Source organism: Planococcus sp. ANT_H30, from assembly GCF_008369335.1.
Taxonomy (GTDB): domain Bacteria; phylum Bacillota; class Bacilli; order Bacillales_A; family Planococcaceae; genus Planococcus; species Planococcus kocurii.
The window spans coordinates 115,344-201,520 of record NZ_VOBJ01000006.1 but is presented as its reverse complement, the minus strand read 5'-3'; the positions used below and the strand labels follow the sequence as shown (position 1 = coordinate 201,520).

85 protein-coding genes, 4 pseudogenes and 2 riboswitches (1 of these 91 only partly in view) are annotated in these 86,177 nt (G+C 39.8%); of the genes and pseudogenes, 33 read left to right on the top strand and 56 right to left on the bottom strand.

What is annotated here, in order from left to right; all coding sequences use genetic code 11:
• Window positions 1-294: 294 nt before the first annotated feature.
• Window positions 295-1,356 (bottom strand): annotated as a pseudogene (locus FQ085_RS13690) (DmpA family aminopeptidase).
• Between the two features lie 252 nt (window positions 1,357-1,608).
• On the opposite strand from FQ085_RS13690, the gene FQ085_RS13685 reads away from it, so the two are divergent.
• Window positions 1,609-2,160, top strand: coding sequence for a TVP38/TMEM64 family protein (locus tag FQ085_RS13685; protein ID WP_149456861.1), 552 nt, complete (start codon window positions 1,609-1,611; stop codon window positions 2,158-2,160).
• A gap of 16 nt (window positions 2,161-2,176) precedes the next feature.
• On the opposite strand, the gene guaC is transcribed toward FQ085_RS13685, so the two are convergent.
• The 7 genes from guaC to FQ085_RS13650 form a co-directional block, all read right to left on the bottom strand.
• Window positions 2,177-3,160: a GMP reductase gene (gene guaC, locus FQ085_RS13680; protein ID WP_058385338.1), complete on the bottom strand. Its 984-nt coding sequence runs from the start codon at window positions 3,158-3,160 to the stop codon at window positions 2,177-2,179.
• Window positions 3,161-3,439: 279 nt separating this feature from the next.
• On the bottom strand, window positions 3,440-4,801 hold the full coding sequence (locus FQ085_RS13675) for a copper amine oxidase (RefSeq protein WP_149456860.1): 1,362 nt from the start codon (window positions 4,799-4,801) through the stop codon (window positions 3,440-3,442).
• A gap of 125 nt (window positions 4,802-4,926) precedes the next feature.
• On the bottom strand, window positions 4,927-5,646 hold the full coding sequence (locus tag FQ085_RS13670) for an anti-sigma factor (protein WP_058385336.1): 720 nt from the start codon (window positions 5,644-5,646) through the stop codon (window positions 4,927-4,929).
• The gene (locus FQ085_RS13665; protein ID WP_058385335.1) at window positions 5,639-6,205 is read right to left on the bottom strand and encodes an RNA polymerase sigma factor; all 567 of its coding nucleotides are present in this window, start codon (window positions 6,203-6,205) and stop codon (window positions 5,639-5,641) included. The genes FQ085_RS13670 and FQ085_RS13665 overlap by 8 nt, the downstream gene beginning before the upstream one ends.
• A gap of 258 nt (window positions 6,206-6,463) precedes the next feature.
• On the bottom strand, window positions 6,464-7,057 hold the full coding sequence (locus FQ085_RS13660; protein ID WP_058385334.1) for a class I SAM-dependent methyltransferase: 594 nt from the start codon (window positions 7,055-7,057) through the stop codon (window positions 6,464-6,466).
• A 173-nt stretch (window positions 7,058-7,230) separates the two neighbouring features.
• Entirely contained in the window at window positions 7,231-8,703 is a 1,473-nt protein-coding gene (locus FQ085_RS13655; protein WP_058385333.1) for an aldehyde dehydrogenase family protein, read from the bottom strand.
• Window positions 8,704-8,730: 27 nt separating this feature from the next.
• Window positions 8,731-9,468, bottom strand: coding sequence for an SDR family oxidoreductase (locus FQ085_RS13650; RefSeq protein WP_058385332.1), 738 nt, complete (start codon window positions 9,466-9,468; stop codon window positions 8,731-8,733).
• Window positions 9,469-9,637: 169 nt separating this feature from the next.
• Between FQ085_RS13650 and FQ085_RS13645 the strand changes: the two genes are divergently transcribed.
• Window positions 9,638-10,300, top strand: coding sequence for a TetR/AcrR family transcriptional regulator (locus tag FQ085_RS13645; protein WP_058385331.1), 663 nt, complete (start codon window positions 9,638-9,640; stop codon window positions 10,298-10,300).
• Between the two features lie 216 nt (window positions 10,301-10,516).
• Window positions 10,517-10,714 (top strand): hypothetical protein, encoded by a 198-nt coding sequence (locus tag FQ085_RS13640; protein ID WP_058385330.1) that lies wholly within the window; start codon window positions 10,517-10,519, stop codon window positions 10,712-10,714.
• 47 nt (window positions 10,715-10,761) lie between these two features.
• Here FQ085_RS13640 and FQ085_RS18325 read toward each other — a convergent pair whose 3' ends face one another.
• Window positions 10,762-10,887, bottom strand: coding sequence for a hypothetical protein (locus FQ085_RS18325; protein ID WP_256204387.1), 126 nt, complete (start codon window positions 10,885-10,887; stop codon window positions 10,762-10,764).
• 741 nt (window positions 10,888-11,628) lie between these two features.
• Here FQ085_RS18325 and FQ085_RS18320 point away from each other — a divergent pair.
• The 5 genes and pseudogenes from FQ085_RS18320 to FQ085_RS13610 form a co-directional block, all read left to right on the top strand.
• Window positions 11,629-12,024, top strand: a complete 396-nt coding sequence (locus FQ085_RS18320) for a GIY-YIG nuclease family protein (protein WP_262499799.1) — start codon at window positions 11,629-11,631, stop codon at window positions 12,022-12,024.
• A gap of 434 nt (window positions 12,025-12,458) precedes the next feature.
• Entirely contained in the window at window positions 12,459-13,700 is a 1,242-nt protein-coding gene (locus FQ085_RS13630) for a PucR family transcriptional regulator (protein WP_149456859.1), read from the top strand.
• 120 nt (window positions 13,701-13,820) lie between these two features.
• Complete coding sequence (ald, locus tag FQ085_RS13625) at window positions 13,821-14,951, top strand: alanine dehydrogenase (RefSeq protein WP_058385327.1); 1,131 nt, start codon at window positions 13,821-13,823, stop codon at window positions 14,949-14,951.
• A 107-nt stretch (window positions 14,952-15,058) separates the two neighbouring features.
• Entirely contained in the window at window positions 15,059-15,817 is a 759-nt protein-coding gene (gene pgeF, locus FQ085_RS13620) for a peptidoglycan editing factor PgeF (RefSeq protein WP_149456858.1), read from the top strand.
• Window positions 15,818-16,313: 496 nt separating this feature from the next.
• A pseudogene (locus FQ085_RS13610) lies at window positions 16,314-16,427 on the top strand (citrate/2-methylcitrate synthase); the annotation flags it as partial.
• 75 nt (window positions 16,428-16,502) lie between these two features.
• Here FQ085_RS13610 and moaA read toward each other — a convergent pair.
• The 9 genes from moaA to FQ085_RS13565 form a co-directional block, all read right to left on the bottom strand.
• Entirely contained in the window at window positions 16,503-17,519 is a 1,017-nt protein-coding gene (gene moaA, locus FQ085_RS13605) for a GTP 3',8-cyclase MoaA (RefSeq protein WP_058385325.1), read from the bottom strand.
• Between the two features lie 15 nt (window positions 17,520-17,534).
• Window positions 17,535-18,098 (bottom strand): molybdenum cofactor guanylyltransferase, encoded by a 564-nt coding sequence (locus tag FQ085_RS13600; RefSeq protein ID WP_149456856.1) that lies wholly within the window; start codon window positions 18,096-18,098, stop codon window positions 17,535-17,537.
• Window positions 18,095-18,328, bottom strand: a complete 234-nt coding sequence (moaD, locus tag FQ085_RS13595) for a molybdopterin converting factor subunit 1 (protein WP_071154289.1) — start codon at window positions 18,326-18,328, stop codon at window positions 18,095-18,097. The genes FQ085_RS13600 and moaD overlap by 4 nt, the downstream gene beginning before the upstream one ends.
• On the bottom strand, window positions 18,325-18,765 hold the full coding sequence (locus FQ085_RS13590) for a molybdenum cofactor biosynthesis protein MoaE (RefSeq protein ID WP_058385322.1): 441 nt from the start codon (window positions 18,763-18,765) through the stop codon (window positions 18,325-18,327). The genes moaD and FQ085_RS13590 overlap by 4 nt, the downstream gene beginning before the upstream one ends.
• Window positions 18,752-19,273 carry a molybdopterin-guanine dinucleotide biosynthesis protein B gene (gene mobB / locus FQ085_RS13585; RefSeq protein WP_149456855.1) on the bottom strand — a complete coding sequence of 174 codons (522 nt, stop codon included), beginning with the start codon at window positions 19,271-19,273 and terminating at the stop codon, window positions 18,752-18,754. Before mobB ends, FQ085_RS13590 begins: the two co-directional genes overlap by 14 nt.
• Window positions 19,261-20,505: a molybdopterin molybdotransferase MoeA gene (locus FQ085_RS13580; RefSeq protein WP_149456865.1), complete on the bottom strand. Its 1,245-nt coding sequence runs from the start codon at window positions 20,503-20,505 to the stop codon at window positions 19,261-19,263. Before FQ085_RS13580 ends, mobB begins: the two co-directional genes overlap by 13 nt.
• 258 nt (window positions 20,506-20,763) lie before the next feature.
• Window positions 20,764-22,047, bottom strand: a complete 1,284-nt coding sequence (locus tag FQ085_RS13575) for an L-lactate MFS transporter (protein ID WP_058385320.1) — start codon at window positions 22,045-22,047, stop codon at window positions 20,764-20,766.
• A 183-nt stretch (window positions 22,048-22,230) separates the two neighbouring features.
• On the bottom strand, window positions 22,231-23,061 hold the full coding sequence (gene fdhD / locus FQ085_RS13570; RefSeq protein WP_062429943.1) for a formate dehydrogenase accessory sulfurtransferase FdhD: 831 nt from the start codon (window positions 23,059-23,061) through the stop codon (window positions 22,231-22,233).
• Window positions 23,048-23,431, bottom strand: coding sequence for a Na-translocating system protein MpsC family protein (locus FQ085_RS13565; protein WP_058385319.1), 384 nt, complete (start codon window positions 23,429-23,431; stop codon window positions 23,048-23,050). Before FQ085_RS13565 ends, fdhD begins: the two co-directional genes overlap by 14 nt.
• Window positions 23,432-23,687: 256 nt before the next feature.
• Between FQ085_RS13565 and fdhF the strand changes: the two genes are divergently transcribed.
• From fdhF to FQ085_RS18215, 4 genes are all read left to right on the top strand, one after another.
• Window positions 23,688-26,615 (top strand): formate dehydrogenase subunit alpha, encoded by a 2,928-nt coding sequence (gene fdhF, locus FQ085_RS13560; RefSeq protein ID WP_058385318.1) that lies wholly within the window; start codon window positions 23,688-23,690, stop codon window positions 26,613-26,615.
• A 14-nt stretch (window positions 26,616-26,629) separates the two neighbouring features.
• Window positions 26,630-27,109 carry a helical membrane plugin domain-containing protein gene (locus FQ085_RS13555; protein ID WP_058385317.1) on the top strand — a complete coding sequence of 160 codons (480 nt, stop codon included), beginning with the start codon at window positions 26,630-26,632 and terminating at the stop codon, window positions 27,107-27,109.
• 689 nt (window positions 27,110-27,798) lie between these two features.
• Window positions 27,799-29,091, top strand: a complete 1,293-nt coding sequence (aceA, locus tag FQ085_RS13550) for an isocitrate lyase (RefSeq protein ID WP_058385316.1) — start codon at window positions 27,799-27,801, stop codon at window positions 29,089-29,091.
• 72 nt (window positions 29,092-29,163) lie between these two features.
• Complete coding sequence (locus FQ085_RS18215; RefSeq protein WP_211272184.1) at window positions 29,164-29,292, top strand: YhfH family protein; 129 nt, start codon at window positions 29,164-29,166, stop codon at window positions 29,290-29,292.
• Between the two features lie 387 nt (window positions 29,293-29,679).
• Here FQ085_RS18215 and FQ085_RS13545 read toward each other — a convergent pair whose 3' ends face one another.
• The gene (locus tag FQ085_RS13545) at window positions 29,680-30,240 is read right to left on the bottom strand and encodes a GNAT family N-acetyltransferase (protein WP_149456854.1); all 561 of its coding nucleotides are present in this window, start codon (window positions 30,238-30,240) and stop codon (window positions 29,680-29,682) included.
• A 300-nt stretch (window positions 30,241-30,540) separates the two neighbouring features.
• On the opposite strand from FQ085_RS13545, the gene FQ085_RS13540 reads away from it, so the two are divergent.
• Window positions 30,541-31,515, top strand: coding sequence for a proline dehydrogenase family protein (locus tag FQ085_RS13540; protein WP_149456853.1), 975 nt, complete (start codon window positions 30,541-30,543; stop codon window positions 31,513-31,515).
• 111 nt (window positions 31,516-31,626) lie between these two features.
• Here the strand turns inward: FQ085_RS13540 and FQ085_RS13535 are convergent, their stop codons facing one another.
• From FQ085_RS13535 to FQ085_RS13500, 8 genes are all read right to left on the bottom strand, one after another.
• Complete coding sequence (locus tag FQ085_RS13535; protein ID WP_149456852.1) at window positions 31,627-32,430, bottom strand: metallophosphoesterase; 804 nt, start codon at window positions 32,428-32,430, stop codon at window positions 31,627-31,629.
• Between the two features lie 152 nt (window positions 32,431-32,582).
• Window positions 32,583-33,653 (bottom strand): ABC transporter ATP-binding protein, encoded by a 1,071-nt coding sequence (locus FQ085_RS13530; protein WP_149456851.1) that lies wholly within the window; start codon window positions 33,651-33,653, stop codon window positions 32,583-32,585.
• Window positions 33,650-35,392 carry an ABC transporter permease gene (locus tag FQ085_RS13525; protein WP_149456850.1) on the bottom strand — a complete coding sequence of 581 codons (1,743 nt, stop codon included), beginning with the start codon at window positions 35,390-35,392 and terminating at the stop codon, window positions 33,650-33,652. The genes FQ085_RS13530 and FQ085_RS13525 overlap by 4 nt, the downstream gene beginning before the upstream one ends.
• A gap of 36 nt (window positions 35,393-35,428) precedes the next feature.
• Window positions 35,429-36,457, bottom strand: coding sequence for an ABC transporter substrate-binding protein (locus tag FQ085_RS13520; RefSeq protein ID WP_149456849.1), 1,029 nt, complete (start codon window positions 36,455-36,457; stop codon window positions 35,429-35,431).
• A 356-nt stretch (window positions 36,458-36,813) separates the two neighbouring features.
• Entirely contained in the window at window positions 36,814-37,179 is a 366-nt protein-coding gene (locus tag FQ085_RS13515; RefSeq protein ID WP_149456848.1) for a DUF5412 domain-containing protein, read from the bottom strand.
• Window positions 37,180-37,350: 171 nt separating this feature from the next.
• Window positions 37,351-37,674 carry an IDEAL domain-containing protein gene (locus FQ085_RS13510; RefSeq protein WP_058385308.1) on the bottom strand — a complete coding sequence of 108 codons (324 nt, stop codon included), beginning with the start codon at window positions 37,672-37,674 and terminating at the stop codon, window positions 37,351-37,353.
• Between the two features lie 467 nt (window positions 37,675-38,141).
• Window positions 38,142-39,236, bottom strand: a complete 1,095-nt coding sequence (locus tag FQ085_RS13505) for an NAD/NADP-dependent octopine/nopaline dehydrogenase family protein (RefSeq protein WP_058385307.1) — start codon at window positions 39,234-39,236, stop codon at window positions 38,142-38,144.
• Window positions 39,237-40,679, bottom strand: a complete 1,443-nt coding sequence (locus tag FQ085_RS13500) for a sodium:solute symporter family protein (protein WP_149456847.1) — start codon at window positions 40,677-40,679, stop codon at window positions 39,237-39,239.
• A gap of 365 nt (window positions 40,680-41,044) precedes the next feature.
• Between FQ085_RS13500 and FQ085_RS13495 the strand changes: the two genes are divergently transcribed.
• Window positions 41,045-41,755, top strand: coding sequence for a FadR/GntR family transcriptional regulator (locus FQ085_RS13495; protein ID WP_058385305.1), 711 nt, complete (start codon window positions 41,045-41,047; stop codon window positions 41,753-41,755).
• 228 nt (window positions 41,756-41,983) lie between these two features.
• Here FQ085_RS13495 and FQ085_RS13490 read toward each other — a convergent pair whose 3' ends face one another.
• Window positions 41,984-42,967, bottom strand: coding sequence for a ketoacyl-ACP synthase III (locus FQ085_RS13490; protein ID WP_149456846.1), 984 nt, complete (start codon window positions 42,965-42,967; stop codon window positions 41,984-41,986).
• A gap of 482 nt (window positions 42,968-43,449) precedes the next feature.
• Between FQ085_RS13490 and FQ085_RS13485 the strand changes: the two genes are divergently transcribed.
• The gene (locus tag FQ085_RS13485) at window positions 43,450-44,184 is read left to right on the top strand and encodes a Bax inhibitor-1/YccA family protein (protein WP_149456845.1); all 735 of its coding nucleotides are present in this window, start codon (window positions 43,450-43,452) and stop codon (window positions 44,182-44,184) included.
• Between the two features lie 52 nt (window positions 44,185-44,236).
• Here FQ085_RS13485 and FQ085_RS13480 read toward each other — a convergent pair whose 3' ends face one another.
• From FQ085_RS13480 to FQ085_RS13465, 5 genes are all read right to left on the bottom strand, one after another.
• Entirely contained in the window at window positions 44,237-45,247 is a 1,011-nt protein-coding gene (locus FQ085_RS13480; protein ID WP_149456844.1) for a DUF1835 domain-containing protein, read from the bottom strand.
• Between the two features lie 343 nt (window positions 45,248-45,590).
• A complete protein-coding gene (locus tag FQ085_RS18120; protein WP_188074754.1) occupies window positions 45,591-45,740 on the bottom strand; it encodes a hypothetical protein in 150 nt (49 codons plus the stop codon).
• Between the two features lie 34 nt (window positions 45,741-45,774).
• The gene (locus FQ085_RS13475; protein ID WP_058385302.1) at window positions 45,775-46,137 is read right to left on the bottom strand and encodes a hypothetical protein; all 363 of its coding nucleotides are present in this window, start codon (window positions 46,135-46,137) and stop codon (window positions 45,775-45,777) included.
• A gap of 91 nt (window positions 46,138-46,228) precedes the next feature.
• Window positions 46,229-46,567, bottom strand: coding sequence for a hypothetical protein (locus tag FQ085_RS13470; RefSeq protein WP_262499802.1), 339 nt, complete (start codon window positions 46,565-46,567; stop codon window positions 46,229-46,231).
• Window positions 46,568-47,400: 833 nt separating this feature from the next.
• Window positions 47,401-47,652, bottom strand: coding sequence for a WGR domain-containing protein (locus FQ085_RS13465; RefSeq protein WP_058385300.1), 252 nt, complete (start codon window positions 47,650-47,652; stop codon window positions 47,401-47,403).
• A gap of 168 nt (window positions 47,653-47,820) precedes the next feature.
• Here FQ085_RS13465 and FQ085_RS13460 point away from each other — a divergent pair, with 168 nt between their 5' ends.
• The gene (locus FQ085_RS13460) at window positions 47,821-48,315 is read left to right on the top strand and encodes a PH domain-containing protein (protein WP_149456842.1); all 495 of its coding nucleotides are present in this window, start codon (window positions 47,821-47,823) and stop codon (window positions 48,313-48,315) included.
• On the top strand, window positions 48,312-49,844 hold the full coding sequence (locus FQ085_RS13455) for a PH domain-containing protein (RefSeq protein WP_149456841.1): 1,533 nt from the start codon (window positions 48,312-48,314) through the stop codon (window positions 49,842-49,844). Before FQ085_RS13460 ends, FQ085_RS13455 begins: the two co-directional genes overlap by 4 nt.
• 102 nt (window positions 49,845-49,946) lie before the next feature.
• Here the strand turns inward: FQ085_RS13455 and FQ085_RS13450 are convergent, their stop codons facing one another.
• Both FQ085_RS13450 and FQ085_RS13445 read right to left on the bottom strand, forming a co-directional pair.
• Complete coding sequence (locus FQ085_RS13450) at window positions 49,947-50,933, bottom strand: TIGR03571 family LLM class oxidoreductase (RefSeq protein ID WP_058385297.1); 987 nt, start codon at window positions 50,931-50,933, stop codon at window positions 49,947-49,949.
• A gap of 297 nt (window positions 50,934-51,230) precedes the next feature.
• Window positions 51,231-52,115 carry a proline iminopeptidase-family hydrolase gene (locus FQ085_RS13445; RefSeq protein ID WP_149456840.1) on the bottom strand — a complete coding sequence of 295 codons (885 nt, stop codon included), beginning with the start codon at window positions 52,113-52,115 and terminating at the stop codon, window positions 51,231-51,233.
• 102 nt (window positions 52,116-52,217) lie between these two features.
• On the opposite strand from FQ085_RS13445, the pseudogene FQ085_RS18315 reads away from it, so the two are divergent.
• A pseudogene (locus FQ085_RS18315) lies at window positions 52,218-52,364 on the top strand (AIM24 family protein); the annotation flags it as partial.
• A 236-nt stretch (window positions 52,365-52,600) separates the two neighbouring features.
• On the opposite strand, the gene FQ085_RS13435 reads toward FQ085_RS18315, so the two are convergent.
• The 3 genes from FQ085_RS13435 to FQ085_RS13425 form a co-directional block, all read right to left on the bottom strand.
• A complete protein-coding gene (locus FQ085_RS13435; protein WP_149456839.1) occupies window positions 52,601-53,251 on the bottom strand; it encodes a vWA domain-containing protein in 651 nt (216 codons plus the stop codon).
• 81 nt (window positions 53,252-53,332) lie between these two features.
• Window positions 53,333-54,316, bottom strand: a complete 984-nt coding sequence (locus tag FQ085_RS13430; RefSeq protein ID WP_149456838.1) for a macro domain-containing protein — start codon at window positions 54,314-54,316, stop codon at window positions 53,333-53,335.
• Window positions 54,317-54,339: 23 nt separating this feature from the next.
• Window positions 54,340-55,101 carry a uracil-DNA glycosylase family protein gene (locus FQ085_RS13425; RefSeq protein WP_149456837.1) on the bottom strand — a complete coding sequence of 254 codons (762 nt, stop codon included), beginning with the start codon at window positions 55,099-55,101 and terminating at the stop codon, window positions 54,340-54,342.
• A 332-nt stretch (window positions 55,102-55,433) separates the two neighbouring features.
• Here FQ085_RS13425 and FQ085_RS13420 point away from each other — a divergent pair, with 332 nt between their 5' ends.
• On the top strand, window positions 55,434-56,480 hold the full coding sequence (locus tag FQ085_RS13420) for a bifunctional glycosyltransferase family 2/GtrA family protein (protein ID WP_149456836.1): 1,047 nt from the start codon (window positions 55,434-55,436) through the stop codon (window positions 56,478-56,480).
• An 805-nt stretch (window positions 56,481-57,285) separates the two neighbouring features.
• Here FQ085_RS13420 and FQ085_RS13415 read toward each other — a convergent pair.
• A complete protein-coding gene (locus FQ085_RS13415; protein WP_149456835.1) occupies window positions 57,286-58,575 on the bottom strand; it encodes a M48 family metallopeptidase in 1,290 nt (429 codons plus the stop codon).
• Window positions 58,576-58,968: 393 nt separating this feature from the next.
• Window positions 58,969-59,068: riboswitch (purine riboswitch) on the top strand.
• Between the two features lie 83 nt (window positions 59,069-59,151).
• On the opposite strand from FQ085_RS13415, the gene FQ085_RS13410 reads away from it, so the two are divergent.
• Entirely contained in the window at window positions 59,152-60,354 is a 1,203-nt protein-coding gene (locus FQ085_RS13410) for an MFS transporter (protein ID WP_149456834.1), read from the top strand.
• A gap of 77 nt (window positions 60,355-60,431) precedes the next feature.
• Here the strand turns inward: FQ085_RS13410 and FQ085_RS13405 are convergent, their stop codons facing one another.
• From FQ085_RS13405 to FQ085_RS13395, 3 genes and pseudogenes are all read right to left on the bottom strand, one after another.
• Window positions 60,432-60,545, bottom strand: coding sequence for a VWA domain-containing protein (locus FQ085_RS13405; RefSeq protein WP_149456864.1), 114 nt, complete (start codon window positions 60,543-60,545; stop codon window positions 60,432-60,434).
• A gap of 8 nt (window positions 60,546-60,553) precedes the next feature.
• A pseudogene (locus tag FQ085_RS13400) lies at window positions 60,554-61,239 on the bottom strand (sulfite exporter TauE/SafE family protein).
• Window positions 61,240-62,028: 789 nt separating this feature from the next.
• Entirely contained in the window at window positions 62,029-63,078 is a 1,050-nt protein-coding gene (locus FQ085_RS13395) for a tetratricopeptide repeat protein (protein WP_188074753.1), read from the bottom strand.
• A 934-nt stretch (window positions 63,079-64,012) separates the two neighbouring features.
• Between FQ085_RS13395 and FQ085_RS13390 the strand changes: the two genes are divergently transcribed.
• From FQ085_RS13390 to FQ085_RS13380, 3 genes are all read left to right on the top strand, one after another.
• A complete protein-coding gene (locus tag FQ085_RS13390; protein ID WP_149456832.1) occupies window positions 64,013-64,330 on the top strand; it encodes an AbrB/MazE/SpoVT family DNA-binding domain-containing protein in 318 nt (105 codons plus the stop codon).
• A gap of 13 nt (window positions 64,331-64,343) precedes the next feature.
• Window positions 64,344-64,619, top strand: coding sequence for a type II toxin-antitoxin system RelE/ParE family toxin (locus tag FQ085_RS13385; protein ID WP_149456831.1), 276 nt, complete (start codon window positions 64,344-64,346; stop codon window positions 64,617-64,619).
• Window positions 64,620-64,836: 217 nt separating this feature from the next.
• The gene (locus FQ085_RS13380) at window positions 64,837-65,313 is read left to right on the top strand and encodes an immunoglobulin-like domain-containing protein (RefSeq protein WP_149456830.1); all 477 of its coding nucleotides are present in this window, start codon (window positions 64,837-64,839) and stop codon (window positions 65,311-65,313) included.
• A gap of 198 nt (window positions 65,314-65,511) precedes the next feature.
• Here FQ085_RS13380 and FQ085_RS13375 read toward each other — a convergent pair whose 3' ends face one another.
• Complete coding sequence (locus tag FQ085_RS13375; protein ID WP_058385269.1) at window positions 65,512-65,724, bottom strand: hypothetical protein; 213 nt, start codon at window positions 65,722-65,724, stop codon at window positions 65,512-65,514.
• Between the two features lie 483 nt (window positions 65,725-66,207).
• Window positions 66,208-66,313: riboswitch (TPP riboswitch) on the top strand.
• A gap of 91 nt (window positions 66,314-66,404) precedes the next feature.
• On the opposite strand from FQ085_RS13375, the gene FQ085_RS13370 reads away from it, so the two are divergent.
• Genes FQ085_RS13370 through FQ085_RS13355 form a run of 4 tightly spaced genes read left to right on the top strand, consistent with a single transcriptional unit; the run spans window position 66,405 to window position 69,737 of the window.
• Window positions 66,405-66,995 carry a YkoF family thiamine/hydroxymethylpyrimidine-binding protein gene (locus tag FQ085_RS13370; protein ID WP_149456829.1) on the top strand — a complete coding sequence of 197 codons (591 nt, stop codon included), beginning with the start codon at window positions 66,405-66,407 and terminating at the stop codon, window positions 66,993-66,995.
• Window position 66,996: 1 nt separating this feature from the next.
• Window positions 66,997-67,578 (top strand): ECF transporter S component, encoded by a 582-nt coding sequence (locus FQ085_RS13365; protein ID WP_149456828.1) that lies wholly within the window; start codon window positions 66,997-66,999, stop codon window positions 67,576-67,578.
• Window positions 67,571-69,001, top strand: coding sequence for an ABC transporter ATP-binding protein (locus tag FQ085_RS13360; RefSeq protein ID WP_149456827.1), 1,431 nt, complete (start codon window positions 67,571-67,573; stop codon window positions 68,999-69,001). The genes FQ085_RS13365 and FQ085_RS13360 overlap by 8 nt, the downstream gene beginning before the upstream one ends.
• Window positions 68,982-69,737, top strand: a complete 756-nt coding sequence (locus FQ085_RS13355) for an energy-coupling factor transporter transmembrane component T family protein (protein ID WP_149456826.1) — start codon at window positions 68,982-68,984, stop codon at window positions 69,735-69,737. The genes FQ085_RS13360 and FQ085_RS13355 overlap by 20 nt, the downstream gene beginning before the upstream one ends.
• Before the next feature lie 276 nt (window positions 69,738-70,013).
• Here FQ085_RS13355 and FQ085_RS13350 read toward each other — a convergent pair whose 3' ends face one another.
• From FQ085_RS13350 to FQ085_RS13340, 3 genes are all read right to left on the bottom strand, one after another.
• Window positions 70,014-70,433, bottom strand: a complete 420-nt coding sequence (locus tag FQ085_RS13350; protein WP_058385265.1) for a sporulation protein — start codon at window positions 70,431-70,433, stop codon at window positions 70,014-70,016.
• A gap of 64 nt (window positions 70,434-70,497) precedes the next feature.
• Window positions 70,498-71,685, bottom strand: coding sequence for an AI-2E family transporter (locus FQ085_RS13345; RefSeq protein ID WP_149456825.1), 1,188 nt, complete (start codon window positions 71,683-71,685; stop codon window positions 70,498-70,500).
• 58 nt (window positions 71,686-71,743) lie between these two features.
• Window positions 71,744-72,691: an LCP family protein gene (locus FQ085_RS13340; protein WP_058385263.1), complete on the bottom strand. Its 948-nt coding sequence runs from the start codon at window positions 72,689-72,691 to the stop codon at window positions 71,744-71,746.
• 283 nt (window positions 72,692-72,974) lie between these two features.
• On the opposite strand from FQ085_RS13340, the gene msrA reads away from it, so the two are divergent.
• From msrA to FQ085_RS13320, 4 genes are all read left to right on the top strand, one after another.
• Window positions 72,975-73,505, top strand: coding sequence for a peptide-methionine (S)-S-oxide reductase MsrA (gene msrA, locus FQ085_RS13335; protein ID WP_149456824.1), 531 nt, complete (start codon window positions 72,975-72,977; stop codon window positions 73,503-73,505).
• Between the two features lie 104 nt (window positions 73,506-73,609).
• Entirely contained in the window at window positions 73,610-73,927 is a 318-nt protein-coding gene (locus FQ085_RS13330) for a hypothetical protein (RefSeq protein ID WP_058385261.1), read from the top strand.
• 387 nt (window positions 73,928-74,314) lie between these two features.
• On the top strand, window positions 74,315-74,548 hold the full coding sequence (locus FQ085_RS13325) for a hypothetical protein (protein ID WP_058385260.1): 234 nt from the start codon (window positions 74,315-74,317) through the stop codon (window positions 74,546-74,548).
• Between the two features lie 107 nt (window positions 74,549-74,655).
• Window positions 74,656-76,263 carry an ABC-F family ATP-binding cassette domain-containing protein gene (locus FQ085_RS13320; protein WP_058385259.1) on the top strand — a complete coding sequence of 536 codons (1,608 nt, stop codon included), beginning with the start codon at window positions 74,656-74,658 and terminating at the stop codon, window positions 76,261-76,263.
• Window positions 76,264-76,379: 116 nt separating this feature from the next.
• Here FQ085_RS13320 and FQ085_RS13315 read toward each other — a convergent pair whose 3' ends face one another.
• The 4 genes from FQ085_RS13315 to FQ085_RS13300 form a co-directional block, all read right to left on the bottom strand.
• Window positions 76,380-76,856 (bottom strand): YkvA family protein, encoded by a 477-nt coding sequence (locus FQ085_RS13315; protein ID WP_058385258.1) that lies wholly within the window; start codon window positions 76,854-76,856, stop codon window positions 76,380-76,382.
• A 32-nt stretch (window positions 76,857-76,888) separates the two neighbouring features.
• Complete coding sequence (locus tag FQ085_RS13310; RefSeq protein WP_058385257.1) at window positions 76,889-77,095, bottom strand: cold-shock protein; 207 nt, start codon at window positions 77,093-77,095, stop codon at window positions 76,889-76,891.
• Window positions 77,096-77,253: 158 nt separating this feature from the next.
• Window positions 77,254-77,454: a cold-shock protein gene (locus tag FQ085_RS13305; protein ID WP_058385256.1), complete on the bottom strand. Its 201-nt coding sequence runs from the start codon at window positions 77,452-77,454 to the stop codon at window positions 77,254-77,256.
• 184 nt (window positions 77,455-77,638) lie between these two features.
• Complete coding sequence (locus tag FQ085_RS13300; RefSeq protein ID WP_149456823.1) at window positions 77,639-77,935, bottom strand: DUF1033 family protein; 297 nt, start codon at window positions 77,933-77,935, stop codon at window positions 77,639-77,641.
• Window positions 77,936-78,136: 201 nt separating this feature from the next.
• Between FQ085_RS13300 and FQ085_RS13295 the strand changes: the two genes are divergently transcribed.
• Together FQ085_RS13295 and FQ085_RS13290 are read left to right on the top strand one after the other, a co-directional pair.
• On the top strand, window positions 78,137-78,844 hold the full coding sequence (locus tag FQ085_RS13295) for a 5-bromo-4-chloroindolyl phosphate hydrolysis family protein (protein WP_058385254.1): 708 nt from the start codon (window positions 78,137-78,139) through the stop codon (window positions 78,842-78,844).
• Window positions 78,816-79,997 (top strand): toxic anion resistance protein, encoded by a 1,182-nt coding sequence (locus FQ085_RS13290; RefSeq protein ID WP_058385253.1) that lies wholly within the window; start codon window positions 78,816-78,818, stop codon window positions 79,995-79,997. The genes FQ085_RS13295 and FQ085_RS13290 overlap by 29 nt, the downstream gene beginning before the upstream one ends.
• 227 nt (window positions 79,998-80,224) lie before the next feature.
• Here FQ085_RS13290 and FQ085_RS13285 read toward each other — a convergent pair whose 3' ends face one another.
• The 6 genes from FQ085_RS13285 to FQ085_RS13260 form a co-directional block, all read right to left on the bottom strand.
• Window positions 80,225-82,078: a vWA domain-containing protein gene (locus FQ085_RS13285; RefSeq protein WP_149456822.1), complete on the bottom strand. Its 1,854-nt coding sequence runs from the start codon at window positions 82,076-82,078 to the stop codon at window positions 80,225-80,227.
• Between the two features lie 9 nt (window positions 82,079-82,087).
• Window positions 82,088-82,945: an ATP-binding protein gene (locus FQ085_RS13280; protein ID WP_149456821.1), complete on the bottom strand. Its 858-nt coding sequence runs from the start codon at window positions 82,943-82,945 to the stop codon at window positions 82,088-82,090.
• A gap of 60 nt (window positions 82,946-83,005) precedes the next feature.
• Window positions 83,006-83,206, bottom strand: a complete 201-nt coding sequence (locus FQ085_RS13275) for a DUF6501 family protein (protein ID WP_058385250.1) — start codon at window positions 83,204-83,206, stop codon at window positions 83,006-83,008.
• A gap of 88 nt (window positions 83,207-83,294) precedes the next feature.
• The gene (locus FQ085_RS13270) at window positions 83,295-83,885 is read right to left on the bottom strand and encodes a DedA family protein (RefSeq protein ID WP_078080451.1); all 591 of its coding nucleotides are present in this window, start codon (window positions 83,883-83,885) and stop codon (window positions 83,295-83,297) included.
• 89 nt (window positions 83,886-83,974) lie between these two features.
• On the bottom strand, window positions 83,975-85,234 hold the full coding sequence (odhB, locus tag FQ085_RS13265; RefSeq protein WP_149456820.1) for a 2-oxoglutarate dehydrogenase complex dihydrolipoyllysine-residue succinyltransferase: 1,260 nt from the start codon (window positions 85,232-85,234) through the stop codon (window positions 83,975-83,977).
• Between the two features lie 24 nt (window positions 85,235-85,258).
• A protein-coding gene (locus FQ085_RS13260) for a 2-oxoglutarate dehydrogenase E1 component (RefSeq protein ID WP_149456819.1) crosses the window boundary here: on the bottom strand, window positions 85,259-86,177 show its final stretch. 1,892 nt of this gene lie beyond the right edge of the window; the window shows 919 of its 2,811 coding nt (coding positions 1,893-2,811); its start codon lies beyond the right edge, outside the window; the stop codon is at window positions 85,259-85,261.

Here is an 86,177-nt window from a genome sequence, read left to right as displayed (position 1 = left end):
CCGCGAAAGATTCTCGGCTACCGGACACCGGAAGCGTGCTTCTTAGAAGAGCTCGCCCACATCGCCTGAACCACACACGGTTTAATGGGTTTTCATGTTTTGTTGCATTTAATATTGCAATCTAGGTAATGATTTTTTGAAACTAATTTCTGCCTTTTTTCTATAAGTGTTAATCTGTATTTCTGTATACCCGCACACAATTTCAAGCAGAAAATCGCGGTGGGTTTACCAGAGGTTTTCGTCATGCGTATTCACAAAATTCTTTTGCATAAAAAAAAGAACCTGTTAAAGGCTCTAGAGTGTTAAATTGAATTTTTCAAGCAACTCTTTTAACGCTGGTCTTTCATTGCCATCACGTCCAATAACAGCTTCTGCCGTAATCAATGAATTTAATACAGCTTCTTCTGTCGCTTCTCCGACGGCTCTAAAAGCTTCGTCCATGTCCTCTTCATGAATCGTATCAATTGTTAGATACTGTTGCGTTTTCGCATGAGGAATTTTGTTAGCTGTTGAGAACCCGAGTACGATTTCACCACTCCCATTGGTAATAATCGAACCTGTACGTGAAAGTCCAGTCACTGACCTTTTTAAAATACGGTTTAACTGGCGTTCAGACAACGGAAGATCTGTAGCGACAATAATCATGACAGAGCCTTTGTCTTCCTCTTTATGCGATTGCAGAATTTTTTCTTTCAAAGCTTTGCCAATCGGATTGCTGCTGACAGTCAAATCGCTTAGCATACCAAAATTGGATAAGACTAAAACTCCCATCGTGTAGTCTCTATGCTCTAGTTTGACAATACGAGATGCTGAACCAATTCCACCTTTTAGCGAATAGCATAGCATGCCTCTGCCTGCTCCGACCGCGCCTTCTTCAAACTCGACAGCACAATTTTCGAGTGCCTGACGTACATGTTGCTCTTGAACAAAGCGCCCCCGTACGTCATTTAAGAACATATCGTTGCATTCACCGACTACCGGATTAACAGTACCCGTCGTACTGCCGATATCAGGATTTTTCTCCAACATGTAATCAATGACGGCATTGGCTGCTGTGCCGACATTTAAGGTGTTTGTCAGGACAATTGGCGTCTCTAGCGTCCCTAGTTCGGCTAGTTAAATAGTGCCCATTGTTTTTCCAAAACCATTGATGACATGACTAGAAGCAATGAGTTTATTATGAAATATGTCTCCTGCATGCGGCAAAATCGCCGTCACACCGGTTTGCATATTGCCGTTACTCAATGTGACGTGACCTACTGTAACGCCTGCTACATCTGTTATAGCGTTTAGCTTTCCAGTTTTTATATATCCGATCTCTACACCGTAATCTCTAATTCGTTTTTGATTGTGCAAAAGCTCACTCCTTATCATTTATCTTCTAATTATGTTCGAATCCGGCTGATAGTTTCTTTCACTATCATACAACTAGCACACGTTTTACTGAAGGACTTTTAAACTTATCGCCCCCTTTTTAACAGTACGATACAGTCTCTTCTCCCTATTCTTTGCCCATGATGGTAAAATATATGAATGATTCGTTCTCTTTGTTCGTAAGGGATTTGTAAAACATGTTAAAGATTGAATGCTAAAAAGGAGTCTTCGCTTATGGAAATTTTACTTACTTTAGTTAAAACCGTCATTTTACTTATCGCCAATATAGTCGTTGGCGCTGTTGGATTTATTCCTAGTGCCCTCATGACCGCCATCAATATTCAGTCGCTAGGACTCTATGGTGGCGCTACTTTAACATTTGCTGGTGAAATATTCGGAGCCTTGTTTGGATTTTATCTTTACCGCTTTGGCTTTTCCAAAGCAGATCCTAAATGGCTCATCCATCCGTTCTGGCAAAAGTTTCAGCGACAAACAACAAAACAAGTTTTCAGTTTGGTGATTTTACTCCGTATGCTGCCATTTATGCCTTCAGGTTTTGTGACAGCGGGTGCCGCATTAACAACGATTAATGGGAAAAAGTTTTGGGTCGCCAGCACCATTGGTAAAATTCCAGCTGTAATTATGGAGTTGGCCGTAGTTTACGGTTTGATACAAGTCGTTCCTAAAAGTGTTCAATACCTCTTGTTTGGGGCACTATTAACGGTTTCTGTCATCATCTGGCTACTAACAACTAAGCAGAAAAAAGCCCATCAATCAACTAATTGATGGGCTTTTCAATAAATCAATACACTTTATCTCCATTGAAAATGGAATTTTTAACGATAACATAATCAACATTGCGAATTGCTAATAGTTTGTCTCCACCCGCATAAGAAATCGCCGATTGAAGATCTTGTTCCATTTCTACTAATGTTTCTTTTAATGGACCTTTATATTCTACAAACATCTTCTTGCCTTCAACGTTTTTCTTTTCGCCTTTTTGGAATTCTGAGGCTGAGCCGAAATACTCTTTTAATAGTTTCCCGTCCTGGTTGATTGTTTGACCAGGCGACTCTTCGTGTCCAGCAAAAAGTGAACCAATCATCACCATTGACGCCCCAAAGCGCACTGATTTTGCAATATCACCATGTGTACGAATACCCCCATCTGCGATAATGGGTTTACTTGCTGCTTTGGCACACCAACGAAGTGCCGCCAACTGCCAGCCTCCTGTACCGAAACCTGTTTTAATCTTCGTAATGCAAACTTTTCCTGGTCCGATGCCTACTTTTGTTGCGTCTGCCCCTGCGTGTTCAAGTTCTCGAACAGCTTCTGGCGTGCCCACATTTCCAGCAATTAAAAAACTGTTTGGCAGTAGTTTTTTAACATGCTGAATCATGTCGATAACTGCGTTTGAATGACCATGTGCCACATCAATTGTAATATATTCAGGTGTTATTTTTTCATCAGCTACTAATTGAATGAAATCATATTCTTCTGGTTTAATCCCTACACTGATCGATGCAAAAAGTCCACGCTGTTGCATATCTTTTATAAATGCTAAGCGCTTTTCTGGCTCGAATCGGTGCATGATATAGAAGTAATTATTTTCCGCTAAATATCCCGCAATTTTTTCATCTACGATTGTCTGCATATTGGCAGGTACAACCGGTAATTTAAAAGTTCGTCCACCAAATTCAATTGATGTATCACATTCTGAACGGCTGTTCACTACTGCTTTTGCAGGAACTAATTGAATATCTTCGTAATCAAATACATTTTCCATAAATTACACCCCTATACACGAATGATATACCTATATAACTTAATAATTGTTCGCCCATATGATAATGTACTTTATTTTCGAAGAGATGTCAAAGACGATAGAAAGCAAAAATGTAATAATTTACTTTTCGTCTTCTACTTCAGAATTTGCCGAAAAATTATTCTTTAGTTTTTACAATGCCTCGCTGCTTTTTCTTATCCCGACCTACTCAAAATAAATCCCTAAGTCATGTACATGACTTAGGGATTTATTTATTAGTTATTCAAACACGCATTGCTATTACTGTTTGCGTGTACGAACTGCGACTACGGTCGTCAATGCCGCTAACATTAAGCCGGCCAGTACCCACATGAATGGGAATGATCCGGTATCAGACATACCACCCATGCCTGTTTTTGGCATTTCGGCTGGCATTTCAGTCGCGCCGAATTGGTCTGGGAATTGATCGACAATCGCTGCTGACAAGCCGGCTGCTGGCATTTGCATATGTGCATACGCCTCGCGAATCGAGCTGTACGCTGCGTCATAATCGCCCGCTACATACGAATCAAATGCTGCCAATAGTTGCCCAACATGGGCAGTTAAACCTTCTTCCAATGCTGCTGCAGGAACGCGACCTTCTGTTGCTGCGTCTAAGAAGGCTGCTTGGTCTACGATGTACTGATCAAGCTCGGCACGTGCTTGTTCTTGCCCTTCTTTGTTGCCTTCACCCGTTGCTGTTACGTAATCCACAAAGTAACCAATGTGCGACTTCCATGTTTCTTCAAACTGTGCACCGGCTTCGTCGCCGTAAACTGATCCTACGGCTGCTGACAAGTCATCGGCGTTCGCAAGAAGTGCCCCTGCTGCTTGGTCAAAACTTTCAGCACCGTCCGCGCCGTCTTGCATCGCCATAACCGCAAGTCCTGCGTGTTCAGTGAACGTTTGGTTCAATGTTGCACGCAAATCAATGGCCGGTGTATCGGCACTGGTGTTGTCAAATTTATCCGGGAATTGCGTCGTGATTGCAATGGACAAGCTTTCGGCGAACATGCTCATGTGTTGAATCGATTCGCGCTCAAGTGAGTAAGCTTTTTCAAAATCGCCCGCTACATACGCGTCAAACGCCATGATCAACTGATCGACGTGCACGTCCAATCCTTCTTGAACCGCCGCTGCTGGCAAGAGTCCGCCTGTTGCGGTATCAAAGAATTTCGATTGTTCCACTTTGTATTTTTCCAGTTCCGCTAACGCTTGGTCTTTGCCTTCTTGGTTGTCTTCAGCGGTTGCTGTCACGTAATCGACGAAATAGCCGATGTGCGACTTCCATACTTCGTCAAACTGTGTGGCGCCTTCTTCCCCGTAAACTGAACCAACAGCTGCAGACAAGTCGTCAGCGTTTGCCAGTAACGCCCCGGCTGCTTGGTCAAAATCTTCTGCCCCGTCGACGCCTTTCCGCATCGCTTCAACTGCTAGAAATGCGTGCTCTGTTAAGGTCGTATCCAGTGCGATGCGCAGTTCCGCCGCAGGTGTTGTCGTGCTTACTTCCGTTGCGGTTTCGCTTGACGCAGAATGACCGCCGTGGCTGTCGGCAAGTGCTGCCGTTGGTACAAGTAACGCTAGGCTAAGTGGTAGGGCTAACAGTAATTTGTTTAATTTCATACTAAAATCGCTCCCTTTTTCTTGTTTTTTTTAAGTTATACAGACATAACGCAAGGAGCGATCCATTAGATCACTTTATTTGAAAAAAGATTCAAAAGAAAAAAACTATCCGCAAAAGCGGATAGTTAAATTTCTGAACTTAATACAATTTCGCCTTCTGGCAATTGGTTTCCTGCTTTAGGTTCAAGCGTCACAGCAATAGTATCCCATTCTGCTGCTGTCTCTTCTAGTTGATAGTAGCTTGCACCTTCTCCATTGGGATTAGGCGAAAACGCGCCGGCTGGAATTGGCTTCCCATCTTTGATCAACCAAACTTGATAAACTTGACTTGCGTCTAATTCAGCTAATCGATCTGCCTGGACAACAAGGTTTACTAACCCATCTTCTTCGATGAGTTCTGCTGTAGCAGTTCCTGAGAATGCTGCATTCGGCTCTAACTGGAATGATTGAATCGCTGTCTCTGGTCCACCTTCTTTGTCAGATAGCTGAAAGAAAGCATAGCCATTACCTAGTAGTGACAATAAAAGTACAGCTGCGAGCAGCGGTTTCCAGGTGTTTCTCCTGCTTTTATTTTTGCGTATCGGTATCGCAGACATTGCTGGTTTTAATGCCACTGTCGGATTATCCTGAACAGGTTCTTCTTCAAATACATTAGCTAGAATTCGTGCTTTCATCGCTGTCGGTGGTTCCACTGGGTCTGCAAGATAAGGGAGCTGACCTGTTGCTTCTACTATTTCTTGGCATTCCGTACACGTTTTTAAGTGTTCTTCAAATTGCTGAACCTCATCTATTGATAGTGTTCCATTCAAATAATCTAGTAGATAATCACAATCTATATTAGTCATCATAAGCCCCCCTTTCCTGCATTCCATGCAGTGATATTTTCAACTTCTTTAATGCCAGTCTTATTCGGCTCTTAACAGTTCCCAGTGGAATATTGCACATGTCCGCGATTGTCTCATGTGTATGTCCCTTGAAATAAAATAAATCGATCATTTTTTGCTGCTCTGCTGATAAGTGTTGAACAGCCATTTCAATCTGACTTTTCTCTTCTTGCCATTCAACCTGCTGCTCAACCGGTGCATCATTGCTGACCATTTGCGCCGCTTCTTCAATTGGAACAGATGGCTGTTTGCGTTTTCGTATTAAGTCAATAGCTGTATTCTGCGCCATTCTAAAAAGCCAGGAAGTAAATTTCCCTTTGCTTTCATCGTAAACCCCTTTACCGCGCCAAATTTTAATGAACACCTCTTGTAAGGCTTCCTCAGCTAGCTCGCGATCTTCTAGCATTTTATACAGAAAAGAAAAAAGGATTTTTTCGTAGCGGTCGTATAATTGTTCTAATGCGGCTTTATCTTGTTGACTGACCCGCATATACAAATTTGTATCAGTACTTTTTTCCATCCCCTGTCTCCTTTGCCACGTATTTCGTATTACTACCTTACTATACTTCCCGCTACAGGAAAATCTTTTCTTTTTATCAATCTCCTTAAAATGTGGAGTTCGAGAAATAGATTATCGCTGTGTCTTTTATTTCTCTTACTTATACTACGCAGTAAGCCGGTAATTAGATCACTTTTTTACGATATTAATATTCCTTAAAAAAAATAAAAAATAGCATCTAGTGTTTGTTAAAAGAGCGGTTTAACATGATCTACTTGTTTATAAAGAATTACAGCATTCAATCGTAAGAAAAAGTCCACCGTAATAAGAAGTTACTTTCTGCACTTCTAATCCTGATTGCTTTACCAGTTTGAGCGTATCACGGTTTAAATGACAGCCATCGCACATTTTTCTCCAGACTGGTGTTAATGCTTCTTGAGTTTTGCCCATCATCTTCTGATCCATTTTGACATGTTCAAATAACAGTATTTTCGCTCCTACTTTACAAGTTCTCCGTATTTCTTGAAGTGCTTTTTCAGGATCAGGAATCGTACAAAAAACCAGTGTTGCAACAATGGTATCAAAGCGGTTATCCTCAAAAGGCAATTCCTCTGCCTTTGCTTGATAGGTATAAATGGGGGTATGGGTTTTTTGAATGCGTTTGTTTGCTTGTTTACTCATAGCAGGATTTGGTTCAATAGCATCAACGCGTTCAACATCCTGATAGTAGTGGAAGTTTGCGCCAGTACCAAAACCAATTTCCAAAACTTTCCCTTGTGCTTGACGAACAAGATTTGCACGAATCCGCTCAAAACGCATTTTTTCTAGCGGCTTCATTGCAATATCGTATATATGAGGGAACCATTTAGCCAAATTCATCATTTCCTTTCATCACGTCTTTACTCAATGTGAAATTCGACTTAGCTTCGTCCATTCCCTTTCACTAACAGTTAATGATAGAATACGAATCGTTTTTTAGAAACAGCTAGTTGGTTTAACACAAAAAACGACAACCCCAATACTGAGGCTGCCGATGTCACAGTCTTTTATTTTTTTGTGTTAGTAACAAATGGTCCATATTCACGACGTTGATGTTGAACCGATAGCCATTTTAACGTTGTAAACTCTTCTAGTACCCATTCACCATTGAAACGGCCTAGACCTGAATCTTTTTCTCCACCAAACGGCATATGCGCTTCATCGTTAACCGATTGATCGTTTACATGAATCATGCCCGTGTGAATTTGATGAGCGATGGTCGTTCCGTATTCGATATTTGAGGAATGGACAGCTCCGCTCAATCCATACGGATAAGCATTTGCCATCTTCACGACTTCCTCGTCGCTATCAAAAGGAATCAAAATTGCTACAGGACCAAAAATTTCATTTTCTGCAAGAGGCATATCGTTTGTAACGCCAGTTAGAACAGTTGGTTCTAGAACATTGCCATCCGCTTGTCCTCCAAGACGAATTTGGGCACCTTGCTCCACACTTGCATTGATGTCTTTGAGAATCCGGTCGACTTGATCACGGTTAATCAGCGGTCCGACTTGCGTATCTTGTTCGGCAGGATTTCCGAATTTTAATTTGCTAGCACGTGTAATGAACTGCTCTGCGAAATTGTCATAAATATCTTGATGAACAAAAATGCGGTTGATAGACATACAAATTTGACCTTGATGATAGAATTTACCGAATAATGCGGAATCGACAGCCTGATCTACATCAGCATCTTTTAAGACAATAAAATTATTGTTTCCACCAAGTTCTAACGCAGTTTTCTTTAACGCGCCACCCGCGAGCTCACCAATACGCTTTCCGACTGGCGTAGACCCAGTAAAGGAAATCAAACGCGGTGTTGGATGCGTTACAATGTCATCACCGATTTCTGAACCACGTCCAACTACGACATTTAATAGACCTTTGGGCAATCCAGCTGCTTCGAAAATGCTGGCAAACAACAATCCACCTGTTACGGGTGTATCGGTTGCAGGTTTGATCACAACCGCATTGCCAGTTGCAATAGCAGGCGCGATAGAACGAATCGCTAAATGGAACGGGAAATTCCACGGGCTAATAATACCGATAACTCCTAGTGCATTGCGGTATACACGGTTTTCTTTACCTGCTTGTTGCGAAGGAAGAATTTTACCTTCCATCCGGTAAGGGAAAGTTGCTGCTTCTTTCAAGATGTTAACTGACGCACCAAACTCAACTGTTGCTTTAATCACAGTACTGCCTGCTTCTTTAACTAACCAGTCAATAATTAGCTCTTTGTTCTCCTGCATGACTTCTATTGCTTTTTCAATAACCGCTCGTTTGTTTTGCGGTAGTTCTTTTGCCCATTCAACTTGTGCTTCTGCAGCAGCTTTATATGCCAAATCTAAATCACTTTTATCGGCAGCTTGTGTGATTACTAGTTCTTCACCAGTAAATGGATTGGTATTCTTCATCTGGCTATTACTAGAACCTTGAATCCATTCACCATTTATATAAATTTTTGAAAAATCGGTTTTCACTTGGATCGTCTCCATTCTTTTTTTGATTTACAGTTGTTGTCTAGGGCGAATCAAAATCTCATTAACGTCCACATATGCCGGTTGTTCCACGGCAAAAGCGATCGCATTGGCAATATCTTGTGCTTTAAGCATTTCCATCGGTTGACCATTTTTAAAAGCAGTTACTATATCTTCGTCTGTAATCGTATCGGTCAATTCGGTTTCAACCGCTCCTGGTGACACAATCGTCACGCGAATTTCATGTGAAGGATCAATTTCTTGACGCAACCCTTCTGCAATCGCACGAACCGCAAACTTGGTACCGCTGTATACCGCACTTCCTTTAGAAATTGTATGACCTGCCACGGATGAAATAGTTAAAATATGACCAGATTTTTGTTTTTCCATAACTGGCAACACAGCAGCAATTCCATAAAGAACACCTTTGATATTGACATCAATCATTTTGTCCCATTCATCAACTTTTAGCTTATTCATAAATGATAAAGGCATTAATCCAGCATTATTCACCAATACATCAATCGTACCGTTTTTCTCGAGCCCAGCTTCTATTAATGCAGTCATTTCACTTCGAGAAGTAACATCTGTAACTTTATAATCTGCCGTACCACCAGCAGCTTCAATCTCTTTTTTTAAGGCGATCAATCGATCTTCACGTCTTGCAGCAAGTAACACATGATAGCCTTTGCTAGCTAATTCCTTCGCCGTCGCTTCACCGATACCACTGCTTGCACCTGTAACGATTGCAGTTTTCCCTAATGCCATACTCGTCAACTCCATTCCCATTACTTTAGACGATTAACATAAAAACTGTCTATTATTATTACACTCTAACTGTTTACCACCCTTACAGCCTGTTTAAACAATGAAAGAAAAAAGGACATCTGCTCATGGTTTTCTTGTGTTATAATTTTCACAAGATGGAGGTGTTTAGATGCGGAAAATTTCACCAGAAGAACGGCAGATTATGCGCCGTACCTATACTGAAAAAATTATAGAAACCGTTCGTACAGAGGGATTTATTACATTGACAATTCAAGATTTGGCACGATTAATGGGTATTAGCCGCGCTTCTTTGTATAATTTTTTCGCATCTAAAGAAGACATCATCCTAGAAGTGACGGAAATCTATATCGACTACTTGAATAGAAGCAACCAGTTTATCAACAATTCTCGTTATCCTTACATTCAGCGATTGCCGGCTGTATTTGAACAAACTGTGTTCTCCGCTGTTTACGCGTCTGAAATATATTTAACTGAATTAAAGTCAGTATGCCCGACATTCTATGAACGGAAATTAGCATTAGCGAACGAGCGGTTAGTCACCCTTCATTCTTTTTATGAAAACGGTATCATCGATGGAGATTTTAATCCGCACTCCCCTGCGCTCGTAATTGAGCAAGATGAAGCATCTCTACGGAGGATTTTAAACTCTTCTTTTCTAGTTGAGCAAGGCATATCGTTAGAAGACGGCATGTACGGTTACTATGAAATGATGAAGCAACGTACTTTTGTTCCGGCAGTTTTAAAAACCGGAAGAGATCCTTATATCGAAAAAGCAGTGAGAGTAATCGTTAACCAGTTAACGAAAGAATAAGATAGCTAGTGAGAAAACGAAAAACCTTGTCACAATTCTGTGACAAGGTTTTTCGTTTTTGACTTGAAATCAGGTAAAATAGTTTGGATTTTTAAACAACTGGGAATAGAATTAAACACAGATAGACCATTTTTTTCAGCTCCAAAATAATAGTTTTAAAATTCCGTTAAATAGAATACAATAAGCATTAACTACCTAGAAAAGGAGATGGTCAAAATGAACCTAGACTCAATTAGAGGCTCGAGCATGATTGTAAAAATGGCACGTGCATTAGTGGAAGATGGTTGGTTATTCACCCCGAATGAGTTCGACGTCATTATTAAAGCGGAGCATAAGGAAACAGGAGAAGCCATCTCTTTTCATTCAATCGGTAATTTGAAAAGATGGATGTATGAAAAAGCATTAAGTTATTAACTAATCCTTAAAAACTCGCTGGCCAATATGGCCAGCGAGTTTTTTTACTAAACACCTTGTAGACTTGCAGACTTTTTACACAATTCTGCGTTAATCCCCTGTTTTTTCAGATTTTCGACAATTTCACTGGCTGTTTGCACTTTTCGTATTGCACAACATGAAGTTTCAGTCATCTTGATCATCCTCCAAAGGCTTTTCATAGCTTCAGTATACAAAGTAAATGTGAACAAACTATTACCAAATCAACTTATTTTTAAAAAGCTACTGATTTTAAACAAATTACTCAAATTCACCAACTTTTAACTGCTCTTTTCTAGTGACTAGTTAATTTTGAGGCACGTGGATTATAAAGAACAAGACCGCTCCAAGTATTACGATTAGACGAGTAAGTATGAAAATTTTGCTTCAACTCCAGAAGCTATGTGGACATTCTGGAAACTGATAAAGCTGAATAAAATCAGTGTTTCATTTTTTAACACATTGATCATTTATCGACCATTTTCATAGTGAAACTTTGCACTCTCTGTCGTTAAATTGAAATAATTGTACGAGTGCGTATGCTTTTCGAGTATTGTCATAGTAATCCACAACACAGCACCAATTACTGGCAGATTGAATAGTTCAGATTTTCCTCCCTATCGATCACCTTCACCCGCTCCGTTGTAGTGCACGGCACCTGTTCGGGTAATGAATCGTATTGAGTAAAGAAAAATACCAGTAACCACACAAAAGTGATCACCGGCAAGTGTGCTTTAAGTCAATCTTTTTCTCAACTATGTTAACTTTTTCCCATACATCCCCTGGTTAGATAGATATTTTACATTTTTTGTACTTCCATCCACTAAACAGAGCTTACCTATACTATAATGAATGGCAAGCAGTAATTTTCTACTCATCTTAAGGAGGCACTTACTATGTTAAAAAATTTTTTCAGCATTTTTAAATCGTCCTCACCTACCCTTTCCGCAAATAGCTCCGGCAATAAAATAGCTACAGAAAAAAGTTACCTTTTTGAAGCTAACCAACAACAGTTAGATCAAATTATTAAGCTTCCTCTAGTAACAGGCAAAGCACCCGGCTATGTTTATTTTGTTCAAGAACATATAACAGGTTCTTTTAAGATTGGCAAAACAAAGCAAATTGATAAACGTATGAACGTCTTCAATGTTAAACTGCCGTTTGAAAACAAATTAATATTTCTTATTAAGACTGCTGATCGTCATCAAACTGAAAGCGCATTTCATCTGCATTTCTCTGACAAAAGATTAGAAGGCGAATGGTTTAACCTGACGGCAGACGATATTCGTTGAATCAAACAAGGCTTCTACACGGATAAACTCCAAAAAACAATCAACTCCCCTTCAGAAGTTATAAAGCAACTCAATGCCAACAAAGGAAAAGTTGACGAAAAGTCATTGACATTCAAACAAATTCAATTCGCCAAAACTCTCGTGCTACGACTCGAACAAGATTATGAGTTAAATAACGCATATACGACTTGGACACAAAAAGACTTAAATCGCCTTAGTAGCTATTTCCGTCATAGAAATGATGGTACCTTAGCTAATCTGGTGAAAAGTGGCGTTTTGACTAAAAGATAAACTCCTTTCCTCCCGATTTATAGAAGCTTTTTTGGACAGGCTAATACCTCAAACCACAGCATACGCTAGAGTAAGCTGTGGTTTTTCGTTATACTAAAGTGACTATGGTTTTAACAAGTACAAATCGCTAAAGGAGTTGCTTTATGTACGAAATGTCGTTCAAAAATCCATTTAAGAAATCATTTTTCGATTTGAAAGAGCTCGTTGACAGCATCCAAGAAAATTTAGGGTGCCCAACGACGATTGAGGATACAAACCACCGTCTACATGCTTATAGCTCTCATGAAGTGGATACTGATTCCGCGCGAATTGGTACGATTATCTCTCAGCGCGTACCTGAAAAGGTGATCAATCGTCTTTGGAGAGAAGGCATTATCCCAAAATTGATGCAATCAGATTGTGCCTTGCGCATTCCACATATTGAAGACATTGGTCTTCGCGACCGTGTAGCGATTGCCATTCGGAAGGATAACGAGATTTTAGGCTATATTTGGATTGTTGAAGGCGTCAAAAAATTAAATGATATTCAACTAAAGCTATTGAAAGACGCGGCTATTGCAGCGACATCTTTAATGGCTAAACTTCATCAAAACCTCAAAAGAAAAGAAGAACACTATCAGGATTTCTTATGGAAAATTTTGAGTGGCCACTACAAGTCATCAAAGGATATTCAAGAAAAATTTTACGAACTTAACTTGAAAATACCCGATCACTTTACTGTTCTTGTTTTTCGTTTTGACCAAGACATTACACGGAAAATAGAAGAGCAAATTTCCTATCTGATCACCACTAGTCAAAAAATCACTAATCACTTTTTAGTAATTATCGACAATGAATTGATTTTAATCGCTTCTCCTCATGCCTCACAATCTGGCGATCATGCTTTTGAAGGCTTTATTTCCTACTTTACATCTGAAATGGCTAATCGCTTTTCTATTTCGGGCGTCAAAGGCAGTTCGGGTACAAGCTATAATGATTTTGGCAAAGCGGAAATGAGTTATCAAGAAGCCATGACCGTGCTAAAGCTAAAACAAGACTTTCCTGAAGAACTAGAAGATGTGTTTCACTTTAGGCAACTCGGTGCTTTTAGGTACTTGAACTTGATACCGAAAGAACGGAGAGACAAGCGCCATGAACACCCGGCAATTGCTAAGCTCGAAGCATATGATAGCCTGCACAAAACCAATTTACTGAAGACACTTGAAGTTTTTATTCAACAAGACAGCAATATGAACGATGCTGCTAAAAAGCTGTTTGTGCATACTAACACATTGCATTATCGGATAAAGCGCATTTCGGAAATAGGCAGTGTCCGTTTGACAAATGTTCATGAAAAATTAGGTATCTATCTGGATTTGAACATGCGCAAAATGGATAAGAAATAAGCTTTTGTGAAATTTCACAAAAGCAAAGCGTTATTTTCTTTGTTTCATCCAATGCAGTCCAGCAAGCATACAGCTATACTTATGGATATCTACACCATTCGTTTCATAGGAGGAATAAAAATGATTATTGGAATTCCAAAAGAAATCAAGAACAACGAAAGCCGTGTAGCAATTACGCCTGCTGGTGCTGATGCTTTTGTTAGAGCTGGTCATCAAGTTATCATCGAAACAGGTGCTGGTTTAGGAAGCAGTTTCACAGATGCTGACTATATCGCGACTGGCGCTCAAATGGTCGATACAGCGCAAGAAGCTTGGTCTGCAGAAATGGTGATGAAAGTAAAAGAGCCCGTTGCTTCTGAATACCACTACTTCCGTCAAGATTTGGTGTTGTTTACTTACCTCCACCTTGCAGCTGAACCTGCGTTAACTCAAGCATTAGTAGACAGCAAAGTGACAGCGATTGCCTATGAAACCGTATCGGTAAACCGGACACTTCCTTTATTAACGCCAATGAGTGAAGTAGCTGGAAGAATGGCTGCTCAAGTTGGTGCCCAGTTCCTTGAAAAAATATATGGTGGCAAAGGGATTCTGTTATCTGGTGTACCCGGCGTTCAACGCGGAAAAGTGACTATTATTGGCGGCGGCGTGGCAGGAACTAACGCCGCGAAAATGGCGATTGGTCTTGGTGCACAAGTAACAATCATTGATTTGAGCCCAGAACGTCTTCGTCAATTGGATGATATTTTTGGTACGGATGTGACCACATTGATTTCCAACCCGTTCAATATTGCCCAAGCGGTTAAAGAATCTGACTTAGTTATTGGCGCTGTACTGATTCCAGGATCAAAAGCTCCTAAATTAGTAACAGAAGAAATGGTTCAATCGATGAACCCTGGTTCTGTAATTGTCGATATCGCTATCGACCAAGGCGGAATTTTCGAAACAACAGATCGCATCAGTACACATGACGACCCGACTTACGTTAAACACGAAGTCGTTCATTATGCAGTTGCGAATATGCCTGGAGCTGTTCCGCGTACATCAACCATCGCTTTGACAAATGTCACAGTGGGCTATGCACTTCAAATGGCGAACAAAGGTGTTCAAAAAGCTGTTGCAGAAAATCCAGCACTAAAACTGGGCGTTAACACGGCGAACGGTCATGTTACTTATGAAGCTGTTGCCAAAGATCTTGGTTTTACATTCGTTTCCGTCGATGAAGCTCTTGTTCAATCGACATCGTCAATTTAGTCCTAAAAACAGCCTCCCACTACTCGTAGTGGAAGGCTGTTTTTTTAGAGTTTTACTCTTCTGTACATCTGATTTAACATCGTTTATATTAAGAAAAGGTGATGAAAATGAAAGCGACATTTTATGTTCAGGATAAACAATTTGTTTCAGGCATGACGGTAAAAGACCTGACCGAACCTGAAAGCAATAACATGGCATTACATGCTTGTGAAAACACACAAACAATAATTGATAACCGACAAAAATTAGCCGATTTTCTAGCGGTACCTCTGACTAGTTTTATTTGTGCACAACAAACGCACAGCGCCAATTTCCGTCGCGTATCACAAAAAGATAAGGGGCGTGGAGCATACGATGCAGAAGATGCTTTTTCTGATACGGACGCTCTTTATACATTTGATACGGGCATCGTATTGTGCAGTTTCGCAGCTGATTGCGTTCCTGTAATTATTCAGGATAGAAAAGCCGGTTTGATTGGTGTTGTTCATTCTGGTTGGCAAGGTACCATCAAAGAAATTACATTCAAATTGCTTCACCAATTAATTGAGGTTGAACAATGCGATCCTGCTAACTTGGAAATTCAAATTGGTGCAGCTATTAGTCAACAACAATTCGAGGTCGATCGAGACGTCTATTTAAAGTTCGAAGCTCTTAGCTACGCAAGTAATTTTATGTATGTTAACGAAGATACGAAAAAATACCATATCGACAATCAAGCCATAGTCAAAAAACAATGCGAACTAGCAGGCGTTTCTCCCAAAAATATTCACGTGGATAAAACTTGTACGTTTTTAGAACCGACTGGATTTTCCTATCGACAAGATCGAAGGAGTGGCAGACATTTGATTTTTGTGATGAGGAACTGACCGGATACGTATTAAGAAAGCTTTAAAAAAGACGTGTCTTTCTGGAAATAAAGATTTTTCTCGCCTTTTCTATAGCTGCATTAACGACTACAGAATCCCTTTCAAAATACTGCTTTTTAGTTGATTAATTATTACGTTGTTGAAGATTTCCCCCTTTTAAAATCAACTTTTTTTGCTTTTTGCGATTTCGGATGTCCTTAATTCTTTAGATATCCGAGCGGATTAACAAAGAAATTAGGAAGCCAATTGACACCAAGGCAATGAAAAAGTAGGACACAGGAACGTAGCTTTCTGTATGCTCACGAATTTGTGAAACGATGGCTGGCGCAATAATGTGACCAAGTCGTCAATAAATAACCGTGAATTGCTCCTAATTTTTTTGTACCAAAAGGTTGCCAACAAACGCTGGTAAGTTTGAAAATCCACCCCCGTAGCAGCTAACAATGACCCAAATTAAATCCTGTAAAATTAATACATTGGTGATGCATGAAATCGTACCGTTCAGAAAAACTTGCCACCGAACGTTGATTTTTACTCGACATTGGTTTACCGTAGCTTGAACATCGAACACGATTTGTTCACACCGATTTTTGCTGAGTCACGTACATCGGTTTACCCAAAGTAAACATAAAAAGGCGCTTCCTGTAAATACTCAGGAAACGCCTTTTTTGTAATCGCCATCGTTTTATCCACCGATATACGACATGCCGATTTTGTTACGGTTTTTAGCTGTCAGTTCAGTTCGTTCATCTGAATAACGGTCGTCTCTACGTTCCCAAACAGCAGAGATTTTCTCCAATAACTCTTCGTCACTCAAACCATTTCGAAGCAGTTCACGAATATCGAAATGCCCTGTGGCGAACAAGCATGTATAGAACTTGCCATCTGAAGACAAACGAGCACGCGTACAAGATGAACAGAAGGATTCTGACACCGATGTGATAAATCCTACTTGTGCCTCTCCTTCTTCAAAACGGTAGCGTTTTGCTACTTCTCCATAATAATCTTTGTCGACAGGTTCTAGGTTGTAAACTGTTTGCAACTTTTCAAGAATCTGCTTTTTGGTGACAACTTTTTTAAAGCTCCAGCCATTATCATTGCCAACATCCATAAACTCAATAAACCTTAGGGTAATGCCGCGTTCTTTGAAATAAGCTGTCATCGGCAATATTTCTTGCTCATTGACATCTTTTTGGACGACCATATTGACTTTGATTTCAAATCCAACTTGTTGCGCAAAATCGATTTGTTTTAAGATGTGCGATGGATCAATGCCCCTACCATTCAGCTTTCCAAACAACTCCGAATCTAGTGCATCTAAACTAATATTCAGCCGGCGAAGTCCAGCATCGTATAGCGCCTGTGCTTGATTGCCAAGAAGCAAACCATTTGTTGTCAGTCCAATGTCCTCTACCCCCTCAACCGAAAGGATTTTCTCAACCAATTCTGGCAATCCTCTGCGCATTAAAGGTTCGCCACCTGTTAACCGAATCTTTTTAACGCCCATTGCTACAAAAACCTTAGTCAATCGATGTATTTCTTCAAATGTCAACAATTCCTGCTTCGGTAAAAATGCATAATCATCGCCAAATACTTCTTTAGGCATGCAATACGAACAACGGAAATTGCAGCGGTCGGTGACTGAAATCCGCAAATCCCGTATTGGACGTTGAAAATAGTCCTGTACTGGTTTAATGGCCATTACGCTACCTCCTTTTTAGTCGTCAGGTTGATTCACGTTGCGAAAAACAAGTTGATCTTTATGGATTTCTGACGAGTTTATCCACTGAGTGGTCACTTTTTCCATAAATTTCATCACACGTAATTGACCAGTTTCTAATTCTTTTTGTAGCGGTTCTTGTACACAGATATCCCAAACACTGAACAAAGGAATTTTTTCAGTGGTGTTCCATACAGCTGATATATCTGAAGAATCTTCGGTTAAAGCTAGAAGCTTTGCTGTTTCAGCTGGACCGACAAACGGCATATCACAAGGCAGCACCAAATAGTTATCCGCTTGCATATGGTTCATCCCCGAGAAAATTCCAGCAAGGGGGCCTTGTCCGGCAATCCAGTCTAGATCTGTGATGACATCATACTTAGAAGGGAAACGAGTGATTAACTCGGGCCTAGAAATAATGACTACATGGTCACAGACATTCGTTAATGCTCTATAAGCGTGCTCGTAAAAAGGTATTCCTGCTAACTCAGCAAACGCTTTTGGCGAACCAAAACGGCGCGACAGTCCACCTGCAAGCAAGATTCCGACAGTTGACTTCATCCTCCGCTAACGGGTGGAATAAAAGCCACGACGTCCCCTCTTTCTAAGACATCAGTCGGCAACGCGTATTCTTCATTGACAGCTAAACGAGCTGCACCCGACAGAAACTCCGGATATTTTGTCGTTGCCCACTGCCATAAATCATCAACGGTCTGTCCGGCCATATCGACTTGTTCTTCAGAAACTCCGGTCTGTTCTTTGAGTCCTGCAAAGTAACATAAGGTGATCATGCTAATCCTCCTTCTGGTTTCTTCTTTTGATCGCCAATCCACTCTTCCCCGTCTTCCCAAATTTCTTTTTTCCAAATGGGGACGATTTCCTTAATCCGTTCTATCGCGTATTCATTTGCTTCGTAAGCTGTTTTTCGGTGAGGAGACGAAACTGCGATGACAACTGCGATATCGCTAATTTGCAGCTCGCCAATGCGGTGCGCAATGGCGACTTGTGTTCCTTCCCAGCGCCGTTCAATTTCTTCACCAATTTGCGCCAGTTTTTTCTCAGCCATCGGTACATAGGCTTCGTATGATAAATGCAGTGTCCGCACGCCTTTTGTCCATTCACGAACATGTCCCGTAAACAAAGTGACTGCTCCCGCTTCCGGCCGTAATACAAAATCTGCGTAAATTTGAGGATTAATTGCTTCTGTTACGATTTCAAACGCCTTCATTCCTGTCACCATCCATCCAGTTAGTAAACCACTCACGTAATTGCTTACTGTCATTCTGCAGAATCACTGGGATATTGTCCAGTTCGATCACTTCTTGTGTGATTACTAAAGAGATGTGTTGCAAGCTTTGAAGCTGTAACCATTCGTCTGCTGACCGCAGCAAAACAATTTTTTTAAACCTTGCTTCTTTAAAGCCCTCGATGAAAATATAGTCTGGATGCCCCAAAGAAGTGAGGACAATCAACTCGTCGAGCGTCGCTTGTTCTTTTCGTTGATGTAGCTGAATGACTCCTCCGCCGTAAACAACCGAGCTGTTTGCTCCCTCAGTAAAAAAGCGCATACTGTCTGTCTCAGTTGGTGGCATGTCAAGTGCACCGTCGTGACCATGACGTTTAATTGTTGAAACTGATTTGCCTTTATCGTTTGCTTGTTTCAATAAATCCAAAACCAAGGTCGTTTTGCCGCTATTTTTAAAGCCGACCACTTGTAACACTTTCACAGTTTCCACTTGTCTGACCCTTCCTCCATACCGAGAAGCAGTACATCTACCAAATCACCTGACTGGTAGCCACGCGTGCCACCTGGCAAAACAATTAATGCATTGCCTCGCGCGATGGATGATACGGCATTGGATTTATTGAATCCAGCTGGCGACACAGTTTCGCCATTATATAGAGCGCGAACAAAACGAGTAAACGGATTGGCTTTGGTGAAATCTTCACCTAGTCGCGCTGTCGTATGCGGCAAGTATGGTTTACTGGCACTCATCATTTTTAAAAGTGCAGGTCGAACAAATAATTCAAATCCTGTAAAGCATGCAGATGGATTACCTGATAAACCAAACAAGTACCGACCGTTCGCTACAGCTACCGTTGTTACACTGCCTGGTCTCATCGCTACTTTATTGAACAATATCTCGGCTCCTAGTCGTTCATAAATTGCCGGTAAAAAATCGAAGTCACCGACAGAAACGCCACCTGTCGTAATCAGGCAATCCGTTTCTGTTGCCGCTTTTTTGACCACTTCGTAACTCTCATCTAGTTGATCAATTGATATTCCGTACATTTTACAGCGTATGCCCATTCGCTTTAGTTGTGCCACAATCATTGGCCCATTACTGTTTCGTATTTTGCCAGGCTCTAGTTCCTCATTGACTGCCAACAACTCAGTTCCAGTTGATAGAATGCCAACAATCGGTTGTTTGGCTACTAAAACTTGCGAGTAGCCGAAAGTCGCCAAAAGTGCAATGGTTCCTGGATTAATATAACTCCCACTGTTAATGACAACTTCGTTTTTCCGAAGATCTTCTCCTTGCAAAGATACATTTTCCAATGTTTTAAACGGCTTGCGAATCGTTATACTTTCTTCTGTTTCGACTGATTGTTCAAACATGACGACCGCATCAGCCCCTTCTGGAAGCTGTGCGCCTGTCATAATGCGAATCGCCATAAAAGCTGCTAATTTTTTTGTTGATACTTCTCCCGCGCCAATATGGTCAATTACCTTAAATGCGATGCGATTGTCACCTGTTGCTCCCACAGAGTCCACGGAACGAATAGCAAAACCGTCATAAGGAGACCGGTCGAAAGGTGGCACATCGCTAGAAGCAATAATTGGTTCTGCCAAAATGCGGCCGAAGCTTTCTTCGAGTTCTACTTTTTCAGTTCCTAGTGACAAAGCGCATTCTAATACCCGCTCAACCGCATTTATTACAGGAAGAGGCGTTCGTTTTTCAACCATCATTGTTCAGCTCCTCAATCTTTTAGGATAATCAAAATTCCGTTTTTTATTTCACTATGTATATCTTGCTCTATTCGCCAAGTCTTTTGTCGTTTCAAGTGTGGTCTATGTCGTATTAAACTTATACAAAGTAGGGATTGCTGTCAAATTGGACTTTTGATACAAAAGGAAAAACCTTGAAAATAATTACTTTCAAGGTTTTCCAAAAATGATCATCACCTATTACTAATTAGCGGAAACGAAGTTAGACAATTCCTATTAATCACTAACCACTTCAGTATTTCCGGATACCGCCATTTCTTTGTTTTTAGTCTGAAGTCTCCGAATATCGAGACGAATAACTAATGAAATAACCAGCGCTACAATAAATAGACCGGCAAAGAATAACAGACTGCTTTCATAACTGCCCGTTTTATCTTTCATGAACGCTGCAAACAACGGACCGGCAAGTCCAGCTGCTGCCCATGCTGTTAAAATATAACCGTGAATTGCTCCCAGCTGTTTGGTACCAAAGATATCAGCAATATAAGCCGGTATCGAAGCAAATCCTCCGCCGTAACACGTGTAGATAATCGCTAACATGATTTGGAAAAATATTGCATTTGTCGTAAAGGGTAAGAAAGCAAACAATGCAATTTGAATGACGAAAAATGCAGTATAAGTATTCGGACGTCCAATATAATCGGAAATTGTAGCCCATCCAAGACGACCAAGACCGTTAAAGATTCCAAGTACACCTACTAAAGCTGCAGCTTGAACTGTTGTCATACCAATACTGTCAATTGCCATCGGTTTTGCAGCCGATAAAATCGCAATTCCGCAGGTGACGTTTATAAACAACATAACCCATAAATAGTAAAACCGTTTTGTTTTGACAGCTTCGTTCGCAGTCAGCTGAGACAAATCTGTCTTCCGTTCGATTTTACCACTGTTAACTTTTTCTTCAAAGCCAGCTGGTGACCATCCTTCTTGCGGCTTTTCAAGGTATAGAGAAGATAGCACCATAATAATTAGATACGCAGCACCTAATGTATAAAAAGTTTGCTCGACTCCGACAGTTGTGATCAACTTTTCCATAATCGGACTGCTGATTGCTGCTGCAAAACCAAAGCCCATAATCGCTAAGCCCGTTGCAAGACCACGACGGTCAGGAAACCATTTTACCAATGTCGAAACGGGTGCAATATAGCCGATTCCAAGACCAATTCCACCGAGTGCTCCATAAAATACATAAAGCATTGGTAAAGAGGAAGCGCTTACAGCAAAACCTGAACCAATAATACCGGTGCCAAAGAAAAGTGCAGCGACAAGTCCAGCTTTTCTCGGTCCGTATTTCTCAACAAAACTACCAAAAAAGGCGGCGGATAATCCTAAGAACAAAATCGCAATGCTAAACGTCAATTGCACTTGACTGGTCGTCCATCCAAACTGGTCAATCAGCGGGTTTGTAAAATTGCTCCACGCATAAACAGAGCCAATCGAAATATGTATCCCTACTGCGGATAATGCAATCAACCATCTGTTTTTCGGCTTCTTTTTCATTTTTTTGACCTCCTGATAAAATTGATATTCCCTATATAAAATGATTTCCCAAAAGCCAAACCATCAATTTTTCCTGTGCCAAGCTTGGAGATTCAAACAATAGACCGATCGTTGAATAATCTTATTATTTCTTGTTGTCAATTTGCAAATAATGAGACGATTAGAATCATAGCACCGTTCTTTTTATTTGTCACCCCATTTTTTTACAGGTATTGCCGTCGCTTTGTCGCTGACAATTCGCTCGGGATGTGTGTACAAGTTAAACGAGTTACCGCGAATAAACCCTACTGCTGTTATGCCTAAGTCGTCTGCGAGTGTTAAGGCTAGTTCTGTCGGAGCAGATTTCGACAGTACGATTTCACAGCCAATTTTTGCTACCTTTAGTAAAATTTCAGAAGAAATACGTCCGCTAAAAACGATTACTTTATCACGCACGTCTATGTGATTCATCAAACAATAGCCATATATTTTGTCGAGCGCATTGTGTCTGCCAATGTCCATTCGCGAAACAATTATGCCATTCGCATCACAGAGAGCTGCATTATGAACTCCGCCTGTTTGTTTGAACATTTCAGCTGTGTCGCCCATATCCGTCATCAGCTGAAAACAATTTTCTGGTGTCAAAGTTACACGCACTTCTGTCATTTTCTTTGCAATCATGGCATCGTGAGCAAAAACGAAGCCTTGACGGCTCATGCCACAGCAAGAACTAATAAACCGCTTGTTCTGCAACTGCTCGAAAAATGGATAAACTTTTTCAGCTGTAATATTAACGGTTCCCGTTTTTTCATCCACTCGAATGTCTTGAATGGCTTGGTAATTTGGAATAATTCGTTCAGAAACTAAAAATCCGATAGCCATTTCTTCCATGTGTGCAGGTGAACAAACAATTGTGATAAATTCTTTGCCATTGATTTTGATGGTTGCAGGTTGTTCAATCACAACACGATCTTCTTTTTCGGTAAATGCTCCTTTTTCATAGCGCATAATTTTCCGTGTTTTATCTTGTTTCATCTGGCTTGCCTCCCGCGGTACCTTTTTGGTCAATCGGACGGTCGAAAAGAAAAACAGATACGGCAATATCGTCTTCAATTTTAATATCTGAAAACAGATGGACGAATTTTGCGCCGACCAACTCTTCCATCCCTTCTGGTGCAGCAGAATCGTAAACACTTTGGATCATACGAGTACGCGCAGCATGAACCATTTCTTTTCCTTCCGCTGTTCTCGCTATGAATTGTTCTGACGGACTCAAGTTGCCATATAAAGTAGCAATCGCCATATCGTTGACGAAAATCGTTTGGATACGCTCAGGTCCTTTACCGAACAAATTTTTTCGTAGTTTTCGAATAATGTCATTAAACTCGTGAATTTGTCTGGTCATACCTATCTTCTCCTCAATTTACTAATTATTTGCTGACTATTTGATATTTTAGTTGTGTAACATATTTTTACTGTTTATAATAATAGCATATGTTGGCGTCACCGTAAGTTATTGCGGTAACGCTTTCACTCTACCTATACGCTTGGATTGGTCATTTAACAAGTCCTGTTAAGACACTATTCCACTATGAAACAGAGGCACTTGTCAAGTGTGTTCTTCATAGTGGATTTTTTTATTCAAAAAAGGAGGTTTTGGCATGTCCATCAAGATTAACGGTTCACCTACCGAGTTCGAACAAGGAAAAACCATTCTACAGGTGCTCAATGAACAGAAAATTCTTCATCCTCAGATTTGCTATATGCCCGAAGTTGATCCAATACAAACATGCGACACGTGCATCGTCGAAGTCGATGGACAACTCGTTCGCTCTTGTGCAACTCCTGCTACTGCTGGTATGGAAGTCTTACTCGCTTCACCGCGTGCTAAAGAAGCGCAAACCGAAGCAATGGATCGAATTTTAGAAAACCATTTGCTTTACTGTACTGTTTGCGATAATAACAACGGTAACTGCAAAGTCCACAATACAGTTGACTTAATGGAAATCGAACATCAAAAATATCCGTTTGAACCAAAATGCTCGGTTGACGAAGTTGACTTAACGAATCCATTTTATCGCTACGACCCGAATCAGTGTATTGCTTGCGGACAGTGCGTAGAAGTGTGTCAGAATTTACAAGTTAACGAAACCTTGACGATGGACTGGTCACGTGATCGCCCTATCGTTTTATGGGACGGCGGTGCAAAGATCAACGACTCTTCTTGCGTGAGTTGTGGTCAATGTGTAACAGCTTGTCCGTGTAATGCGCTAATGGAAACCTCCATGCTCGGTGAAGCAGGTTTTATGACCGCAATTCCTGAAAAAATTCTAAACCCAATGATTGATTTAGTAAAAGATGTCGAGCCAGGCTATAGCGGTATTTTAGCTATTTCAGATGCTGAAGCGAAGATGCGTGAAACACGCACGAAAAAAACCAAAACAGTTTGTACGTTCTGTGGCGTTGGTTGCTCATTTGAAGTTTGGACAAAAGATCGTGAAATCCTAAAAATCCAACCGGTTTCGGAAGCACCTGCAAACCAAATCTCCACTTGTGTTAAAGGCAAGTTTGGTTGGGATTTTGTCAACAGTGAAGAACGCATCACAACTCCTTTAATCCGTAAAAATGGTGAGTTTGTCGAAGCTAGCTGGGAAGAAGCGCTTGACCTAGTAGCATCAAAATTCAAAACAATCAAAGAAGAGAATGGCAAAGATTCTATCGGGGTTATTTCTTCTTCGAAAATTACCAATGAAGACAATTATGTCATTCAGAAACTAAGTCGCCAAGTGTTTGAAACTAATAACGTCGACAACTGCTCGCGTTATTGCCAGTCCCCTGCGACAGACGGTTTGTTCCGCACAGTCGGGATGGGCGGAGACGCCGGTACGATTAAAGACATTGGTAACGCTGGACTCGTTATCATTGTTGGTGCTAACCCAGCAGAAGGTCACCCAGTCTTAGCCACACGTGTAAAACGTGCGCATAAATTGCACGAACAAAAATTGATTGTCGCGGATATGCGCAAAAACGAAATGGCCGAACGCTCCGATCTTTTCATTACACCTAAACAAGGCACAGACCAAGTATGGTTAATGGCTGTAACGAAATACATGATTGATCAAGGCTGGCACGATCAGCAATTTGTAGATGAAAACGTCAATTATTTCAACGAATTTAAAGAAGTATTGGCTCAATACACATTAGAATATGCTGAAAAACGGAGTGGTGTTTCAAAAGAAACAATTATCCAAACAGCAGAAATGATTCGTGATGCTGACGGTACGTGTATTCTTTGGGGTATGGGCGTTACGCAAAACACAGGTGGCTCTGACACATCCGCTGCAATTTCTAACCTTTTGCTGGCAACAGGTAACTATCGCCGCCCAGGTGCTGGCGCTTATCCGCTTCGTGGTCATAACAACGTTCAAGGTGCTTGCGATATGGGCTCATTACCAGGTTGGTTACCAGGCTATCAGCACGTTACTGACGACAATGCGCGTCAAAAATTCGAACGAGCTTACGGTGTGAAAATTGATGATAAGCCAGGTATGGATAACATCCAAATGCTACAAGCAGTTGACGAAGGCATCATGAAGGCAATGTATGTAGTCGGTGAAGATATGGCTTTAGTTGACTCGAATGCCAATCACGTTGATGAAGTTTTAGCCAAACTCGACTTTTTCGTTGTGCAAGACATTTTCTTCTCTAGAACTGCACAATATGCAGATGTTATTTTGCCTGCGGCGCCGTCCCTTGAAAAAGACGGTACATTTACAAATACGGAGCGCCGTGTTCAGCGTTTATACAAAGCTCTTCCAGAACTAGGCCAATCAAAAGCCGATTGGTGGATTGTTCAAGAAATCGCAAACCGTCTAGGTGCAGGTTGGAACTATAGCCATCCGAGTGAAATTTTTGCTGAAATGGCGAGCTTGTCTCCCCTGTTCGCAAAAGCAGATTACACAAACATGGAAGGCTGGGACAGTTTCTTGTGGGGTAGCTTAGAAGGTGAAAGCACACCACTTCTATATGTCGATGGCTTTAACTTCCCTGATAAAAAAGCACGTTTTGCTTTATCTGATTGGGTTGAGCCGGTAGTATTCCCACAAGAATACGATTTACACATTAATAATGGTCGATTGTTGGAACATTTCCACGAAGGCAATATGACGGACAAATCTCGCGGTATTCTTTCTAAATTACCAGAAACATTTGTTGAAGTGTCTCCCGAATTGGCAAAAGAACGAGGACTTGAAGACGGCTCTACCGTTCGCTTGGTGTCTCCGTATGGTGCATTGAAATTACCAGTTATCGTAACGGGACGTGTAAAAGGAAACGAACTGTTCTTACCGATGAACTCGACGAAAAAAGAAACAGCGATTAATTTCTTGACAGGTCCTGCTGTTGATCAACGGACGAACACACCTGCTTATAAACAGACAAAAGTACGTATGGAAGTCTTGAAAGATCACGTTAAGAGTCCGTTACCAAAATCAAATCCGCGTGACAAAAAACGCACACCGCAATCCGGCATTGAAGTCGAGCGCAAATGGGCACGTGAAGGCTATGTGCATTTAACAGATCAACGATAGAAAGGTGATGGCCTATGGCAAGTCCAATAACACAGATTAAAAAAAGACAATGGACTCCTGAAGAAATTCGACAGCAGAAGCTTTACGAATTGGAATCATTGATTGCTGAACAAAATCAGGCACTCAATAAACTATTAGCAATCACTGGCGATTTAGATGATGCTGGCGTGTTAGATGCCGTCGTAGCGATGGTCAAGGCAAAAGAAGGCATTTCTGAGGTGGTAATGGGACAAGCAACTCGTGTACCCGTAACCAACCTCATCAATAACATGATGGGCGCAGCTGCTGCATTAACAGCGATTGAACCCGCATCTACGGAAAAGCTGGCTTCAAGTGTCGTTAATGGATTGAAAGAAGCCGAGTCGCAAAACCACAACGGCAAGAAACTGGGTGTGCTTCAAATGGTTAAGGCATTCAGAGATCCTGACATTAATCGCGCCATTAAGTTTGGACTCAATTTCCTGAAAGGGATGGGAAAAGGATTAGATCGCTAGTTTAACCAACATTCCGAATTTCCATATGCAGTTGCGGCTTTCTTTATAGCCGCAACTGTTTTTTATTGTGTAAAGTTTTTCGCAATGAGCTTGTCAAATCGCTTAATGTGAGGATCACGATTTTAACTAGATTTCCTCACTACCGAAAAATCAGTTTTTCTTTTATTATTTCAAAAGTTCTGGAACATTCTATTATATAGAAGGAACTGCAAAAAAATAGCCTGCACACTCTTCTTGAAACGATTAATTCCAACTTAGAATGATGTTTTTTTACTTTTGCAAACAAAGCTCATTATCCCACAAATAAACTATGCTTTTGCGCAAACAACCACTGTAGTTCTGCAAGCAAACGTTGGAATTGTGCAAACAAACTCCCCTATCCTGCAAACAAACTCAATTTCCCAGAGTGGAAGGCTAAAAAAATAACTCCTCAGCTGACCTATAGTAAGAGTTACCGCCTATCAATCTTCAATACGCTAGATGCTTCTTTTTTGGCCGTTTTATTCATACAGCCTATAAGACAACAACCTAGTGTTCATCGCTTATTAACTGCTTTTGTCCTAAAATAATCGCTTTTATCGAATTTTGAAGACATCTGAAATCATCTGTTATATATTAATAAACAAGAAAACAAACTGTATTAATACAGTTTGTTAATTAATTCTTCAAATCAGAAAGGGATGGATGACATGGTTGCAAACAAACTTCAACAAATCGAGGAACTAAAAACTAGCTGGACAGAGGATAGCCGCTGGAATGGCATTGAACGCCCGTATTCGCCAGAGGAAGTTGTAAAACTTCGTGGATCTGTACAAATCGAGCACACATTAGCAAGAAAAGGTGCTGAGCGTTTATTCCGTTCGATTCATGAAGAGGATTTCGTCAACGCCTTAGGTGCTTTAACTGGTAATCAAGCAGTTCAGCAAGTAAAAGCAGGATTAAAAGCAATCTATTTGAGCGGCTGGCAAGTAGCAGCTGATGCTAACTCTGCAGGTCAGATGTATCCCGATCAAAGTTTATACCCGGTCAACTCCGTTCCTGATGTTGTGAAGAAAATTAACCAAGCGCTTCAACGTGCCGATCAAATTGATGGCGTTGAAGGCGTTGAAGGATTTGACTGGTTTGCACCGATTGTAGCCGATGCGGAAGCTGGATTTGGTGGTCCACTAAACGTTTACGAACTGATGAAGGCGATGATTGAAGCTGGTGCATCTGGTGTTCATTTTGAAGATCAGTTGGCTTCTGAAAAGAAATGCGGTCATTTAGGCGGCAAAGTATTACTGCCAACTCAAAACGCGGTTCGAAATTTAGTTTCCGCTCGGTTAGCAGCAGACGTACTTGGTGTCCCTACATTAATTATCGCGCGCACAGATGCGGATGCGGCTGATTTGATCACTAGCGATATCGATCCACGTGACCATAAATTCATTACTGGCGAACGTACACCTGAAGGCTTCTACCGCACAAACCCAGGCATCGATCAAGCCATTGCTCGCGGCTTAGCTTACGCACCTTTTGCAGATCTTGTCTGGTGTGAAACGTCTCATCCAAACTTAGAAGAAGCACAACAGTTTGCCGATGCCATTCATGCGGAATTCCCAGGTAAATTGCTTGCTTACAATTGCTCGCCATCGTTTAACTGGAAAGCAAAACTCGATGAAGAAACGATTGCAAAGTTCCAAGTTGAACTCGGTAAAATGGGCTATAAATTCCAATTCGTTACACTAGCTGGTTTCCATTCATTAAACCATAGCATGTTCGAACTGGCTCACGACTATAAAGATCATGGCATGGCTGCCTACTCAAAACTGCAACAAGCGGAATTCGCCAACGAATCAAAAGGCTATACAGCAACTCGCCACCAGCGTGAAGTTGGCACTGGCTACTTTGATGAAATTTCCCAAATTGTTTCCGGCGGCACAAGCTCAACTACTGCAATGAAAGGTTCGACTGAAACAGCTCAATTCACAACAGCTAACTAACAAATTGTCATCCACTGATTAGCATCTCAACTGCCACGGCATTCAAAAAACAAACTATTGGAGGAGATCCTTATGAAAACAACAAAAACGTATGAGACACGCACGAAGAAAGAATGCCGCGAGTGCGGATGCGAAATCAAAGAACGTCAGCAATCCATCATCTACGAATGTGAACGCTGCATGTGCAATAAAGACGACTAATAAAAAGTCCCACTCGAAGTCGAGTGGGACTTTTTTGTTCTAACATAAGCAAATTCAATGCCAAATAAATTAGTTTAGACAAATGGCATTAACTCGTTACCTTTTAAAAACTTTTAAAATCAAAAAATTAGGGATTTTCATTAGTCGAGCGTATTGTTCTGGCGCTAGTTTTTGGAATTTTACAGTAGGCTTCGGCTCTATTACTTGTTCAATCGAAAAATTTTCTATACAGGTGTTAAGGATTTCACTTAATGGCCTGCGGTAAAATGGAACATGATCAATTTTCCTTGCTTTATTCCATTGGTCTGCAAAAGCCGTATGCCAATTCTTTAAATAATGTAAAGTCTAAGCTATTGACTGTTGCCACCACTTGCTTTTTCATCTTTTTCAGCCTTTTGAATTTGTGAATTGTTGTTTTTCAATCTTGTACAATACATGCGTCTTTAACGGACTATCGCAAGCTAATTTCGGATGCTGGAATTCCCTTATTTTTGACATTCCAATCTTTTTCATGACGGTTTCAGATGGCACATTGATCGTTGCTGTAAACGAATAAACTGCAGTCATATGTAACACGTCGAATGCATACGCAAGACAAGCGAGTGCCCCCTCAGTCGCAAAGCCCTGTTTCCAAAAACGTTTGTCTAGGCGCCAGCCAATCTCTGCATGTCCCTGCCCTTCAATTGCCATCGTAATTTCCAATAAGCCGACATAGCCAATAAATACTCTGTCTATTTTTCTTTCTACTGCCCACATCGTATAGCCTTCATCATCCATATGTCTGTTAAAACGATCAATCAATTGATCGGCTTGTAGTTTTATTAAGGTTTCTGGAAAATAACGCATGACTTCTAAATCTGCAGTCATACTGGCGAAAAAATCTCGGTCGTTATCTTTCCAAGGCCTAAAGCCCAGTCTCTCTGATTCAAATAGATAGTTCGTCTCCACCAGCAGTCTCCTTCACTCTTTTATTTCCTATTAGCTTAGCAGAATAGGTCATTTCCGCAGGCCTGTCCACTTTTTTGTCACTTTACAACACTTTATTCGTTCAAAATACGAAAATTATTAGCATTTGAAAAATAAAGATTGCAAAATGCATTATTTTTTTGCATTATTATAGATAGGGATAATTATTAATGCAAAATAATTTTGCGGTAAGGGTTTATTCTATTAAGTTGAAGAGTTTCTTTATAGACCTTCAACGATTTGTTCCGTTACAAAATACAGAGAAGATTGGGGCAATAAAAAATGATCGTTAAAAACTTCTTCATGCATCTTTCAGAAAACCAACTTTTAAATAAAGCAGCTCAAAACTATGGCTTTAAGCTCGGCGCTCATAGCGTTGTAGCTGGAACCAATATTGAGGAAGCTATTGGGAGCATTAAAGAACTGAACGCACAAGGCATCAGCTGTACGATTGATAACCTTGGAGAATTTGTTCACGATAAAGCAGAAGCTTTAGCCGCAAAAAATCAAATTCTTGGTGTTGTGGATGCTATTCACAAACATCAAGTAGATGCTCATATCTCGTTAAAACCTTCACAGCTTGGGCTGGATATAGACTATGATTTCTGCTTAGAAAACATTAAAGAAATTGTTGATAAGGCTTCTGAACACAATATCTTTATCAACTTTGATATGGAAAACTATGCACGTCTTCAACCTTCTTTTGATTTATTAGAAGAACTGTCGAAAAACTACGATAATATCGGCACAGTCATTCAATCTTATTTCTATAGAGCAGAAGATGATATTAAAGATTATAGCAACTACCGTTTACGCATCGTCAAAGGTGCTTATAAAGAACCTGAAGAAGTCGCATTCCAAAGCAAAGAAGAAATTGACGCAAACTTCATCGAATTGATTGAGTATCATTTGTTAAATGGTAAATTTACTTCGATCGCGACACATGATCATGAAGTGATCAATCATGTAAAACAATTTGTTATTGATCACAATATTTCAAGAGAGAAATTCGAGTTCCAGATGTTGTATGGCTTCCGCAAAGACATGCAGGTAGAGCTTGCTGCACAAGGCTATAATTTCTGTACGTATATCCCATTCGGTACTGATTGGTACGGCTATTTCATGCGCAGACTGGCAGAACGTCCACAAAACTTGAACTTGGTCGTTAAGCAAGTATTCACTAAAAAGACCAACACTGCAATTGGTGTTTTAGCAGGCGCATTCTTACTAGGTCGTTTAACAAGTAAAAGATCATAAGCAAATGACAAAACCAGCAGGTCCTTTCAAGGACCTGCTGGTTTTTTGTAACGGTATTCAACCCCGTTAACTTTCGCATCGTTAAAATGCAAGCAAACTAATCAATGCGCTTTAAATTTCAATAATTTTAATCGCTGTCTTAATTTCTTCTTGTGCTGAGCTACTGACCCATTCTTCTGGGTAGTGCCCAAGCGGATTGCAAATACAGTCGATCCCTCTGTATTCCTCATGATAACGAATATGAATATGCCCAAAAATCATTTTTTTGACACCGTATTTTTCCGCCAGTTCGCCAAAGCGAGAACTCCCCATCATGGCATTGAAAAAATCCCAGTACGGCTCGTTTTTAACTCGAATAAAATGAGCAAACGGCACAAAATGCGTAACTAGAATAATGTTTTTACCTTGATGTTCTTTTAACCAATGCTCTAATTTTTTTACATAATGTTCCGTGACCGCTACATCGTTTTCTGGCCAGTGCGCATACAACATATCTGGCCATGTGAAATGATTTAAACGACCTTCCGCAAACTCCTCATGACTGTACCCCTCGACGCCTAGCGTATAATCGTACCAGCCTCCATCTCCAATGACGACCCAGTCACGGGTCAACTGGACTGGACCATTGCCTAGATTGCCTTTAAATTCTAGTAATTTATCGTACGCAACGGTTGAATCTTCATGATACACATCGTGATTTCCATGAACAAATAAAAGTTGAATGTCCGGTAATTGTTGCTTTAGCTGGTTAAGCAAGTTCAAACTTTTTTCAGGATTTGCTGCCATATCTCCGCTGAGAATAAACACATCTGGTGCATGATGAATCAAACTGTCGCGCAACAGGCTAAATATATCAGTTTCTGATTTTTTTCGATTTAACCCTTCGTGTATATCCGATAAGACAGCGATTTTCACGGCTCATCCCCCCTATGCATGTAACTGCTAAAGTTTTCCTGCCTGAATTCATTATAACTGATTTTTCAGTTTTTTATAATGATTTGCTGAATATCCTTACAAAAAAAAGAACAATCGCGCAATGATGCACAACTGTTCTAGAAACCTATTTGTTAATTGGAGACAATTTTTCCGGTCTGCTTTGGTGCATTTTTCAAGGAAATACCAACCACATCGCCAGTCTCAAAACGTGTCGCAACTACTGATTCGTGGATGGTCCAGGTTGCTTCTCCAACTTCTACTGTGTAATGGATTTCATGTCCTTGATACTGAACAAAAGACACAACTCCCTGCATCCCCTTACTGTCAGCCGTCATCAACTGAAACTGTTCTGGACGTACAGGATAAATTCCGCTGGTCTTAAAGCTGTCCGCAACGCCTAGGTCGTGCCAGACATTGTCCGAATCAATCGTTGGTACAAATTGGTCACCGCGCCATTGCCCTTTTACAAGATTGCATTTACCTACAAAGGTCGCGACAAATTCAGTCTCCGGACGTGTATAGAGAACTTCCGGTGGCGCAATTTGTTCTATGCGTCCTTGGTTCATCACGACAATTTTATCAGCGATAGCAAGTGCCTCTCCTTGGTCATGCGTAACAAAGACAATAGAAGCTTTCGTTTCTCTGTGAAGTTTTTGAATTTCTTTGCGCATCTCCATGCGCAACTCAACATCTAATGCGCTCAATGGTTCATCCATCAACAGTAAGTTCGGTAACGGTGCAATGGCACGCGCGAGCGCCACACGCTGTTTCTGACCACCTGATAGTTCTGACGGGTAACGTTCAGCTAAAGCGTCTAAACCGACCAACTTCAGCACTTTATCGATTCGTGCCTGCAACTCTTTACGGCCTTCCTTGACCTTATTGGAGTGATAGCTAAGTGGGAATTTAACATGCTCAGCAACCGTCATATGTGGCCATAGCGCGAAGGACTGAAATACCATACCAATATTGCGTTTTTCAGGTGGCAAGACGTGTTTTGTCGATGCCAGAACCGTATCGTCCATCGAAATGGTGCCATCCGTTGGCCCCATAAAACCTGCCAATAGTTTTAACAAAGTTGTTTTTCCGCATCCAGATGGGCCAAGCACGGCAATAAATTCTCCGTCGCCAATTACTAAGTCAATCGCATGCAACGCTGTAAATGAACCGTATTTTTTTGATACATGATTTACTTTTATCATTTATTTTTCAGCACCTTTCTGTCCCACAGCTTACCAAGCAGCATAAACAATGCGCCTCCAAGTAGGATGCCCAGTACGAGCACCGTTGAAAACGCCGTCGAGTAGGTAGAGTAACCAGCTTGCTCGTAGCCAAAAATCACAACCCCGACCGTTTCAGAGCCAGACGACCACAACAAACTTGAAACGGTTAATTCTGTGAGTGCCATCAAAAACACCAGTAGCGCTCCACTAAGAATTCCTGGAAATAATAATGGCAATAAAATCCGGCGCCACTTTACCCATCCAGCAGCTCCAGAGGTTCGTGCCGCTTCTTCCATCGAAGGATCAATTTGTAAAAAAGCCGTATAGCTTCCTCGAACTTGTAATACGAGAAAACGTGTGACATAAGCGATAAATAGAATCCAAACTGTGCCGTATATACTTGGATTCCATCCAGGCACTGGCTCTAGCCACATGAAAATCATGCATAGCGCAAAAACAGTACCCGGTAGTGCATATGGAATCGTCATAAACAGCTCCGCTGTTTTTGTACTCCAATCTGGATACTTAAAGCGCAGATAAGCCATAGCCGTTCCAAGCACTAAACAAACAATCATCGTAAACAAGGCCAGTTGCAAGCTATTCGACAAAGCTGACATGGGTTTCACATCTGTCATAAAAACGTATTCGTAATTTCGCAGCGATAAGTTTTCCAATTTGAACGGTACTCCATAAGCTGAAATAAGCGATAATGCACCCATGGTAATCAGGGGCATTAAGCTCGTTACGAGAAGGAAAATCCACAATAAAGCTTCTACTAGCCTTTGTTTGCCCGCTGTTAAATAGATACGCGGCGTCGAGTCACTTCTGTTTGTCTCGTTGACACGGCTACGGCGCAACAAGAACCATTGTAAAACTGTTCCGAGCAGTGCAATAAATCCCAGAATGACCGATAAAACGGCTGCGCGCGAAAAAGCAGAAGGACCGAATCCTACGACCTGCTCATAAATATACGTACTCAAGACACGAATATTTGCAGGTGTTCCAAGAAATGCTGGAATTCCGAAATTGTCCAAATTTGATAAGAACGCGATTAGGCCACCACTAGCTATACCTGGAAGTGCGAGTGGCAACACGACTTTCCAAAATGTCCGCTGTTTCGATAATCCACTTGTCGCCGCTGCTTCTTCTAATTCACGTGGGATTTTTCGAAAGACATTGACTGTGAACAAATACACGAGCGGGTAATGCGATATTCCAAGCAATAAAATAATGCCACTCATACTGTATAAGTTTGGTGCCGCGAGTTCTCCCGGCAACCACGATAATATCGCTGTTACTGGACCGGATGCACTAAAAAACTGTGTCCATGCGAGTGTTGTTATATAGGAAGGAATAACGAACGGCAAGAAGATAAATAGCTGCATCGCTCGTTTCCCGCTCAACTGCACATAAGCAACAAGCCAAGAAAACAAAATACCGAGCACCAAAGCCAAAATTGTTGAACCTCCAACGACAATTAACGTATTTTTCACCGTTTTCCAAGTGGCGGGCTCTCTAAGAACTTCGGTGTAATATTGCATCGTTACCGAACCATCATTGACAAAGCTTAGCCAAATAAGTCGCAGCACTGGCAATAAGAAGAAGATGAAAATAACGATCAAACCGATTATTTTATACAAGTTATTACGTCGAAAAAAGAGAGAAAAAGAGGAGTCCCTCTTTTTTCTCTCCCCATCTATTGGCTGTTTTGCTGTCATATTCGTAACTCCTCACACCAAAATTCAGGTTGGTTTTTATTGTCCGAAAATCTTTCCGAATTTCGTTTTGTCATCACTCCGTGTTTCCAGTAGTTCCACCGCTTCAGCGTCCAAAATAGTCATTTCATCTAATGTTTTTAAACCTTCAGGTGCATCTATGCCTTCACGAATTGGTGTGTAGCCTTGCTGTGAAGCTAATTTCTGACCTTCTTCTGAAAGAATAAAATCAACAAATGCTTTCGAGGCTTCTTCATTTTCAGTATTGGCTAGTATACCAACCGGTTCTGTAATAACCGGAACGCCTTCTTCTGGATAAACTAATTCTACTGGAGATCCGTCATTTTTAGCGCGTGCGGCTAAAAAGTCAACAATTATGCCATACTTCTTCTCACCAGTCGCGACACTTTCTAGCACTGCGCCATTGCCTTGTGTGATGGTGATATCATTATCTTGAAGTGCTTCATAAAACTCCCAGCCAAGACTATCTTGACGCGTCATGACACCTAAATTATAAGCAGCTGCTCCAGAATAAAGTGGACTTGGCATAACAGCTTGTCCGCTCGTCGGCTCGTCAGTCAAGTCAGTCCAGCTCGTAGGAAGCTCTGTCACATCATTGGTATTTACAATCAAACCTGTAGCCATGATTTTAGTTCCTGCATACGTACCATCCGGATCAACAAATGATTGATCGAGGGATTCTGTTTCTGGTGATTTATAGTTCAGTAATAGATCGTCTGCTTTAAAGCTCTCAAAAGTTACCGAATCTGCGACTAACAGTACGTCTGCTTGAATATTACCACCTTGGTTTTCTGCTTGGATTTTTGACACAACTTCCTCTGTTCCGGAACGAAAAATACTAACATTGACATCAGGATTTTGCGCTTTAAAAGCATCAACTAAACCTTGCGCATCCGCATCCGGCTGGGATGTATAAAAATCCAAAGTACCCGAGACGCCTTCGCCTGCTAATCCTGCTTTTGAATCTGTTCCACTTTCTTCGCTGCCACAAGCTGCAAGAACGGTTACTAAACACACTGTCGCCGAACCGTAAAAAAATTTCTTCATTCTATTTCCCCCTCAGTTTTTTTATTCGACTTACCTATTTTTATGTACTACCTGTTTAGTAGTATAGAACATTTTCTTAGAGTAGTTGTTAAGCTAGTGTTAAGAATCGCTTTGTATAAGCCGAAGGAACGCAAAAGACAGTCTATAGATAGAGCTAGATTCTGCTAGTTATTACCTTATATAGTAACTATAGATTGCACAGTGTATGAGGTCAAATATAATTAGACGCACTATTCCTACTAAAGAAATAAGTATGCAGATTTACTGAAGGAAAAGTACACCGTACTATTTTAGCTAAGCCCCGAGTAACTCAACCGTTTTAAACCCTATCCTAGAAACAATTCTAATTATCTAGTTTATTGCTCATTTCTGAAATCATACTTTTCTTTTGGAACACGCAACAAGTGTCCGTTAATATCTACCGTATCCTCATCAATCCACTGTATCGTTGCAGAATCTTCTCTGTAGTTCCAGTAGATATTCTCAGCTTTTTTATTCTCTTCGTTGAAAACCAACTCTCCTCTAACAGCATAGGCCACAGTTGCTCCACCGTTTGTCACATAGGCACGTATAGTATACGCGCCATTTGGTGATACAGATTCCGTCAAAAAATCACCTTCAGGCAAACGCTGCATATCAAAAAAAGCCCAGTAAACTACATATCCAAAGAGCGCTGCAATGACTATTGAACTTGCTACTCCAATAACTAAACCTTTTTTCATATTCAACACCTCTTGATTAATAACGTTCAAAAATAGAATAAGTTCAATTTTCCAAAAGAATGCTAAAAAATAGCACCTTAACCCACAATTTTTAGCTACTAAAAGCTTTGTGAATTAAAGTGCTATTGATGTTTTAAACTGTTAAAATTTACATTCAAATGTATGGAAATTTTAGTTAACCGCTTCTTTTTTAGCATTTAACTGAGCAGACAATTCTTGGAACCATTCTTTATCGTCCGTCGCTAGTGCTAAATCGATTAAGAAGTCTAGTTGCGCAGCATCTTTATTAACTGACTGTGGAATGCTTTCTACTTGATGTACAGACATCGGGATCGTCATGCCAATCATTTCTTCGTTGTCACTTTCCACCACTGTCACATTTACCGCTTCTTTAAGGACATCCATAGAATCGATAAAGCCGATAATCAGTTCGTCGTGGCGGGATTTTCCTTTTACCCAATCACTTATTTTCAGAATCGTTTTATTCGTACCCATATCTATGCACCTTCTTTACATTTTTTATCGTTCAATACCTATCAATGAAAATTTGGACATTGCCTTATGGTCATTTTTTCCCTAAACAAACCAAAGCAAACGTCATACACAAAATTTCCACAATTTTTTGGGGGCATTAGAAATGACGTCATCCATACTTTGAGCTAGAAATGTATACACTCACTTTCTAAAAGCCAGGTGAACTTGTTACTACCCCTAATTCTACGGGTCCTTATCTGTGAATACAATTTATTTGCCTCGATTTCGAGATAACTGAAAGACGGATAATAAATAAGAAATTCTCATTAACTGAATGTACAGAATAAGTTAACTCGTTCTCTACTTAAAAGGGGGTCTCAATCTACTAAATAATAGCAAAAAGAAAGTCCAAACTATTATAGTTTGAACCTTCTTTTTGCTATTTAGTTCTGAAAAGTTTATCTTTCCAACTAATCTTCTGTCATGTTTCACACTAATTCTACAACAGTCATTCTACAAATTTCAGAAAATTCTTCTTTCGTAACCCCTTCTAACCCAAGATTTTCAAGTGTTCGACCAGATTCCATACCAGGAACTAGCACTCGGCCAACCGTAATCATTGCATCTATACAAGGTGTAGGAACATTAGCAATTTTTCCGAGCGATTGAAGCGCAACTAGTGAATACGGAATATCCTCCGTTAAGTACCTAGTTTCTAAAGTGGTTTGTCCCATTATTCCTTTCAAATCTTCATTATTAGTTAAAATTTCATACATATTTTCTCCATGTGTTCTGTACATCTTTTTGTATAACTCTGTCAAAGGCATTACGGTATGTAAATCAAAGGCCGCAGCCAATGCCATTCTTTCTTGATCGAGAGCATCAATGTAACGACCTTGAGCAGGCGTGCAATCAAGATAGTATTCAAAAGGTACTTGCCCTTCAATTCTACCTGTATTTAAAATCGTTGGAGTAGGATGTACAAAAGCATTGATATTATCTAAGCTTATTCGAATGACATCATCAACAATATGATATTCAGGAATTAGTTTTGCAAACGCATCCTCTAACAACTTGTTTTTAGAAGAAGGATACGCTGCCATTGTTAAATACTGCTTTTGTCCTGCAACAACTACGTGGCCAACTTCTATAGCACGACAAGCAAAAAGCAAGGAAGATGTACATCCAATAACTACATCAGCAGAGCATCCACAGTCATCAAGTGTCTTTTTAAATTCTATAGGTCCTAAAGAAGCGTGTGGATTTAAAATAACTATCTGATTATCTTCTAAATACGGTCCCATTTTAATAGCCATATCTTTATGATAAGTAGAGGGCAGTACAATTAAAATTATGTCTGCGCCCTCCATTACTTCCTGCAGGTTTGTACTGGCTTTAATTATTTTCCCAAACCCTGTATATTTTGAATTTCCTTCAATTTGAACTCCACCAAGTTCGTTTAATTTATCAATTGTAGATTGGAAAACATCGTATATTTTTACCGAAGCACCTTGTAATGCCAAATACCCTGCAAAAGCTTGTCCACCGTTTCCAGCACCTATAATCGCAATCTTGTTATTCATTTAATATTCCTCCTTTAATATACGTTCTTCTGTCTCAATATTCCGTCTTTGGTAGTTATAATTTTTCCTGGTAACGGCACTTCCCACTAGTAAGCCCGCTAAAGAAAAGAGAATTCCAATGATTGCGTAGTTGAATATGGTATCAAGCATTAAGCCAATGGACGCACCCACAATACCCATGATCATGCTGAGACCAATCCCAAAATTCGTAAGGAAGTTTTTCTCTTTGAGGATAAAACCAACAAATATTGGACATAGTAAAGTAGCAGCAGAAAATCCGGCAGTAGCCACGAGCCATGTTAATGTATCTGTAAAAATTAAACACATCACTAAAGCTACAGCAACAGTAATCACCGAAAATATTCGTGACAAGTTGAGGATTTGCTTTTCATTCATGCCTGGCTTTACCACATTCACAATGTCACGTGAAATGTTCACTACAATTGATTGTACGGCACTACTTACAGTAGACATCATCGTCGCAAATATTAATCCTGCAAAACCTGCCAATAAGACCAGCGGTAACTGACTCATAAACCATCCTGTAGCTGCACTAGCTTCTATTGCCGGGTTGATTGATTGAATAGTTAAGCCCATGTATACCGCCCATAAAAATCCGACAAACGAGACGATTGCGGATAAAATCAAACTTTTGTTTACTTGTTTTTCATCTTTAATTGCACAAATTCGCTGATAGTACAATTGGTTGGTCAACCCACCTGGCAAAATCGCAAACAACCACAAAAGGATAGTAGCAAGACCGATTTTTTGGAAAGAATCTGAAAGAGATATTAAGTTAGGCTCTACATTAGATGCAATCCCTGTGAATCCGCCAGCTAATTTAGTACCATAAACTGCGGTAATGATTAACATGACTACCATGAAGCAAGCAAATATAAAGTCGGTCCAAGCTACTGTTTTAAGCCCTGCAGGCATGATAAACAATAAACTTACTAACGCAAAAACAATGCAAAGGGCTGTATAATTTATTCCGGTTAACTCTGCATAAATACTTCCAAAAGCTGTTATTTGTGACGTAATCCATCCAAACGGAAAGAGCATGGTCATTATAGAAGCAAGGATAATAATAAACTTATTGTTATTTGACAACTTCTTAAAAATATCTGGAATGGTAGAAAACTGATTTTTCCTCATCCATTTCGCTAAAAAAGCAAGAAGAAGAAAAGGTGTCACCATAAGTATGCCGTAAATCACAATTCCGATTCCATTCGTATAAGCATTTGCTAAATGCCCTACGAGTACGCCACCTCCAATTACACTTGCAAATTGAGTTCCGACAACGACATAGATGGGTAATTCTCTATTTGCTATTGCCCAGTCATCTGCAGTAGCCTTTTTCTTTCTGCTAATGAGATAGGTAGGTACCAGTGTCGCAATGATAATAGCGACACTGGTAAGAATGATTGCCAATGTAATGTTCATAGTTTTCCTCCTCTTTCACTTTAAGTTTGAATAATTAGGTAGAAACGCCAGCTAGTTAGTTTCAGTTTAAAATTTATGCAAAATAAGTGTAACCGCTATCATCCTTTCATATATTTCTAACTTGTGTTCAATTGTACTACAACTGAACTTGTTGTCAATGTTATTTTCAGAACATTTTAACTTCTTTTTTTCAAGCATTTTTCTAACTATCTTCAAAGACACCACTGAAATAACGCCTCCTATGCGGCGTACGTTATGCGATAGAACTATGGTATTATAGACTACTAAGCAAAGGTTTTTTAAAATTAATCGGCTAATAAATTTCTAAACTAATTAAACTATAGTCAAATTAAGGGGAGTTTATTATGAAAAAAATGAAGAAAATTAATTTAAGTGATCAAATAATAGATGAAATCGTATCGATGATAGAAAAAGAACAATGGGATTTAGGGCTTAAAATCCCGGGTGAACTACAGTTAGCAGAATCTTTTAGTGTCAGTCGCAACATATTACGAGAAGCATTAAAAATTTTAGAGACGTTTGGAATATTGGATTCAAAGCCAGGCGTTGGAACGTTTGTTTCAATGCAAGCTCGTGAAAATATTCATAACATGAGCTTCTTAAATTCGTTAAAAAGTAATTCTTCTGTAGAAGTAGCTCTTGAATTCAGGTTAATCCTTGAACCTAAAGCTGCGTATTATGCCGCTTTACGGATAACCGATGATGAAATCATTGAATTAAAAGAATTAGTCAATGATATGCAAAACCGACATAATCTCGAGGAAGTTTATCAAGACGATTTTGATCTTCATATGAAAATCGCAAAATATAGCAATAACCCTTGGTGCTTCGACTTGATCTGCAGCTTGCTCAACCAATTAAAGACTTCTCTTTACTCCGAATTTAACAAGTATAGTAATCTAAAAACAAAAGAAGAGAACATTCATTCACACATTACAATTGCAGAAGCGATAATTGCTCATGAAGCAGAGTTAGCAGAAACGCTGATGACACAACATTTATCTAAGAGAATCAAACTTATTAACCCAGAATTCGAAGTTGAGCCTAATAGATAAAGAAAAATCTCATTTAACTAAAAAACAGCTACCCAATTTTTGAAAATTGGGTAGCTGTTTTTTAGTTAGTAATAACGTCCTGAATTAATTTTATCTATTGAAATGAAACTAAAGCGATGCTCTTTGCCAATAGACTCTGCGATGTTAGATAGCGATAGCTACACAATCTACATTCCACGAACCTAAAGCATCCGTACAGAGCGAATTTATTATTCTATTTTCAAACCATTAAATCGTCCAATTAATCAACATACCCGCATGCGTTAAGCCTCCACCAAAACCGTAAAGCAACATTTTGTCATTAGTTTTGATTTTGCCTTCTTTTACGCCTTTGTCTAGCGACAATGGAATCGAAGCTGCAGAAGTGTTGCCGTAATATTCAAGGCTGTAAATTGTTTGCTCAAGCGGCAGACCGGTCCTACTGCAAATCGACTCGATAATTCGAAGATTTGCGCTATGCGGCACGAACCAATCCACATCGGTCGTTTCAAATTGTGCTTTTACCAGCAATGCTTTAATGCCTTTTGGCACCGTGTTGACTGCCCACTTATAAACTTCGCGTCCATTTTGATTTACAAAGCCATTGACTGCCAACTCATTCCCAAACATTTGATTGGAAAGATCCGTGCAGTAAAGATTGTGTGCAAGCTCTCCGTTAGTTCCCATGTGCACATCAATAAAGCTTGGATTTTCTTCATCAAACTCAACCAAAACAGCACCACCACCATCTCCAAATAAGATACACGTGGAACGATCGCTGTAATCTAGAATTTTAGAGAAGGTTTCTGCTCCGATCACCAAAATCTTTTTGTTCAACCCCGAAGTAATCAAACCGTTGGCAATGTGAAGACCGTAGGCAAATCCGGAACATGCTGCATTCAAGTCAATGGCTCCCGTATTTTTTATACCTAACTTAGCTTGCACTAGTGCAGAGACACTTGGTGTTTTAAAATCCGGTGTCATCGTACAGACAATGACCATATCCACATCATCTAGCGATTTTTCATAACGTTCGATTAAATTTTCCACAGCTTTAACACTAATATCGCTGGTAAATTCAGTATCTAACGCAATACGACGCTCTTTTATCCCAGTCCGTTGGACAATCCATTCATCATTGGTTTCTATCATTTCTTCTAAATCGTGATTTGTCAGCTTCTTATCAGGTACATATGAACCGATAGCTGTAATTCTAGCTTTTGAAACATTCATTTTCATCACTCCCTCTTGATATCCTCATCTTATTCTACCACCAACTATTAGTATTAGGTACTAAAATAACAATTTATCACCACTTAAAAATATGATTTACAAGAACATAGATTACACAAGAATACCGAAAATTCCATTTCCACAAATTCTTCTATTGGAAAAAATATAAAGAGTTGATTGCGAGACGAAACTACTGAGGATCGTTGTTCTTGTTAGTTGATCTGTCAGCTATTTACTTTAGCCGATTTCGAGATGTCAGCTATATTGCTCACCCAAACAAATAAAAGCTGTAGGCCATATTAGGCTCTACAGCTTTTTCTATGCTTTTACATGTGACCATTCCGCAGGTTTCTCCTATGATAAAATGCAAGATGTAGCAATTAGAGACCTATACATTTCTCGACGGGTTTGTTCATCATGTATTTTTCATCAATAAAAAGATATACTTAAGTCTGCTTAAAATAATGTATGAGGTGATCGAATTGAGAAGTGGAAATCCAAGTTTAAAGACCGACACGTTCGAAAATTTTAAAGGTACTGCCACTGGTCAGAAAATGACGATCCAAGGTACTGTCAACAAAACATTTATCTTACTCTTGCTATTGCTGGTGACGTTCGTCTATTCTTGGAATCAGTTTGTTAACAGTCCAGATAGCGTACTGCCTTTGATTCTCATAGGTGCGATTGGTGGACTTATTGCAGGGTTAATCACGATCTTCGTGCCCAAAGTCTCTCCTTTCACAGCGCCTATTTACGCGCTATTGGAAGGCTTGTTCCTCGGTGCAATCTCTGCACAGTACGAAGTTCAGTATGGCGGGATTGTCTTTCAAGCCGTTTTGATTACGATAGGCGTATTACTAAGTCTATTGCTTGTTTACAAGTCTGGTCTCATCAAAGTGACACAGAACTTTAGACTCGGCGTTGCAGCAGCTACTGGTGCCATCTTCTTGGTTTATGTGATTTCATTTATTGGCAGCTTTTTCGGCTTTGAAATTCCGTTCCTGCATGAATCTTCGCCTATAGGCATTGGCATTAGTGTGGTTATCGTTATCGTTGCTGCACTGAACTTAGTATTGGATTTTGACTTTATCGAAAGTGCAGCCAACAAACAAGTACCGAAATACTTTGAATGGTATGGAGCTTTTGGTTTGCTCGTCACATTGGTTTGGCTGTATCTCGAAATTCTTCGATTGTTGTCGAAAATTCGCAGCAGGTAAAAAAACGTCCTACGGGACGTTTTTTTAATTTGCAGAAAAAAGTCACTCGGACTCAGCTTACCTGCACGCGGTAATGCCGCATACTCTTAGGTATTCCTCTTATTTTAAACGTCCCGTTGTAAACTAAATATCTGATGCGATACTCCAAATAGCTATGACTAACAAGGTGTTCAGATTGGAAAAGAATTTCACCAATTACTCTCGCTGCCAAAATAAAATCAGCCGCTTCCGGTTCCCTTTGCAATCTTCGAACCGCATCGATGATCATCGAATCAAAATAATTTTCCTCTATGACTTGAAAGCTACCGTCTTTCCAAATTCGCAGCACGTTTTCTTCTTCTGACAATAGGAGCCATTCGTTTCGTAATATTTCTTTTTCTTTATTTGTCAAAGGATTCCCTAAATTCGTTTGATAGATTTCCTTAAATTGATAGGACGCTACTTCGCCCGAATGTCTCACTCTAAATTGAGTTTTTCCTTTTCCATAAAGAGTTTCAAAAGCTTCTGGGGTATTAATGATATAGATATCGTTTTTCTTTTCTCGCAGAAGATAGAGAAAATAACGAAGGCCTGTTTGTTCATCTGCATTATTTGCCGTCCACAGTACAATTGGTATGTTAGCAGGGATTTCTTCGATTGTTGCAAGTGTTTTCGAGAACCGACTTATGTATTCTTCTTCTATGTAATCCATTTCATAATTAATGTGATCTCGTAACCACTCATAACGTAAGATGCGCCCTTGTTCTGTATGAATTTTCCAAACAGGTCCTTCAGCAAAAAAATCGGGAAAACCAATGATTCGATTTTCATGGCTGAGTCCTATTCGCAAAGAACCTGCTGGAGACTCGCCGCTGATAATATGTACAGCAGTCTCATCCATTTCGTAGTGGACTTCTTTTTGCAGGCTATCAGATAAGTCATTAGATAAGGACAACAACTCCTTTATCATTTCGTCTTGTAAATCTTCTTTTTTCATGAGTTCTAAACGGTACATTACATTTAACAACAAACTTTTCGCATCACTACCACTCAGTTTTTCTATTGATTCACGTAGCTTTTCCATCCAATCACTCCCTTTTTTTTATCATTTGGCTATATGTGCTAGTTCAACTAATCTAATTCCTGTCTAGTATAGCAAATTTTTCAAGATAAAAGAAAACGCCGAAGCAACACTGGAGGATGAATGGATAACGCAGATTTGAAGTGAAAACCATGTTCAAACTTATCAAAACTAATAAATCGTGTTAGAGTTCGAACCTTCGAGACCTCAAATAAATCCCTACTGAATTCGGGCTTTTGCGCGGGATTTAAAAAGTAAACCGGGAAAAAGAGTTTCTTTTTCTTGGTTTACTTTTTGAGGCTATTGGGACAATTCCACTTTTCTATACACTCAACTGCATTTACACTTAAGCTTCTTTAAGCTTCTCTAGTTCCTTATTCAAAGTCGCTTTTTCTGTTTTATATTGTTTGTACCCAAAAAGATATTCCTTATACATTTCCAAATACGTTTTCGTTAGCTGATCTATTCTTTTTTCTCCATTTTTCATTACAGTCATCTAATTCATCCTCCTTTAGTATGGTCGCACAACGTTAACTACTGAATTTCTCACGTGTGGATTTTTGGTGAAAAGGAATTACATAAAACAGATACTTTGGACTCTTCTTGGCTACTTGATACAGGTTGTAAAAGACATTTTGCGACAGCTCGTACCGCTGCATGCAATTTGGTAAAGCTCTTGCTTTTATAGGTGCATGTTTTAACTTTACCTCGTTAATATCTACCCATATGGTTTGAACTCGCGTTTGTTGCTCTCCATTTCTTTGAAAAGATACTTCTCGTGTCAACCGAGCAAAGAAAGTAATAAAAGCAGTTCCATTTTCAATATGAACATCTTTAGATCTCAGAAAATAATAGTCAACTGATTTTTGAGGCAATTGCTCTGTCTGCTCCACTCCACTTCTCCCCTTTAAAGCATAATTACTGTTAGCTAAGTACACAAAGCGCTTCAGTTAGACGTTTAGCAAAATCTTCAGGTGGCTCTTTTTACGCTAGTCGAATGCAGTGCATTCCGCGCTCTGTTGACAGCCGTTGCGAAAAACTACTGGGAAAGTGAATCGGATGCTGTATAAGTGCACCTGTAAAAGATGCCAGTTCTTCAGGAAGAAGAAAGACTTCAGCTTTATTAATCGCCAATTGATTATGTGTAGATGGTTTAAATGATACGGATAGCTCCAGTGACCAGCTGACACACATATCGAAACTCGTATGCGCTTTGATTGTCCGCTTTTTTATTACTTGCCAAAACCCTTCATATAATTCCATTTCTGCGCCTAAAATCTCGCCGACTTTCTCAGCCGCTAAAGACAGTGAATCTGTTTTCATCACGCTAACCACCCCTTTTACACTCTTGTGTAAGTGCTATTCATCAAATCTTTTTTTCGTGCCTGGCGATGACATTTTCCACCCCATTATTATCTGACTAACACACAATTTTTATTTTAAAATTCAGATAAATGTTTTTCCAGATAGCTCTGTAAGCTACCTGTTTTTTCATGCCAAGAGCACAACTTTTCGATCAATAGAAAATTAAAAAATCTGTTAAATTGTTGCTATCCAATACAATAAGACTATATTACAACACAAAATATGTAAAGTGTTATCAAATATTCTTTTAATTCAGATTATAGAAACGTTTTTCTCATATACTTTTTTTGTTAATAGAACTCTATTTGAATAGTATCAACTGAAATTTTTTTCACGTTATCCAACTAAAGAAATCAGATTAAATCAATAAAAACAATTGTTTAAAAAAGAGAATCCAACTACTGTTTACTGTTAGTATTCCCAGTAAAAACTGCGTTTATGAGCCATCAAATCGTATTGAATTAAATTTTCTTTCTAAATTGAGTCACAGCTGTTCGTAACACAAAAAGAGCAGTTGCATAAATTTCTGCAGCCGCTCCTCTATTTTGACTCTGTCACATCACGGTCTTTTTGTTGGCTCTTGTTGAAAAAGCATCGATTTCTTAATTTCATAATATTTTACTAAAATAAGGTAACTGCTAAATTTCTTTCAAATATTTTCTCGTTCTTTTCTGCATCCTAACTATAAATGAGCGCAAAATTATTCAGCATGCTGGATATTAATTAACTAATTCAGTGTATCGCTCGTTAAAGATAACAGCTTGTCTTGCCCTAACATACGAAAATAGTGTTTAGTAATTTCGACTAATACTTGTCTGACGCCGTCCGTTGTCTTTTCTAATTTCCCAATATCCTTTTTTAAACTTCGACTCGATTAATTTGTTCGCTCGTTTCATACAGAGCTCTTCAGAAACGAATTCTTTTGTATTCACTGAGCCTTTGCTCCCTATTTTTCCATATAGCACGATAAAAATAGTTCCTTGAACGTTTATTTCCCAAAACTTATTGGAATAAGCGGTGATGCAAACTAGTGATTTCTTCATTTAAATGTCGCTACTTTCTTTTTTTGTAGTCTTGTTCTCAATTTATTTGCTAGCTTTGCTTTATACAATACTTGACCACTCATGTTTCAGCTTATACTCAATATATGAAACCTTCTGAAAGACGGAACGTATAAAGTAGTATCTTGTGAAAATGGCGGTGTTCCCTAAATGAATAATCAATACGACGCTCCACGACATTCTCTTTCCCCCAATGCCGTCAGCTACTGGCGTCTGGAAGAACTTATTTCCAACCTTATCGCCTTTATCGTTCTTGCTGTCTTATTTTACTTGGATTGGCGCTTTGACTGGTACAACTGGATCTTTTGGGTCTTGATTGCCTTAGCCATCTTTTGGGTAATCGGATTCGTATGGTCCATTATCAGTCCACCTCTCACTTTTAAGTCTTGGCGCTATGATTTAGATGCGGAGTTTTTGTATCTGCAGTTTGGCATTTGGAACCAAACACAACAATTGGTCCCTATGACAAAGATTCAAGCAGTGTCTCTTACACAAGGACCGTTGATGCGGAAATTTAAACTCGCTTCTCTTTCAGTGGAAACAATGGGATCAAGTCATGCCATCCCGGCATTGCCAAAAGCCGTAGCAACCGAGCTTCGTGAACGCGTTGCACATTTCGCCAAAATTAAGGAAGTGGAACAATGATTGCTAATCGTCGCCATCATCCAGCTTCTCTTCTTTTTAAAATCGGAAAACTGATTCGAAGCTCAATTTTTTTCATTTTAGTCTTATTCGTTTTTCAAGCAGACAATAGCTCCATGCTTTTGGTTTACGGTCGTTATGCATTTTTGCTATTTTTTCTTGGATCCGTTGTATTCGCTGTTTTAAATTGGTTCACAACTACTTATGCAATCGATGACCAACGATTCTATTTGCGAAGAGGTGTGTTCAGTAAAACTGACCAGTCGATTCCTTTTTCAAAAGTACAAAACATCAACCGTCACATATCATTTGCTCACCGTTTATTGGGGCTGACATCGATTAGTTTCGAAACGGGTATTGCTGGTGAGGATTCTTCTGTAAAATTCGAAGTTGTCACAAGAAAGGAAGCATTGCGGCTAGAATCTGCAGTCCAACAACGCAACAAATCTGTTGCGACGGAACACGAGACAATTTCCAACGATACGGAAGAGCCTCCTGCTGCTGAACAACTCAAGCCCGGGCAGAAAAAACTGAAAGAGCGTGTCATCCATTTCGAACCGACACGTAAGGATTTATTTAAAGCGTCTATGACGTCCTTTAGCTTTTTGCTACTTGTGCCACTGCTCGCTTCCCTATACTACAATGTTTCTGAATTCAGCGGCTTTGAAGAACGATTAAGCGGAGTGGGCACAAGTTTGCTAGCATCGACTTGGATGATTGCTATCGTAACTACCCTAATTATTCTGGCTTCTTTCGTATTCGGGATTGTCCACTCATTTATTAAATATGGGAACTATGAGATTTCTTCTGATAGTGAGCGTGTGTACATCAAAAAAGGTCTGTTGTCGCAAGCCTCTTTTTCAATCGCAAAAGAGCGCGTTCAAGCCATTGAAATTACACAATCTTTTACAAAACGTATTCTTGGACTGGCAGAAGTTAAACTGATTAGTGCCGGCAGCCTGTCATTGGGTTCAGAAGAGTTAAATATTAGCTCGCTCTATCCTTTTCTGCCAAAGCGAAAAGCATATGCAATCGTTGCTGAATTGTTACCCGGCTACCGCATTCAAGAAGACATGCAACGACTGCCGAAACGTGCACTTTGGATTCGTTTGCTAAAGCCAAGCTGGATATGGCTAATTGCGACTGCATTGTTGTTTTACTTCCAATCCAACTTCTTGAAAATTCAAAATATGTGGTGGATCGTTTCTATTGTCTTACTAATAGTAGTTGTTGTGTCGCGTACTCTGAATTTCCTCCACACACGTTATTGTTTAAATGAAGAATTGATTCAATTGAAAAATGGCGGCTTTACTTCTACTCTATTTATCACGAAGCGAGAAAAAATTGTGGAAGTTGAAATTACGCAAAACCGGATTCAACGTGCATTTGGACTTTCTTCACTTCAAACAGTCACGCGCGCGAGACCCGTTCATACGTCTTATCTTGAAGATGTACCAGATTCATTTGTTGACATATTTCACCGCTGGTACCGTGATCGAACGAAAGAAGTCGAACTGGATTCAACACATTAAAGACTCTTTGCCGGTATTTCGGCAAAGAGTCTTTTTCGTTCAAACCGCTTCTTAGAACATTGGCTTCAAAAAATGAGTAAATGCACCGTTTAGTCTGTAATTTTACCTAGTTTTATCTACCGCTATTTCACGCATGTAGTTTGTATGTGCAGGAAAATGCGGGACAACATACTCACCTAATTCTTGTATGACTTCAGTTATAGGGCGATTGCCATTAGTTAAACTCAGAATGACATGATTAACTCCCATCCTTTGCAGGGCATGAAGATAGTCGACCAAAAACTGGTGACCTGATGTAAAGCCAACTTTGATCGGAATAGGTCTAGGTGAAGCCTTCGGATTTTCTGATAAATTGATCACCAATGGTTGAGAAAACGGTTTAAATCGATCTGTTGCATTTCTCCAAATTTTGATTAGCTCTTTCTGACGATTTGCCTCTTGTGCATAAAACATCCAGCCATCCGTATGTTCCGCTAACCACTCGATTGTTTGTCCAGAATAGCCTGTTCCGAGGATTGGGATACCCATTAAATGAGGTTTAGGAATAACGTCCCCTTCGACTAATTCCACTCTCTTTGAATGTATTTGGGGAAACGATTCTTCCCATATTTTTCTCATGACCCAAATAGATTCTCTAAACAACTCATCACGTTCTTGTCGTTCTACTTTAAATGCCGGAAACTCTATCGGACGGTCTCCCGTTGCAGCACCTAATAAGAGTCTTTGATCAGATAAATCATCTAAAGAAGCAGCGGCCTTTGCTAAGTGAAGCGGATGCCGTAACGTTGTGATGACGCTGGCAATGCCAAGAGCAATCTCTTTTGTGTACGCACTTGTGTAAGCAAGTAACTGAAATGGGTCATGGATAACACCTTTATCTCCAAAGTTCGGATCAAAAAGTGGAGAATCCCTTACAAACAAAGAAGCAAATCCAGCTTCTTCTGCTTGTTTCGCTAGTGTCATTTGTGAGGCTATGTCCATTGCAAACGGATTGTCTCTAGCCGATTCTAGAGGAAACGAAATTCCAAGCGTTAATTTATTTTCTTTGAACGTTCGTGCAAAGCCGTTATGAGATTGAAAATCTTTCATTTGTATTCCACCTGTCTGGTACATTTCCTAGTTATGTAAACTGGCCAATAGTAGGCCAGTTATTGCTGTTTTTTCGTGCATGTACATCATCTTTTTTATGAAAAACGAATGTCTCCCAATGTGGATAATATCTATCCACATTAGAATAACATGATTATTTTTGAATGTACATTTTTTTGTCGTTTGCTCACAGGATGCTGGATTTTCTCTTGACCCGTTCACTTTTCAATGTTAAAAGAAGCTTTTTATAGTACTAATTTTTTAGCAACTTACTCCACTTTCTCTATATAACTTCTTTTATACCTGTGATCGCAAATCATTCCGACTTAGCCATTCACGAATCATTGCTACATATGCCTGCGGTTCTTCGATTGCTGGCATATGAGAACTGTTTTCGAAAATATGGAATTCTGCACCTGGAACGAGCTTTGCATAACGCTCTGTTGCTTCTGGCGTAGCCTCATCATAGCGACCACATGAAAAAAGAGTAGGGATTTCAATTTGATGCAAGCGTCCAGTTGCATCAAAGTTCTTTAATGTGCCGGTAACGGTAAATTCGGAAGCACCCCACATGAAGTTATAAATTTGTTGGTTCATCTTGACCATGTCTTCTAGCATTTCTTCTGGCCATGGATCAACACGGCATACATGACGCTTATAAAAGACCAGCATTGCTTTATTGTATGCTGCAGAGTCTGCCGTACCTTTTAGTTCACTTTGTTTGATTGTATCCCGAATCTCTTGCGGAAATTGTTTCAAGTAATTGCGCTGGTCGCGTTCCCATCTCTGTGCATCTAAAGCGGGACCAGAAAAAATAACACTGCGGATACCGTCTGGCTTTTCGAACAAATAAGAAGCAGCTAGCATCGTTCCCCAGGAGTGTCCCAGAATATGAACTTCTTCAAGTTTCAATGCTTTAATTACTTGCCCTAACTCTTCTACATAACGCTCGACTGTCCAAAGTTTCGTGTCTGTTGGTCGATCTGATTTTCCGCAGCCTAGTTGGTCGTAGTGAATCACTCGTCGTTCGTCTCCTAATCGACAAAGTGGACTGTTGTCGCTGCTTTTGCCACCTGGACCGCCGTGCAAAACCAAAAGCGGGATACCGGGACCATCACCGCTGACTTGATACCAAATTCGCCCTCCTGTAACAGAGATAAAACCTTCTATAACGTTTTCCATTAAGCGATCCCTCCTTCTCATTAGCCATTCCTCCTCTTACTTCTCTTTAAGATAAAAAACTCCTTTTTTATCGCTCGCAAGAAGCCTCGTTTTACAGAACCATTCTACAACCCAAACGCAACGGTGGCATGGTCGGGTAATTTAGAACCGGATGTCGTCACAGTCAGTTAGCTTAAGAGCTTGTTCGGCAGAGGCAGCGGTGAATCGGTACAAATGAAGTTTCCAAGCAATGGCTTTGTCTTCGCATAGCCTTTTGAGAAAGTTTACCAAGTACAGCAAAAATAATTTTGCTATTGATTTGAGTAAGTGTATTCGTGAAATTTATGAGTGTAGAAATTCAGAAATAATCACAGATAAAATTACTTGTCTTGATTTTGCAGATTATCTTCAGGAAGAAGTGAGTAGCAGAGAGTAAAAGTACCTTTTAGCTTTTAACTCAGCAAGTAAAAAACCTTCGTTTCCTCATGAAAGGAAACGAAGGAACTTTATTTCTTCGCGCGAGTAGTAAAGTCTTTTTCAATATCTTTTTTCCAACTGCGATCGATCTTTTTTCCAGTTCGAAAAGAAGTGACAGCCTCACTCAATACGTCATAGTTTAACTGAGTTCCTTTTGCGTCTGCATGGTAGTTGACCGCGAACTCCTCATTTACTCCAAATTGATGCGCTGTCGCGACTGCGTCGATATTCGCGCCAAGAAAGATGAATTCCCAGTGGGCTTGTTTTTTCTGCATCGCAATCATTTCATGGATTTTTTTATACGTGTATTCACAGCTGGAGTTTTCTAAGCCACCTGTCGTAATCACAACCATTACTTTACCTGCTCGCTGTTCTTGCACTGTGCTTTTTTGCACATTGCTTATTTTCTGTATTGTCGAACCGATTGCATCCAGTAGCGCCGTCATTCCTCCTACCTGGTAGTCTTTTTCAGCTAGTGGAGAAACACTTTTTAGCGAAATTCTGTCATGCAAGAGTTCGTAGCCTTGATTGAACAATACAGTTGTAACATGGATGTCGCCCGAAAGCTTTCGCTGCTTTTCGATCAATGCGTTAAAGCCACCAATGGTATCCTGCTCTAGCCCAGCCATTGATCCACTTTTGTCGAGAATAAACACCAATTCTGTCGTTTCGTTTTTCATCATCTATTCCTCCTCAAGTTTTCTTTACAACTTAAGAATATGATTTTCAACAATCAAATGGGTCGCTTTTAAAGCGACATCTCACGCACCGAGAAGCATTTGGTCAAACGCGAACAAAGCTTCGTTGATTTCATGAATATCGTAATTTTTACGTTCAATAAAATAAAGAATAATCAAATCGAATTTATGGCTACGCGATAATCGATATCCTGCTTTTTCAAGTAAATCCTCTGTTTCAGCTAGATCCAGTTCAAGAGCTATCGCAAAAGCGATAATGGTCTTTTTTAAAGGGGTGTAGTCTGTATTGTTCCGAATCTTGGAAAACAGCTTGCGATCAATATTCGCTTTTTTATAGGTTTCAGTATCTGTCATTTCTTTCTCGTCAATAAAGCGGAGTAGTCGTTGTGAAAAAGATTCATTCATACCTTTAAAAATAGCCTGTAAATGGGATGCTACGTTAACTTCTGCTTCTGGACTAGAGGCAGGTTCTGAACTACTTTTCTTACGATAGCGAGTACTCTTCTCCTCTAGTACACTTGCCTCATTGTCATCAATAAAAGCCGAAATGGATCGATAAAGTTTTTTACTGATTCCAAAAGATTGTTTGTCGAACACCACAACAGACACATGCATTTCATGCGCCTTCAAAAATAGGTCAATTGCGGAAATGGCAATCTGCAAAGCCGGTTCTTTTGGATAGCCAAATATTCCAGTGGAAATGAGCGGAAAAGAAATCGACTCACAGCCAAGCTCGTAAGCAAGTTCAAGTGAATTTTTATAACAATCTCGTAGCCTTTCTTCTTCGTTGTGGCTACCCCCTTGCCAGACAGGTCCAACCGTATGGATAATGTATTTGGCATTCAGCGCAAAAGCATCTGTATGCACCGCTCTTCCCACAGCGCAATAACCGATCTGGTCGCATACCTTTTGTAATGCTTGAGCTCCTGCCGCATTAAATACAGCACCGCACACACCGCCTCCCCTTTTTAAATGGCTGTTAGCAGCATTGACAATAGCATCCGTCGTCATCTTCGTAATGTCGTTTCGGACGATTTCTAGTGGCATGCGGACATCTCCTTTCCGTTAAGTTAGTTGGCGAATTCCTCTTTCGCAAAATAAACTTTTAGTTTGTCTTTCATCGCGTCTTTGTTGTCTGCAAACTGCTTATGGCGGTGTCCATTGCCTCCTGAAGGGTGCGGAAAACCTGAGAGAATTTGCTCGCTTGAAATCACTCGTTGCTCTACTAAATAATTCAAGGCATTCGAAACGTTTACACCTAAAGGGATAATCAAAGATTCACTTAAATCCGTTAATTCTTCCGCAAAATTCTCTGTCATGTATTTTTTCAACAGCTTGTTTTTCACTAAATTCGGAGTTGAGCCGCTGTAATTTTTGCCATTATAGAATACCGGATAAGCAATTACGGATGTTGTATGTACCAAGTGGCTAGCTTCCTCGAATAATTCTGAACTAGAACACAAACCCAAATGCTCATTCAACTCCAACTCATCTAGCATCTTTACTAAATTATTTCGCATAGGTCCTTCAAAACTAGAGTTGTTTTTTACTTTCCGAAGAATTTCTTCATCATTGTGTTCTGCCCCTGCTGCATCTATCACCGTTGAAAACGATTTTTTCATTTGATGAAATCCAGGTGTGATGCCCACAATCACTATTTTCGCATCTTTATTCACATACTCAAAAGGCGCATAATAAATCGCTAACTTTTTCTTGTCGCCTCTTGCCAGTAAAAATTCTTCAGTAATTAGTTCTTCTTTTGTATATGATGGTGGAAGCGATTGAATCCTTTTTTTGTATTGCTGAAACTTAGCATAGTTGGTGATTGACATGGATATTGCTCTCCTTTTTATTGAACACACTTGTAACTTACCACTAGTTGGAAACCTGTAGTTTGATGACTTAATTTTTTAAAAGTCATTCAACACTCTTATTGATTTTACCTTTAAAAATAAGGCTCTACTTCTCAGATATTATTAAAGTTCCTTTTTTTTTACTAATCACTTTTTAACATTCAGATAAAATTTCTACTAACTTTTTTAAATACTGTGTGAAGTCAATGACACGAGGGTATTCTTATAATGAAGACTCTACCGTCAAAGCATTTAGTTAATCGCTTGATGACAAACTTCACGAGCTAGCAAAAGCAGAAAGGAGGCCCTATGTGGAACAATTCGCTATTATTATTCCAGCATATAAACCAGATCAAAAATGCTTGAATGTAGTCCAACAAATAATCGAAGCTGGTTTCCAAAACATTATCGTTGTTGATGATGGCAGCGGCAAAGAATATTCGACTATATTTAAGTCACTGGAATTACATAAAGAAATAACGGTAGTGAGCCATGCCGTTAACCAAGGAAAAGGGCGCGCTTTAAAAACCGCTTTTCACTACATACTCACGAAAAAACTTCCATTTAAAGCCGTCATCACAGCGGATGCAGATGGTCAGCATTCAGCCAATGACATGGTAAAATTAGCGCAATATTTACTCAAGACACCTGATCAAGTTGTGCTTGGTGTTCGAGACTTCACTGGAAAAAACATTCCATTTAGAAGTCGATTTGGCAATCGCTTTACGCGGTTGCTGTTTAGACTTTCAACCGGCGTTGTCCTCTCTGACACGCAGACCGGATTAAGAGGCATTCCGGTTAAGTATCTCCCCCAAATGCTTACGGTAATCGGTGAGCGATTTGAATATGAAATGAATGTGTTGGCGTATTTAGGAAAAAATAAGATGGGTGTAGGAGAAGTGACAATTGACACCATCTATTTAGATGACAACCAAACCTCCCATTTCCACCCGTTGAGAGATTCCTACCATATTTATAAAGTATTTATCTTTTATGGGTTGTCGGGAGGAGCATCTTTTGCACTGGACATCGGACTCTATTGGGTGTTTATCCAACTGCTTAAAGATCCAGCTCCAGAGCTGTTCATTATTTTAGCAACCATTGCGGCACGCATTTTGTCTTCATTGTTTAATTATTACGTCAACCGCAATAAAGTCTTTAAACAAGGATCCAGCAAGTCGCTTGTTCGTTATTATATACTGGCTGCGTTTATCATGCTAACTTCTGCCGGTTCAGTTCATTTGCTTTATGCCGAGTGGCTCGGACGTGGAGAGATGATTTTGAAAGTCGGTGTGGATGCCATTCTCTTTATCGTTGGCTTTGTGGCTCAGCGTGCTTGGGTATTTCGCAAAGAATAATTTAACGAATTTTACTAGCCAGAACAGAAATGAATCCTCTGTTCTGGCTATTTTTCATGACTGAACGTCGACCTTACACAAGAATTTTTTATTTATTTGCGCGAGAACTATAGTCATTTTCACAGTCTTTTTTCTCGTACGAAAAGAAGTGACAGACTCACTCTATACGCTATATTTTAACTGAGTTCTTTTAGCGCTTACATGGAAGTCGAACGCGTCATATTCACTGCCAGAATTTTCCATTCCACTTATCGCAATGACAACCAGTATTTTATCTGCGCGTTGGTCTTTCATCGTTCGCACATGAGCACAGTTTTATCTCCGCTGTATTACCGTTATTTCACAAATAATATTGGGGAGTCAGGAAATCAATAGTGGGCTGATGGTTTAGTTAACAGACAATATTTTGGTTTACGAATATCTCAAACGCTGTTACCACAGCTTCTTTTGGAACTGCTTTCAGCCACTTTACACCGACTGTTGAATATACAAGCTCGGAATCCTCTCTGTTTTGCTCGATATTTGGCTGCTTTGATGGCTGATTTAAAAGCATCGAATCATTTTTTTGAGGAATCATTATTGCAAACTTAAAAATACCGATCGTATTACTGATACTTTGCAGTTGTCTATATGGGCATGGTGATCAAATCCCCTCCCCCTAATAACGTTAACGCGTATCACAAGTTCATTCTACATAAAAAAATAAAGAAACCAAGAGAGTTTTCCACTCTTTTGATTTCTCTATCAATTGGGATGTAGGTTAAGAAACGAAACTATTCAAGTAATTATTAAAGACCAAGTAAGATCAATTTCCTTCTTCCAACATATCCAAAAACTCTGCTCTACTCTCAGCTCCCGAATGATCGATTGCACTCAAGCCGTCCGGTCCAGGCAATGCAGGATCTGCTCCGTTTTCCATTAGCAGCAATGCGCTTTCATTTTCACCATAGATCACAGCTGTTCCAAGTGCTGTTGAGTAGTCATCGGCCGTATTGGCATCTGCTCCGGCATCTAATAAATACGCCATCATCGCCAAATCTCCAGAATAAGTGGCGTACATCAAGGCATCTGCTCCTTCAGAATCCTTTGCATTCAACTCTTCCCCATTTGCAATTGCTTCTTCAACTGCTGCAAGGTCACCCATCGAAACAGCAGACATTAAAGCGGTTTGGCCTTCTACTGCGTAATCTTCTTCATATAGAGCATCTTCAAAATCTGGCAAAAACTGTGAAAACGCAAATGCGCTTCCTGCAAAAAGAGCAACCGTCAGCAAGTAAGCAGCACCGAGCACACCGAGCATTGCTGCAGCACCCAGAACGATTTTGCCGTGAGCAGGCTCGTAAAACTTGGCATCCTTATTATCGAATTGGCTGATAGCCTGAATACGTTTTGGTAAGCGAGGATGCGTCGATAACACTTCACTTAACCACACAACAGCGTTTGATTCTGTAGCGATTTGTTCGCAATAAGCATCTTCGTTTACTTCTACATATGTCTTTTTGCCAATTCCAAGAAGTGTTAATGCACGTTTCGCAGCTAATGCGTTTTGAATCGTAAACGCAGCGTGGCGATCACACGTGTATTCGCAAGAACGGCTATATGCTTCAGCAAGAAAAGGAATAAAACCAGCCGGCATTATTAATAGATTTTTCCAAACGTGACGACGTTTAATATGTGCCAGTTCGTGAGCAATGATAAAGTCTAACTCTTCTTGCCCCTGCTCGCGTGCCAGTTCAAACACTTCAGAATACAAAACGACCATGTCGCGACCGAAGAAACGAGTAGCGAAAGCATTAAGTGCCCCTTCCGATTGAATGACAAAAACATCCGGCACTTTTTTCAGTTCCATTTGTTTCGCTAAAACTTGGACACGCTCATAAACGTCTGGAAACTGCCGCTCATGAATCTGGACTCCATTTCCGCGAATCGAACCAAGCATAATTGCGTTTGTGAAAAGTAAAATGATAAAAATGGTTAAGGCAATGGCAATACCGATAATCGATACAGCTGCTAGTGCGTAAATAACAATGCTGAAAACTAAACTAATAATGAAATACGCGGTTTCTCTGTTTGACTTAATACTCGTCTGATTCATCGTATACTTCCTTTCAAATTGGAATATCTTACATATAATAGCACATAGTGACCATCCAGAGAATGTAATTTTAAATTATATAAATTGAATTAAAGAATCCAACAAATATGCCGCTTCGGCGCCATGGACAAGCCTTTGCTGGGAAGTGTCTCTGAAGAGATGGAACAAAATAGCGAAAACGCCTTGGGGAGCAAGCGAAGTGCTGAAATCCATTCGGGTGTTTAGCCCGAGTTAGTTCAGCGCGAGCCCCCGGCAAGCGAGCTGTTTTGCGGAATATCGACTACTATAGGTTTATTAGTTCAACATATTATAGTTGAATAATTATTTTCATAATAGACTTTGAGCTATTTAGTAGCATACTTGCAGAAACTTCTAGACTGTAGTAATATTTTTAAAGTACTTATTATATGCGTCTGTATAACCTTAAGGATATGGCTTAGGGGTCTCTACCAGGAACCGAAAAATCCTGCTTACAGAAAACGACTTGTTCGTTTTTTGTAAGCAGGATTTTTTTATGTTTTCTTATAAAGATCTTTGAGAGTTTGATTAATGCACTCAAGAAAGGAAGCGTACAAAATGAATTTAAAAGTGTATATTTTAGCCTTGTCTACCGTCGCTGTTGGACTTGTCGAATTAATTGTGGGGGGGATTTTGCCGACAATTGCGGAAGAATTCGATGTATCTTTAGCAACTGCCGGACAGCTGATTACCGTATTCGCCATGATTATTGCTATTGCCGGTCCTGTCTTACTTGTTGCTACTAGCAAATTTGAACGAAAAAAAGTTTATTTAGTTTCCATGTTTGTCTTTTTTCTTGGTAACTTACTAACTTATTTCAGCCCTGACTTTACGTGGATGATGATTGCACGCGTGATCACTGCAGCGAGTACAGCACTTATCGTCGTTTTGTCTCTAACCATTGTTGCGAAGCTTGTGGAACCACGTTATCGTGCCAAAGCAATTGGTTTTATTTTTATGGGCATCAGTTCTTCACTGGTTCTTGGTGTGCCACTGGGAATTCTCATTTCAGACGCTTTTGGCTGGCGTTTTATTTTCCTAGGTATCGCCCTATTGTCAATTGGTTCTATGGTGCTGATTGCATTTTACATTCAGCCGATTCCTGGTGGCACTGCAGTTCCACTTAAACAGCAGTTAAAAGCAGTGGCGAGCGCAAAAATTGGCACTGCACACCTTGCAACCTTGTTTATGTTGGCTGGGCATTATACCGTTTATGCTTATTTCACACCCTACTTAGAAGTGAACTTGCAGCTAAACTCGACGTGGATCAGTATTTGTTATTTACTGTTTGGTATAGCGGCAGTAAGTGGGGGCGCAATTGGCGGTGCATTATCTGATTCGATTGGTTCGAAAAAGAGTATCATTCTTGTGATCTCTGCGTTTGCGATCGTGTTGTTTATCCTTCCGTTCACTACATTCTCATTGATCGTCTTCTTACCGGTAATGATCATTTGGGCAGCGCTCAGTTGGACTCTTGCACCTGCTCAGCAAAGCTACTTGATTGAAACGGATCCAGCAACGTCTGACGTTCAGCAAAGTTTTAATAATTCTGCACTTCAAGTAGGTATTGCGCTCGGTTCGGCAATCGGTGGAATCGCTTTGACTCAAACTGGTTCAGTTTCAAGTATGCCGTGGGTTGGCGCTGTTATTGTTCTTGTCGCTCTCGGCTGCGCAGTGTTTTCACTAACACGTCCTGCCATCAAGCGCACTACCGAACCGTCTCCCAATCAAAACTTTAAAGCGAATTTTGAGCGGAAATAAGAAATTCTTATCCAGGTAAAAGAAAGCCCCTTAGAAAATCAGTTGATTTTCTAAGGGGCTTTTGATTTTTATTTTGCTTAACGCAGAATCCGCTTTTCTTTTGCTTTCTTGAACCACATCTGGAATTCATCCAGCAATTGGCTGTACACCTCTTCATCCGTGACTTGATCGATATCCGGAACATGGAATATTTATCTTTTTAAGTTAAATTATCGAACAGTAAAAACAACCCTGTAAACAGTAAGGTGCCATAGGTAACAAAACGAAATGTACGTTGGTCAATCCACTTGAATAAGAGCTGCCCTAAATACAACCCAGCCAATACAAACGGAATAGCTAAACCACTTGAAATCTAAACAGTTTTGTTTGTACCAGAAAAATAAAGTTGCAATAAGAGACTGATCGAATAGATAAACAGATAAAAAGCGAGCGTCGTTCCTGAAAAGTACAGCAAAAGGGCTGGCCCTGGCATACCAATGCTTGTTGTCAAACTGCCAGACAACCCGCCAAAAAACCTGTCTCTTCTGTTGGTCTGGTTAATCCGGAAAGACAAAATCAACAGCACCGTCAGCAACAAAATAATGAGACTGATTGCTAACTTCAGTTTTTCGAAATCAACTGCCAGAAAAATAACGATTCCGACTGGCATTCCCACGACACTTCCCACAACCAGTCTTTTTAAAACGTCCATACAATGTCAGAGCGAATTTTAAAAATTAATGCTCCTGAAATGACGAGCGAAAGAATCAAATTGATCTGAATGGCATCAGTAACACTAAATAGCAGCAAAAGAAAAGGCGTCGCCAATATCGAGAATCCAAACCCCGTGCTCGTCTGCAATACCGAAGCTCCTAAAATGATGACGATACACAAAATAATTTCCATAACAGCACCTGCTTCTAAAAGATCTAGTTTAAATGGTAACACATCGCGAGAGTCCTACCCAAAAGAGCGACAGCAACTCCCAACAGTATTCTCTTGCACAATCACCATCTCCTTGTCTTCCCTCCGCAGAAAAGGTATGCCTCTTTTGATTAATAGCCTATTCTCTTCACGCATTGTCGACTATTCTACGTCTCCTGTTATAGACTATCCAGACCAGCGGCCATATCTAGTAGCTTAGTCCATTAGGTTTTTTTACTGATTGTCAGCCAGCAAGACGGAATCTCATTACGAGAAATCGTAATTATTCAAAACCCACTTTCTTACATGCTTCTAAGACGTAACGAAGCGCATAAGTTTATCATTCAAGAAAAAAACAACCTCTCAGAAGATAAATCTCAGATACAAGATTTATCTTCTGAAAGGAATTTAGTGGAAAATTTCCGTTTTTCTTACCTTTGTAAATTGCTCATTCTAACGATCTTTCCTATATTAAAGCCTAAACAAGCTCCGGTAAATGGAAAATGATAGCTAGTGTCCAAATAAAATAATATAAAAATTGCTTCAAACTAAACTCTCTCTTGTTATTTCATTAAATAAATCATTCTGATTCATATACGTAAATGGGTGAGAATCATTTCATAAAATCTACTATTACATAATTAGAACTTTCTCCGCCCCGTGTCCATAAGCAAAAACCTTGAAGAACTTCCTTTTTGTACACCTACCAGCTAAAATAATACAGCATTTCGGTTTTGTGGCTTTTCTTTAAAAATCACCTTACCATGTACTTTATGAAAGATCCCATCCGATTTCTTTAAGGAAATCATCAAATGGAGGAAGTTTTTTCTTCAATTGCCGGTTAGGTAAAAGAATTTCTTGCCGGAATTTCATAAATAGGATTGTGTCTATTTCTGGGAATTCCTGATCCAGTCCAAGTTTACTTCTTTCATCAATAGCGCCTAGACAATCAACAATATAGGCTGTCATAATTGGCAATTCTTGCTGAAGGATATTGAAATTAGAATAAAAAGCACTGATATAGCCATTTAGCTCGAAATGAGGTTCAAATGGATTGTAATCACCTGAATACTTTCGTTCATGCTGCGGCACGAACGCCTGGGCACTCCCGGTCTCCCAAATACCGATCATGATAGCAAAAGCCGCAATTGCTGCTCGTCGAATTTCATTATTCGAATCCGTAAAATGAAGGTCATACCGATCAAATTCGAATACCCAGCCCCCGTGGAAATATGTCGGTTCAAAAACTTTTAATACCGTCTCTACTTTTTCTACAATCGGTTTCCCATCTTCTGAATGTTCAACTTCATTAGGAACATTTGCAACAAAATTTTTCATGATATGTTGAACGTCCAGATTGCTTCCTAGATAACTAATCACTCGTTGGTTCAAGAAAATTTCGGAATCCGTGGAGGAATCTAAAAGAGCGTCTGTCATCCAACGCATCGCTTCTCCCGAGTTTCCCAAGTCGTACATGGTAAACGCATAAAAGGCTTTAAGAAGACCCACATCCCAAAATCGCAGCATCCCTTCCATTAAAATCTTTTCAGATTCCATAAACTGCCCCTTTAATCGGTATAATGAGCCGAGTTGGGCATAGGCATTTACCGCTGTCGCTTTGGACAAATCCAGTTCGATTGCCTGTCGGTATAAAGAAATCGCTTTCTCTGGTTTTGCCAAAATATCAAAGCTCCATGCAAGTTCATAATGCAGCATTGCATGTTCTGGATGCTGCAAAACAAGTTTCTGAAGAAGTTGATTTGAATCTAGTAGGTTACCATCCCTGCGCAATTCCAAAGCAGCTTTTAACGATTCTTCCATTCTGCTCAATCCCTTCATCGGATTCAAAAAATTTAGTATACTATTCACAATTTCCACTATAATCTTAGCGGATTATATCAACTTCTAAAAAAAACAAATATCCAATAGTTTTTTAAAAAGAAATTAAAATTGAGATTTTAAAACCTCTTCGTATAACGAATTGAATGTATCATTTTTTCTAGAGAAATGACTTCCTCTTGTTACTCGTCGAATTTCACGAAAACTAGTATTCTGAATGTAACTTATTTACACTTATGTTACCCCTCTTTTTAGAAAAAATGAAACTTTCCTGGAAGTTTATTAGTATATTAAGAAACTAATAAAACTGGAATGAGGAAAACACATGCACTTTATCATTATTATCTTTAGCATATTAATTCTTATGGTCCTTCTGAATATCGGAAGTGAAATTTTAATCATGAGAAATGGCTTTACCAAAAAGAACACTTGAAAATTTTACTCGCCTCTTTTGTTGGCAGTCTGGTAATCAGTCTTTATTAATATTTTACACAAGGTTTTGAATTTTAAGTGGGTAAACATCTGGTAAAAAAAGGTGGCATAACATTGGGGAAGTACATCGCAGTATTGAGATGGGTTACTTTATTTATGTATTTCTACAACATAGTATTTCCTAAAACGGATTTTACATTGTGATTGGCGTCCCTGTACTGTTAGCTACTTCTTTTTCAATTCTAAAGTTTTTTGAAAAAAGAGAAGTTGTTAAAAATCAAAGATAAGTTGATTACCCATCCAAGAATTCCGAAAGAAAGTTCTTTTTCAAAAAAGGAACCTTCTTTTTAATTTTTTTGATCCCTCTATTCATCTGTAATATTAATTATTTTAATTGAGTTAGGAAAGAAAAAAGTATATATTTAAGAAAGTAAGAAAGTTGGATTCCATCAAAGTGATACAAAAATGAAAGGTGGTTTATCGGATGCCAAAACTTCAGAAACATTCACAAGACAATGAATTGGGCAAGTATGTCCGTTTGCGGAACAAAGGTCAAATCACGATTCCCAATGAAATACTGGAACAGCTGGAGTTAACCGCGAATACTAATCTAAAAGTAACCGTGGTAGACGGGCGGATCGTTCTAATTCCCATGATTGAAATCGCTAAAGACCAGGCTTGGTATTGGACCAAAACGTGGCAGCAAGACGAAAAAGAAGCCCAACAGGAGATCGACAAAGGGCAAACCAGTGGACCATTGGCGGTAGAAGATGCGCTTGCCTGGTTAGACGAAGAGGAATGAAGGTGACCGTTGCTTGTTTGAACTAGAAATCACGAATAAATTTAAGAAATCCTATAAAAAGTTTCACAAAAATGAGCAAAAGGCCGTTAGTGAGACCCTTAAGCTCTTGGCAGCTGCACCACCTTTTCAACCTTCTCTGAGAACCAAGCGTATTGAAGGAACAAAAGCCATCTTTGAAGCCAGTGCTAATATGGATATTCGGATTTCGTGGGAATACAGCCAGACAGCTGAACAAACGCTAATTTTGCGCAATTGTGGTCACCACGACGATTTACTAAGAAACCCTTAAAAAACAAGAAGTCATGAAGAAATCCCTCCAGCAATGGAGGGATTTTGAACGTTACTTACTTGCTAATAAGTTACATTCATATCTGATTTTCAAGTCCAGATTTCTCTTACAAGAAATTTCCCCTTAAAATTCCACTAATGAAACTTTTTTCAATTCTAGCCGTCTGCTCCAATGAGTAAATTTTACTCAGACCCTTAAGTACATTGGGAGGAAAATCATGAAAAAATATTTACAAGGTACTTTAGGTATTTTAGTGTTCCTTTTACTCTTGACGGGTTGTCAGAAAGCTGAATCGCAACCGGCTCTTGAAGAGTCTTTTATCACAGAAGATCAATCACTTCTTTCCGATAAAGCCCCTTTAGAACGCCCGACATCAGAAAAAGGTGTAATGATTAAGACAGAAAAAAGTGAATACCCAACAACAGTTGAAAATATTAAAATTGTAATTACGAATGACAGTACGCAAGAATACTCCACGGGTCTTGATGTATTTCTTGAAAAAAAGGTGGAAGATAGATGGTTTCGGGTTCCAATGAAAGAAGAATTTTTTACGGAACCGGCAATAGTTCACGATCCAGGCACTTCAACTAAAATGACACTTAATGTTGAAGATTTAAACTATGATCTGACTCCTGGAGAATATCGAGCCACTCTCAGTGGATTAGGAGCTCCATTTACAATAATAAATTATTAAAAATGCAACTCATATTAAACTGAATGTAACTTAACTGCACTTAAGTTACATTCAAATGCAGGAATTCCCTGATTATTTCCCCTCTAACTCAGCCGTCCATTTTTCAAACCATTCATGTGGTAATTCAAATTTGGAGAGGCCCGTTTTCATGAGCCTGTTCTTTTTACGAGAATAAAACTCAGAAAAATGCACATCCCATTAAGCTTCAATATCCCGTGCAACACCCAAAGTTAATTGATCCTGGTCATCTAAATCTTCTTCATACCAAGCCATCGTTAAATTATCGCACCACATGCAAAAATTGATTTGAGGAAATTGTTTTTCTTTCTTGCAAACTGTATCCAAAAGAAGCTTAAAATTTTCATGAGAATATAGAAGAATGATGCTTGTCTTATTCCAATTCCATCTCACAGTGCAGTTCTTCCATTTTATACAAGTATTAAGCAAAGTAATCTTGTGATTTTCATTTTTACTAATACTATCCTATCGAAAAGCTACGTATGATGCTGCCCGATATTTCATTAGCAAAAAACATTCGTAAAAGTTTTGAAAACCTGTTTGTTATTCTGTGAACTAATTGCTTTGAAGGATTTTCGCAAGCTATTACAAACTATAAGCTCATGAGAAATCACAAAAAATTAACTTTACTTCTCCCCTACTATCAACTCACCAAGTGAGGCGCGTCCACGGGCTCGGCGAAGCACTAAGACAGGTGTTCTTTCCTGACTTAGTGCGAGAGCCATGCCCAAAGCAACCGGAGCGACTTTCACCTGTTTCTCTTTCTTAATCCCTCTCTCCACTTCTACTGTCTCCAAATCCCCTCTTTACTTCCTCAGTCACTTCCTCTACACTAAACTCATCGGGAACAACCCGAACACAAAAACCGCATACCGTTTTCTGCACTAGGGGTGCCCACTTTGGCTGAGATGCAAGCGCAAGCTTCGATCCCTCAAAACTCGATCAGGATAATACCTGCGTGAGGAAGTGCGGCGCATTTCTGAAATAATTTCTTTTAATAATTATTTGTAGATTATGGCTGCATCTTCACGGATGCGGTCTTTTTTGTGCACATTTTTAAGGAGGAATTATTCATGGACTCACTGCAATGCGGCACAAGCCCCATCGTCGGATTTCGCTTTTCACTGCATCCGATGACTGGCGATTTTATCAAAGTAATTAAAAGGGCGTTAAACGATACCGACACATCGAACGTTTGGATGCATACGGACGACGTCTCTACAGTAATACGAGGCAAGCAAGTTCACGTCTTTAATGTCGCTAAAGCTCTAGCCTTGCATACGGCAAAGACAGGCGAACATGTCGCACTGTCCGGCACTTTTTCAATTGGTTGTCCTGGTGATTCGTCAGGTGATGTCTATTTAGAAAAAGACGATGTGCTAGTAAATACCGACAACACACAACAATACGTATCTTCACAATTTGCGCTATACCCGATGAACAATCCAGATTACATGGCAGTAATTTACCGTGAAGTCGAGCGCGCTAAACATCAAGGCGTTTTCAACGATTCCATGCATTACGCAAGCGGTATTCATGGCGATATTCATGAGGTATTCGATTTTTATGAAGAAGCATTCACCAATGCCCGCTCTGATAAACATCGCCATTTGGTCATGACCATATCCATGAGCATCAATAGTCCGTCTCATGGAGGTGCATAATATGTTGAAGTCGTGGAAATTAAAAGAAGTGGTATTGATGTCGTTATTTGCGGTCGTTTTCGGCATCGTCTATTTATTGTTTGTTCACGCAGCGAATATTTGGGCAGCTGTAATTGGACCACTTGCTTATGAATGGATGTTCGGTATTTGGTTTATTGTATCAATAATCTGCATGTATATTATCCGCAAGCCGGGTGCTGCCTTTCTTTCTGAAACGATGGCTGCGGCAATTGAAGTCCTAATTGGCAATGCTGTCGGCCCGCGTCTCATTTTATCTGGTGTTATTCAAGGGCTCGGTGCTGAAGCGGCATTTGCATTAACCGGTTATAAGCATTTCACTATTTTGGTGCTTATGCTTGCAGGAATCGGATCAGCTGTTTTCAGCTTTGTTTACGGCTACTTCATTTCTGGTTATGCAGCACTGGATCCATCATTCATCGCGTTAATGTTTACGATTCGCGTTCTTAGTGGGGCAATAATTGCGGGTATTGGTGGAAAGTATATCGGAGACGCTTTACTTGCGACCGGATCACTCCGCGGTTACGCCATTGCTCGAACGAAAAAAGGTGATATCAATGCCTGAAGAGATTTTCTCTTTAAATGGAGTGTCGTTTCACTTTCCTGAAGACTCTAAAAAAACCTTAGAAAATCTTTCGTTCTCGGTTTGTCGAGGCGAAAAGCTAGTCATTTCTGGACCCAGTGGTTGCGGCAAAAGCACGCTTTTGTATATACTAAATCGCTTGTATCCTGACAACTGCGATGGCTCAATTGACGGTGAAATTCGTCTATTCGGAAAACCAGCTAGTGATTATGCCCCTGGAGAAATCAATCACCGCGTTGCAACAGTTTTTCAAGATCCTGATTCACAGTTTTGCATGCCTACTGTTGAAGAAGAACTGGCGTTTACGTTAGAAAACTTGCATACACCTTTTGAAGACATGGACATTCGCATTACCGCGGTTTTAGAATTGACGGACCTGACCTATCTGCGAAAAGCCGTCATTCAGTCGTTGTCAGGTGGAACAAAACAACGAGTTGCAACTGCTTGTGCGTTAATCATGGACCCGGAAGTGTTATTGCTAGATGAACCGCTTTCTCACTTGGATCCGTATACAGCACAACAATTTGTCGACTGGCTAGAGAAACTACAGACAAGATCTTCTTTAACAATTGTTGCGGTTGAGCACAGGTTAAGCAGTTGGGGTTCCTTTTTCGAACGAGAAATCCAACTGGATGGGGATGGTCGTCTAGTAGTGGACCAGTCTTTTACACAGAGAGAGCCGGTTTTATTCCCCAAACGCTATTCTGCAATACGAGAGACCACAGCATTACGAGCTGAAGAACTGTCATTCACGATTAACAACCGCCAATTGCTGTCGCCTTTATCCTTTTCAGTTGAACGCGGTGAAATAGTCGTTATTGCGGGACCAAATGGCAGCGGTAAATCCACACTCGTCAAATCACTATGTGGCATTTACAAAAAGTCGACCGGTACTGTTGAGTCAAAAGGCATTGGCTATGTTCCACAATCTCCTGAGTATTTGTTTTTGACGCAACAAGTCGCTCAAGAAGTCGCTTATTCAGGAGCCTCTAGTCGCTCAGAACTCGATAGATTAATGACAAACTTGCGTCTGGATGAAATTCACAACGCTCATCCTTTCGCCATTAGCCACGGACAAAAACGCCGTGTAGCGATTGCCGCTATGCTCGCCGATAAACGCCCAGTACTATTGATGGACGAACCGACTTCTGGGCAGGATGCTGCCGCGCTGCTCGAACTCTTTGAATTGATTGACCAGCGCTCTCGGGAAGGTACAACGCTTTTGATTGTGACACACGATATGGAATTTGCGGCGAGCCTTGCTGATTCGGTGCTACTCATTAAAGGTGGCGAGCTGACAGGTAAATTTGCAGCAAAAGACGTATGGCAGAACGAAAGACTGCTAACGTTACACCATTTACTAGCACCAAAAGGAGTGGCTGACCTTGCAAAATCTTTTGCATGACATGAATCCTTCAATCAAATTTATCTTAGTGACGATTTCAATGCTTATTATTGCGTTCTTTTTTAATCCGTGGACGCCCCTGTTGTTTTGGCTAGGCATCATTCTTTTACAACTCACAATGAGTCGTACAAATTGGAAGCTATGGTTGGTCTTCATGCTCCCTTTTTCGATTGGTGCTTTTGGTTATTTATGGACTACTGTCGTATTCGGCGCAAATACTGGCGGTACCGTTATTTGGTCATTTGCTGGAATTGATGTGACTGATACACAATGGGCATACGCTTTGTCACTAGCTTTTCGCGTTATGGCGTTCTCGACTTTGTCTTTGTTATTCGCTTTTACGACCGATCCGGTTAAGTTTATTATGAGTCTCATGCAACAGTTAAAGCTTTCCCCGAAGCTTGCGTATGGTGTAATGGTCGGCTATCAATTTTTACCGGTTATGAAAGAAGAATTTTTACAAATCCAACAAGCTCAAAGACTGCGCGTTGTTGAAACGAAGAAATACAGTTGGCAACGAATACTAGCTATGCGCCGTGTGTTAATTCCCATGCTTGCTGGAGCCGTTAGAAAGGCTGAACGATCAGCATTTGCTATGGAAGCACGCGGGTTTACAGGTAACATTAGAAGCGCTTATTACTGCCCTATTCGATTAGGTCGCATAGATATCTTCATGTCTGGTGTTTTTATGACGATTTTACTTATTAGCTGTCTTGGCGGCGTTTGGTTGAGCTAAAAATCTTTTCAAAAAAGGAAATCTCTTTAAAGAGAATTTCTTTTTTTTCGTCTTTCTTGTATTGCATGTTTTTTGTTTTTAATTTCAATTAATAACCTTATGTAATATTTTACATAGTAAATAAAAACAGAGCCTCTGTAACTTTTCAGTTGATTTGTATGGGATAAATAGGCTCTTTTGAGTTCACATAATATTATTATTAACATATTTAACTGCATTGCTTTTCAATTGAGAAATTCTTTCGCTTTCATTACATAAAAAAAAGAGAGCTGTATTTCAGCTCTCTAACGGCCCATATGTGATAAGGTCTTCATCTCTTGCATTAACGCCATTTTTGACATGGACAATAGTTCGTAAAATCAATTTAGCTTTTGGGTGTTCTAACATCCAACGCTCATCTGGAACAATTTCAAATTGCTGCATGACCGTGTCTTTTGACTTGACCGATCCTGCAAACTCCATTGATTGTTTCGCAATGATGGTTTCAAAAAAATCAAAGTCGCTGTCATCTCTTGTATCTTCAACGAGTCTTATGACATTCAATTCGATAAAATCAATTGTCTGTTCTCCGTCCCCACCATCAAGATAAATCGTACCATTCAGTGTTTCGCCTTCTTCTAAATGTGGCATCTCAACCACTGTATTCACTTTTAGTGACCCAATGCCAATAGATGATAAAAAATCTTTAAACTTCATATCGTGGAAACCCCCAACTTTTGTTAGTACTTATATACCACAATTCGATCATTTTGAAACACGACTACAAATCTGTATAATCGTATTGATTTTCTAAATTGATTTCGTGTCGATTATAGCGACGTTTAAACAATTTATAAAAATGAGAAACCAATACCCGCACTAAAGCGTACATCGGTATTCCTAGAATTACACCGACGACGCCAAACAAGGAACCTGCTGTCAATAAGACGAAAATAATTGTCACTGGATGGATAAACATGGTCTTGCCCATGACTTGCGGTGAAATCAAGTTGCCTTCAACTAATTGTACAACAGTCCAAACAACCGCCAGCTTGACGAGCATGAATGGTGACGTTACTAAAGCAATAATAGCAGCTGGTGCAATAGCAATTGCCGGACCGATATAAGGAACAACACTCGTAACCATTGCTAGGACTCCTAATAATAATGCATACTCCATACCGATAATCAAAAATCCAATATAAACCATGACACCAATACAAAATGCAACAATTAACTGACCTTGAATATAAGCACCTAGTTGCTTATCTGCTTCTGCGAATACTTCACGTGTATCATCGCGGAATCTTGGCGGCAAAAGTTTCAAGAAATAATCCGGCAATTTTTCGCCGTCTTTTAAAAGATAAAACAAGATAAATGGAACAATAACAATCGACAAAATAACGCCCGTAATCGTCGAAATTAACCCCGTAATCCCAGTAATGACACTGGTTACTGTATTTTGCAACGTATCTGCTATATTTGCAGGCAACGTAGCAAGTAAGGTATCAATCGTGAAATTAGATTCACTATAGTAGTCGCCGACAAATGATGTTCTCAAAAATCCATCTACATTCGTCAATAATTGCATAAAATATTTTGGGAAATCAACGATTAATGTTTCAAATTGGGAGCGTAAAAAAGGAAAAACCAAGACGATTAGTAAGGTGATTAGTCCAATTACGCCAAGAAAAATAATAACGATTCCCCAAATACGCGCTATTTTAAAATTCTCCAACATACGCAAAATCGGTCGCAATAAATAGAAGAAAACCAATGCCAATACAATCGGCAGCACGACTGTTTTCATGAAAACGCTAATAGGATGAAACAAGAATGAAACTTCTCTAAAAATATATACCACCAATCCGAGCAAAAGCAACGAAATTAGCGTGAATAGGGTGTTTCTTCCCCCTAAAAAGCGAATATAACTAGTAGCAAAGAATGATGGCTTGTCCTCTGACTGCATAAGCTTCCTCTTTTCTGAATAAACTTTATAGTCTCATATTAGCATAATTATAACAAAGTTAGTCTAAGGGTTGCGACAAATATTCGCGTAACGCCTGTTTGTTTTGTTCAACATCGATATCCAAAACTGAGCCCGCGTGAGAATAATTCCCATAGCTATAGCTGTTTTCAACCGGCAAAGTCAATCGTTCAACTTCCCCGCCTCCTCCAGTTGCTAATTGCGCCGCTAACTTCACTTGGTCCAGTAACGGCATATCGGTTTGGACATAACCTTGTAATGCTCCAGCTAACTTAGGAAGTTTTGGAATAGCCGTAACACTAGCCATTTCATCTTTCATCGCTGTAATAACTTGCTGTTGACGACGTACTCGTCCAAAATCTCCTTCGTTATCGGCACGAAAACGAGCATATCCTAAAAGTTCTTTACCAGTTAATTTTTGAACACCTGGTGTTAAAGAAACACCGATATGTTCAGACATTTCTTTTTCGACATCAATTTCCACACCATTTGGTGCAGCTACATCAACAAGACTTTCAAAACTCGAAAAATCGATCAGTGCATAGTGATGAATTTCTACACCAAACATACCTCTTAACGTTTCTGCAAGTAAATCAACACCGCCCAAATAATAAGCGGTATTAAGTTTATAAGATTGATAGCCCGGAATATCTGCATAAATGTCCCGCATAAATGAAGTTAATTTAATTTCGCCGTTCACTTTGTCATGTGTTACGAGCATCATCGTATCTGTACGAGACTTCTCCTCCCCGCGTGAATCCACACCTAGCACTAAAATATTTTCATATTCTCCATTTGCTTCGTCTTCATTGAAGATAACAGGGTCTTGTTGTGATTGATCTGCCAAACTTTCACCATTTTTAAATTGTATGAATGCATAAGTACCAATAGCGACCAAGACAATCAGGAGCAGGAAGATGATGCCACGCAGTCGAAATCTTCTTTTTCTGCGTCTTTTTCTTTTAATGGGTTGTAATTCTTCTTCCATAAGGAATGCACTCCTTTCTAAACTTTCACGTCAATAAGACGTTATCGTGATTATTAAGTTTCGACATTTTTTAAATAGCGCAGCTGGACATAAAATAAATAGTGCTGGTCCCCATTCCGTGAATATACATGGCGGTCGTTCACCATCAGCACATTATTATACCGAAATTCAGTAAGCTAAAGGAAGCGTTCCACTGCTAGTATTAATAGAGAAGACATTTTCATTGTCGGAAATCCACTAGAGTGGTAAGATTCTTCTTATCAAGCTGACAGGAGACGATTAAATGACGGAAAAAGCGACATTTGCTGGCGGCTGTTTTTGGTGCATGGTCAAACCGTTCGATCAGTTTGACGGCATTGAACAGATCGTTTCAGGCTATAGTGGGGGACATGTTGAAAACCCTACATACGAACAAGTAAAATCTGGAACAACAGGTCATTTGGAAGTTGTGGAAATCACTTTCCGACCTGATGTCTTTTCTTACGAACAATTACTCGATATTTTTTGGCAACAAATTGATCCGACAGACGACGAAGGTCAATTTCAAGACCGTGGTCCCTCTTATCGTGCATCCATCTTCGTTCATAATGAACGCCAACGTGTGATTGCGGAAAAGTCAAAGCAGGAACTCAACGACAGCGGACGTTTCACTAAACCGGTTGTCACTGAAATCCGCGAGGCCACACCTTTTTACCCAGCTGAAGATTATCATCAAGACTTTCACAAGAAAAATCCCGAACACTACAAAAACGACCGAGCAGCATCTGGTCGCGATGAATTTCTTACCTCTACTTGGGAAAAAGTTGACGCTTAATGTGTCAGCTTTTTTTACCCATTAAAATAAACTGATTATTCAACTAATAAAACAATTGATTTAGATTTTCTTACTTTATTCTTCGTTTTCAGGGAGGTACTCGATTGAAATTTATTGAATCTATTGACCCAATCATTATGCAATTGCTAGTCGTTCCCATCATTGTTATTGGAATCGGAATTTTGCTGTCCATTTTCACTAGACGAATCTACATTGGACCGATTGCAACATTGATTTTAACTTTGAGCTATAATTATTGGTATTTCACAACTTTTTTTCCAGATTCAGAATTGTCATTTACGATGGTCTCGTCCTGGTGTATCATCTTTCCTTTAATATCTCTTTATCTTTCTTGGCTTGTTTCGATGCAATTTAAATCCATAAAAGCTTTGTTTGAGATGGAACCTGGAAAAATCGATTAATCTTTTTTATTGTGCAATAAGAAAAATAAGATAGCAATTATCGCTTTCTACTAAACATGATAAACAAGGCATTCAGAAAAATTCCGCATAGCGAAATAGCAATTACTAAACTCGGTAAGTTACCGACTGCGATAAACGATGCTAGTCTGTTATCATGAAATTTACATAAAAAGGCCTAACTTTTAAGAATTTTAGCAATAATTTATGTGAAAGCAATCCTTTCAAAAAATGTTGGTCAGCATCATTTCTCTATCTTCACTCAATTCTATTATAATCCTACTATAATTTTTATTCTTTACTCAAACTTTCTTTATTTTATAAATGAATACAAACTTGTGTTCCCACCGTCTGTTCATTTAAAATAGAGGTGTGAAAGGCGGGTTGTCAATGAAACTCGTAAATTGGAGTTACGCAAAGCGCTATAATATAAAAGCAATTTTCGATGAATTTCCTCATGTCGTCGTTTTATTCCGTCAAATTGGTGGCTATTATTTTATCTATTCGATGAAAGGCCTGACCCAAGAGCATATTCCCGGTCGGCGTGATTATGTTCAGATGGAATACTTATTAAATAAAGAGCTAGGTATGTTGGAAGCTTATTTAGAACGCAAATCCAGATAAAACCTGCTTCTATTTTTAGTTTATCCGAGACCACGGGCGATTGCTATCGATTTCCGTGGATTTCGTGGTATACTAATCTTATTGTGAAATTTGGGAGGTACGTATAAATGATAGCAGTAAACGATGTGAGTCTTCGCTTTGGTGATCGCAAACTATTCGAGGATGTAAATATTCAATTTAACCCTGGTAATTGCTACGGATTAATTGGTGCCAATGGTGCTGGTAAATCGACATTCATCAAAATTCTTTCTGGTGAACTTGAAGCACAGTCTGGAAATGTCTATATGGGTTCTGGTGAACGCTTAGCGGTATTAAAACAAAACCACTTTGAGTACGAAGAGCACGCTGTCCTTGAAACAGTTATTATGGGCCATAAAAAATTATATGAAGTCATGTCTGAGAAAAACGCTATTTATATGAAAGAAGATTTTTCTGACGAAGATGGCATGCGCGCAGCTGAACTTGAAGGCGAATTCGCTGAACTTAACGGATGGGAAGCAGAATCTGAAGCAGCTATTCTTTTGCAAGGACTTGGCATTTCTGAGGATCTTCACGACAAAACAATGGCTGAACTTTCAGGGTCAGATAAAGTAAAAGTGCTTTTGGCACAAGCTTTGTTTGGTAAACCAGATGTTCTATTACTGGATGAGCCAACAAACCATCTAGATTTGAAAGCTATTCAATGGCTAGAAGACTTCTTAATGAACTTCACGAACACAGTCATCGTTGTATCACATGACCGTCACTTTTTGAACAAAGTGTGCACGAATATCGCCGATCTTGATTTCGGTAAAATTCAGCTGTATGTAGGTAACTATGATTTCTGGTACGAATCAAGTCAATTAGCGACGCGTTTAGCATCAGATCAAAACTCGAAAAAAGAAGAAAAAATCAAAGAACTTCAAGCCTTTATCGCCCGCTTTTCTGCCAATGCATCTAAATCGAAGCAAGCGACATCACGGAAAAAAATGCTTGATAAAATTGAGCTGGATGATATTCGTCCGTCTTCTCGTAAATACCCGTTTGTTAACTTTACGGTCGGCCGTGAAATCGGCAACGATGTGTTGACAGTTAGAGATCTTAGTCAAACTGTAGACGGCAAGAAATTGTTAAACAACATTAGCTTTAATATGAGCAAAGAAGACAAAATTGTCTTGATTGGCGATCCACTTGCTAAATCCGCGCTTCTTCGTATTCTTGCTGAAGAAGACCAACCCGAAACAGGCGACAGCCGTTGGGGTGTGACAACGTCACGTGCTTACTTGCCACTCGACAACACATCCTACTTTGAAGGCAGCGAAACATCCTTAGTAGACTGGCTTCGTCAGTACTCACCTGAAGACGAAAGCGAAACTTTCTTGCGCGGCTTCCTTGGTAGAATGCTATTCTCCGGTGAAGAAGTGAAAAAGAAACCTTCTGTTTTATCTGGTGGCGAAAAAGTACGTTGTATGCTTTCGAAAATGATGCTTTCTCATTCTAACGTTCTATTATTAGATGAGCCAACAAACCACTTGGACCTTGAATCGATTCAAGCATTAAATAACGGCATGATTGCTTTTAAAGGCGCCATGGTCTTTACTTCTCATGATCATCAGTTTATCCAAACCGTTGCAAACCGTGTCATTGAAATCCGTGAAGACGGTTCAATTCTTGATAAGCAATTAGGCTACGATGAATATTTAGAATGGAAAGAAACGCAAGGCATTGCAAACTAATCAATCGTTTAGTTGACTTAAAACAGGCTCCTCTCGCACGACTGAGGGAGCCTGTTTTTTTCTGTTAGGCAGAAAAAAGCTGAAGATCTGTACAGATCTTTAGCTTTTTTTATTGTTTATTTGGTGAAACGTTTTACTAATCTACCTGCAGGTAATTTGGAAACGTATTTGTTTCCTGAATTTGATACTTTTTTAACAAGCGCTAATAGATCTTCGTCGCCTGCCCAGTGGTCGGTAATGACTTCTGTTGGGAATTTGTTTAACATCGTATTGATAACGAATACCGCAACAACAACATCATCCAAAAATCCACCAGGTCCTACGAGAATCTCTGGCAAGAAATCAATGGGTGCGATAAAATACATAATCCCAGCACCAATAGCCGCTTTACTTTTCGAATCAATTCGGCTATCTAGCATTAACCTCGTTAACAAATGGAACAAATCAGGAGCAAACAAAACATACCCGCTCACTGTTCCGACAACCCCCGGTTTACTATCTACCCAGTTCTGCACTTTTAACCGTAACTTCTGGTAAAAGTCATGCTGCTTTTCTTCACTTGGCATCGGTTTTTTCAAATACTCATTCGTCATTTGCTTGTCCCCCTTGGGCATTCTGTTAACCATTAAAATACTAAGGTAATATTAGTGGCTACACGTTCTTTATCAGCTACACCTTCAAAAATGGTGAATTTTACTGGTTGACCTGGATTCAATTTTCGGAATCCTTCTACGTTAATATTCATTTCCTCGAAAAAAAAGTCTTCCCCGTTGTCACCTAGGATCATACCGATCCCTTTATTTTCATCAAATGATTTCACTTTGCCTTCCATTTTGAAAACCTCCCATATCGACTTTATCCAGTCATCTTTTTATACCCTTCTGACACTTAATAAAAACCTTACCGATTAAAGCTAATCAATTGCTAACGGACATTACCTTTTTTCATTCCATTAAAAAGAACCGCTCCCGAAAGAGCGGTTCTTGGTTATTATGCTTTAGTTACGTTTGTCGCTTGTGGTCCACGGTTGCCTTCTTCTACTTCGAATTCAACACGTTGCCCTTCGTCAAGCGTTTTAAAGCCGTCACCTTGAATTGCTGAGAAATGTACGAATACATCGTCTCCGCCTTCAACTTCGATAAAACCAAAGCCTTTTTCTGAGTTAAACCATTTTACTGTTCCTTCTTGCATGTAAATTACCTCCTGTAGTAAGAAAAATTTTAATATGGAATCTTTTTCAATAAAAAAATTCACATATTCCCTAAAGTACCATTACTTGCTGATCACTTTTGGGAATATGTGAATAGCTGTGATTGGTCAAGATTTCATATTGTTTCATTTATTATATCAAATTGACTACAAATGTCAAACAAATCTAAAAACTTGTTTGAGGATTCCCATTAAATAACCAAATCAAGCCGTGAAATATTTGCAAATCTTCTTCACACGATTCACAGTACTCTACTTCTTCTTCATTCCAATAGCAGGAAAAAGCTACCTCTCTTTGCTCACTTTCAACAAATCGTTGGCTGAATTCTTTTTTTAATTCTTCAAGGCAGTTTCTAGCGTTTTCCGCTAAAGTGAACTGTTGTTGCGAAATAATTTGATCTTGCCATCCCTCAAACATCCACCACGGTTCAAAATTTGCTCTTATGTAAATAATGTCATGCATGCAACAGCCTCATTTCTCCCTAGTTAGCATTGTGCCAAATCTTAATAGGCTTGTAAAGTGTTTCAGTCATTTTTTTACGAGTTTCGAAAGTTTGTATTGACTTCTTGTTTCACGTAAAATATAGAGTAGCAAGTGCAGTGAAATGAAACTTTTCAATGCGCAGGACGTATAGATTAAGTAGCAGTGAAGGAGGTCCTTTGCATGAAGCCCTTAAAGCCAATTGAAAATTTTATTAAGAGACAATCCGTGAGCCTGCCGATAATGGCTGTGATGTTCCCAGTCCTTTATTTAGGTGCAGAAATTGGGTTGATTGCTTCTGGAGCAGTTGCAGCCGGAACTTATATCGCTAGCAACAGCACCCTTAAGCAAGTTCAAATTTCTACGGACTCCAAAAGTCTTGGCATGACGCGCAGCGAGTTAAAAAATGTGCGAACCCAAATAAAAGAAGGCAAAGAAAAAATCAAACAGTTGCAAGGCAATTATTATAAAGTTCGTTCGATTTCTTCTTTTAAGCAGTTGATGGATATGACGAAAATTGCCAATAAAATCATACTCATCGTGCAACAAAACCCAAGGAAGTTCTATTTAGCTGAACCGTTTTTTTATTCTCATTTAGATTCAGCAATTGAATTGACAGAAAAATATACGTTGCTTGTTGGACAACCAGTTAAAGACCAAGAAATGCGCATTGCTTTGCAAGACACACGGGAAATGCTGCTATCACTTAACAAAGTAATGGAGCAGGATTTAAAACGTGTGTTGTCCAGCGACATTGAAAAATTGCGTATGGAATTAGATTATGCACAATTGGCTGTCGACCAGCATAACAATCAGAAATTACTCGTTCAGCCAGAATCTGAACATGAGGGAGACGTGGAAGATGACAGAAAAACCTTCAACTCGAAGTGAGTTAGATGATTTATTGGAATCCCCTTTTGGTATGCAAATGAAAACGCAGGAACAAACACTTGGAGAGATAGCAGAAGAACGTCCTGTTACGTTGATGGATCGTTTATCAAAAGACGAGCAAGCGAAAGCGCGTGAGCTTGCTAAACAAATTCCTATTGGGAACAATGAAGCGATTCTTACTTATGGTGCCAATGCTCAAAACCAACTCAGCCAGTTTTCGCATAAAATGCTTGATCATGTGCAGAGCAAGGACATTGGTCCTGTCGGTGATGTGTTAAATGATTTGATGAAAAAGTTACAAGAACTGAATCCTGAAGAGTTGACACAAAGTAAAAAATCAGGAATTCGCAAGATTTTTTCAAAAGCTAAGTATTCGATCCAAGAAATGATGACGAAATACCAAAAGCTTAGTAGTCAAGTGGACCGCATCAGCATCCAACTGGATCATTCCAAACGTGGACTTCTCGATGATGTGCAAATGCTCGAACAGCTTTATGACCAAAACAAGACTTATTTCCAAGCATTAAATGTCTACATCGCTGCTGCAGAAATTAAGCGTGATGAAATTATGAGCGAAACGATTCCAGCACTACGTAAAAAAGCAGAAATGTCACAGGACCAAATGGTTTATCAAGAAGTTAATGATATGGTTCAGTATGTAGACCGTTTGGAAAAACGCCTTTATGATTTACAATTATCACGCCAAATTACCATTCAAAGCGCGCCACAGATTCGTATGATTCAACAAACCAACCAGACGCTCGCAGAGAAGATTCAGTCATCTATCATGACATCCATTCCATTATGGAAAAATCAAATCGCCATTGCTTTAACTTTAAACAAACAGTTAAAGGCTGTTGAAGCTCAAAAGCAAGTCACTGCAACTACCAATGACTTACTGTTGAAAAACTCTGAAATGCTGAAAATGAATTCAATCGAAACAGCTCGTGAAAATGAGCGCGGCATTGTTGAAATTGACACCTTGAAAAAAACACAAGAAAATCTATTAGAAACAATTGAAGAAACCTTAAAAATCCAGTCAGAAGGTCGCAGAAACCGGAAAGCTGCTGAGATTGAAATCGGTCGCATGGAAGAAGATTTAAAACAGCGATTGCTCGCCATTCATGATGGTCATGAATCAAATAACAACTGACAAAAATGCCTCTGAAGCTAAAGCTTCAGAGGCATTTTATTCTATAAGGTCGTTTGGACAGTATTTCATCTAAATCCGACAGTATCAGGCTCTATTCCGACAGTATTTCAGCTAAACCCGACAGTATTTGTGTCTGGTCGGACAGTATATCCAATTAACTGGAAATCACTATAATCCATTATACGAAAAAGAGTCAAAAAAGCACTTGCGCTTAGCTTTATACGCCTTCAGCCTGTCTGAATTACCAAATGTAAGCTGCGCTTCAACAAACGCAACGTTTGTTCAACAAACTGTTCTAAAGAATCGGCACTAACGGATTTATTGCCATACATCATCTGATAAAATGCTGCCTGCTCTTCAGAAATCGATTCACTACTTAAAAACAGATGCAACACTTCAATGCCTTGTTTTTTTGCTTCTGCTACAGCGTTTGCTGTATCCACTATGCCGTTCTGCGCGTAATTATAGGCAGATGGCTCACCATCGGAAAAGACCAGTAAAAATCGGTGTTTTTCAGTCCGGCGCTTTAGCCGACCATTCATCCAGCGAATAGCAAATCCATCCCGATTATCTTCATGGGCTTCAAAGGAAGCGATTTCTTTAGCATGGTCTATGCCGCGGTCTTCAAATTTATGCATCCACTCAAAATAGTTCGGCTGCTCAGCATCACTTGCTTCGTATGCATCCTCATAAAACAGCACAATTTCATGTGGCACATTCAAGCCACGCAACACGTCATGAAACAACAACACAGCTTGTTTGGTTTCTTCTAACTTATCAAGCATTGAAGCAGAGCCATCAATCAACAAACAAAAAACCGCATCTAATTCTTTAGAAGGTGCTGTTTTTCGGTAAAATGGTTTGGGTCGTTCTTCGATAGCAAGCGGCACTAACTTTTTTGATAACCTGCCTGCGTTCAGATTACTACGCACACCTTCTTGCCTTTGTGTCATTCGTTTTTTTAATTCTTTTAATAACGCACGTACGTAAGGCGCTTGTTTTTGACGCCAGTCTTCAATTTCTAAGCGATGATCGCCGTCTACTTGACTCCGCGATTCGTAATAAACCACTTGATCATTCGCTGAGCCAAATTGACCTTCTGCTTTTTTAGGCTTGCTTGTCATTTGTCGGTCATCTGCATCACCATCTTCTAAATGTTCGCCTCTTGAATCGCCTTTTGCCGTCTGTTCCACGTCTCCTGTGCCCTCTTCTTCCCTGCCACCTTCAGCAAGCTGCGAGTCGCCACGTTCAAGCTCAAACTCCATCGCAGGGGCCTCACTCATCTCGGTTTCTCGGTGCCAAGACTGAAACCATTCTTCAATGGTGTCAATTTCTTCTGGTTCTTCTGCTCTGTCACTTTCAATCCCTTCATGGTAATGAAAAGGTGGCACTTTTTCCAGCGCTTCGCCAAATGTATAATAGCTGTGGATTGCGTCTGTTTCAAACATAAATTCAGCACGGTCCATTATTTGATCTACGACTCTTATAGAATCCATCGTTGTTTTCGCATCATACAATTCAGTCCAAATTAAAGATAATGTCCGAGGCAGGCCCTCCATCTCTATTTCAACATTACGCAAACGCAAATAGGCCGCATTGATCAAAAAATCCGCTTTAAAGCCTTTTTTAAGATTTTGTTTGGATTGGTCTTTGTGGTATTCCTTATAAACCATGTCTCTTATGTCAAAAGCTGCCACTGTTCCTGGTCGAGCCGTCTTGATCTTTTCAGATAACCGAAATTCTTCTGCACATAACAGTAATTGTTCCCTTAAATTGGGCAAAGTCGTCTTACTTTTCTTAAACTCGCGCCACGCAGCTAAACTGAAATCACGCCAAAATCCACCCGCCATTAAATAAATATCCGATAAATAACCGTTGCGTTCGACTCGCTTAGAACGATGACGCCAAAAGACACTAATCGACATGGCAGCTTCTGACGGTCGCAACTCTACTAGTTTACGGGTTGTTACTTTTAAATAAGGTGCATCGGCCAGTGCACCCGCAAGCATTTCCATTTGGTGAAGCAATTTCGTATCGATGGTTTCATTATTAAACTGAATAAAGCGGTTAACTGATGCCATCATTTCCACCTACTTTTTCCAAGTATGAGCCAAGTCCATGAACAAATCACGTTCACTTTCATCATCTAATTTTTCTGCAATGGCGTATTGTACTGCGCGCAGAGGGTCCATATGTTGAGATAGAGCCGTTGCATCTAGCAAACTTCGAATCGAAGCCGCTTCTTCTGATAATAAGCCATTTTTTACTTGTTTCATTAAATCTTCTGCTAAATTCAGGATAAACGATTTCAAACTTTCTTCTGCATCTGGGAATTCGCGGTCCCATAAGTCAGCTAATTGCTGACCCGTTAAATATGGAATCGGATAAGCAATAAATCGATTTTTTAATGCTTCATTCATAGGAGCAGTCCCAATGTAGCCTTCATTTATCGCTGAAATCACACCGAAATCAGGATGAGCTTCAATCACTTCTCCTGTAAACGGATTGGTCATCATTCGACGATGGTCCAAGGCGCTGTGGAGAATTGGTAAAGTTTCTGCTTTAGCCATATTGATTTCATCAATATAAAGGAAATGGCCTTTTTTCATCGCTGTCACGACAGGTCCTTCAACAAACTCGATGACGCTTTGTCCGTCTCGCTGTACCAACGTTTTAAATCCTAAAAGCGCTTCTGCATCAAGATCTACGGAACAATTGATACTTTGCATCGGCTGGCCAAAAAGCGATGAAATACTTTCTGCAAGCTTTGTCTTGCCGGCGCCCGTTGGTCCTTTTAATAGAACAGGCTTCCGTAACACAATTGCAGATAAAATGTCTTGCCAAAGATGATCGTCCGGTGCAATATATCCTGACTTACCAATCAATTTATCGTATTCTTCATGATTTCGTTGTTGTCTATTTGCAATATCTTGCTCAATCAATGACATTCGGATCTCCTCTTTTCCACACAAAAAGCCGATGTACGCCATCGACTTTTCATCATTCTATTATGATTCGAAATAAGTTTTATAGAACCCACCAATTTTTCCGGTATTGTCCACTACAAAAATGAATTCTTCGGTTTCGTTTTTAACTTCATATTCTTTACCTGCAGTTAGTACATTCGAAACCAAAAATTTAGCTGCGTCTGTATGCTTACATGTAACGGTTTTGATTGTTTCTTTTGCTAACCATTCGTTATGAATCATTGTCCTCATCCTTTTCTATCTGTCTCTCTTCAGTATAAGGAAAAAGCAGGTTAATTTCAAACAGACTCTTACTAGATGGATATCCTTGTTACTTTTTCGTAAATTTCGCACGATACAAATAACGCAATAGCACAACCATTACAACAACAAACGACAGTAAAATTAGAAACACTTGTACGTGCTCGAGAATTGTCTCATAGGCATAAGGAAATGTTCTGCCGACATTAAAATAAACGAGCAGCCAGACAAATCCAGCTGTATAGGCAAACATCATATAACGCATAACCGGAAAGCGGTTAGCCCCCACAACATAAGGCATGGCCCAACGAATACCCGGCAGGAAAAAACTAAGAGCAATTGCCCATTCTCCTCTTTTTTCCAGAAACTCACTAAATCGACTGATAGGTTGCTTCAGACGGGTGCCGCTTAATCGCATTAGCAAGCGATGCCCTAAGCTACGACCAATAAAATAAGCAAATGTATTGCTAGTAATCAATCCTGCATACGCTGATAAAAAAGCATAAGTTGGCTTAAAGTCACTAATTTCTGTTAACACGCCTGATAAAGCCGCTGCTACTTCATTTGGAATGGGTAAGCCAAATAACAGAAGCCAGTTGAATATGAACATGCTTATGTATCCATGCTTTTGTATCAATTCGATTAAAAATGAAATATCCATAGAACATTCCCGCCTTTAAACTACTCTTTCCTTTATCATGACAAAAAAAAGATAGTCCTGCAATGCAGGACCATCTTTTACATCATTTATTAAGATTCTAGCAATAGATCTTCTGGGTTTTCGATCATGTCTTTGACCATTTTTAAGAAACCAACAGAATCGCTTCCATCAATTACACGGTGATCGTATGAAAGAGCCACGTACATCATTGGACGAATTTCAACTTCATCACCAATAGCTACTGGACGTTTTTGAATTGTGTGCATTCCAAGGATACCTACTTGCGTACCATTTAAAATCGGTGTAGATAGTAATGAACCAAAGACGCCACCGTTCGTAATTGTGAATGAACCGCCTGTCATGTCTGCGATTGAAAGCTTTTTATCGCGAGCTTTTTTAGCAAGTTCGCCAATTGTTGCTTCAATTTCAGCAAAGTTCTTTTTGTCCGTGTCGCGAACGATCGGTACTACAAGTCCTTCTTCAGTTGAAACCGCAATTCCTACATCGTAAAACTGTTTTAGCAATACATCTGTACCTTCTAATTCAGCATTAACATATGGGTATTTTTTTAGTGCAGCAGTAACTGCTTTTGTGAAGAATGACATAAAGCCAAGTTTCACATCGTTATTTTTAAGGAATTGATCTTTTTTGCGGCTACGCAATGCCATAACATTTGTCATGTCGATTTCGTTGAATGTTGTCAACATTGCAGTCGATTGTCTTACTTCAAGAAGACGTTTTGCAATTGTTTGACGGCGTCTTGTCATTTTTTCACGAACAACGCGACCATTTTCTTCATCAGAAGAAGGTTTAGCAGTTTTAGGTGCTTCTGCTTTTGCAGCAGGTGTACTAGCTACAGGTTGTGATCCGTGAGCTTCAACGTCTTGAACGCGTACACGGCCCATCGGATCTACTGGAGAAATCGCAGCCAGATCGATTCCTTTTTCACGTGCCAATTTGCGTGCTGCTGGGCTTGCAATGGTACGGTCAGAAGAAGATTGCTCTTCAGCTGCTGGATCTTTTTCTACAGGTTCTTGAGTTGCAGGAGCTACTGTTTTAGCTGGCTCTTCCGATTTAGGAGCTTCTTCAGTTTTAGGTGCTGCAGCTTCGCCAGAACCTTCACCAACGATCGCGATCACTTGTCCAACTTCAACCGTATCGCCTTCTTGTGCTAAAAGTTCTTGAACCACTCCAGCTTCTTCAGAAATAACTTCAACGTTAACTTTATCTGTTTCTAGTTCAACGATGAATTCTCCTTTTTCAACTGTTTCGCCTGGCTGTTTAAGCCACTGAGCGATTGTTCCTTCTGTAATCGATTCTGCTAATTCTGGTACTTTGATCTCTGCCACAAAAAATTCCTCCTTAGATTATCCTTACAATTTAGCTAATGCTTCGTCAATAATACGTGTTTGTTCTACTTTATGCGCTTCTCCGTCACCTTCTGCCGGACTTTGACGCTGCGTGCGCCCGAAGTATTTCACTTCTTTACCGTCTGACAGTTCGCGTAAATACGGATCTGCAAATGTCCACGAACCCATGTTTTGTGGCTCTTCTTGTACCCAAGCTAATTCTTTAGCATTTGGATAACGATCGATAACCGCTTTAATCTTCTCAGCTGGGAATGGATACAATTGTTCTACGCGGACGATATGTGCCCATTCATAATCCGTTCCGTCTTTCACTCGTTCTGCTAAGTCAATCGCCATTTTACCGCTTGCAAAAAGAATTCGTTCCACTTTTTTCACAGCTTTGCCCATATTTGGCTGTTCGATGATGGTCTCAAAATGACCTTCTGTTAAATCATCTACTGACGCACCTACTAGTGGATGACGCAGCAGTGATTTTGGTGAAACGATGATCAATGGACGTATAGAATCTTCCTCAAGCATTTTAGCCTGACGGCGCAAAATATGGAAATAGTTTGCTGCACTAGAAAGATTCGCGACTGTCCAGTTATTCTCAGCAGCCATTTGAAGATGTCTTTCTAGGCGTGCACTTGAGTGTTCTGGTCCTTGGCCTTCATAACCATGAGGCAGTAACATAACAAGGCCCGATTTCTGTCCCCATTTCGCGCGTCCCGCAGAAATGAATTGATCAAACATCATTTGTGCCATATTCGCGAAGTCGCCATATTGAGCTTCCCAAATAACTAATGCTTTATTATTTTCAACATTGTAACCATACTCAAAGCCTAATACAGATGCTTCACTGAGTGGACTGTTGTAAACGACAAATGATGCTTTAGCATCTGAAATGTGATGCAATGGAACGAGTTCATTGCCGTTTTTATCA

What these genes read in the sequence shown, in the direction of transcription:
- guaC (WP_058385338.1), bottom strand. Translation starts at nt 3,160, where the DNA reads ATGGAAAATGTATTTGATTACGAAGATATTCAATTAGTTCCTGCAAAA.
- ald (WP_058385327.1), top strand. Translation starts at nt 13,821, where the DNA reads ATGATTATTGGAATTCCAAAAGAAATCAAGAACAACGAAAGCCGTGTA.
- FQ085_RS13315 (WP_058385258.1), bottom strand. Translation starts at nt 76,856, where the DNA reads ATGACGAATGAGTATTTGAAAAAACCGATGCCAAGTGAAGAAAAGCAG.
- FQ085_RS13350 (WP_058385265.1), bottom strand. Translation starts at nt 70,433, where the DNA reads ATGAAGTTTAAAGATTTTTTATCATCTATTGGCATTGGGTCACTAAAA.
- FQ085_RS13445 (WP_149456840.1), bottom strand. Translation starts at nt 52,115, where the DNA reads ATGGAAAACGTTATAGAAGGTTTTATCTCTGTTACAGGAGGGCGAATT.
- FQ085_RS13555 (WP_058385317.1), top strand. Translation starts at nt 26,630, where the DNA reads ATGGCAAGTCCAATAACACAGATTAAAAAAAGACAATGGACTCCTGAA.
- FQ085_RS13460 (WP_149456842.1), top strand. Translation starts at nt 47,821, where the DNA reads ATGAATAATCAATACGACGCTCCACGACATTCTCTTTCCCCCAATGCC.
- FQ085_RS13370 (WP_149456829.1), top strand. Translation starts at nt 66,405, where the DNA reads ATGGACTCACTGCAATGCGGCACAAGCCCCATCGTCGGATTTCGCTTT.
- FQ085_RS13310 (WP_058385257.1), bottom strand. Translation starts at nt 77,095, where the DNA reads ATGGAAGGCAAAGTGAAATCATTTGATGAAAATAAAGGGATCGGTATG.
- FQ085_RS13640 (WP_058385330.1), top strand. Translation starts at nt 10,517, where the DNA reads ATGAACCTAGACTCAATTAGAGGCTCGAGCATGATTGTAAAAATGGCA.
- FQ085_RS13510 (WP_058385308.1), bottom strand. Translation starts at nt 37,674, where the DNA reads ATGGGTACGAATAAAACGATTCTGAAAATAAGTGATTGGGTAAAAGGA.
- FQ085_RS13505 (WP_058385307.1), bottom strand. Translation starts at nt 39,236, where the DNA reads ATGAATAACAAGATTGCGATTATAGGTGCTGGAAACGGTGGACAAGCT.
- FQ085_RS13285 (WP_149456822.1), bottom strand. Translation starts at nt 82,078, where the DNA reads ATGGCATCAGTTAACCGCTTTATTCAGTTTAATAATGAAACCATCGAT.
- FQ085_RS13650 (WP_058385332.1), bottom strand. Translation starts at nt 9,468, where the DNA reads ATGGCATTAGGGAAAACTGCAATCGTTACAGGTGCAAGCAGTGGTATC.
- FQ085_RS13520 (WP_149456849.1), bottom strand. Translation starts at nt 36,457, where the DNA reads ATGAAGAAATTTTTTTACGGTTCGGCGACAGTGTGTTTAGTAACCGTT.
- FQ085_RS13450 (WP_058385297.1), bottom strand. Translation starts at nt 50,933, where the DNA reads ATGAAAGATTTTCAATCTCATAACGGCTTTGCACGAACGTTCAAAGAA.
- FQ085_RS13530 (WP_149456851.1), bottom strand. Translation starts at nt 33,653, where the DNA reads ATGATAAAAGTAAATCATGTATCAAAAAAATACGGTTCATTTACAGCG.
- FQ085_RS13455 (WP_149456841.1), top strand. Translation starts at nt 48,312, where the DNA reads ATGATTGCTAATCGTCGCCATCATCCAGCTTCTCTTCTTTTTAAAATC.
- FQ085_RS13365 (WP_149456828.1), top strand. Translation starts at nt 66,997, where the DNA reads ATGTTGAAGTCGTGGAAATTAAAAGAAGTGGTATTGATGTCGTTATTT.
- pgeF (WP_149456858.1), top strand. Translation starts at nt 15,059, where the DNA reads ATGAAAGCGACATTTTATGTTCAGGATAAACAATTTGTTTCAGGCATG.
- FQ085_RS13575 (WP_058385320.1), bottom strand. Translation starts at nt 22,047, where the DNA reads ATGAAAAAGAAGCCGAAAAACAGATGGTTGATTGCATTATCCGCAGTA.
- FQ085_RS13290 (WP_058385253.1), top strand. Translation starts at nt 78,816, where the DNA reads ATGACAGAAAAACCTTCAACTCGAAGTGAGTTAGATGATTTATTGGAA.
- FQ085_RS13590 (WP_058385322.1), bottom strand. Translation starts at nt 18,765, where the DNA reads ATGAAGGCGTTTGAAATCGTAACAGAAGCAATTAATCCTCAAATTTAC.
- FQ085_RS13410 (WP_149456834.1), top strand. Translation starts at nt 59,152, where the DNA reads ATGAATTTAAAAGTGTATATTTTAGCCTTGTCTACCGTCGCTGTTGGA.
- FQ085_RS13380 (WP_149456830.1), top strand. Translation starts at nt 64,837, where the DNA reads ATGAAAAAATATTTACAAGGTACTTTAGGTATTTTAGTGTTCCTTTTA.
- FQ085_RS13300 (WP_149456823.1), bottom strand. Translation starts at nt 77,935, where the DNA reads ATGCATGACATTATTTACATAAGAGCAAATTTTGAACCGTGGTGGATG.
- msrA (WP_149456824.1), top strand. Translation starts at nt 72,975, where the DNA reads ATGACGGAAAAAGCGACATTTGCTGGCGGCTGTTTTTGGTGCATGGTC.
- aceA (WP_058385316.1), top strand. Translation starts at nt 27,799, where the DNA reads ATGGTTGCAAACAAACTTCAACAAATCGAGGAACTAAAAACTAGCTGG.
- FQ085_RS13580 (WP_149456865.1), bottom strand. Translation starts at nt 20,505, where the DNA reads ATGGTTGAAAAACGAACGCCTCTTCCTGTAATAAATGCGGTTGAGCGG.
- FQ085_RS13430 (WP_149456838.1), bottom strand. Translation starts at nt 54,316, where the DNA reads ATGCCACTAGAAATCGTCCGAAACGACATTACGAAGATGACGACGGAT.
- FQ085_RS13630 (WP_149456859.1), top strand. Translation starts at nt 12,459, where the DNA reads ATGTACGAAATGTCGTTCAAAAATCCATTTAAGAAATCATTTTTCGAT.
- fdhD (WP_062429943.1), bottom strand. Translation starts at nt 23,061, where the DNA reads ATGAAACAAGATAAAACACGGAAAATTATGCGCTATGAAAAAGGAGCA.
- moaD (WP_071154289.1), bottom strand. Translation starts at nt 18,328, where the DNA reads ATGATCACCTTATGTTACTTTGCAGGACTCAAAGAACAGACCGGAGTT.
- FQ085_RS13325 (WP_058385260.1), top strand. Translation starts at nt 74,315, where the DNA reads ATGAAACTCGTAAATTGGAGTTACGCAAAGCGCTATAATATAAAAGCA.
- FQ085_RS13675 (WP_149456860.1), bottom strand. Translation starts at nt 4,801, where the DNA reads ATGAAATTAAACAAATTACTGTTAGCCCTACCACTTAGCCTAGCGTTA.
- FQ085_RS13270 (WP_078080451.1), bottom strand. Translation starts at nt 83,885, where the DNA reads ATGGATATTTCATTTTTAATCGAATTGATACAAAAGCATGGATACATA.
- FQ085_RS13490 (WP_149456846.1), bottom strand. Translation starts at nt 42,967, where the DNA reads ATGAATGTTTCAAAAGCTAGAATTACAGCTATCGGTTCATATGTACCT.
- FQ085_RS13295 (WP_058385254.1), top strand. Translation starts at nt 78,137, where the DNA reads ATGAAGCCCTTAAAGCCAATTGAAAATTTTATTAAGAGACAATCCGTG.
- FQ085_RS13320 (WP_058385259.1), top strand. Translation starts at nt 74,656, where the DNA reads ATGATAGCAGTAAACGATGTGAGTCTTCGCTTTGGTGATCGCAAACTA.
- FQ085_RS13480 (WP_149456844.1), bottom strand. Translation starts at nt 45,247, where the DNA reads ATGGAAAAGCTACGTGAATCAATAGAAAAACTGAGTGGTAGTGATGCG.
- FQ085_RS13565 (WP_058385319.1), bottom strand. Translation starts at nt 23,431, where the DNA reads ATGACCAGACAAATTCACGAGTTTAATGACATTATTCGAAAACTACGA.
- FQ085_RS13395 (WP_188074753.1), bottom strand. Translation starts at nt 63,078, where the DNA reads ATGGAAGAATCGTTAAAAGCTGCTTTGGAATTGCGCAGGGATGGTAAC.
- FQ085_RS13415 (WP_149456835.1), bottom strand. Translation starts at nt 58,575, where the DNA reads ATGAATCAGACGAGTATTAAGTCAAACAGAGAAACCGCGTATTTCATT.
- FQ085_RS13360 (WP_149456827.1), top strand. Translation starts at nt 67,571, where the DNA reads ATGCCTGAAGAGATTTTCTCTTTAAATGGAGTGTCGTTTCACTTTCCT.
- FQ085_RS18120 (WP_188074754.1), bottom strand. Translation starts at nt 45,740, where the DNA reads ATGACTGTAATGAAAAATGGAGAAAAAAGAATAGATCAGCTAACGAAA.
- FQ085_RS13275 (WP_058385250.1), bottom strand. Translation starts at nt 83,206, where the DNA reads ATGATTCATAACGAATGGTTAGCAAAAGAAACAATCAAAACCGTTACA.
- FQ085_RS13670 (WP_058385336.1), bottom strand. Translation starts at nt 5,646, where the DNA reads ATGACTAATATAGATTGTGATTATCTACTAGATTATTTGAATGGAACA.
- FQ085_RS18325 (WP_256204387.1), bottom strand. Translation starts at nt 10,887, where the DNA reads ATGACTGAAACTTCATGTTGTGCAATACGAAAAGTGCAAACAGCCAGT.
- FQ085_RS13390 (WP_149456832.1), top strand. Translation starts at nt 64,013, where the DNA reads ATGCCAAAACTTCAGAAACATTCACAAGACAATGAATTGGGCAAGTAT.
- FQ085_RS13305 (WP_058385256.1), bottom strand. Translation starts at nt 77,454, where the DNA reads ATGCAAGAAGGAACAGTAAAATGGTTTAACTCAGAAAAAGGCTTTGGT.
- FQ085_RS13495 (WP_058385305.1), top strand. Translation starts at nt 41,045, where the DNA reads ATGAAAAAAATGAAGAAAATTAATTTAAGTGATCAAATAATAGATGAA.
- moaA (WP_058385325.1), bottom strand. Translation starts at nt 17,519, where the DNA reads ATGGCCATTAAACCAGTACAGGACTATTTTCAACGTCCAATACGGGAT.
- FQ085_RS13515 (WP_149456848.1), bottom strand. Translation starts at nt 37,179, where the DNA reads ATGAAAAAAGGTTTAGTTATTGGAGTAGCAAGTTCAATAGTCATTGCA.
- FQ085_RS13665 (WP_058385335.1), bottom strand. Translation starts at nt 6,205, where the DNA reads ATGGAAAAAAGTACTGATACAAATTTGTATATGCGGGTCAGTCAACAA.
- FQ085_RS18320 (WP_262499799.1), top strand. Translation starts at nt 11,629, where the DNA reads ATGTTAAAAAATTTTTTCAGCATTTTTAAATCGTCCTCACCTACCCTT.
- FQ085_RS13500 (WP_149456847.1), bottom strand. Translation starts at nt 40,679, where the DNA reads ATGAACATTACATTGGCAATCATTCTTACCAGTGTCGCTATTATCATT.
- FQ085_RS13435 (WP_149456839.1), bottom strand. Translation starts at nt 53,251, where the DNA reads ATGAAAAACGAAACGACAGAATTGGTGTTTATTCTCGACAAAAGTGGA.
- FQ085_RS13280 (WP_149456821.1), bottom strand. Translation starts at nt 82,945, where the DNA reads ATGTCATTGATTGAGCAAGATATTGCAAATAGACAACAACGAAATCAT.
- FQ085_RS13645 (WP_058385331.1), top strand. Translation starts at nt 9,638, where the DNA reads ATGCGGAAAATTTCACCAGAAGAACGGCAGATTATGCGCCGTACCTAT.
- FQ085_RS13470 (WP_262499802.1), bottom strand. Translation starts at nt 46,567, where the DNA reads ATGAAAACAGATTCACTGTCTTTAGCGGCTGAGAAAGTCGGCGAGATT.
- FQ085_RS13600 (WP_149456856.1), bottom strand. Translation starts at nt 18,098, where the DNA reads ATGAAGTCAACTGTCGGAATCTTGCTTGCAGGTGGACTGTCGCGCCGT.
- FQ085_RS13465 (WP_058385300.1), bottom strand. Translation starts at nt 47,652, where the DNA reads ATGAAGAAATCACTAGTTTGCATCACCGCTTATTCCAATAAGTTTTGG.
- FQ085_RS18215 (WP_211272184.1), top strand. Translation starts at nt 29,164, where the DNA reads ATGAAAACAACAAAAACGTATGAGACACGCACGAAGAAAGAATGCCGC.
- fdhF (WP_058385318.1), top strand. Translation starts at nt 23,688, where the DNA reads ATGTCCATCAAGATTAACGGTTCACCTACCGAGTTCGAACAAGGAAAA.
- FQ085_RS13525 (WP_149456850.1), bottom strand. Translation starts at nt 35,392, where the DNA reads ATGACAGCAAAACAGCCAATAGATGGGGAGAGAAAAAAGAGGGACTCC.
- FQ085_RS13540 (WP_149456853.1), top strand. Translation starts at nt 30,541, where the DNA reads ATGATCGTTAAAAACTTCTTCATGCATCTTTCAGAAAACCAACTTTTA.
- FQ085_RS13685 (WP_149456861.1), top strand. Translation starts at nt 1,609, where the DNA reads ATGGAAATTTTACTTACTTTAGTTAAAACCGTCATTTTACTTATCGCC.
- FQ085_RS13345 (WP_149456825.1), bottom strand. Translation starts at nt 71,685, where the DNA reads ATGCAGTCAGAGGACAAGCCATCATTCTTTGCTACTAGTTATATTCGC.
- FQ085_RS13425 (WP_149456837.1), bottom strand. Translation starts at nt 55,101, where the DNA reads ATGTCAATCACCAACTATGCTAAGTTTCAGCAATACAAAAAAAGGATT.
- FQ085_RS13340 (WP_058385263.1), bottom strand. Translation starts at nt 72,691, where the DNA reads ATGGAAGAAGAATTACAACCCATTAAAAGAAAAAGACGCAGAAAAAGA.